The organism is Microbacterium sp. NPDC057658 (assembly GCF_042799975.1).
In the GTDB taxonomy this organism is placed as follows: domain Bacteria; phylum Actinomycetota; class Actinomycetes; order Actinomycetales; family Microbacteriaceae; genus Microbacterium.
On record NZ_JBHVHT010000001.1, the window covers coordinates 1,371,893 to 1,484,837 of the forward strand.

98 protein-coding genes and 1 riboswitch (2 of these 99 cut by a window edge) are annotated in these 112,945 nt (G+C 72.1%); of the genes, 43 read left to right on the plus strand and 55 right to left on the minus strand.

Features of this window, described 5'->3' with window-relative positions; translation table 11 throughout:
- Positions 1 to 92, plus strand: partial view of a succinate--CoA ligase subunit alpha gene (gene sucD, locus ACFU8V_RS06555; RefSeq protein ID WP_025103778.1) — the 3' end only. Its footprint begins 811 nt before the window's first position; the window shows 92 of its 903 coding nt (coding positions 812-903); its start codon lies beyond the left edge, outside the window; the stop codon is at positions 90 to 92.
- Positions 93 to 345: 253 nt separating this feature from the next.
- On the opposite strand, the gene ACFU8V_RS06560 is transcribed toward sucD, so the two are convergent.
- Complete coding sequence (locus tag ACFU8V_RS06560) at positions 346 to 1,821, minus strand: NCS2 family permease (RefSeq protein ID WP_025103779.1); 1,476 nt, start codon at positions 1,819 to 1,821, stop codon at positions 346 to 348.
- A 91-nt stretch (positions 1,822 to 1,912) separates the two neighbouring features.
- Here ACFU8V_RS06560 and ACFU8V_RS06565 point away from each other — a divergent pair, with 91 nt between their 5' ends.
- The 8 genes from ACFU8V_RS06565 (at position 1,913) to ACFU8V_RS06600 (ending at position 12,708) form a co-directional block, all read left to right on the plus strand.
- Complete coding sequence (locus ACFU8V_RS06565; protein WP_338565586.1) at positions 1,913 to 3,292, plus strand: DUF6350 family protein; 1,380 nt, start codon at positions 1,913 to 1,915, stop codon at positions 3,290 to 3,292.
- Between the two features lie 60 nt (positions 3,293 to 3,352).
- Positions 3,353 to 3,940: a phosphoribosylglycinamide formyltransferase gene (gene purN, locus ACFU8V_RS06570; RefSeq protein ID WP_338565587.1), complete on the plus strand. Its 588-nt coding sequence runs from the start codon at positions 3,353 to 3,355 to the stop codon at positions 3,938 to 3,940.
- A 31-nt stretch (positions 3,941 to 3,971) separates the two neighbouring features.
- Positions 3,972 to 5,579 (plus strand): bifunctional phosphoribosylaminoimidazolecarboxamide formyltransferase/IMP cyclohydrolase, encoded by a 1,608-nt coding sequence (gene purH, locus ACFU8V_RS06575; RefSeq protein WP_378869892.1) that lies wholly within the window; start codon positions 3,972 to 3,974, stop codon positions 5,577 to 5,579.
- A 144-nt stretch (positions 5,580 to 5,723) separates the two neighbouring features.
- On the plus strand, positions 5,724 to 7,232 hold the full coding sequence (locus ACFU8V_RS06580; protein ID WP_378869895.1) for a DNA-3-methyladenine glycosylase 2 family protein: 1,509 nt from the start codon (positions 5,724 to 5,726) through the stop codon (positions 7,230 to 7,232).
- Positions 7,229 to 7,726 (plus strand): methylated-DNA--[protein]-cysteine S-methyltransferase, encoded by a 498-nt coding sequence (locus ACFU8V_RS06585; RefSeq protein WP_303709505.1) that lies wholly within the window; start codon positions 7,229 to 7,231, stop codon positions 7,724 to 7,726. The genes ACFU8V_RS06580 and ACFU8V_RS06585 overlap by 4 nt, the downstream gene beginning before the upstream one ends.
- A gap of 306 nt (positions 7,727 to 8,032) precedes the next feature.
- Positions 8,033 to 9,979, plus strand: a complete 1,947-nt coding sequence (locus ACFU8V_RS06590; RefSeq protein ID WP_378869898.1) for an ABC transporter ATP-binding protein — start codon at positions 8,033 to 8,035, stop codon at positions 9,977 to 9,979.
- Positions 9,976 to 11,787, plus strand: coding sequence for an ABC transporter ATP-binding protein (locus ACFU8V_RS06595; protein ID WP_378869901.1), 1,812 nt, complete (start codon positions 9,976 to 9,978; stop codon positions 11,785 to 11,787). Before ACFU8V_RS06590 ends, ACFU8V_RS06595 begins: the two co-directional genes overlap by 4 nt.
- Positions 11,788 to 11,886: 99 nt before the next feature.
- Positions 11,887 to 12,708, plus strand: a complete 822-nt coding sequence (locus ACFU8V_RS06600; RefSeq protein ID WP_136052733.1) for a hypothetical protein — start codon at positions 11,887 to 11,889, stop codon at positions 12,706 to 12,708.
- A gap of 85 nt (positions 12,709 to 12,793) precedes the next feature.
- On the opposite strand, the gene ACFU8V_RS06605 is transcribed toward ACFU8V_RS06600, so the two are convergent.
- The gene (locus tag ACFU8V_RS06605; protein WP_025103788.1) at positions 12,794 to 13,252 is read right to left on the minus strand and encodes an N-acetyltransferase; all 459 of its coding nucleotides are present in this window, start codon (positions 13,250 to 13,252) and stop codon (positions 12,794 to 12,796) included.
- A 153-nt stretch (positions 13,253 to 13,405) separates the two neighbouring features.
- Here ACFU8V_RS06605 and ACFU8V_RS06610 point away from each other — a divergent pair, with 153 nt between their 5' ends.
- Positions 13,406 to 15,625, plus strand: coding sequence for an NADP-dependent isocitrate dehydrogenase (locus tag ACFU8V_RS06610; protein ID WP_249520773.1), 2,220 nt, complete (start codon positions 13,406 to 13,408; stop codon positions 15,623 to 15,625).
- A gap of 85 nt (positions 15,626 to 15,710) precedes the next feature.
- On the opposite strand, the gene ACFU8V_RS06615 is transcribed toward ACFU8V_RS06610, so the two are convergent.
- Entirely contained in the window at positions 15,711 to 17,198 is a 1,488-nt protein-coding gene (locus ACFU8V_RS06615; protein ID WP_231729407.1) for a L,D-transpeptidase family protein, read from the minus strand.
- Between the two features lie 115 nt (positions 17,199 to 17,313).
- On the minus strand, positions 17,314 to 17,718 hold the full coding sequence (locus ACFU8V_RS06620; protein ID WP_025103791.1) for a RidA family protein: 405 nt from the start codon (positions 17,716 to 17,718) through the stop codon (positions 17,314 to 17,316).
- A 25-nt stretch (positions 17,719 to 17,743) separates the two neighbouring features.
- On the opposite strand from ACFU8V_RS06620, the gene ACFU8V_RS06625 reads away from it, so the two are divergent.
- From ACFU8V_RS06625 to nagB, 5 genes are all read left to right on the plus strand, one after another.
- A complete protein-coding gene (locus ACFU8V_RS06625) occupies positions 17,744 to 18,961 on the plus strand; it encodes an alanine racemase (RefSeq protein WP_338565591.1) in 1,218 nt (405 codons plus the stop codon).
- Positions 18,952 to 22,221, plus strand: coding sequence for a family 20 glycosylhydrolase (locus ACFU8V_RS06630; RefSeq protein WP_378869909.1), 3,270 nt, complete (start codon positions 18,952 to 18,954; stop codon positions 22,219 to 22,221). The genes ACFU8V_RS06625 and ACFU8V_RS06630 overlap by 10 nt, the downstream gene beginning before the upstream one ends.
- 79 nt (positions 22,222 to 22,300) lie before the next feature.
- Entirely contained in the window at positions 22,301 to 23,488 is a 1,188-nt protein-coding gene (locus ACFU8V_RS06635) for an ROK family transcriptional regulator (RefSeq protein WP_025103794.1), read from the plus strand.
- A gap of 31 nt (positions 23,489 to 23,519) precedes the next feature.
- Positions 23,520 to 24,485 carry an ROK family protein gene (locus ACFU8V_RS06640; RefSeq protein WP_378869913.1) on the plus strand — a complete coding sequence of 322 codons (966 nt, stop codon included), beginning with the start codon at positions 23,520 to 23,522 and terminating at the stop codon, positions 24,483 to 24,485.
- A complete protein-coding gene (nagB, locus tag ACFU8V_RS06645; protein ID WP_025103796.1) occupies positions 24,478 to 25,257 on the plus strand; it encodes a glucosamine-6-phosphate deaminase in 780 nt (259 codons plus the stop codon). Before ACFU8V_RS06640 ends, nagB begins: the two co-directional genes overlap by 8 nt.
- 9 nt (positions 25,258 to 25,266) lie before the next feature.
- Here the strand turns inward: nagB and ACFU8V_RS06650 are convergent, their stop codons facing one another.
- The 6 genes from ACFU8V_RS06650 to ACFU8V_RS06675 all read right to left on the minus strand — a co-directional run bounded on the left by ACFU8V_RS06650 (position 25,267) and on the right by ACFU8V_RS06675 (position 32,686).
- Positions 25,267 to 25,674, minus strand: coding sequence for an NUDIX domain-containing protein (locus ACFU8V_RS06650; RefSeq protein ID WP_303709509.1), 408 nt, complete (start codon positions 25,672 to 25,674; stop codon positions 25,267 to 25,269).
- On the minus strand, positions 25,667 to 27,031 hold the full coding sequence (locus ACFU8V_RS06655; RefSeq protein ID WP_025103798.1) for an FAD-binding oxidoreductase: 1,365 nt from the start codon (positions 27,029 to 27,031) through the stop codon (positions 25,667 to 25,669). The genes ACFU8V_RS06650 and ACFU8V_RS06655 overlap by 8 nt, the downstream gene beginning before the upstream one ends.
- A gap of 10 nt (positions 27,032 to 27,041) precedes the next feature.
- Positions 27,042 to 27,413 carry a YrdB family protein gene (locus ACFU8V_RS06660; RefSeq protein WP_378869918.1) on the minus strand — a complete coding sequence of 124 codons (372 nt, stop codon included), beginning with the start codon at positions 27,411 to 27,413 and terminating at the stop codon, positions 27,042 to 27,044.
- 9 nt (positions 27,414 to 27,422) lie between these two features.
- On the minus strand, positions 27,423 to 29,486 hold the full coding sequence (locus tag ACFU8V_RS06665; protein ID WP_378869921.1) for a sigma-70 family RNA polymerase sigma factor: 2,064 nt from the start codon (positions 29,484 to 29,486) through the stop codon (positions 27,423 to 27,425).
- A 519-nt stretch (positions 29,487 to 30,005) separates the two neighbouring features.
- The gene (locus tag ACFU8V_RS06670) at positions 30,006 to 31,178 is read right to left on the minus strand and encodes an N-acetylglucosamine-6-phosphate deacetylase (RefSeq protein ID WP_025103801.1); all 1,173 of its coding nucleotides are present in this window, start codon (positions 31,176 to 31,178) and stop codon (positions 30,006 to 30,008) included.
- The gene (locus ACFU8V_RS06675) at positions 31,175 to 32,686 is read right to left on the minus strand and encodes a family 20 glycosylhydrolase (protein WP_081811575.1); all 1,512 of its coding nucleotides are present in this window, start codon (positions 32,684 to 32,686) and stop codon (positions 31,175 to 31,177) included. The genes ACFU8V_RS06670 and ACFU8V_RS06675 overlap by 4 nt, the downstream gene beginning before the upstream one ends.
- Positions 32,687 to 32,803: 117 nt before the next feature.
- A riboswitch (ZMP/ZTP riboswitch) is annotated at positions 32,804 to 32,888 on the plus strand.
- 38 nt (positions 32,889 to 32,926) lie between these two features.
- On the opposite strand from ACFU8V_RS06675, the gene glyA reads away from it, so the two are divergent.
- A complete protein-coding gene (glyA, locus tag ACFU8V_RS06680) occupies positions 32,927 to 34,201 on the plus strand; it encodes a serine hydroxymethyltransferase (protein ID WP_025103803.1) in 1,275 nt (424 codons plus the stop codon).
- On the plus strand, positions 34,198 to 35,076 hold the full coding sequence (locus tag ACFU8V_RS06685; protein ID WP_025103804.1) for a bifunctional methylenetetrahydrofolate dehydrogenase/methenyltetrahydrofolate cyclohydrolase: 879 nt from the start codon (positions 34,198 to 34,200) through the stop codon (positions 35,074 to 35,076). The genes glyA and ACFU8V_RS06685 overlap by 4 nt, the downstream gene beginning before the upstream one ends.
- 80 nt (positions 35,077 to 35,156) lie before the next feature.
- Here ACFU8V_RS06685 and ACFU8V_RS06690 read toward each other — a convergent pair whose 3' ends face one another.
- From ACFU8V_RS06690 to ACFU8V_RS06725, 8 genes are all read right to left on the minus strand, one after another.
- Positions 35,157 to 35,879 (minus strand): DUF6882 domain-containing protein, encoded by a 723-nt coding sequence (locus ACFU8V_RS06690; RefSeq protein WP_085606823.1) that lies wholly within the window; start codon positions 35,877 to 35,879, stop codon positions 35,157 to 35,159.
- Positions 35,880 to 35,901: 22 nt separating this feature from the next.
- Positions 35,902 to 37,146: an MFS transporter gene (locus ACFU8V_RS06695; RefSeq protein ID WP_378869925.1), complete on the minus strand. Its 1,245-nt coding sequence runs from the start codon at positions 37,144 to 37,146 to the stop codon at positions 35,902 to 35,904.
- An 81-nt stretch (positions 37,147 to 37,227) separates the two neighbouring features.
- On the minus strand, positions 37,228 to 38,031 hold the full coding sequence (locus ACFU8V_RS06700; RefSeq protein ID WP_378869928.1) for an HpcH/HpaI aldolase/citrate lyase family protein: 804 nt from the start codon (positions 38,029 to 38,031) through the stop codon (positions 37,228 to 37,230).
- Positions 38,016 to 38,801: a fumarylacetoacetate hydrolase family protein gene (locus ACFU8V_RS06705; RefSeq protein ID WP_338565599.1), complete on the minus strand. Its 786-nt coding sequence runs from the start codon at positions 38,799 to 38,801 to the stop codon at positions 38,016 to 38,018. The genes ACFU8V_RS06700 and ACFU8V_RS06705 overlap by 16 nt, the downstream gene beginning before the upstream one ends.
- 9 nt (positions 38,802 to 38,810) lie before the next feature.
- The gene (gene hpaD, locus ACFU8V_RS06710; RefSeq protein WP_259951970.1) at positions 38,811 to 39,977 is read right to left on the minus strand and encodes a 3,4-dihydroxyphenylacetate 2,3-dioxygenase; all 1,167 of its coding nucleotides are present in this window, start codon (positions 39,975 to 39,977) and stop codon (positions 38,811 to 38,813) included.
- A gap of 30 nt (positions 39,978 to 40,007) precedes the next feature.
- Complete coding sequence (gene hpaE / locus ACFU8V_RS06715) at positions 40,008 to 41,507, minus strand: 5-carboxymethyl-2-hydroxymuconate semialdehyde dehydrogenase (protein WP_025103810.1); 1,500 nt, start codon at positions 41,505 to 41,507, stop codon at positions 40,008 to 40,010.
- The gene (locus tag ACFU8V_RS06720; RefSeq protein ID WP_025103811.1) at positions 41,504 to 42,190 is read right to left on the minus strand and encodes a GntR family transcriptional regulator; all 687 of its coding nucleotides are present in this window, start codon (positions 42,188 to 42,190) and stop codon (positions 41,504 to 41,506) included. The genes hpaE and ACFU8V_RS06720 overlap by 4 nt, the downstream gene beginning before the upstream one ends.
- Positions 42,187 to 43,659, minus strand: a complete 1,473-nt coding sequence (locus ACFU8V_RS06725; protein ID WP_338565600.1) for a fumarylacetoacetate hydrolase family protein — start codon at positions 43,657 to 43,659, stop codon at positions 42,187 to 42,189. Before ACFU8V_RS06725 ends, ACFU8V_RS06720 begins: the two co-directional genes overlap by 4 nt.
- A 143-nt stretch (positions 43,660 to 43,802) precedes the next feature.
- On the opposite strand from ACFU8V_RS06725, the gene ACFU8V_RS06730 reads away from it, so the two are divergent.
- Positions 43,803 to 45,182, plus strand: a complete 1,380-nt coding sequence (locus tag ACFU8V_RS06730; RefSeq protein WP_062635975.1) for an MFS transporter — start codon at positions 43,803 to 43,805, stop codon at positions 45,180 to 45,182.
- A gap of 57 nt (positions 45,183 to 45,239) precedes the next feature.
- Here the strand turns inward: ACFU8V_RS06730 and ACFU8V_RS06735 are convergent, their stop codons facing one another.
- A complete protein-coding gene (locus ACFU8V_RS06735; protein WP_126894096.1) occupies positions 45,240 to 45,947 on the minus strand; it encodes an IclR family transcriptional regulator in 708 nt (235 codons plus the stop codon).
- 128 nt (positions 45,948 to 46,075) lie between these two features.
- Here ACFU8V_RS06735 and ACFU8V_RS06740 point away from each other — a divergent pair, with 128 nt between their 5' ends.
- The 6 genes from ACFU8V_RS06740 (at position 46,076) to ACFU8V_RS06765 (ending at position 51,993) form a co-directional block, all read left to right on the plus strand.
- Positions 46,076 to 47,938 (plus strand): FAD-dependent monooxygenase, encoded by a 1,863-nt coding sequence (locus ACFU8V_RS06740; protein WP_378869937.1) that lies wholly within the window; start codon positions 46,076 to 46,078, stop codon positions 47,936 to 47,938.
- Positions 47,939 to 48,018: 80 nt separating this feature from the next.
- Positions 48,019 to 48,993 carry an ABC transporter ATP-binding protein gene (locus tag ACFU8V_RS06745; protein WP_378869940.1) on the plus strand — a complete coding sequence of 325 codons (975 nt, stop codon included), beginning with the start codon at positions 48,019 to 48,021 and terminating at the stop codon, positions 48,991 to 48,993.
- Position 48,994: 1 nt separating this feature from the next.
- Positions 48,995 to 49,756 (plus strand): ABC transporter permease, encoded by a 762-nt coding sequence (locus tag ACFU8V_RS06750; protein ID WP_085606807.1) that lies wholly within the window; start codon positions 48,995 to 48,997, stop codon positions 49,754 to 49,756.
- 29 nt (positions 49,757 to 49,785) lie between these two features.
- Entirely contained in the window at positions 49,786 to 50,913 is a 1,128-nt protein-coding gene (locus ACFU8V_RS06755; RefSeq protein ID WP_378869944.1) for a sensor histidine kinase, read from the plus strand.
- Positions 50,910 to 51,536 carry a response regulator transcription factor gene (locus tag ACFU8V_RS06760; protein WP_378869947.1) on the plus strand — a complete coding sequence of 209 codons (627 nt, stop codon included), beginning with the start codon at positions 50,910 to 50,912 and terminating at the stop codon, positions 51,534 to 51,536. Before ACFU8V_RS06755 ends, ACFU8V_RS06760 begins: the two co-directional genes overlap by 4 nt.
- 76 nt (positions 51,537 to 51,612) lie before the next feature.
- Positions 51,613 to 51,993 carry a VOC family protein gene (locus ACFU8V_RS06765; RefSeq protein ID WP_303708365.1) on the plus strand — a complete coding sequence of 127 codons (381 nt, stop codon included), beginning with the start codon at positions 51,613 to 51,615 and terminating at the stop codon, positions 51,991 to 51,993.
- Between the two features lie 591 nt (positions 51,994 to 52,584).
- Here the strand turns inward: ACFU8V_RS06765 and ACFU8V_RS06770 are convergent.
- Together ACFU8V_RS06770 and ACFU8V_RS06775 are read right to left on the minus strand one after the other, a co-directional pair.
- Positions 52,585 to 53,433, minus strand: a complete 849-nt coding sequence (locus tag ACFU8V_RS06770) for a PhzF family phenazine biosynthesis protein (RefSeq protein WP_378869950.1) — start codon at positions 53,431 to 53,433, stop codon at positions 52,585 to 52,587.
- A 26-nt stretch (positions 53,434 to 53,459) separates the two neighbouring features.
- Positions 53,460 to 55,187, minus strand: coding sequence for a thiamine pyrophosphate-binding protein (locus tag ACFU8V_RS06775; RefSeq protein ID WP_378869953.1), 1,728 nt, complete (start codon positions 55,185 to 55,187; stop codon positions 53,460 to 53,462).
- 160 nt (positions 55,188 to 55,347) lie between these two features.
- Here ACFU8V_RS06775 and ACFU8V_RS06780 point away from each other — a divergent pair, with 160 nt between their 5' ends.
- On the plus strand, positions 55,348 to 55,857 hold the full coding sequence (locus tag ACFU8V_RS06780) for a phosphoribosyltransferase (protein ID WP_060923485.1): 510 nt from the start codon (positions 55,348 to 55,350) through the stop codon (positions 55,855 to 55,857).
- Here ACFU8V_RS06780 and ACFU8V_RS06785 read toward each other — a convergent pair whose 3' ends face one another.
- From ACFU8V_RS06785 to ACFU8V_RS06820, 8 genes are all read right to left on the minus strand, one after another.
- Positions 55,858 to 57,396, minus strand: coding sequence for an ATP-dependent DNA ligase (locus ACFU8V_RS06785; RefSeq protein WP_378869956.1), 1,539 nt, complete (start codon positions 57,394 to 57,396; stop codon positions 55,858 to 55,860).
- 67 nt (positions 57,397 to 57,463) lie between these two features.
- On the minus strand, positions 57,464 to 58,234 hold the full coding sequence (locus tag ACFU8V_RS06790) for an enoyl-CoA hydratase/isomerase family protein (RefSeq protein ID WP_126894578.1): 771 nt from the start codon (positions 58,232 to 58,234) through the stop codon (positions 57,464 to 57,466).
- Positions 58,235 to 58,243: 9 nt separating this feature from the next.
- Entirely contained in the window at positions 58,244 to 59,407 is a 1,164-nt protein-coding gene (gene paaE, locus ACFU8V_RS06795; protein WP_249520813.1) for a 1,2-phenylacetyl-CoA epoxidase subunit PaaE, read from the minus strand.
- On the minus strand, positions 59,407 to 59,910 hold the full coding sequence (gene paaD / locus ACFU8V_RS06800) for a 1,2-phenylacetyl-CoA epoxidase subunit PaaD (protein ID WP_025103827.1): 504 nt from the start codon (positions 59,908 to 59,910) through the stop codon (positions 59,407 to 59,409). The genes paaE and paaD overlap by 1 nt, the downstream gene beginning before the upstream one ends.
- Positions 59,904 to 60,686 (minus strand): 1,2-phenylacetyl-CoA epoxidase subunit PaaC, encoded by a 783-nt coding sequence (paaC, locus tag ACFU8V_RS06805; protein WP_378871815.1) that lies wholly within the window; start codon positions 60,684 to 60,686, stop codon positions 59,904 to 59,906. Before paaC ends, paaD begins: the two co-directional genes overlap by 7 nt.
- Before the next feature lie 104 nt (positions 60,687 to 60,790).
- Positions 60,791 to 61,120: a 1,2-phenylacetyl-CoA epoxidase subunit PaaB gene (gene paaB / locus ACFU8V_RS06810; RefSeq protein WP_025103829.1), complete on the minus strand. Its 330-nt coding sequence runs from the start codon at positions 61,118 to 61,120 to the stop codon at positions 60,791 to 60,793.
- Positions 61,120 to 62,115, minus strand: coding sequence for a 1,2-phenylacetyl-CoA epoxidase subunit PaaA (gene paaA, locus ACFU8V_RS06815; protein ID WP_366216071.1), 996 nt, complete (start codon positions 62,113 to 62,115; stop codon positions 61,120 to 61,122). The genes paaB and paaA overlap by 1 nt, the downstream gene beginning before the upstream one ends.
- Before the next feature lie 87 nt (positions 62,116 to 62,202).
- A complete protein-coding gene (locus tag ACFU8V_RS06820; RefSeq protein WP_378869963.1) occupies positions 62,203 to 62,622 on the minus strand; it encodes a pilus assembly protein CpaE in 420 nt (139 codons plus the stop codon).
- A gap of 89 nt (positions 62,623 to 62,711) precedes the next feature.
- Between ACFU8V_RS06820 and ACFU8V_RS06825 the strand changes: the two genes are divergently transcribed.
- On the plus strand, positions 62,712 to 64,838 hold the full coding sequence (locus ACFU8V_RS06825) for a DEAD/DEAH box helicase (protein ID WP_378869965.1): 2,127 nt from the start codon (positions 62,712 to 62,714) through the stop codon (positions 64,836 to 64,838).
- A gap of 31 nt (positions 64,839 to 64,869) precedes the next feature.
- Here the strand turns inward: ACFU8V_RS06825 and ACFU8V_RS06830 are convergent, their stop codons facing one another.
- Positions 64,870 to 65,637, minus strand: coding sequence for an IclR family transcriptional regulator (locus ACFU8V_RS06830; RefSeq protein ID WP_025103833.1), 768 nt, complete (start codon positions 65,635 to 65,637; stop codon positions 64,870 to 64,872).
- A 148-nt stretch (positions 65,638 to 65,785) separates the two neighbouring features.
- Between ACFU8V_RS06830 and dhaK the strand changes: the two genes are divergently transcribed.
- The 7 genes from dhaK to ACFU8V_RS06865 all read left to right on the plus strand — a co-directional run bounded on the left by dhaK (position 65,786) and on the right by ACFU8V_RS06865 (position 73,860).
- A complete protein-coding gene (dhaK, locus tag ACFU8V_RS06835) occupies positions 65,786 to 66,778 on the plus strand; it encodes a dihydroxyacetone kinase subunit DhaK (RefSeq protein ID WP_025103834.1) in 993 nt (330 codons plus the stop codon).
- Complete coding sequence (gene dhaL / locus ACFU8V_RS06840; RefSeq protein ID WP_025103835.1) at positions 66,778 to 67,419, plus strand: dihydroxyacetone kinase subunit DhaL; 642 nt, start codon at positions 66,778 to 66,780, stop codon at positions 67,417 to 67,419. The genes dhaK and dhaL overlap by 1 nt, the downstream gene beginning before the upstream one ends.
- On the plus strand, positions 67,416 to 69,953 hold the full coding sequence (gene ptsP / locus ACFU8V_RS06845; RefSeq protein WP_366216070.1) for a phosphoenolpyruvate--protein phosphotransferase: 2,538 nt from the start codon (positions 67,416 to 67,418) through the stop codon (positions 69,951 to 69,953). Before dhaL ends, ptsP begins: the two co-directional genes overlap by 4 nt.
- A 58-nt stretch (positions 69,954 to 70,011) precedes the next feature.
- A complete protein-coding gene (locus ACFU8V_RS06850) occupies positions 70,012 to 71,310 on the plus strand; it encodes a hypothetical protein (protein WP_378869970.1) in 1,299 nt (432 codons plus the stop codon).
- Positions 71,311 to 71,414: 104 nt separating this feature from the next.
- The gene (gene paaI, locus ACFU8V_RS06855) at positions 71,415 to 71,840 is read left to right on the plus strand and encodes a hydroxyphenylacetyl-CoA thioesterase PaaI (RefSeq protein ID WP_025103838.1); all 426 of its coding nucleotides are present in this window, start codon (positions 71,415 to 71,417) and stop codon (positions 71,838 to 71,840) included.
- A 31-nt stretch (positions 71,841 to 71,871) separates the two neighbouring features.
- The gene (paaK, locus tag ACFU8V_RS06860; RefSeq protein WP_366216127.1) at positions 71,872 to 73,188 is read left to right on the plus strand and encodes a phenylacetate--CoA ligase PaaK; all 1,317 of its coding nucleotides are present in this window, start codon (positions 71,872 to 71,874) and stop codon (positions 73,186 to 73,188) included.
- A gap of 63 nt (positions 73,189 to 73,251) precedes the next feature.
- Complete coding sequence (locus ACFU8V_RS06865) at positions 73,252 to 73,860, plus strand: TetR/AcrR family transcriptional regulator (protein ID WP_126894598.1); 609 nt, start codon at positions 73,252 to 73,254, stop codon at positions 73,858 to 73,860.
- An 84-nt stretch (positions 73,861 to 73,944) separates the two neighbouring features.
- On the opposite strand, the gene paaZ is transcribed toward ACFU8V_RS06865, so the two are convergent.
- The 8 genes from paaZ to ACFU8V_RS06905 form a co-directional block, all read right to left on the minus strand.
- Positions 73,945 to 76,026, minus strand: a complete 2,082-nt coding sequence (gene paaZ, locus ACFU8V_RS06870) for a phenylacetic acid degradation bifunctional protein PaaZ (protein WP_378869974.1) — start codon at positions 76,024 to 76,026, stop codon at positions 73,945 to 73,947.
- Positions 76,027 to 76,040: 14 nt separating this feature from the next.
- Positions 76,041 to 76,916, minus strand: coding sequence for a 3-hydroxyacyl-CoA dehydrogenase family protein (locus ACFU8V_RS06875; RefSeq protein ID WP_126894600.1), 876 nt, complete (start codon positions 76,914 to 76,916; stop codon positions 76,041 to 76,043).
- Positions 76,913 to 77,659 carry an enoyl-CoA hydratase/isomerase family protein gene (locus ACFU8V_RS06880; RefSeq protein WP_194088850.1) on the minus strand — a complete coding sequence of 249 codons (747 nt, stop codon included), beginning with the start codon at positions 77,657 to 77,659 and terminating at the stop codon, positions 76,913 to 76,915. Before ACFU8V_RS06880 ends, ACFU8V_RS06875 begins: the two co-directional genes overlap by 4 nt.
- Entirely contained in the window at positions 77,656 to 78,846 is a 1,191-nt protein-coding gene (locus tag ACFU8V_RS06885; protein WP_025103844.1) for an acetyl-CoA C-acyltransferase, read from the minus strand. The genes ACFU8V_RS06880 and ACFU8V_RS06885 overlap by 4 nt, the downstream gene beginning before the upstream one ends.
- A gap of 119 nt (positions 78,847 to 78,965) precedes the next feature.
- The gene (locus ACFU8V_RS06890) at positions 78,966 to 80,285 is read right to left on the minus strand and encodes an MFS transporter (RefSeq protein WP_025103845.1); all 1,320 of its coding nucleotides are present in this window, start codon (positions 80,283 to 80,285) and stop codon (positions 78,966 to 78,968) included.
- A 133-nt stretch (positions 80,286 to 80,418) separates the two neighbouring features.
- On the minus strand, positions 80,419 to 81,837 hold the full coding sequence (locus tag ACFU8V_RS06895) for a dihydrolipoamide acetyltransferase family protein (RefSeq protein ID WP_025103846.1): 1,419 nt from the start codon (positions 81,835 to 81,837) through the stop codon (positions 80,419 to 80,421).
- Positions 81,834 to 82,862, minus strand: a complete 1,029-nt coding sequence (locus tag ACFU8V_RS06900; RefSeq protein ID WP_378869981.1) for an alpha-ketoacid dehydrogenase subunit beta — start codon at positions 82,860 to 82,862, stop codon at positions 81,834 to 81,836. The genes ACFU8V_RS06895 and ACFU8V_RS06900 overlap by 4 nt, the downstream gene beginning before the upstream one ends.
- The gene (locus tag ACFU8V_RS06905; RefSeq protein ID WP_378869984.1) at positions 82,859 to 83,971 is read right to left on the minus strand and encodes a thiamine pyrophosphate-dependent enzyme; all 1,113 of its coding nucleotides are present in this window, start codon (positions 83,969 to 83,971) and stop codon (positions 82,859 to 82,861) included. Before ACFU8V_RS06905 ends, ACFU8V_RS06900 begins: the two co-directional genes overlap by 4 nt.
- A gap of 150 nt (positions 83,972 to 84,121) precedes the next feature.
- On the opposite strand from ACFU8V_RS06905, the gene ACFU8V_RS06910 reads away from it, so the two are divergent.
- The 4 genes from ACFU8V_RS06910 to ACFU8V_RS06925 all read left to right on the plus strand — a co-directional run bounded on the left by ACFU8V_RS06910 (position 84,122) and on the right by ACFU8V_RS06925 (position 89,454).
- On the plus strand, positions 84,122 to 84,559 hold the full coding sequence (locus tag ACFU8V_RS06910; protein ID WP_174235405.1) for an Lrp/AsnC family transcriptional regulator: 438 nt from the start codon (positions 84,122 to 84,124) through the stop codon (positions 84,557 to 84,559).
- 252 nt (positions 84,560 to 84,811) lie between these two features.
- On the plus strand, positions 84,812 to 86,434 hold the full coding sequence (locus ACFU8V_RS06915; protein ID WP_378869987.1) for a DUF222 domain-containing protein: 1,623 nt from the start codon (positions 84,812 to 84,814) through the stop codon (positions 86,432 to 86,434).
- Between the two features lie 48 nt (positions 86,435 to 86,482).
- Entirely contained in the window at positions 86,483 to 87,961 is a 1,479-nt protein-coding gene (locus ACFU8V_RS06920; protein ID WP_238695708.1) for an aldehyde dehydrogenase family protein, read from the plus strand.
- A 2-nt stretch (positions 87,962 to 87,963) separates the two neighbouring features.
- Positions 87,964 to 89,454: a GMC family oxidoreductase gene (locus tag ACFU8V_RS06925; RefSeq protein ID WP_378869990.1), complete on the plus strand. Its 1,491-nt coding sequence runs from the start codon at positions 87,964 to 87,966 to the stop codon at positions 89,452 to 89,454.
- 66 nt (positions 89,455 to 89,520) lie between these two features.
- Here the strand turns inward: ACFU8V_RS06925 and ACFU8V_RS06930 are convergent, their stop codons facing one another.
- From ACFU8V_RS06930 to ACFU8V_RS06950, 5 genes are read right to left on the minus strand one after another with little or no spacing between them, the layout of a single operon-like run.
- Positions 89,521 to 89,907: a DUF202 domain-containing protein gene (locus tag ACFU8V_RS06930; RefSeq protein ID WP_378869993.1), complete on the minus strand. Its 387-nt coding sequence runs from the start codon at positions 89,905 to 89,907 to the stop codon at positions 89,521 to 89,523.
- A gap of 13 nt (positions 89,908 to 89,920) precedes the next feature.
- Positions 89,921 to 90,277: a YidH family protein gene (locus tag ACFU8V_RS06935; RefSeq protein ID WP_062636014.1), complete on the minus strand. Its 357-nt coding sequence runs from the start codon at positions 90,275 to 90,277 to the stop codon at positions 89,921 to 89,923.
- Positions 90,278 to 90,302: 25 nt separating this feature from the next.
- Positions 90,303 to 91,946, minus strand: coding sequence for an amidohydrolase (locus ACFU8V_RS06940; RefSeq protein ID WP_378869996.1), 1,644 nt, complete (start codon positions 91,944 to 91,946; stop codon positions 90,303 to 90,305).
- 1 nt (position 91,947) lies between these two features.
- On the minus strand, positions 91,948 to 92,787 hold the full coding sequence (locus ACFU8V_RS06945; RefSeq protein WP_249520792.1) for a molybdenum cofactor biosynthesis F family protein: 840 nt from the start codon (positions 92,785 to 92,787) through the stop codon (positions 91,948 to 91,950).
- A 39-nt stretch (positions 92,788 to 92,826) separates the two neighbouring features.
- Entirely contained in the window at positions 92,827 to 94,281 is a 1,455-nt protein-coding gene (locus ACFU8V_RS06950; RefSeq protein WP_378869999.1) for an APC family permease, read from the minus strand.
- 150 nt (positions 94,282 to 94,431) lie between these two features.
- Between ACFU8V_RS06950 and ACFU8V_RS06955 the strand changes: the two genes are divergently transcribed.
- Both ACFU8V_RS06955 and ACFU8V_RS06960 read left to right on the plus strand, forming a co-directional pair.
- The gene (locus ACFU8V_RS06955; RefSeq protein ID WP_378870001.1) at positions 94,432 to 95,274 is read left to right on the plus strand and encodes an SDR family NAD(P)-dependent oxidoreductase; all 843 of its coding nucleotides are present in this window, start codon (positions 94,432 to 94,434) and stop codon (positions 95,272 to 95,274) included.
- Between the two features lie 53 nt (positions 95,275 to 95,327).
- Positions 95,328 to 96,143 (plus strand): SDR family NAD(P)-dependent oxidoreductase, encoded by an 816-nt coding sequence (locus tag ACFU8V_RS06960; protein ID WP_071327385.1) that lies wholly within the window; start codon positions 95,328 to 95,330, stop codon positions 96,141 to 96,143.
- A 7-nt stretch (positions 96,144 to 96,150) separates the two neighbouring features.
- Here ACFU8V_RS06960 and ACFU8V_RS06965 read toward each other — a convergent pair whose 3' ends face one another.
- On the minus strand, positions 96,151 to 96,708 hold the full coding sequence (locus ACFU8V_RS06965; RefSeq protein ID WP_025103860.1) for a TetR/AcrR family transcriptional regulator: 558 nt from the start codon (positions 96,706 to 96,708) through the stop codon (positions 96,151 to 96,153).
- 118 nt (positions 96,709 to 96,826) lie between these two features.
- Here ACFU8V_RS06965 and ACFU8V_RS06970 point away from each other — a divergent pair, with 118 nt between their 5' ends.
- Positions 96,827 to 97,861: an aldo/keto reductase gene (locus tag ACFU8V_RS06970; RefSeq protein ID WP_378870006.1), complete on the plus strand. Its 1,035-nt coding sequence runs from the start codon at positions 96,827 to 96,829 to the stop codon at positions 97,859 to 97,861.
- Between the two features lie 27 nt (positions 97,862 to 97,888).
- On the opposite strand, the gene ACFU8V_RS06975 is transcribed toward ACFU8V_RS06970, so the two are convergent.
- The 8 genes from ACFU8V_RS06975 to ACFU8V_RS07010 form a co-directional block, all read right to left on the minus strand.
- A complete protein-coding gene (locus ACFU8V_RS06975; protein ID WP_378870009.1) occupies positions 97,889 to 98,539 on the minus strand; it encodes an HAD-IA family hydrolase in 651 nt (216 codons plus the stop codon).
- A 111-nt stretch (positions 98,540 to 98,650) separates the two neighbouring features.
- A complete protein-coding gene (locus ACFU8V_RS06980) occupies positions 98,651 to 99,343 on the minus strand; it encodes an ABC transporter ATP-binding protein (RefSeq protein WP_025103863.1) in 693 nt (230 codons plus the stop codon).
- Entirely contained in the window at positions 99,340 to 101,112 is a 1,773-nt protein-coding gene (locus ACFU8V_RS06985; protein ID WP_085606745.1) for an ATP-binding cassette domain-containing protein, read from the minus strand. Before ACFU8V_RS06985 ends, ACFU8V_RS06980 begins: the two co-directional genes overlap by 4 nt.
- Positions 101,099 to 101,959 carry a branched-chain amino acid ABC transporter permease gene (locus ACFU8V_RS06990; RefSeq protein WP_303708339.1) on the minus strand — a complete coding sequence of 287 codons (861 nt, stop codon included), beginning with the start codon at positions 101,957 to 101,959 and terminating at the stop codon, positions 101,099 to 101,101. The genes ACFU8V_RS06985 and ACFU8V_RS06990 overlap by 14 nt, the downstream gene beginning before the upstream one ends.
- Before the next feature lie 116 nt (positions 101,960 to 102,075).
- Entirely contained in the window at positions 102,076 to 103,242 is a 1,167-nt protein-coding gene (locus ACFU8V_RS06995) for an ABC transporter substrate-binding protein (RefSeq protein ID WP_085606743.1), read from the minus strand.
- A 33-nt stretch (positions 103,243 to 103,275) separates the two neighbouring features.
- Positions 103,276 to 103,698 (minus strand): nuclear transport factor 2 family protein, encoded by a 423-nt coding sequence (locus ACFU8V_RS07000; RefSeq protein WP_085606741.1) that lies wholly within the window; start codon positions 103,696 to 103,698, stop codon positions 103,276 to 103,278.
- 159 nt (positions 103,699 to 103,857) lie between these two features.
- Positions 103,858 to 104,646, minus strand: a complete 789-nt coding sequence (locus ACFU8V_RS07005) for a MoaF C-terminal domain-containing protein (RefSeq protein ID WP_378870016.1) — start codon at positions 104,644 to 104,646, stop codon at positions 103,858 to 103,860.
- An 825-nt stretch (positions 104,647 to 105,471) separates the two neighbouring features.
- A complete protein-coding gene (locus tag ACFU8V_RS07010) occupies positions 105,472 to 106,428 on the minus strand; it encodes a helix-turn-helix domain-containing protein (protein ID WP_025103869.1) in 957 nt (318 codons plus the stop codon).
- A gap of 104 nt (positions 106,429 to 106,532) precedes the next feature.
- On the opposite strand from ACFU8V_RS07010, the gene ACFU8V_RS07015 reads away from it, so the two are divergent.
- Complete coding sequence (locus tag ACFU8V_RS07015) at positions 106,533 to 107,675, plus strand: DUF998 domain-containing protein (RefSeq protein ID WP_378870019.1); 1,143 nt, start codon at positions 106,533 to 106,535, stop codon at positions 107,673 to 107,675.
- 15 nt (positions 107,676 to 107,690) lie between these two features.
- Here ACFU8V_RS07015 and ACFU8V_RS07020 read toward each other — a convergent pair whose 3' ends face one another.
- A complete protein-coding gene (locus ACFU8V_RS07020; protein WP_025103870.1) occupies positions 107,691 to 108,548 on the minus strand; it encodes a MurR/RpiR family transcriptional regulator in 858 nt (285 codons plus the stop codon).
- Positions 108,549 to 108,650: 102 nt separating this feature from the next.
- Between ACFU8V_RS07020 and ACFU8V_RS07025 the strand changes: the two genes are divergently transcribed.
- Both ACFU8V_RS07025 and murQ read left to right on the plus strand, forming a co-directional pair.
- Positions 108,651 to 109,541, plus strand: coding sequence for a BadF/BadG/BcrA/BcrD ATPase family protein (locus tag ACFU8V_RS07025; protein WP_025103871.1), 891 nt, complete (start codon positions 108,651 to 108,653; stop codon positions 109,539 to 109,541).
- The gene (murQ, locus tag ACFU8V_RS07030; protein WP_025103872.1) at positions 109,531 to 110,463 is read left to right on the plus strand and encodes an N-acetylmuramic acid 6-phosphate etherase; all 933 of its coding nucleotides are present in this window, start codon (positions 109,531 to 109,533) and stop codon (positions 110,461 to 110,463) included. Before ACFU8V_RS07025 ends, murQ begins: the two co-directional genes overlap by 11 nt.
- Positions 110,464 to 110,567: 104 nt before the next feature.
- Here the strand turns inward: murQ and ACFU8V_RS07035 are convergent, their stop codons facing one another.
- Positions 110,568 to 112,556, minus strand: a complete 1,989-nt coding sequence (locus ACFU8V_RS07035) for a primary-amine oxidase (RefSeq protein ID WP_374460561.1) — start codon at positions 112,554 to 112,556, stop codon at positions 110,568 to 110,570.
- 103 nt (positions 112,557 to 112,659) lie between these two features.
- Positions 112,660 to 112,945, minus strand: partial view of a TetR/AcrR family transcriptional regulator gene (locus ACFU8V_RS07040; protein WP_025103874.1) — the 3' portion only. 299 nt of this gene lie beyond the right edge of the window; 286 of the gene's 585 nt are visible here — the last part of the coding sequence; the start codon falls outside the window, past its right edge; its stop codon occupies positions 112,660 to 112,662.

Below are 112,945 nucleotides of genomic sequence, written 5' to 3' on the forward strand. Positions count from 1 at the left end.
AGAAGGAGGCCCTCGAGGCCGCCGGCGTCAAGGTCGGCAAGACGCCGTCCGAGACCGCCGCTCTCATGCGCGAGATCATCGAGTCGCTCTGATCTGAGCTACGCTTGACCTGAAGGCCCCGGGCTCCACCCCGGGGCCTTCGTCATACCCCCGGTTCCTGCCGCCCCCTCCCTCAAGTCGCGCAAATGGTCCCATTCCGCGGCCGAATGGGACCAATCACGCGATTCCGGCGAGCCGTCTGCCCCGGCCCACTCCTCCTGACGGTGGAGCTCCCACCTCCCTCAAGTCGCGCAAATGGCCCCATTCCGTGTCGGAATGGGGCCATTTGCGCGATTCGAAGCGGGGTTAGATCCCGACGCCGAAGAGGGCCTCGATGGGACCGCGGGCGAAGAAGATGAGGAAGCCGGCGCCGACCACCCACAGCAGCGGGCTGATGGTCTTGGCCTTGCCGGAGAAGGCGTGGATGAGCACCCAGCTCACGAAGCCCGCCCCGATGCCGTTGGCGATCGAGTACGTCAGCGGCATGACGGAGACCGTGAGGAACACCGGCAGCAGGACCCGGAAGTCGCCGAAGTCGATGTGCCGGATCTGGGCCATCATCATCGCACCGACGATGATCAGGGCCGCGGCGGCGATCTCGGTCGGGACGATCGAGGTCAGCGGGGTGAGGAACATCGCGATGAGGAACACGATGCCCGTCACGACGTTCGCCAGTCCCGTGCGGGCGCCCTCGCCGATGCCGGCGCCGGACTCGATGAAGACCGTGCTGGAGGACGACGAGGTCGCACCACCGGCGATCGCGCCGACGCCCTCGACCACCAGCGCCGACTTGATGCGCGGGAAGTCGCCGTTGTCGTCGGCGAGGTTCGCCTCCTTCGCCAGGCCCGTCATGGTGCCCATGGCGTCGAAGAAGTTCGTGAAGAGGAGCGTGAAGACGATCATCACGAGCGCGACGAGGCTGACCTTGCCGAGGTCGAACGAGAAGTCGACGGCGCCGATGAGGCTCAGGTCGGGGACGCTGACGGGGGAGCCGTTCAGTGCCGGGACGGTGAGACCCCAGCCGCCGGGGTTGACGACATTGCCCTCATCGTCGACGCCGCGGGCGCCGATGTGCCAGATCGCCTCGACGACGACCGCGAGCACGGTGCCGCCGATGAGGCCGATGAGCATGCCGCCCTTGATGCGCAGTGCGACGAGGATGCCGGTGAGCAGCAGCGTGATCACGAACAGCAGGCTCGGCACGGTGGCCACGGAGCCGTTGACGCCGAGGCCGACGGGCGGGGACGAGGCGCCGGTCGCGGTGACGAAGCCGGAGTTGACGAACCCGATGAACGCGATGAAGAGGCCGATGCCGACCGTGATCGCGATCTTCAGCTGGAACGGTACGGCGTCGAAGATCGCCTTCCGCAGCCCGGTGGCGGCTAGGAGCACGATCACGACGCCGTTGATCATCACGAGCGCCATCGCCTCGGGCCAGGTGACCTGGCCGACGACGGAGAACGCGACGAAGGCGTTGATGCCGAGACCGGCGGCGAAGCCGAACGGCAGACGGGTGACGACGCCGAAGAGGATCGTCATGACGCCGGCGGTCAGGGCCGTCGCGGCGCCGACGGCGTTGAAGTCGAGCATGTCGCCGGCGACGTCCGGCTTTCCGGACAGGATGATCGGGTTCAGGATCACGATGTAGGCCATCGTGACGAACGTCACGAGGCCTCCACGGATCTCGGTGCCGATCGTCGATCCGCGCTTGCTGATCTCGAAGAAGCGGTCCAGGGTACCGGTGGGGCCGGTGGACGCCGGGGCGGGCGGGGCAGTTGTCATCGGGAAACCTCCGGAGAAACGCTACCGTGTCGCCGCCCCCGCGCGCGCCCACGGGGGACGGGAAGGAACTCGTCGTAGTCTCGGAAGCGCTATGCAACGCCTCCTCGTCGCGCTCCTCGCCGCCCTCGATGCCGCCATCGCGGCGGCCATCGGGCTCGTCGTGCTGCTGGCGCCGTTGACGCTCCTCTGGACGCTGGCCTTCGGGATCGCGGCCGACTGGGGCGCACTCTGGCCGCTCACCGGCACGCTCTGGGAGTTCGGCCACGGCGTCCCCCTGGAGATCACGATCCCGGACACGCTGCTCGTCGCCCTGGCGATCCCCGCAGACGCCGCGCGGTTCGTCGTCTCGGTCACGCCGCTGGCCTTCCTGCTCCTCACCCTGCTCTTCGCCGCGCGCTCCGGGGGCCGCGCGGCGCGCTCCGGGGCATGGCTGCTGGGGTCGCTGTCGGGGACCGTCATCTTCGCCGTCATCTCCACGGTCGTCGCCCTCACATCGGCGCTCGGGGCCGCGCGGGTCCCGCTGGCTCTCGCGATTCTGCTGCCGCCCGCCGTGTACCTCGTGGGCGCAGTGTGCGGCGCCGTGCGGGTCGCGTGGGAGGACGGCGACGGCGGACTGCTCGACCGTGTCCACGACGTCCTGGACGCCAGGGAGGACTGGGCGCCGGTGCCCTCCTCGATCGTGCGCGGCGCCGCGTTCGCGCTCGTGGGTGTGACGGGGGCCGCCGCGTTGGCCGTCGCCCTGTCGGTCCTCACGCGCGGTGGAGAGGTCGTCGCGCTGTTCCAGGCGGCGCGGGTCGACGCCCTCGGGGCGACCGTGCTGACCCTCGGGCAGCTCGCGTATCTTCCGACCTTCGTGGTGTGGGCGGCCGCGTGGCTGGCCGGGCCCGGGTTCGCGGTCGGTGCGGGGACCGCGGTGTCGCCCGCCGGCACCCAGCTCGGCGTCGTGCCCGGTATCCCGGCGTTCGGCCTGCTGCCGGAGAACTCCTCGATCTGGATGCTCATCGTGGTCCTGATCCCCGTGGCCGCCGGTGCGTTCGCGGGGTGGGCCGTCCGCTCGCGTCTGGTGTGGGAGGGGACACCGCTCGGCATCCCGCAGCGGACCGTGATCGCCGTGGGGATCGCTGCGGTCGCGGCCGGTGTCGCCGCGCTCGCCGCGATGTTCGCGAACGGGTCGATGGGGCCGGGACGCCTCGGGACGGTCGGTCCGGCGGTGCTGCCGTTCGCGCTGTCCCTCGGCGCGGAGGTCCTCGTGGGTGCGGCGATCCTGCTGCTGTCGCCCCGTCACCGGGATGAACTCGCCGAGGAGCGCACGGACCGCTGGATCGCCGAGATGTCCACGCTGACCTCCGCCGACGCCGGCGACGACCGGAGCCCGCACCCGGGCTTCCCGTCCTCCGAAGACACCGCGCCGCTGGACGCGCTGCGCGACCGCGGGACACCGCGCGGACCCGTCGAGGACGATCGCCCCTAGCGGCCCTGCCCGCCCCGCGGTCGGGACGGCGCCTGTGCGGCACGCCGGTAGACTGGGCGCGTGCTCACGGTCGCCGTACTCATCTCGGGCGCCGGCTCGAACCTTCGCGCCCTCCTCGAGGCCGCTCGTCACCCCGATTTCCCGGCGCGTGTCGTCGTCGTCGGGGCGGATCGCGAAGCCGACGGGCTGGCCCATGCCGAGGAGTTCGGCATCCCCAGCTTCACCGTGCCGTGGCACGAGCACGAGAGCCGCGAGGCGTGGGGCGAGGAGCTGGGCCGTCAGCTCGCCGTCTGGTCGCCGGACCTCGTGGTGCTCAGCGGCCTCATGCGGCTGCTGCCGTCCTCCCTCGTCGCCGCCTATGCGCCGCGGATCATCAACACCCATCCCGCGTACCTCCCGGAGTTCCCCGGAGCGCACGGCGTCCGCGACGCCCTCGCCGCGGGCGTCCGGGACACGGGCGCCAGCGTGATCGTCGTGGACGACGGGGTCGACACCGGCCCCATCCTCGCCCAGGAGCGCGTGCCGATCCGGGCCGACGACACCGAGCACACGCTGCATGAGCGCATCAAGCCGGTCGAGCGCCGCCTCCTCATCGACGTCGTCCGGCGCATCGCGACCGGCGACCTCGCCCTGACCTCCGCCCCCTGACCCCCGACGCCCCCGCACGAAGGAGCCCATCATGGCCGGCCCCCGCCACGACCCCACGCTCTACCGCGATCGCGACACCGTGCCGATCCGGCGCGCTCTCGTCTCGGTCAGCGACAAGACCGACCTGCTCGTGCTCGCCGCCGCGCTCGCCGAGGCGGGCGTCGAGATCGTCTCGACCGGGTCGACGGCGTCCACCATCCGCGACGCCGGCTTCGAGGTGACCGACGTGGCCGCGGTCACGGGTGTCGCCGAGATGCTCGACGGCCGGGTCAAGACGCTGCACCCGAAGGTGCACGGAGGCCTGCTCGCCGACCTGCGCCTGGAGGACCACGAGCGGCAGCTCGCCGACCTCGACATCGCGCCGTTCGAGCTCGTCGTCGTCAACCTCTACCCGTTCGTGGAGACCGTGGCCTCCGGCGCCGAGGGTGACGACGTGGTGGAGCAGATCGACATCGGCGGCCCCGCCATGGTGCGTGCGGCGGCGAAGAACCACGCGAACGTCGCGATCGTCGTGTCGCCGCAGTCCTACCCGGCGATCATCGCGGCCGTGGCGCAGGGCGGCACCTCGCTCGCCCAGCGGCGGGAGCTCGCGGCGCGGGCGTTCGCGCACACCGCGGCCTACGACACGGCCGTCGCGCAGTGGTTCGCCGAGGGCACGCTCAACGACCCGGGCGACCTCCCGGCGCACCTGACGATCCAGGCCGAACGCCTCGCCACGCTCCGCTACGGCGAGAACTCCCACCAGCGCGGCGCCATCTACACCCGCGCCGGCGGCCACGGCATCGCCCAGGCCACGCAGCTGCAGGGCAAGGAGATGTCGTACAACAACTACGTCGACGCGGACGCCGCCCTGCGCGCCGCCTACGACATGGTCAAGCCGGCGGTGGCGATCATCAAGCACGCGAACCCCTGCGGGATCGCCACGACCGCCCCGAACGCCCTCGACCCGATCGCCAGCGCGCACCTCCGCGCCCACGAGTGCGACCCCGTGTCGGCGTACGGCGGCGTGATCGCCGCGAACGGCACCGTGACGCTGAAGATGGCCGAGAACCTCAAGGACATCTTCACCGAGGTCATCGTCGCGCCGTCGTTCGAGCCCGCGGCCCTCGAGGTGTTCAAGGCGAAGAAGAACCTGCGTCTGCTGCAGCTCCCCGAGGACTGGCAGCAGGAGCGCATGGACGTGCGCCTCGTGTCCGGCGGCCTCCTGCTCCAGGACGCGGACCGCTTCCCGGACGACATCGTCTCCGTCGCCAAGAACTGGGAGCTCGTGTCGGGGGAGCGCCCGAGCGACGAGGAGATGGAGAACCTGATCTTCGCGTGGAAGGCCTGCCGGGCCGTGAAGTCGAACGCGATCGTGCTGGCGAAGGACAACGCGACGGTCGGCGTCGGCATGGGCCAGGTCAACCGCGTCGACTCGTGCCGCCTCGCGGTGGAGCGTGCGGGAGATCGTGCCGCCGGATCCGTCGCCTCGTCCGACGCGTTCTTCCCGTTCGCGGACGGTGCGCAGGCGCTCATCGACGCGGGTGTCACGGCGATCGTGCAGCCCGGCGGCTCCGTGCGGGACGAGGAGGTCGTCGATGCCGCGCGCAAGGCCGGCGTCACGATGTTCTTCACGGGGGAGCGTCACTTCTTCCACTGACCGAGCCCCCGGTCTTCCGCCGAGGCCCCGGCGTGCGCACGTGTGCACGCCGGGGCCTCGGCGCGTAGGCGGGGTCTCGGGGAGGGAACCGCGATGTCCGATTTCCGCCAGCCGTAGCCGTGCGGGAGTGAGAGAGTGGAGGACATGAGCCCCTCCTTCGACGAGCGCTACAGGGCGATCAGCGCTCGGGACACCCGCTTCGACGGGCAGTTCGTCACCGCCGTGCGCTCGACGGGGATCTACTGCCGGCCCAGCTGCCCGGCCCGCACGCCGAAGCCGCAGAACGTCACGTTCTATCCGACGAGTGCCGCGGCGCACGAGGCCGGCTACCGCGCGTGCAAGCGGTGCCTGCCGGAGGCCGCCCCCGGGTCGCCCGCGTGGGACGTCCGCGGAGACACGGCCGCGCGGGCCATGCGCCTGATCGCGTCCGGCGTGGTCGAGCGCGAGGGTGTGCCAGGACTCGCGTCGCGACTCGGCTACTCGAGCCGTCATCTCACGCGGCTGCTGACGACCGAGCTCGGCGCCGGACCGCTCGCACTCGCGCGAGCGCACCGCGCCCACACGGCCCGCATGCTCCTCGTGGGCACCGACATGCCCATCGCGGACGTCGCCTTCGCCGCCGGTTTCCACAGCGTCCGTCAGGGCAACGACACGATCCGCGAGGTGTTCGGTCTCACGCCGGGGGAGCTGCGTGCCCGCCGCCGCACGCCCTCCGCGGCCGTACCCGGAACGATCGACGTCGTCCTGCCGTACCGGGGCCCCTTGGATGCGGCCGGGGTCTTCGCGTGGATGGCCGCGCGAGCCGTGACGGGCGTCGAGGAGGCCACGGCGACGTCGTTCTCCCGTCATCTCCGGATGCCGGGCGGCCCCGCGTGGTTCGAGGTGCGTCAGGAGGAGACGGAGCGGCTGCATCTCCGGGCCCGCGTCGCGCAACTCGGCGACCTCGCGCCGCTGGTGGCCACGGCACGCCGCATCTTCGACCTCGACGCCGACCCGCTCGCGGTCGACGAGGTCCTGGCCGCGCACCCGCCCCTCGCCCCCCTCGTGGCGCGGACCCCCGGCATCCGCGTGCCCGGGGCTGCCGATCCGCACGAGATGCTCATCCGCGCGATGATCGGGCAGCAGATCACGGTCGTCGCCGCCCGCACCGCGCTCACCGCCCTCACCGACGCGCTGGGGGAGCGGACCCCCGACGGCCTGCTGTTCCCGACGATGTCGGCCATCGCGGAGCACGGGGCGGAGGTGCTGCGCGGCCCCGCCGCCCGGATCCGCGCCGTGACGGGAGCCGCCGCGGCCCTGGCGGACGGGAGCCTGACCCTCACCGTGGGCGATGACGGTCCGACGCAGCGCGCCGCCCTCCTCGCGATGCCCGGCATCGGACCCTGGACCGCCGATTACGTGCGGATGCGGGTGCTCGGCGATCCGGACGTGCTGCTCCCCGGCGACGTGGCTCTCCGTGCCGGTGCCGCGGCCTCCGGGCTGCCCGCCGACCCGAAGACCCTCACCGTCTGGGCGGAGCGCACCGCACCCTGGCGGAGCTACCTCAGCGCGCATCTGTGGCGTGCCGCCCCGATCCGTCCCGCCGGACCGCGGCGCAGATCCGCCGTCCGGCCCGCCCGCGACATCACATCCGACACCGAGGAGACCTCATGACCGCTCTCATCCAGACCCTCGACACCCCCGACGGTCCCTTCACGATCCTCGCCGACGAGCGCCAGCGGGTGCTCGTGTCCGGGTGGACCGACGACGTCGAGGCGATCCTCGGACGTCTTCCCGCCCGCGTCCGCCCCGACGCCGTGCGCGACGCGGAGACGGAGGCGGCCGGCGCGGTCGGCGCGTACTACGCGGGTGACGTCGCGGCGATCGACGGGGTCGCCGTCGCGCAGACGGGCACCGCCCTCCAGCTCGCCGGCTGGGCGGCGCTCCGCGGCATCGCGCCGGGGGAGCCCCTGACCTACACCGGCTTCGCGGCCCGGCTCGGCAACCCGCAGGCGGTGCGGGCGGCGGCGTCGATCTGCGCCCGCAACGCCCCGGCGCTGTTCGTGCCCTGCCATCGGGTGCTCCGCACGGACGGCTCCCTCGGCGGCTTCGCGTGGGGGCTCCCGGTGAAGGAGAGCCTTCTGGCGCGGGAGCGCGCCGCCCGCTGACATTCCGATCCGAGGAGCCCGCCCCGCACGGAGCGGGCTCTTCGGCGTCCCGGGAATTCCCCTTGCGCTCAGCTGGTTCACAGGAATAGGCTGATGGGCTGTCGCGCCAACCGGACGACCTCGCCGAGCCCTTGAGGAGGACACCATGACCACGATCGCCACCGCGCGGATCGCCACCCTCGGCTCGACCCCGGCGCGCCCGCTCTCCTAGAGCCTCCGCCCCCCTTCTGCACCGGATGCCGGGCTCCGTGAGCCCGCTCTCGCATCCGTTCCCCGCTCTTCTCCCCTTCGACTCCTCTGAGAGACATGTCTTCCTCGTCTTCCGCGCAGAACACGTCCCCCTCGTCCTCCCTCTCCACGCCCGCCGCGCTGTGGCGGCTCAAGCCGTTCGTGAAGCCCGTCATCTGGCGCCTCGCCGGCGGTGCCGCCAGCGCGCTCGCGGCCGCGCTCATCGCCCTGATGATCCCCATCGTGCTCGAGCAGATCATCGGCGGGCCGGTGCAGTCCGGAGCGCTCGACGCGATCATCTGGGGAGCGCTCGCCGTGTTCGCCCTCGGCCTCGGCGAGGCGCTCATGGTGTGGCTCCGCCGGCAGTTCGTGCTCTTCCCCGCCACGCAGGTGGAGTACCGCATGCGCACCGAGCTCTACGCGCGCCTGCAGACGCTTCCCGTCGCGTTCCACGACCGGTGGCAGTCCGGGCAGCTGCTGAGCCGCATGATGCAGGACATCGGCCTCATCCGCCGGTGGCTCGCCTTCGGCCTCGTGCTCCTCGTCGTGAACGTGCTGACGATCCTCATCGGCTCGGTGCTGCTGTTCCGCTGGCACTGGCTGCTGGGCACGATCTTCCTCGTGACGGCGGTCCCGCTGTGGATCCGCGGCTACCTCTTCGAGAAGCGCTACGGCGCGCTCACCCGCCGCAGCCAGGACCAGGCGGGCGATCTCGCCACCAGCGTCGAGGAGAGCGTGCACGGCATCCGCGTGCTCAAGGCGTTCGGCCGCGGCACGCACGCCCTCCGCCGCTTCAGCCGTCAGGCCGAGACGCTGCGCGAGACCGAGATGAGCAAGGCCGGGGCCATCGCCTCGATCTGGTTCTGGCTCGACCTCATGCCGCAGATCGCCTTCGGCCTCAGCCTCATGTCGGGCATCTGGCTCATCTCGCAGGACGCGATCACGTCGGCGGAGCTCTTCGCCTTCTTCGCGATGGCCGTCGTGCTGCGCTGGCCGATCGAGTCGATCGGCTTCCTGTTCTCGTTCATGCTCGACGCGCGCACGGCGACGGACCGCGTCTTCGACATCTTCTCGGAGACGAACACCATCACCGATCCGGAGAACCCGGTGCACATCGAGAACCCGCGCGGCGAGCTCGCGTTCGAGAACGCGCACTTCCGGTACCAGGACGCGGCCGCCGACGAGCGCGACCTGCTCGACGGTATCGACCTCGTGCTGCGGCCGGGGGAGACCATGGCGCTCGTGGGGCTCACCGGCAGCGGCAAGACGACGCTGACGACGCTGCCGACACGGCTGTACGACGTGACGGGAGGCCGGGTCACGCTCGACGGCGTCGACGTGCGCGACCTGACGCTCGCCGAGCTCCGGGAGCACATCGCGATGGCGTTCGAGGACGCGACGCTCTTCTCGGCGTCGGTCCGTGAGAACGTCCTGCTCGGACGCGCCGACCTCGACGTGCACAGCCCCGAAGCCGAGCGCGTCCTGCGCGAGGCGCTCGACGTGGCGCAGGCGGCCTTCGTCGACACGCTCCCCGAGGGCGTCGAGACGGTGATCGGCGAGGAGGGACTGAGCCTGTCCGGCGGACAGCGCCAGCGGCTCGCCCTGGCCCGCGCCGTGGCCGCCAACCCCCGCGTGCTCGTCCTCGACGACCCGCTGTCGGCGCTGGACGTCGACACCGAGGCGCTCGTCGAGGAGGCGCTGCGGCACGTGCTCGCCGACACCACCGCGATGATCGTCGCGCATCGTCCGTCCACCGTGGCCCTCGCCGATCGCGTGGCGCTGCTCGAGGACGGCCGGATCACCGCCGTCGGCACGCACGCCGAGCTGCTCCGGACGAGCCGGCACTACCGGCACGTCATCTCCAGCCTGGAGGCGGAGGAGGCCGCCCGCACCGGGGCCATCCCGATCATCCGCGACGAGCAGGCCGAGATCCACGAGACCGTGCAGGACGGCATCCGCGAGGAGGCCGATGACGAGGCGCCGGGAGGCGCCCCCCGATTCGCAGGAGAGGAGGTGCAGCGATGAGCTCCCTCACCGGAACCCAGGACGAGGACCGCTCCCGCCTCACCACGGAGGAGAGCAGGGCGATCCGCCGCCGCTCGCTGCGGCTGCTCGGCTCGCTCGTGCGTCCGCTCAAGCCGCAGATCGTGCTCGCCGCGACCGTGCTCGTCATCTCGACGGCGCTGCAGGTGGCGGGGCCGATCCTCATCAGCATCGGCCTCGACCGGGCGCTCCCCGCGGTGCTCGACGACGCCGACTGGATGCCGACGTTCGTCGTCGGCGGGATCTACCTGCTCGCGGGTGCTCTCGCCGCCGTGCTCATCGCCTGGTACGTCATCATCGCGGCGAAGCTGACCCAGGCCGTCCTGCTGGACCTGCGCAAGCGCATCTTCCTGCACACCCAGCGCCTGAGCCTGGAGTTCCACGAGTCGTACACCTCGGGGCGGATCATCTCGCGCCAGACGAGCGACCTGGACTCCATCAAGGAGCTCCTCGACGGCGGCCTGAACGAGCTCGTCTCCGGCGTGCTCTTCGGAGTCTTCACCTTCATCGCGCTGTGCGTGTGGGACTGGCAGTCCGGTCTCATCCTCGCGATCGGCGGCGTGCCGCTGTTCTTCCTCATGCGCTGGTTCTACTCGCGCTCGCAGCTCGTGTACCGCGAGTCCCGGGTGATCAGCGCGAAGGTGATCGTCCAGTTCGTGGAGACCATGACGGGCATCCGCGCGGTCAAAGCCTTCCGGAAGGAGCCGCGCAACGACGAGGCCTTCCAGGGCGTGGCCGGCGAGTACCGGGACGTGAACCGTCGCTCGATGCTGCTGTTCGGCACGTTCGAGCCGGGCCTCATGGGCGTCGCGGCGCTCGTGCTCGGGGTCGTCGTGCTGTGGGGCGGCATCCGGGTCTCGGAGGGAGCGCTGACGGTCGGCGTGCTGCTGTCCGCCGTGCTCTACGTGCGCAACTTCTTCGCTCCGATGCAGGAGATCGCGATGTTCCTCAACTCCTATCAGTCCGCCACCGCGGCGCTGGAGAAGGTGTCGGGCGTCCTGGAGGAGGTCCCGACGGTGCCGGACCCCGAGAAGCCGGTCGACCTCTGGGAGTCCCGCGGGCACATCCGCTTCGACGAGGTCACGTTCGCGTACAACGAGGACAAGACGATCCTGCCGAACTTCTCGCTCGACATCCCGGCCGGGCAGACCATCGCGCTGGTCGGGACGACGGGGGCGGGCAAGTCCACGCTGGCCAAGCTCATCTCGCGGTTCTACGACCCGTCCGCGGGGACGGTGACGCTCGACGGCGTCGATCTGCGGTCGCTGCACCCGAAGGATCTCCGCCGGGCGATCGTCATGGTCACGCAGGAGGCGTACCTGTTCAGCGGGACCGTCGCCGACAACATCGCGCTCGGGCGCCCGGACGCGACGCTCGACGAGATCCGCGAGGCGGCACGGGCGGTGGGCGCCGACGCGTTCATCTCGGCGCTGCCGGACGGGTACGACACCGACGTGAACAAGCGCGGCGGTCGTGTCTCGGCGGGGCAGCGCCAGCTCATCTCGTTCGCCCGCGCCTTCCTCGCCGACCCGGCGGTGCTGATCCTCGACGAGGCGACGGCCTCGCTGGACATCCCGTCCGAGCGGCTGATCCAGGACGCGTTGCAGACGCTGCTGGCCGACCGGACGGCGATCATCATCGCGCACCGGCTGTCGACGGTGGCGATCGCGGACCGTGTGCTCGTGATGGAGCACGGCCGCATCATCGAGGACGGCACCCCGGCCGCCCTGATCGGCGGCACCGGGAAGTTCGCCCAGTTGCACGCGGCCTGGCAGGAGACGCTCGTCTGACGCGCTGACGCGCTGACGCGACTGAGGCCCCGGCATCCGCACGGATGCCGGGGCCGCTGCGTCCGGGCGCGGGCGCGCCGCGGTCGGTAGCATCGAAGGATGGACCCCTTCCTCCTCGTCGCGGAGTGGTGGTGGCTCGCGCCGACCGCCGCCGCCGGGGTGACCGCGGGCGCGATCGGGGTGCGTCGTCGCAACACCCGCAGCGGCCGCCGACTGGAGTACGACGCCGCGCGGCACGACCTCCGTGAGGCCCAGCAGCGCGCGGTGGTCCGACGGACGGCTCTGAAAGTGGCACGAGCCGACCTCGCGAGGGTCTCCGCCGAGCGGGCCGCGCAGCGCGCGAGCGCCGAGCAGGTGGCCGGCGCCCGGCGCATGCTCAAGGAGCGCGAACGCGATGCCAGGGCGGCGGCGGCCGACGTCCGCGCCCGACGAGTCCGACTGAACGCGGCTCGCGCCGCAATCCCCGCCGGCTCCGCCCCGCGGCCGCTGGAGCGCCTGTACGCGGAGCACGAGGCAGTGACGGCACGGTGGATGCGATACGAGACCGACCCCGCGCTGCAGATCACCTACCCCGAGATGACCGACGTGAAGCGCCCGGAGACGGCCGCCTACCTCCGGGCCGCCGGCGCGGCGGTCGAGGCGCGTCGGCAGACGACGGGCCGCGTGACCGCCGCCGAGTACGCGGCCTACCGCGACGCCGTCGCCGAGCTGGAGCGGGCGTTCGAGGCCGCCGAGCACGCCGCGAAGGTGCAGACGGGGGAGGCGCCGCCGACTCCGGCCTGGCAGGACGCCGCGCAGGACATGCTGCACCGGTCTGCGGAGGCCATCGACCGGGCGGCCGGAGCTGCCGCGTCTGCGCTCGCCGCGTGGAACAGCCGTCGGGGGAAGGGCACGCCTCCGGGCGACAGTGGTCAGCGCTGAGAGGGATCGAGCTCGCGCCGCCCGGTGGAATCCGAGGGCGACGGAGTCTCGATGGGGGAGGGGATTCGAGACCCCGCCGCCGGTCTCAGGAGGGGACCCGGATCTCGGCGATGACCTCGCCGTAGGCCGTCTCGCCGACGGGGGTGAAGCCGACGCGCCGGAAGAACGCCTCCGGGCCGTCCTCGCCGGCTTCGTAGATGACGTTGACGTGGTCGACGCCGCGGTTGCGTGCTTCGTCGATGAGACTCTCCACGGCGAAGCGGCCGACGCCGCGACCCTGGTCGTCCGCGTCGACGTTGATGCGCCACAGCACGGAGCGGAAGTGCTCCTCCGGGGCCTCGTCGTCGAAGTTGGCGCTCACGAAGCCCACGACCTCGTTGCGGTCCAGGATCACCCGCTGCCAGGAGGTCTGCGGGTTGATGACGGTGGCCGCGATGCCGTACGAGACGGGGGCGAGGAACTGCTCCTGTCCGGGCTTGAGCGACAGGTTGTTCACGGCGACGATCGTCGCGGCGGAGAGTTCGACCATGCGCAGTTCGGACATGTCCCCAGGCTAGCCCCTCCGGTCACCGCATTCATCACTCGGGAGGACTTTTCACGGACCGGGCGCCTCCCTCGAGGCCGCCGCTTCGGGGGAGGCGCCGCTCAGGTATCTTGGTATCGAGACAAATAGACCTCGTGAACGGAGAACCTCCCGGTGACCGACGACGCCATCATCTACACCTACACCGACGAGGCACCGGCACTGGCCACCGCCTCGTTCCTGCCGATCGTCCAGGCCTACACGGGCCAGGCGGGCATCGAGTTCGAGACGCGGGACATCTCTCTGGCCGGCCGCATCCTCGCCGCCTTCCCGCAGAAGCTCGCCCCCGAGCAGCAGGTCGGCGACGCGCTGGCGGAGCTGGGTGGCCTCGCCACCCTCCCCGAGGCCAACATCATCAAGCTGCCGAACATCTCGGCGTCGATCCCGCAGCTCAAGGCGGCCATCGCGGAGCTGCAGCAGCAGGGGTACGACATCCCCGACTTCCCGGACGAGCCCTCGTCGCTGGAGGAGAAGGACATCCGCGCCCGCTACGACCGCATCAAGGGCTCCGCCGTGAACCCGGTGCTGCGCGAGGGCAACAGCGACCGCCGGGCGCCGCTGGCGGTGAAGAACTACGCCAAGAAGCACCCGCACCGCAACAAGCCGTTCGCGGAGGGCTCCAAGACCCGCGTCGCCACCCTGGGCCACGACGACTTCAAGCACAACGAGCGCTCGTGGGTCGCCGCTCACGACGACGTCCTCTCCTTCCGCCACACCGCGAAGGACGGCACCGTCACGGTCCTCAAGGAGGGGCTCAAGGTCCTCCCGCGCGAGATCATCGACGCGACGTTCCTGTCCGCGAAGGAGCTGGACGCGTTCCTCGCCGACACCCTCGCGGAGGCCAAGGCCGACGACGTGCTCTACTCGGTGCACCTCAAGGCCACGATGATGAAGGTCAGCGACCCGATCATCTTCGGTCACGTCGTGAAGGCGTTCTTCAAGGACGTCTTCGACCAGTACGGCACCCAGCTCGCCGAGGCCGGGCTCAGCGCGAACGACGGCCTCGGCTCGATCCTCGCCGGCCTGGCCACCGTCGCGGGTGGCGAGGAGATCGCCGCGGCGTTCGACAAGGCCATCGCCGAGGGGCCGCGCCTCTCGTACGTGAACTCCGACAAGGGGATCACGAACCTGCACGTGCCGAGCGATGTCATCGTCGACGCATCCATGCCCGCCCTCGTCCGCAACGGCGGGAAGCTCTGGGGCAAGGACGGCGAGGAGGCCGACACGATCGCGGTCATCCCCGACTCCTCCTACGCGAGCGTCTACCAGGCCGTGATCGACGATGTGATCGCGAACGGCCCGCTCGACCCCGCCACCATCGGCACCGTACCGAACGTGGGTCTCATGGCGCAGGCGGCCGAGGAGTACGGCAGCCACGACAAGACGTTCGAGATCGCGGCGGACGGCATCGTCCAGGTGCTCGACAGCGAGGGCACCGTCCTCATCGAGCACGAGGTCGGCAAGGGTGACATCTGGCGTGCGACGCAGACCAAGCACATCCCGGTCATGGACTGGGTCAAGCTCGCGGTCGGCCGCGCCCGCGCGACGGGTGCCCCGGCGGTGTTCTGGCTCGACGCGAACCGCTCGCACGACGCGCAGATCATCGCGAAGGTGCACCAGGGTCTCGCCACGCTCGACACCAAGGGCCTGACGATCACGATCCTCGCGCCGGAGGAGGCGACGCGGTACACGCTCGCCCGCATGCGTCACGGTCTGGACACCATCTCGGTGACCGGCAACGTGCTGCGCGACTACCTCACCGACCTGTTCCCGATCCTCGAGGTCGGCACGAGCGCCAAGATGCTCTCCATCGTGCCGCTGCTCGCCGGCGGCGGACTGTTCGAGACGGGCGCCGGCGGCTCGGCTCCGAAGCACGTGCAGCAGCTGGTCGAGGAGAACTACCTGCGCTGGGACTCGCTGGGCGAGTTCTTCGCGCTGGCCGCCTCCCTCGAACACTTCGCCGACCGCACGGGCAACGAGAAGGCCCGCGTGCTCGCGGAGACGCTCGACGCCGCGACCGGTACCTTCCTCGAGGAGGACCGCTCGCCCGGCCGCGCTCTCGGCACGATCGACAACCGCGGAAGCCACTTCTACCTCGGCCTGTACTGGGCGCAGGAGCTGGCGAAGCAGACGAAGGACCCGGAGCTCGCCGCCGCCTTCGCGCCCATCGCCGAGAAGCTCGCCGCGAACGAGGAGACGATCGTCTCCGAGCTGAACGCGGTGCAGGGCTCCCCGGTGGAGATCGGCGGCTACTACCGTCCGGACGAGAAGCTCGTCGAGGCGGTCATGCGGCCGTCCACGACGCTCAACGAGATCGTCGACGCCCTGCGCTGAGACGACGAGAAGGGGGCGGATGCTGCGGCATCCGCCCCCTTCTGCTGTCTTCCCCAGCCGGCTTCGCCCGGTGCAGGGCTCCGGATCAGTTGTAGACGGAGACCTCGAGGCCCACGGGGGACCAGTCGTAGACGTACTTGGCGAGGTCGATCGGCAGGTTCACGCAGCCGTGGCTCATCCGGTTGCCGAAGTTGTTGTGCCAGTAGGTGCCGTGGAAGCCGATGTTCGGGGCGAACCACGTGATCCAGGGCACGTCCTCGGTGCAGTACGGCGCGCCCTCGTAGCAGCCCATGTCCTGGATGGCGGTGTGCGCGAACACCTTGAAGTTGCCGGTCGGCGTGGGCGTTCCGGGAAGACCGGTCGACACCGCCCAGGACTGCACGACCTTGTCGTTCTCGAACAGGTAGGCGCGCTGCGTGCTGAGGTTGATCTCGGCGCGGCGGAACAGGTTCGTCGTCTCGAAGGGGGTCTCCGTCACGGAGAGGGCGAAGACGCCGTCTCCCGCGGCGAGTTGCGTCGCGAAGTCGTCGGCGATGTCCGCGGTGTCGCCGAGGGCGCGTCCGGTGGCGCCCTCCTTCTCGGCGCGCAGCACGTTCCCCGCGGAGTCCACGATGTTGGTCGCGTTGACGGGGGCGCGGTCCACCGCGGCGGGCAGCGTGTCCACCGTGGCCTGGATCGCCTCGGGGTCGGCCTCGATGCGGAGCTGGCCGTCGTCGTCGACCACGGTCAGCCAGGAGGCCGCGACCTCGGGGGAGACCGGGACGGTCCGCTCCTCGCCGACGTAGAAGCCGATGGTCGAGAGCATGGTGTTGAGCGTGGTCGCGGTCGCCGTGGCGTCGTCGTCGGACACGGCGGGCGCGGCCTCGGCCGGACCACCGGGGTACTCGAACGTCGTGCGGCCGTCGCCCACGGCCTCGACGAAGGCCGCGTTCAGTGCGGTCACGTCGATGCCCGTCCCGGGCGTGGACGGCGTGACGGCGTAGGTGCCCTTCGCGGCGTCGAAGACCACTCCGGCGTCGACCGGGTCGACGAAGCTGCCGGGGACGGCGCTGCGGAGCGCCGCGGCGGCGGTCTCCTGGTCGAGCACGATGTCGGCCGGCACGGGGTCGCCCATCCACGCGCCGAGGTTCCACATCGGGTGTGCGGCGAACGCGGCGTCGGCGAGCGCGGTGGCATCGGCGGTGGCGCCCAGGTCGGCGCCCGTGAGCACGGCGTCGTCGCCCTCGCCCGTGAGCGTGACCTCGGTCTGCGCGAGGCGGGAGCTGATCGCGTCGGCGGCGGCCCCGGGGGTCATCCAGCCGACCGGGATGCCCGCGACGGTGGTGCCGGGGGCGATGAGGATCATCGAGGCGGCGCCGGCGCCGAGCGCGACCACGCCGAGGCCGAGACCGATCCACAGGCCGAGGCGGCGCTTCTTCGGGGCGGGCTCGACGGGAGCCCAGGCCAGAGGCTGCTCGCCGGTCTGCGGCGGGGCCGTGTCGGTCGCCGCCTCCGGCGTCAGGACGCTCGTCGGTGTCGCATCGTCGGGCTGTGCCCCCGTCGCAGTGCCCGGCGTGGAAATCAGATCGGTCACGAACTACACCCCCCGCAGTCTCGACGTGTCCTGTCGTCCATGGTACGGGATGGCTGGTAACGGGGAGGCAACGGTCCTGATAAGGTGCCTCCCCGTTCGCCAGGGGTGTCGGGGGTCAGTCGACGACGGCGAGTCCGTCGATCTCGACGAGCATCTCCTCGCGGGGAAGTCCGGTGAAGACGGTGGTGCGGGAGGGCAGCACGCCGCTGGTCGTGTGGGCCTCGACGAACGCGCCGTAGGCCTCGTTCATGATCGGGAAGTCCTCGCGCTTGGTGAGGTACACGCGCAGCATCACGACATCGTCGAACGTGGCGCCGGAGGCCTCCACGATGGCCTTGACGTTCTCGAGCGTGCGGGTGGTCTGCGCCGCGACGTCGCCCGGGTACAGGTACTCGTTGGTCTGCGGGTCGACGGGGCCCTGGCCGGAGACCTGGACGATCGGGCCCTTGCGGACGCCCTGCGAGAAGGTGTGCGCGGGAGCGGGGGCGGCGTCGGTGGAAACTCGTGTCTTCGCGGTCATGCCGCCAGCCTAGTAGCCTTGTTAGATGCCTCTACAAATTCCGGATCCCGTCCTCGGCGCCTGGGCGAAGGGGTTCCCGGCGCACGCCGCGGGGCTGCGTCTGTCGGAGGTCGGCGCGGCCGGTCTGCACCTGTCGGACCTCGGCACCCCGGTGCTCACGGTGCACGCCGACGCGATCGCGCACAACGAGGACACGGTGTTCGGCTGGGCCGCGCGCGAGGGCGTCCGCCTCGCCCCCCACGGCAAGACCACCATGGCGCCCGCGCTCTGGCAGCGGCTGCTCGACGCGGGAGCCTGGGGGATCTCGGTCGCCACACCCTGGCAGGCCCGCGTCGCCGTCGACGCCGGTGTGCCCACGGTGCTCATCGCCAACGGGGTGACGGGCGGCGCCGCGGCCCGGGAGCTCGGAGCGATGCTCGCGGCCGACGAGGGCCTGCGGATCCTCTGCGGCGCGGATTCCCTCGCCGGTGTCGCGATCCTCGCCGACGCCCTCGCCGGCGCCCCTCGACCGCTGGACGTGCTCGTGGAGCTCGGCGGCGCGCAGGGCAGGACGGGCGCGCGCACGGTGGCGGAGGGTGAGCGCATCGCCGCGGCGATCGCGGCCGCCCCTGGTCTCCGCCTGGCCGGGGTGACGGGCTACGAGGGGCCCTTCGGTCCCGATCGCTCCGCGGCCTCGGTCGCCGCGGTGGACGGCTTCCTGGCCACGCTCGTCGAGCTGCACAACCGTCTCGACTACCCCGACGGCGTCCGCCCCGTGCTCAGCGCGGGGGGCAGCTCCTTCCCCGATCGCGCCGCCGCGGTCCTCGGCGCTGCGGGAGGGGACGCCGAGGTCGTGCTGCGCTCCGGCGCGTTCCAGATCCACGACGACGGCTTCTACTCCCGCATGTCGCCGTTCGGTCCGCTGACGGACACCGCTCCACTCCGGTCCGCGATGCACGCGTGGTCGCGAGTGGTCTCCCAGCCCGAACCCGGCCTCGCCCTGCTCGACGCCGGGCGGCGGGACGTGCCGTTCGACATCGACCTCCCGGTGCCGCAGTCGGTCGCCGGCGCCGTGACCGCCCTGAACGACCAGCACGCCTTCCTCCGGCCCGCCGAGGGGGCGACCGTCGCGGTCGGCGAGGTCGTGCGGCTGGGTCTCTCGCATCCGTGCACCGCGTTCGACAAGTGGCGCGTCGTCGCCGTGATCGACGACCCCGACGCCGAGGACCCCCGGGTGATCGACGCGGTGGCGACATGCTTCTGAGCGCCGAGAAGGCCGCGGCCGGCCTGGTGCGCGTCTATCGTCGGGCGACCGTCGTCGACGGTACCGGTGCTCCGCGCGTCGTCGCGGACGTTGCGGTGGAGGGGGCCAGGGTCGTCGCCGTCGTCCGCGACGGCGACGGGACGACGCTCGAGCTGCCGGACGGCGCGGTCGAGGTCGACGCGTCCGGCCTCGTCCTGGCGCCCGGTTTCATCGACATGCACGCGCACAGCGACCTCGCGGTGCTCCAGGGGGCGGCGCACGACGCCAAGATCCGTCAAGGGGTCACGACCGAGGTGCTCGGGCAGGACGGCCTGGGCTACGCGCCGCTGGACGAGGCGACAGCCGCCGTCATCCCCGCGCAGATCGCGGGCTGGAACGGGCGGCCGGCCGTGGTCCCGTGGCGGTCGATGGACGACCTCCTGCGGGCGATCGACGCTGCCGCGGTGGCCAACGCCGCGGTGCTGGTGCCGCAGGGCAACCTCCGGATGATGGTGGTCGGACACGACGACCGCCGCGCGACCCCTGCCGAGATCGGGGCCATGGCCGACCTCCTCGGGCAGGCCCTGGACGCGGGGGCCTTCGGCATGTCGAGCGGCCTGACCTACACCCCGGGGATGTACGCCGACACCGCGGAGCTCGAAGCCCTCTGCCGGGTGGTGGCGGAGCGCGGCGGCTACTGGGCGCCGCACACCCGCAGCTACGGGCGGGCGGCGCTGGACGCGTACCGCGAGGCCATCGAGATCGGCCGCCGCACCGGGTGCCCGGTCCATCTCACCCACGCGACCATGAACTTCGCCCCGAACCGCGGTCGCGCCGCCGAGCTGCTGGCGCTCGTCGACGCGGCGACGGCCGACGGCGTCGACGTGACCCTGGACACCTACCCGTATCTCCCGGGGGCGACGACTCTCGCCGCGCTCCTGCCCAGCCGGCTGGCGGCGACCGGCGACCTGCTCGGCGTCCTGGCAGCCCTCGACGCCGAGGGGCGCGAGGCGGTCCGCGTCGAGCTGGAGGAGATCGGCTGCGACGGGTTCCACGGCGAGGCCGCGGACTGGTCGGCGATCCAGATCTCCGGGACCGCCCATCCCGATCTGGCCGGGCTCGTCGGCCGGACGATCGCCGATATCGCGGCGGAGACGGGGCAGCGCGCCGTCGATGTCGTGATCGACACGATCCTCGCCGATGCCGGTGCCACGGGTGTGCTCATGCACATCGGCGACGAGGACAACGTCCGCGCCATCATGCGGCACCCGCGGCACTCCGGCGGCAGCGACGGAATCCTCATCGGCGCGCGCCCGCACCCGCGCGGCCGTGGCACGTTCCCCCGTTACCTCGGGCACTACGTCAGGGAGCTGGCGGTGCTGAGCCTCGAGGAAGCGGTGCGTCATCTCTCCGGCAACCCGGCCGCCCGCCTCGGCCTCGACCGCGGCGACGCACCGCGCGGCGTGATCCGCGAGGGCGCCACCGCCGACCTGGTGCTCTTCGACCCGGAGACGATCGCAGCCGGAGCCACCTTCGACGACCCGCACGGCGCGCCGCAGGGCGTGCATGAGGTGCTCGTCGGCGGTGTGCCGGTCGTCATCGACGGCGACCCCACGGGCGCCGTCGCCGGCCGTGCGCTGCGGATGCCTCCGTCCGCGCCGCGGGCGACGGTGCCGCACATCCCCGCAGAGATCGACTCCCTGGCTCCTGGCTTCCGGTGGACGCCCTCGACCCCGATCCTCGGCGCGCCGGAGCTGGCGGCCGCGGTGGCACGGCTCGGCGGCGGGGGAGCGGACGACACCCTGCCCGCGATCCGCCTCGTGATCGACGAGGAGCTGGGCGCCGCGGCCTCCGCCGCGGGGCGCCACGGTGCCGAGGCCTTCTGGGTGACCGTGACGGCCTCCGGGATCGAGATCGCGGGGGCGACGCCGGAGGGGGTCTTTCGCGGCGCGACCACGCTCCGGCAGCTCCGCGACCCGGATCACGACCCCGCCCTCCCCGCGATCATCCCGGCCGGGCGCTGGGAGGGCGCTCCCGCCTCCGCCTGGCGCGGTGCGATGCTCGACGTGGCGCGGCACTTCCGCCCTGCGGAGGACGTGCGTCGCCTCATCGACCTGCTCGCCGACCACCACCTCAGCATCCTGCACCTGCACCTGACGGACGATCAGGGCTGGCGCTTCGAGGTGCCCGGCTACCCGCGCCTGACCGAGGTCGGCGCGCGGCGCGAGGCCACCCAACGCGGTCACGGACCGGAGGCCACGGTCGAGCCCGGCGTGCACGAGGGCTTCTACACCTCCGCCGAGCTGCGCGACCTCGTGCGGTACGCGGAGGAGCGCTTCGTGACGCTCGTGCCCGAGGTCGAGCTGCCGGGACACATCCAGGCCGCGCTCGCCGCCTATCCGGAGCTCGGCAACTGCGACGTCGGGACGCCGCCCACCGGGCCGTGGGAGCGCTTCGGCGTGAACGCCCGCACCCTCGCGCCGACCCCGGAGGCGCTGGCCTTCGGCCGTGCCGCCATCGACGCGCTGTGCGACGTGTTCCCGTCCCTGTGGATCGGGATCGGCGGGGACGAGGTCCCGGTGACCGAGTGGGCGGAGAGCGCGGCCGCCGCCGCGCGCATGCAGGAGCTGGGGCTGGCCACGCCGCACGACGTGCAGCCGTGGTTCACGGCGCAGTTCGTCGACCACGTCCGCCGCCGCGGTCGGACCGCGTTGGCCTGGGACGAGGTGCTGGAGGGTGACGTGCCCGAGGGCGTCCGCATCCTCGCCTGGCGCGGACCGGTCGCGATGCGCGAGGCGCTGCGCCGGGGGATCCCGGTCGTGGGGTGTCCGGATCTCGAGGTCTACCTCGACTACCCGCAGTCGGAATCGACCGAGGAGCCCATCCGCGTCGGTCCGCCGCTGACCATCGAGCGCGCGTACTCCTTCCAGGTCGTCGAGGGGGCGGTCGGCGGGCAGGCGAACGTGTGGACGGAGCACCTGCCGAGCAGGGACCGGGTCGACTTCGCGATGTTCCCGCGTCTCGCCGCGATCGCGGAGCGGCTCTGGGACGGGGGAGAGCCCGCCCCGTTCGCCGACTTCGCGCGGCGGCTGCCCACGCACCTGCGGCGCCTCGCCGCGGCGGGGGTGCGGTATCGTCCGCTGGACGGTCCGTCGCCCGAGCAGCGGCGCCCGGGGGTCCCCGGCAAGCCCATGACCGTGGAGACGCGGGAGGCGATCGTCGCCGGCCTCGTCGAGCGCCTGCTCCGCCGGGCCGCTGACGAGGATCCGCGGTCGGCATGATGTCACGTTTCGGTAACCCTGCCCGCGGAATCGCGCGGAACAGTTGCACAATTCCTGTTCGTAAGGTCTACTAACAAACATGTCCGTTTCGGATGATCAGCGCCCCGCGGCGACGACAGACTTCGTCGCCGCGAACGCGCACGCCTTCGGCCCCGCGCGGCATCTCCGTTCGCGCACCAAGGTGCTCCCCGAGCACGCGCGCGGTCACAACCGCGCCCTCGTGCTGCAGACGCTCTATCACTCGGGGGCGATGAGCCGCGCCGACCTCTCCCGCGAGACCGGCCTCACGCGCGTCACGATCTCCGACCTCGTCGCGGAGTTCATCGCCGACGGCATCGTCGTCGAGATCGGCGTCCGCGAGGCGGTGGGCCCCGGAAAGCCGCCGATCCTCATCGACATCGACCGCGTGGGGCATCAGATCATCGGACTCGACCTGTCCGGTCCGACCGCCTTCGAGGGGGCCGTGCTCAGCCTCGACGGCGACGTGCTGGAGCGGCGTCAGGTGCCGCGTCCCGCCACGCCCGACGGCGACGCCGCGTACGACGCCCTCCGCGGCCTCGCGCAGACCCTCGTCGAGATCGCCACGCAGCCGGTGCTCGGCGTCGGCATCGGCACCCCGGGTGTCGTGCGCCCGGACGGCCTCGTCCTCAGCTCGCCCAACCTCGGCTGGACCGACTTCCCGTTGGAGGCGAAGCTCAGCGCCGAGCTCGACCTCCCCGTGCTGGCGCGCAACGACGCCAACGCCGCGGTGCTCGCGGAGTACACGTTCGGCGAGGCGGAAGCCGACTTCATGCTGATCAAGATCGGCCGCGGCGTGGGTGCCGGGCTCATCACCGGCAGCCAGCCGCTCCTCGGCAGCCGTTTCGCGGCGGGGGAGATCGGTCACGTCGTCGTCGGCACGGACGGCGGCCCCCGCTGCGCGTGCGGCAAGATCGGCTGCCTGGAGGCGTGGCTGAGCGTGAGCCGCATGCAGGAGGCGATCGACGCCGACCCGGCCGCGCGCGAGGAGATCCTCCGCGACTCCGGGACCCGCATGGCGATCGCGATCGCCCCGATCGTCGCCGCCCTCGACCTGTCCGAGGTCGTGCTCTCCGGACCCGCCGAGCTGCTGGACGGCACGCTCATCGACGCGGCCGTCGAGACGCTCCACGCCCGCACGCTCGAGGGCGTCTTCGAGGACGTCATGGTGCGGCTCACCCGCCAGGACGACATCGTGCTCCGGGGCGCCGCGGTGATGGTGCTCTCCGGGCAGCTGGGGGTGTCGTGATCTTCGCGACCATGACCGGGAACGGCATCCGATGATCGTCCCCGCCTCCGCCGACCGCGCCGGTCGGCCCCTTCGCGTGGGCCTCGACGTCGGCGGCACGAAGATCGACGCCGTCGCCGTCGACCCGGCGGGGACGATCCTCGCCCGCCTCCGCCGCCCGACCGGGTGGGGAGAGGACGTCGTCGTCGACAGCATCGTCTCGACCGTCGCCGCGCTCGCCGAGGAGAGCGGGCTGCCGCTGTCCGCCGTCGGATCCGCCGGCATCGGCATCCCCGGCCTCGTGGACGCGGAGACCGGACGTGTGCTGCACGCCGTGAACCTCGGCGTGGAATCCCTCGACCTCGCGGCGCGCGCCGAGCAGGCGCTGGGCGTCCCCTTCCGGGTCGAGAACGACGTGAAGGCGGCCGCGCTCGGCGCCGCCGTCCTGAGCGACGTCGCCGGATCGATGGCCTACCTGAACCTCGGCACCGGCGTCGCGGCCGGCATCGTCATCGACGGCCGCATCTGGCGCGGGGCGCGGGGGACCGCGGGCGAGGTCGGGCACCTCTCCGTTGACCCCCGCGGGCGTCTGTGCGGCTGCGGACAGCGCGGCTGCGTGGAGACGTTCTGCGGCGGCGGGGCGCTGGCCAAGGCCTGGGGACGCCCCGGCGCGCTCCCGGTCAAAGACATCGTGGAGGCGGCCGACGCCGGCGATCCGCACGCCCTCGCCCTGCAGGCGGACCTCTTCTTCGGGGCCGCGGCGGCCGTGCGCGTGCTCGTGCTCTCGGCCGACGTCGAGACGGTGGTCATCGGCGGCGGTCTCACCGCGCTCGGCGGTCGTCTCGCGGACGGCATCCGCGCGGCCCTGCATGCGGGTGCCCAGGCGTCACCGTTCCTGAAGTCCCTGCGGCTGGATGAGAGAATCGAACTGCTCCCCGCGGGTTCCCCCGCCGCCGCTTTCGGCGCCGCTCTGGTGGGCGCATCCATTTCTGAGAAGGAGATCGTTCCGCATGGCTGAGGTCGTCATCGTCGAGAATGCCGAGGCCGCCGGGGCCCTGGTCGCCACCGAGATCGTCGAGCTCATCGACCGCCGCCCCGACGCGGTGCTCGGACTCGCGACCGGCTCCACGCCGCTGCCGGTGTACCAGGCTCTCCGCAGCCGCCTCGCGGGCCGGGACGTCTCGCAGGTGCGGGGCTTCGCACTCGACGAGTACGTCGGGATCGACCCCTCCCACCCGGAGAGCTACCGCTCGGTGATCACCCGCGAGGTGGTGGAGCCGCTGGGCCTCGACCCGGAGCGCATCCACGTGCCGAACGGCGCGGAGGCGACCATCCAGCACGCGGGTGAGGACTACGACGCGGCCATCGCCGCGGCCGGCGGGGTCGACCTGCAGATCCTCGGCATCGGCACCGACGGGCACATCGGCTTCAACGAGCCCGGGTCCTCCTTCGCCTCCCGCACCCGGGTGAAGACCCTGACGGAGCAGACCCGGGAGGACAACGCCCGGTTCTTCGACTCGATCGACGACGTCCCGATGCACTGCATCACGCAGGGGCTGGGGACCATCCTGGAAGCGCGTCACCTCGTGCTGCTGGCGTTCGGCGCGGGCAAGGCCGAGGCCGTGGCCGGTGCGGTCGAGGGGCCGCTCACGGCCCTGCTGCCTGGTTCGGCCATCCAGCTGCACCCGCACGCGACCATCGTCGTCGACGAGGCCGCCGCGTCGAAGCTGCAGCTCGCCGACTACTACCGCTACACGTTCGCGAACAAGCCGGCCTGGCAGGGCATCTGATCCGAGGCGCTAGCGCGCTCCGGCCGGCCACGCGAGCGGCAGCAGATGCTCGACGCTCAGCGGGGCCAGCGGGAGCGCCGCGGCGTCCTCCGGGGTGATCCAGCGCAGCTCGGCGAGCTCGGCCTGCACGCGGACCCCGTCGGCATCGATTGAGGCCGAGAACGCGTCGGCCACCACGCGGTGCCCCGGCTCGTTGGCGGCCGCCGACACGAAGCGCCCCAGGGGCCGGAGGTCGGCGTCCGTGAGCTCGAGCCCGAGCTCTTCGTGCAGCTCGCGGATGAGGGTCTCGACGGGGGATTCGCCCGGCTCCGGCTTGCCGCCGGGCTGCATGAAGCGGGTGGTGCCGTGCTTGCGGACGACGAGGACCCGCCCCTCCGCATCGACGATCACGGCCGCGCTCACGTGGATGTCAGGCATCGGGAGAGAAGACCTTTCCGGGGTTGAGGATGCCGAGGGGGTCGAACACCGCGGCGATGTCGCGCTGGAGGCGCCATTGGTCGTCGCCGAGCTCGTCGGCCAGCCAGCGCCGCTTGAGGACGCCGATGCCGTGCTCGCCGGTGAGGGTGCCGCCGAGCCGGATCGCGGCGCGGAAGAGCTCGTCGGCCGCCGCCCACACCTGCGGCGGGGTCTCCGGACCCTCGAAGATGAAGTTCGGGTGCAGGTTGCCGTCGCCGGCGTGGGCCACGGTCGGGATCACCATGTCGAACTGGCGCTCGATCCGGGCGATCTCGTCGAACATCGCGGGCATGGCGCTCCGCGGCACCGAGACGTCCTCGATGAGGGTGGTCCCCAGCGACGCCATCGCGGCGTGCATCGACCGCCGGATCGCCAGCAGGCGATCGCCCTCGACGGGGTCGTGCGAGACCACGGGGACGCCCTCGTGGGCGCTCAGGATCGCGGCGATGGCGTCCGCCTCCGCACGCGCGGCCGGACCGTCGGTCTGGATCGTCAGCTGTGCGGCGCCCGGGGTCGGCGCGGGGAGGGCGAGCAGGGCGTGGACGGCGGCGAGGCTCGCGGCATCCATGAGCTCCATGATCGCGGGCTGGATCCCCGCGGCGGTCACGGCCGCGGAGCCTGCGGCCGCCGCCCGGACGCCGGGGAAGGTCGCCGTCACGGTGCAGGTCTCGCCCGGCACCAGGCGGCGCAGCTTGAGCGTGGCTCCGACGACGACGCCGAGCGTTCCCTCCGACCCCACGACGAGGGCGGTGAGGTCGAGCCCGGTCACGCCCTTCACGCTGCGGTGCCCGAGGTGGAGCAGGCGTCCGTCGGCGAGGACGAGATCGACGCCGAGGACCGCATCGCGGACGACGCCGTACTTCGCGCAGAGCAGTCCGCCGGCTCCGGTCGCGATGTTGCCGCCGACGGTGGAGATATCACGACTGGCGGGGTCGGGCGGCCACCACAGTCCCTGGGCCGCCAGGTGCGCGTTGAGGTCGGCATTGAGGATGCCGGGCTCGACCACGGCGAGGAGGTCGTCCGGCCGCACCTCGAGGACGGCGTCCATCCGGCGGAGGGAGAGGACGATCTCCCCCTCACCGGCGTTGGCGGCCCCGGCGAGCCCGGTCCCGGCACCGCGAACGACGACGGGCGTGCGCGTGGCCGTGGCGATGCGCAGGGTCTGCTGCACGTCGTCCACGCTCTCGGCATGGACGACGGCCAGGGGGAGGCCCACCGCGGCATGACCGGAGCGGTCGGCTCTGGCCTCGCGCCGCGCCTGCTCGCTGACGTCCACGCGCGCCCCGAGGGCGTCGCGGAGCAGCGAGACGACGCTCACGACCGTGCGCTCATGCCAGCGCGCGGCGTCCGCTGAGGACCCCGGCGACGACGGCCACCAGCGCGAAGGCCGTGCCGATGAGGGCCTGGCCCATGGACCACCACGCGATGGTCACGCCGACGTAGATGAAGAGCTCGACGACCGCGCGGAGGAAGGGGTGCACGCGGAGCACCGGGCGCGGGGAGAGGAACAGCGCCCACAGCAGGAGGGCGACGACGGGGGCGCCGACGCCGATCAAGACGTTCCACGGCAGGTCCCAGCTCGCGAACCCCCACAGGGCGAGCGAGGCGATCGCCGCGATGAGGACGACGACGCGCACGATGTCGAGGGCCGTGAGGGCCGGACGGTCGACGCCGGCGACAGGGGCGGAATCCGGGGTCATACGACCAGTCTATTCCGCGGGCGGGGCGTCCTCGGCCGGGGCTTCCGTCGCGGCGGCGTCTGCGGTCGGGGCATCGGTGGCCACGACCTCGGCGGGGGCGGCGTCCGTCGGTGCGGATTCCGCGGGTGCCGGTTCGGCGGAGGCGGCGTCGGTCGGGGCCGCGACCTCGGCGACGGGGGCCACGGTCTCGGCGACGGGCGCTTCGGGCGCCGGCGCCTGCTCGGCCTCCTCGATGACGACCGCCGGCTGCTCCTCGGCCGCCGTCGCCGCTGCGCGCTCGTCGGCGCCGGCGCCCTGGGGCTCGAGCGCGTACAGCGAGGTGGTCGCCGACGGGCCGGCCTCGCCGGACGGCAGCACGTAGCGGAAGGTCACCGGCACGAGGCTGGCGAACAGGAACTGGTCGAGGGAAGCCCGCAGCTGGACGATCCCGGTGCCGTCCTCGCCGAGGACGACGCTGTCGCCCTCCTGGCCGCCGAGCAGCGCCTGCACGACGGTGCCCGGCGCACCGGAGACCGGCACGACGTAGTACCAATGCAGATCCTCGCCGAGCCAGAAGTCGGCGGTGCTCCACGTGGGCGGATCCGTCGGGATCGCGGGGTCCACCGGATCGACGGGGTCCACTGGGTCGACCGGGTCCACGGGATCGACAGGGTCTACGGGATCCACCGGGTCTACGGGATCGACCGGGTCCACGGGATCGACGGGGTCCACCGGGTCCACCGGGTCCACGGGATCGACGGGGTCCACCGGAGCGACGGGCGGCACCGTGGCCTCGGGGAGCGCGGGGACGACCACGGGGGCGGCGGGAGCCGCATCGGGTCCGGCCTCCGAGGACACCGGCGGGGCCGTCTCCTCCTCCGCGGGGGGAGACGGCGGCTGCGTGGCATCCGGCGTCTCGATCACCACGGGCTCGTCGAGGTCGAGGGAGGAGTCGGGAGCGATGTCGGTCGTGATCGACGACGGGTCGGTGTCCGAGGCGCTGGGCAGGGAGGTCGCGGGGTTCGCGCCCGCGAGCCCGGGGACGATGGCCGCCGCGGCGACGACTCCGGCCACCACGAGGGCCGCCGACCCGGCGCCGACGACGGCGCCCATGCCCGTGAAGACGCCGCCCGTGCTCGCGCCCGTGCCCGCACCGCCGGCGGAGCCGGCTCCCGAACCCGCGGCGCCGACCCCGGAGGTGGCCGCCGCGGCCTGTCCGATGCCGCCGTCGCCGACGAACACCGCACCGGGGATGGTGGACGCCGCGCCCGCCACCGCCAGGACCGGTGCACCGCCCTGGAGGGCGGCGAGGTACCCGGAAGCGCCGGTGGCGCCGAGGACGAGCGGGAGCAGCACGAGGGCGAGGCGCTTGGAGACGTCCTTGGCCTCGGCGGCGACGATCATGCAGCGCGCGCACTCGTCGAGGTGCAACTCCAGGCGACGGTGGTCGCGGGTGGCGAGGTTGCCGCGCGAATAGGCGCCGAGATGCTCGATCGTCCACTGGCACTCGGAGCCGGGGCTCGCGCTGCGCAGGTGCGCCTGGATCCACGCCTCGCGGAGCCCTTCGCGGGCCCGGAAGGCGAGCTGCGACACCGCGCCGGCCTTCATGCCGAGGAGCGGAGCCACCTCCTGGGGCTTCATCTGCTCGATCTCGGTGTACCAGAGCACTTCCTGCCACCGGGAGGGAAGGCTGCGGAACGCCTGGGCCGTGAGGCTGCGGTCGAGCGCCTCGTTCGTGGCGTGCTCGGTGCTGTCCGGGTCGGCGACCGTGTCGAGTTCGTCGATCGCGGTCTCGCGGCGTGCTCGTCCCCAGGCGGCCGCCGTGTTGCGGATGCTCGTGAAGAGGTAGGCGCGGAACGAGCCGTTGGGGCCGCCGCCCTTGAGGATCGCCTGGTAGATGCGGGTGTAGGACTCCTGCACCAGGTCGTCCGGATCGATCGAGGAGGTCACCGAGCGTGCGACCGCCATTCCGGACGGGTAGTGCCGCCTCCAGAGTTCCCCGAACGCCCCCTTGTCGCCGGAGCGGACGCGGAGGATCAGGTCGGCATCGCCGATGGTGTCGTCTGGTGTGGTGTTCTCTCGGTGCACGGTCATCCATCTGGTCCCGGGGCACACAACCGTCCCCAGGAGGAGAGACGCGAGAAGGCGTCTTTCATTACGCGGTCCCTCCATTGTCTCGCGAAATCGGCATGCTGGCCAGCCCCAGGACGGACTCGGAGCCGATGCTCGGGATCGGCTCCTCGAGCGCGGTGACGACGCCCGCGGAAGGGAGCGGCGAAGAACTCTCAAACTTTTTCGGAGAACCGCGTAATGAACCGGGGGCACCCTCGTCTCTTCCGGTAGAGACAGCCGAAATGGACTCCACCGGGGGGCGGAGTTCCGGCGCTGGTGCGGGGGGTACTGCACCAGTGGGCGGGTCGGGATCCTCGGGGGAGGAGCTCCCGGCCCCGCCCGCTCGAGCGGGAGGGAATGGGCCGCCGATCTGGGGAGAACGGCGGCCCACCACTCCCACACCTGCGAGACGCACGTCACCGATCTGGGGAGTCCGGTGACACCGTCTCGTCCGATCGACCGGAGACCGCAGTGCTGCGCGTCGCGCGGAGCGCTGTCGTCCTAGGCGGGCAGCGCCGGTCCCGTCCAGACCCGCGCGACGCGCAGCTCCGCGTCCAGGAGCACCGCATCGCCGAGCAGGCCGGGGCGCAGCGCGCCGAGGTGGGCGTCACGTCCGATCGCGCGGGCCGGGGTCTCCGTGAGCGCCCGCACGACCTCCGGCAGCGGCACGTCCGCCGCCACCGCCCGCTGCAGCGCGATGTCCTGGGTCAGGGTGGAGCCGGCGATCGAGCCGGTGTCGTCGGCGCGGGCCACGCCGTTCTCGACGGTGACCTTGACCGCACCGAGGTCGTACTTGCCGTCGGCGCTCCCGGCCGCGGCCATGGCGTCGGTGATGAGCGCCACGCGCTGCGGCGCCGCGTCGAACACGAGCTTGACGACGTGCGGGTCGAGGTGCACGTCGTCGGCGATGGCCTCCAGGATCACCCGGTGGTCGGCGGCCGCAGCCAGCACCGGTCCGGGCGCGCGGTGGTGGATGCCGGGCATCGCGTTGAACGCGTGGGTCAGCAGCGAGGCACCGGCCTCGAAGGCGGCGACGGCCATCGCGGCGTCGGCGTCGGTGTGCCCCACCGCGGCCGCGGCACCCGCCGCGACGATCTGACGGACCGCGTCGATCCCTCCGGGGAGCTCCGGCGCGATGGTGACCTGACGGACGGTGCCTTCTCCGGCATCCAGCAGACGGGCCACGTCGGCCGGGACGGGGTGCCGCAGCAGCGAGGGCTCATGGGCGCCGTGGTGCCCGGGGTCGAGGAACGGGCCCTCCAGGTGCGAGCCGAGGACGTCCGGGTCGGTCCTGGTCAGGGTGGCGATCAGGGCGACGCTGCGGGCGAGGTCGTCGATCGTGCCCGTGACGAGCGAGATGACGGCCCTGGTGGTGCCGTGCTCGCGGTGCAGATCCCGCCCGGTCCGGATGGCGTCCACCCCGTCGTCGTACGCCGCACCCGCCCCGCCGTGACCGTGGATGTCGACGAAGCCCGGCGTGAGCAGCGCGCCCGCGCCCGCCACGGCGGTCGCGTCCACGACCTCCGTCGCGGGCTCCCAGTCCGTTCCGGTGCCGCGGGACGCCACGACGCCGTCCTCGATGCGCACCCAGCCGTCCTCGACGATCTCCCCGCGATCGACGAGGCGGGCGGAGTGGATGACGAGGGAACCGGTCGCGGAGGAGAGGGTCTTCAACGGGCGCTCCAGGGGATCTCGGGGGCGGGGTGGAAATCGACCCCCTCAGCCTTCCACAGCGGCGCGAGGGCGCCGACCCGGGCGCGGAAGGACTCCCACGTGCGGCCCACGCCCTCGCGCGGCGACCAGGCGATCTCGGCCTGCGCGGCGGCACGGGGGAACACGAGCTGCTCCACCTCATCGAGCGTGCGGGTGGTCTCGGACCACAGCGGCGCCTCGATCCCCAGGATCGCCTCGTCCGGCACGTCGAGGACGGCGGTCGGCTCCCACTCGTACGCGCGGCGGACGTCGATGATGGCGGCCCAGGTGAGTCCGAGCGGGAACTCGGCCGTGTACTTCATGTCGAGATAGGTCGCATCCGCCGCCGACATGATGAGGGCTCCGCCGCGCTCGACGAAGTGCGCGGCCTCCTCGGCATGCGTGCCCGTCGGCGTCGTCATGCCCCAGTACTGCCCGATCGTGCCGCGGGCGATGCCGGCCGCCGACCCCATCTCGTGCCACGCGACCGGGGTCTTGCCCTCCTCGACGACGATCGCCGTCGCGCGCTCCGCGAAGAGGTCGAAGTCGGCCTGGGGCGTGCCGAGGGACTCGTCGCCGCCGATGTGGATGTAGGGCCCCGGGGTCATCTCGGCGAGCTCGCGGACGACGTCGCGGACGAACCGGTACGTCTCCTCCTCGTGGATGCGCACGCTGGAGTGCCCGACGCCCCAGCCCAGGTAGGGCTCTCCGGCCACGGGGAGCGGCTGGCCGAGCTGCTCGGACTGGGCGACCAGCGCGTCGTTCAGCACCGGGGCCTCGACCAGCTCCGGATAGGCCACGCCGATCGCGTGGGTGTGGCCGGGGAGGTCGACCTCGGGGATCACGATCATGTGGCGCGCCGCCGCGTACGCCACGATCTCGCGGTAGTCGTCCTTGGTGTAGAAGCCGCCGGGGGCGCCGTCGGCCGCGGTGGCGGCGGCGCGCTCGGTGAGCAGCGGCCAGGAATCGATGTGCACGCGCCAGCCCTGGTCGTCGGTGAGGTGCAGGTGCAGGTGGTTGAACTTCAGCGCGCTGGTGCTGTCGATGAACCGCTTCACGTCGTCGACGCCGAAGAAGTGCCGCGCCACGTCGAGCATCACGCCGCGGCGGGCGAAGCGCGGGGCGTCGGCGATGTCGGCGCGGAGCAGCGCCCAGCCGGCGTCGTCCTCCCGGAGCAGCTGCAGCAGCGTCTGGACCCCGTAGAAGAGCCCCGCCTCATCGGCGCCGATGAGGATGGCGCGGTCGCCGACCTCGAGCGTGTAGCCCTCCGGTGCGGACGAGGCCGCGTCGACGAACAGCTCGATCTCGGCGGGGCCGGAGTCCACCGCGGTGAGGCGGAGGCCGGTGCGGCGTTCGACGGCGTCGATCAGCTGTCCGGCGGCGGGGGAGGAGCCGAGCACGCGCGTCGTCGCGGCGAGCGGCAGACGTCCCTCCCTGGCCTTCGCGGACACCGGAGCGGGGACGAGGGGCAGATCAAGAGGTAGGACCATGAACAAAACCTAGCCAACGAAACGCCGCAAGGGAACAGGGGGATCGAAACGATTCTGCAGACGGTGAGCACGATGCCCGAAACGACCGCGTGCGCGGCGTCGCGCATCGGCTATGCTCGTAACCGTCGCGACTGGCGTCTGGGTGGACAACCACCGGGGAGCGACTGACCACGGAATTCGACCGCGCGCCTGGGCCGATAGGAACACCCTTTTCGAATCCGTCGTCAAAAGGAGCACGTCATGACCGACCGTTACTTCAACGCCCCGCTGTCCGAGGTCGACCCGGAGATCGCCGAGGTCCTCGATCGCGAGCTGAAGCGTCAGCAGACCTTCCTCGAGATGATCGCCTCGGAGAACTTCGTCCCCGTCTCGGTCCTGCAGTCGCAGGGCTCGGTGCTCACCAACAAGTACGCCGAGGGCTACCCCGGCCGCCGCTACTACGGCGGCTGCGAGGAGGTCGACGTCGCGGAGGAGCTCGCCATCTCCCGCGCCAAGAGCCTGTTCGGCGCCGAGTTCGCGAACGTCCAGCCGCACTCCGGTGCGTCCGCGAACGCCGCGGTCCTGCACGCGATCGCCCGCCCCGGCGACACCCTGCTCGGCCTCTCGCTCGACCAGGGCGGCCACCTCACGCACGGCATGAAGATCAACTTCTCCGGCCGCCTGTACGACATCGTGGCCTACGGGGTCGACGCCGAGACCTCGACGATCGACATGGACGAGGTCCGCCGCCTCGCCATCGAGCACAAGCCCAAGGTCATCATCGCCGGGTGGTCCGCCTACCCGCGGACGATGGACTTCGCCGCGTTCCGTGCCATCGCCGACGAGGTGGGCGCGATCCTCTGGGTCGACATGGCGCACTTCGCCGGCCTCGTCGCCGCCGGCCTGCACCCCAACCCGGTGCCGCACGCGCACGTCGTGTCCTCCACCGTGCACAAGACCATCGGCGGCCCCCGCTCGGGCTTCATCCTCACCAACGACGCCGACCTCGCCAAGAAGATCAACACCGCGGTCTTCCCCGGCCAGCAGGGTGGTCCGCTGATGCACGTGATCGCGGCGAAGGCGACCGCCTTCAAGCTCGCCGGCACGCCGGAGTTCAAGGAGCGCCAGGAGCGTGTGCTGCGCGGGGCGAAGCTCATCGCCGAGCGCCTGTCGCAGCAGGACGTGAAGGACGCCGGCATCGCCGTGCGCTCGGGCGGCACGGACGTGCACCTCGTGCTCGTCGACCTCCGCGACGCCGAGATCGACGGCAAGCAGGCGGAGGACCTCCTGCACGACATCCACATCACCGTGAACCGCAACGCCGTGCCGAACGACCCGCGTCCGCCGATGGTGACCTCGGGCCTGCGGATCGGCACGCCCGCGCTCGCGACCCGCGGCTTCGGCGACGCCGAGTTCACCGAGGTGGCCGACATCATCGCCCTCGCGCTGCTCCCCGGTGCCGACATCGAGGCGCTCCGCGCCCGCGTGGACGCGCTCGCCGCGGCCTTCCCGCTCTACCCGGACCTGCAGCAGTGACCGCGGTCGTCCTCGACGGCAAGGCGGCGGCGGCCGAGATCCGCGCCGAGCTGACGGAGCGGGTCGCCGCGCTGAAGGAGAAGGGCGTCACCCCCGGCATCGCCACGGTGCTGGTGGGAGCCGACCCCGCCTCGCAGCTCTACGTGGGCATGAAGCACCGGCAGTCCGAGGCGATCGGGATGAACTCGATCCAGCGCGAGCTGCCGGCTGACGCCACCCAGGCCGACGTCGAGGCGCTGATCGACGAGCTCAACGCCGATCCCGCCTGCCACGGGTACATCGTGCAGCTGCCGCTGCCGAAGCACCTCGACACCGACGCGATCCTGGAGCGGATCGATCCGGCGAAGGACGCGGACGGGCTGCACCCGACCAACCTCGGGCGCCTCGTCCTCAACGTCAACGCGCCGATCCACACGCCGCTGCCGTGCACCCCGCGCGGGGTCATCGAGCTGCTGCTGCGCAACGACTACGACCTCAAAGGCAAGCACGTCGTGGTCGTCGGTCGGGGTGTCACGATCGGGCGTTCGATCGGGCTGCTGCTGACGCGTCGCGACCTCAACGCCACGGTCACGCTGACGCACACCGGCACGGTCGACATGCCGCGTTACCTCCGCGAGGCCGACGTGATCGTGGCGGCGGCCGGCGTGAAGCACCTCATCCGCGCCGAGGACGTCAAGCCCGGAGCCGCGGTGCTGGATGTCGGCGTGACCCGCGAGACCGACCCGGAGACCGGGAAGAACCTCGTCTTCGGCGACGTCGCTCCCGAGGTCGCCGAGGTCGCCGGGTACCTGTCGCCGAATCCGGGAGGGGTGGGGCCGATGACCGTCGCCCTGCTCATGACCAACGTCGTCGAGGCGGCCGAGCGGACGGTCTGACCTCCGCGCCGCGTCGCAGATTCACGCGAACGCCGCAGGGATCCGAGTGATCTCTGCGGCGTTCGTGCGATTCCGCGGACTCAGCCGTGGCCGTGCAGCGAGCTCTCCACGCCGCTGATCCGGGCCTGCTCGTCGAAGCGGATCGTCGCGGTGCCCGAGGCGTCCGTCACCGTGGCGCCGGAGAAGGACTCGTCCGTCCAGGTGAGGGTCCAGCCGGCGAGACGCGCGAGGTCCCAGACCGCCGTGCGGGCGTCGGGGAGGGGCGTCTGCGCGAGGGTGCGGGGCAGGGCCGCCACCGTGTCGGCGACCGTGAGCGGGGCGAGCGGGGCGTCGAGCAGGAACACCGCGCGGGTGCCGCCGTCGACGGGGGCCGAGTAGTAGGGGGAGCGCCCGGTGAGCTCCACCGCCACGCCGCCGATCGTGTGCGCCGCGCGGGCGATCCACTCCGCGTCGCCCGAGGCATCGGCCGGAAACGGGACCTCGGGGGCGGTGAGCTCGGCGATCCCGTGCTGCTCGCCGTACGCGCGGAGCTGCGCCGCGACACCCTGGGGGTCGCCCTGGGGGTGCGCCCACGCCCACAGCAGCGAGCGGGGGCCGGGGGCGATCGTGGCGATGAGGTGCGCGCGGGTCACGAGCTGCCGGGTCGGGTCGTCGTTCGCGGTGAAGGTCAGTGTTCCCGCCGCGAGGTCGGCGTCCCACCGGTGCTCGCCGAGCGCATCGGCGGCCGCGGAGAGGGCGTCCTGGCGGAGCGCGGTGAAGAGGGCGGCACGGTCGGCGAGGGGCTGCAGCGGGGGGAAGGTCATGCCCACAGTCTCGCCGGGATTGCTATGAATCCGCCACTCCCGCGCGCTCCGCGACGGCCGCCGCGGGCCGCCCCATCCGCCACACCGTGGGGACGAGCAGCGTCACCAGAGCGATCGCCGCATAGAGGACCGCGGAGGTGGTGAGCACGGTGGCCGGCTCCGCATGCGTGATGAGCCAGCCGTACACGAGCGTGCCGATGGGCATCACCACGAAGCTGCCGAGCATGTCGTAGCTCGCGACCCGCGAGAGCTTCTCCCCGGGGATGTTCTCCATCATCGCGAGGTTCCAGCCGGTCGCGAAGACCTCGGCTCCGGCCCCGGCGACGAACGCGGCCATCGCGAGCAGGACCGCGGCCGGGTGCACGCCGAGGAGGGTGAGCGGCAGGGCGAACGCCGCCATCCCGATCATCCCGTAGCGCAGGGGCCGGCGGAGCGGGAACCACATCAGCAGCAGGGTCATCACCAGGACTCCTGCGCCCTCCGCGCTCACGACCCACCCCCAGCCGGAGATGCCGAGGCGATCGTCGTTCTTCGCGATGTACGGGCCGACGACGCCCCAGGCGCCCACGTGGATGGCGTTCATGATCATGAAGGCCAGCACGATGGTCCACAGCCAGGAGCGGCTCCAGAACTCGTGCCACCCCACCCGGAGGTCGTGGAACATCGTGGTGCCGCCGGAGGCCGCGGGCGGCGGGAGCTTCACGAGCGCGAGGACCGGGATCGCGAGCAGCCACCCCGCCGCCTGCACGACCATGGCCCACGCGGGTCCCGCGGTGGCGACCAGGACGCCCGCGACGACCGGGCCGCCGATCGTGACGGCCGAGCGGACGAACGACAGCATCGCGTTCGCCTGCTGGAGGTGCGCGGGGGTGGTCAGCTGCGGGATGATGCCCTGCATCGCGGGGAGCACGAACGCGGACGAGGCGCCGTTGATCGCGGAGAGCACGGCGAGGAGCGGGACCGTGGCTGTGCCGGTGAACAGGAGAGCGGCCATCGCTCCGACCGACAGGATGTCCACGACGTAGCAGGACTGGATGATGAGGGCGCGGGGGAGGCGGTCGGCGACGACGCCTCCGAACAGGACGAACACGATGTTGCTGATCGTGAAGGCGGCCAGCACGATCGAGAGCGACCGGGCGTCGTTGTCGATCTCGAGCACCGCGAAGGCCAGGGCGATGGCCGACATCGAGCCCGTGACGAGCGTCAGGGCGCGCGCGAGGAAGAACCACCGGAATTTGCGGTCCTGCATCGCCGCCAGTCTGTGCACCGGCTCATCCTTCCCGGCCGCTTCGAATCGCGCAAATGGCCCCATTCCGGCCGCGGATGGAGCCAGGTGCGCGACTCGAAGTCAGTAGCTGGGGCGGCCGGAGGCGTCGGAGCGGGGGAGGAAGCGGGCGGCGAGGGCCTCGGAGGCACGGGCGAGGAGGGCGACGTCGGCGCCCACGGCCACGAAGTCCGCACCCGCCGCGAGATACGCGTCGGCGGCGGAGGGATCGAAGGCGTTCACGCCCACGGGCTTCCCGGCACCGTGCACCGCGGCGAACACCGACTCCACAGCGGCGACCACGTCCGGATGCGTCTGCTGTCCGAGCAGGCCCATCGACGCGGACAGGTCGGAGGGGCCGACGAACACCGCGTCCACCCCGTCGACCGCGGCGATGTCGGCGGCGGCCCCGACCCCCGCGGCCGTCTCGATCTGCACCGTGAGCGACACGTGCTGCGCCGACTCCTGCAGGTAGCGGTCGACGCGGTTCCAGCGGGCGCTGCGGGCGAGGGCGCTGCCGATGCCGCGGACGCCCTCGGGGGGATAACGGGTCGCGGCCACGGCAGCCCTGGCCTCGTCGGCGGACGACACCATCGGCACGATGAGGTTCTGCGCGCCGAGGTCGAGCACCTGCTTGATCGCGACCGCATCGTTGAAGGGCACCCGGACGAGCGGGGTCACCGGATAGGCCGCGACCGCCTGGAGCTGGGTCAGCACGGACTCGAGCGTGTTCGCCGAGTGCTCCATGTCGATGAGCAGCCAGTCCAGCCCGGAGCCCGCGGCGACCTCGGCGAGCAGCGGGCTGCCGGAGCACACCCACATCCCCACGAAGGGACGATCGGACGCGGCGAGCTGCGCGCGGAAGGACGGGTCTAGACGAAGCGGCATGTGATGGTCCCCATCGGTCCGTAGTCGCACAGCACCTCGTCGCCGCGCGACACCCACATCGGGCGTGTGAACGATCCTGCCAGGATGATCTCGCCCGCCTCCAGACGCGCGCCGTGCTGATGGAACTTGTTCGCGAGCCACGCGACCCCGGTGGCCGGATGCCCGAGCACGCCGGCGGCGACACCGGTCTCCTCGATCTCCCCGTTGCGGGACAGCACGCCGGGCACCCACCGCAGGTCGATCTCGTTCGGGCGCTTGCGCACCGTCCCCAGCACCATCGCCCCGTACGCGGCGTTGTCGCTGATGGTGTCGACGATCGTGCGGCCCTCGAGCTCGATGTGCGAGTTCAGCACCTCGAGGGCCGGCACGGCGTAGTCGATCGCGGCGAGGGCGTCCTCCAGTGTGCAGTCGGGGCCCTCCAGCGGTTCCTTGAGCACGAACGCCAGCTCGACCTCGATGCGGACGTTGGAGAAGTGATCCGTGGGGATCTCCGCGCCCGACTCGTACACGGTGTCGTCGAACATGACGCCGTAGTCGGGCTCGGTGATCCCCGTCGCCTGCTGCATGGCCTTCGACGTCAGGCCGATCTTGCGCCCGACCAGCCGGCGGCCCGCCGCGACCTGCGAATCCCGCCACACGCCCTGGATGGCGTAGGAGTCCTCCACGGTCGCCTCCGGGTACCGCGCGGTGATGCGCGGGATCACCCCGTGCGTGCGGTCGGCTTCCGCGAGCTCCGCGGCGATCTGCGCGATGGTCTCCTCAGGCAGCATGAGCGTCTCCTAGAGCTGGTGGCCGAGCTTGTACTCGCCCTGCTTGTACTCGGGCATCGAGGTCTCGCCCTCGTCCGCGCGGGTGTAGGAGAAGCCGTCGGCGCCGATCGTCACGGCCATCTCGCTGGAGTCCGTGCGGGCGATGACGGGCTGCGGGTTGCCGTCGAGGTCGAGCACGAGCGAGGCGTCGGTGTACCAGGAGGGCACCACCGGGGTGCCCCACCAGTCGCGGCGCTGGTTGTCGTGCACGTCCCACGTGACGACCGGGTTGTCCGGGTCGCCGGTGTAGTAGTCCTGCGTGTAGATCTCGACGCGGTGGCCGTCCGGGTCGCGCAGGTAGAGGTAGAACGCGTTGGAAACGCCGTGCCGGCCGGGGCCGCGCTCGATGGCGTCGGAGCGGCGCAGCGCCCCGAGCTTGTCGCAGATCGCGAGGATGTTGTGCTTCTCGTGCGTCGCGAAGGCGACGTGGTGCATGCGCGGACCGTCGCCGCCCGTCGCCGCGGTGTCGTGCACGGTGGGCTTGCGGCGCATCCACGCGGCGTACACGGTGCCCTCGTCGTCCTGGATGTCCTCCGTCACGCGGAAGCCGAGGTCCTGGTAGTGGCGCACCGCGCGCGGCACGTCGGGGGTGACCTGGTTGAAGTGGTCGAGGCGCACGAGCTCGCCGGGGGTGTGCAGGTCGTACCGCCAGGACAGGCGCTCCACGTGCTCGGTGGCGTAGAAGAACTCGTACGGGAAGCCCAGCGGATCGACGACGCGCACGGAGTCGCCGATGCCCTTCACGAAGCCGTTCTCCTGTCGACGGACGTCGCAGCCGAGCTCGGTGTAGAACTCCACGGCGCGGTCGAGGTCCTCCGCGGCGCGCACCCGGTATGAGAACGCGGCGACCGCGGCGATGGGCCCCTGACGCAGCACGAGGTTGTGGTGGATGAACTCCTCGGTCGAGCGCAGGTAGATCGCCTCGTCGTCCTCCTCGGTCACGTACAGGCCCAGGATGTCGACGTAGAACTGCCGCGAGGCGGCCAGGTCGGTCACGACGAGCTCCATGTACGCGCAGCGCAGGATGTCCGGCGGCGTGCTCTTCGGCGTCGCGACGGGGTTGTCGCTCTGGATCGGGGCCTCCTGGCTCACGTAGTAGCCGGAGGAGGTGAGGGTCTTGGCGGTCTTGTCGGTCATGTCAGCGTCCTTGCTTGTGTCCGGCGGGCGTCAGTTCTTGCCGAACGTCGGGTTGTGCGGGGTCGAGGCGAGCGTGATGTGCACGCTCTGCTGGTCGGTGTAGAAGTCGATGGAGCGGTAGCCGCCCTCGTGGCCCAGGCCCGACGCCTTCACGCCGCCGAACGGCGTGCGGAGGTCGCGGACGTTGTTGCTGTTCAGCCACACCATGCCGGCCTCGACGGACTGCGCGAACGTGTGGGCGCGCTTGAGGTCGTTCGTCCAGATGTAGGCCGCGAGGCCGTACTTCGTGTTGTTCGCGAGCGCCAGCGCCTCCTCGTCGGAGTCGAACGGGGTGATCGCGACGACCGGGCCGAAGATCTCCTCCTGGAAGATGCGGGCGTCGGGGGCCACGTCGGCGAACACCGTCGGGGCGACGAAGTTCCCCTCTTCGAAGCCCTCGGGACGACCGCCGCCGGCGACCAGACGGCCCTCGGTCTTGCCGATCTCGACGTAGGACATCACCTTGTCGTAGTGCTCGGGGTGCACGAGAGCGCCGACCTCGGTCTCGGGGTCGTGCGGGTAGCCGACCTTGACGCGCTGCGCCTGCGCGGCGTAGCGCTCCACGAACTCGTCGTAGATCGAGCGCTCCACGATGATGCGGGACCCGGCGGTGCAGCGCTCGCCGTTGAGGGAGAAGACGCCGAAGATGGTCGCGTCGACGGCGGCCTCCAGGTCGGCGTCCGCGAAGACCACGGCGGGCGACTTGCCGCCGAGCTCCATCGACAGGCCCTTGAGGAACGGCGCGGCGTTGCCGAAGATGATCTGCCCCGTGCGGCTCTCGCCGGTGAAGGAGATGAGCGGCACGTCGGGGTGCTTCACCAGCGCGTCGCCGGCGTCTTCGCCGAGGCCGTTGACGAGGTTGAAGACGCCCTGCGGCAGGCCCGCCTCCTCGAAGATGCCCGCCCACAGCGAGGCGGAGAGGGGCGTGAACTCGGCCGGCTTGAGGACGACCGTGTTGCCGGTGGCGAGCGCGGGGCCGAGCTTCCAGGACTCGAGCATGAACGGCGTGTTCCACGGGGTGATGAGCCCGGCGACGCCGATCGGCTTGCGGTTGACGTAGTTCATCTGCTTGCCCGGCACCTTGAAGGCGTCGTCGGCCTGGGCGACGATCAGGTCGGCGAAGAAGCGGAAGTTCTCGGCGGCGCGGCGGGCCTGACCGAGGGCCTGCGTGATCGGCAGGCCGGAGTCGTACGACTCCAGCTCCGCGAGCCGGGCGTCGCGCGACTCCACGATGTCGGCGATCCTGTGCAGCACGCGCGAGCGCTCACGCGGGAGCATCCGCGGCCAGGGACCTTCGTCGAAGGCGCGCTTGGCGGCGGCGACGGCCCGCTCGATGTCGGCCTTCTTGCCGGCGGCGGCCGTCGTGTAGGTCTGGTTCGTCACCGGGTCGAGCACGTCGAACGTGTCGCCGTCGATCGAGTCGACGAAGGCGCCGTCGATGTAGTGCTGGATGTGGTCGGGCAGGTCGGCGGGGATGCGGGAGTCGGTCATGATGCTTCTCCTTCGGCGGGGACGGAACGGGTGTGCAGGGCGTCGAGGAACGCGTCCCTCGTGCGCCACCGGTGGTTGCGGGCGGCGAGCTCGATCTCCAGCGGCTCGGCGCCGTCGCGGATCAGCTCGAGGATCTGGGTGTGCTCGTCGACCGAGTGGTGGGCGCGGCCGGGCACGTAGGCGAAGGTCGAGTCGCGGATGCCGGACAGCCGGGCCCAGCCGCGGTGCACGAGGTCGAGCAGGTGCGGGTTGGGGCACGGCTCGAACAGCACGGAGTGGAACTGCCGGTTGAGCTCGGTGAACGTGTGCGGGTCGAAGTGGTCGAGCAGGCGGCTCATGCGCTCGTTGACCTCGGCGGCCTGCGCGAGCGCGTCCGCGTCGAGCAGGGGAGCGGACAGCGCGGTGGCCGCCCCTTCGACGAGTCCGAGCGTCTGCATCGTGTGGGCGTACTCGCCCTCGTCCACGAGGGTCACGCGGGCGCCGACGTTGCGCTCGAAGGTCACGAGCCCCTCGGCCTCCAGGCGGCGGATCGCCTCGCGCACCGGGACCACGCTCATCCCCAGCTCCTCGGCGATCGGACCGAGGACCAGGCGGTAGCCAGGGCCGTAGGTGTGCGCCGAGATGCGCGCGCGGATCCAGGCGTACGCCTGCTCCGACTTGCTGGCGCTCTCGACCGTGCTCACTTCCGCTCCGCTCCGGTGCCGGTCGCCTGCTCGTAGCGGGCGCGCCATTCGGCGTTCATCGGGAAGAGGCCGTCGACCGGGTGCCCGGCGGCGACCTGCTCGGCGATCCAGGCGTCCTCGATCTCCTGGGCCACGGCGTCGGCGGCGACCTCGGCGGCGAGAGCCGGTGGGATCACGATCACGCCGTCGCTGTCGCCGACGATGATGTCGCCGGGCTGCACGGTGGCGCCGCCGCACGAGATCGTCACGTCGACGTCCCACGGCACGTGCTTGCGGCCGAGCACCGAGGGGTGCGCACCCTGCGAGAAGACGGGAAGCCCGATCTCGGCGACGGCCTGGAAGTCGCGGACACCGCCGTCGGTGACCACGCCCGCCGCGCCGCGGGTCTGCGCGCGCAGGGCGAGGATGTCGCCGAGCGTGCCGGTGGTCGCGTCGCCGCGGGCCTCGATGACGATGACCTCGCCTTCGGCGACCGCGTCGAACGCGCGCTTCTGGGCGTTGTACCCGCCGCCGTGACTGCGGAACAGGTCTTCGCGGAACGGCACGAAGCGGAGGGTCTTGGCGGTGCCGACGATCTTCGTATCCGGGAGGTTGGCGGAGACGCCGTCGATGAAGCAGGAGTGGTGTCCGCGCTTGCGCAGCTGGGCCGAGAGGCCGGCGGTGGGGGCTTCGAGGAGCTGGGCGCGGAGCTCGGGGGTGAGCGTGGGCGCGGTGTCCTCGGCGGGCAGGCCGGCGAGCTCGCGGGAGCCCCAGGCCTCGGTGCGCTGGAGGTCGTCCACCGCGGGGAGCGAGCCGAGGTCGCCGTCGAAGGGGACATCCCCCTGCGTGACCGTCGTGACCAGGCGGCCGGACGTGGGGGCGCCGGGGGCGTCCGGGGCGTCGACCTCGATCTCGACCACGTCGCCGGGGACGATGACCGACGAGCCCGCGGGGGTGCCCGTGAGGATCACGTCGCCGGTCTCCAGCGTGAAGTGCTGGGAGAGGTCGGCGACGAGCTGGGCCAGCGGGAAGATGAGGCCGGCGGTGGTGTCGTCCTGGCGGAGCTCGCCGTTCACCCAGGCGCGCACGCGGAGGGCCGCCGGGTCGACCGTGCGGGCGTCGATCAGCTCCGGACCGAGCGGGGTGTACCCGTCGCCGCCCTTGGAGCGGACGTTGGAGCCCTTGTCGTTGGCGCGCAGATCGTAGAGACCGAGATCGTTCGAGGCGGTCACCCACTGCACGTGGTCCCAGGCGTCGGCGAGGGCGACCCGGCGGGCCGGGGCGCCGATGATCAGCGCGATCTCCCCTTCGAACGCGAGCAGCTCGGTGCCGGCGGGACGCTCGACGGTGCCGCCGGAGACCCCGACCGAACTGGCCGGCTTGAAGAAATAGGAGGGGTGGGCGGGGCGTCGACCGCGCTGGTCGGCCCGCGAGGCGTAGCTCAGGTGGATCGCGATGATCTTCCCCGGGCGGGCGATGGTGTCCGTCACGGATGCGCCTCCTCGCGCTCGTCAGGACGCATTGTGCGTCGTATCCGAAATCATATATCATCGTCTCACCCCTCGGCAAGCGGATCGGATTCACGTCCGGGCGCGCCGTGACAACGCGGTCACAAGCACAAAGGAGACACCCCATGAGCGGGCAGTCACAGGGTGGGTTCACGCCCACCGGAACCATCGCGACGGCGGCCGACCGGCGTCGTGTCGTCTTCGCCACCGTCGTCGGGACCACCGTCGAGTGGTACGACTTCTTCATCTACGCCACGGCGGTCGGGCTGGTCTTCGGACAGCTCTTCTTCGCGCCGCTCGGCGCCAACAGCGCTCTCGTCGGCTTCGCCACGGTCGGTGTGAGCTTCCTCTTCCGGCCCCTCGGCGCGTTCCTCGCCGGCCACTACGGCGACAAGCTCGGCCGCAAGGCCGTGCTGATGTGGACGCTGATCCTCATGGGGGCCGCGACCGCCCTGATCGGTCTGCTCCCCACGTACGAGACCATCGGCGTCATGGCGCCGGTCCTCCTCGTGCTGCTGCGCATCGTGCAGGGCATCTCGGCCGGCGGCGAGTGGGGCGGCGCGGTGCTGATGGCCGTCGAACACGCCCCGCGCAAGAAGCGCGGCATCTTCGGCGCCTCCCCGCAGATCGGCGTGCCGCTCGGCCTGCTGCTCGCGTCGGGCGTCATGGCGCTGATGACCGCGATCGCTCCGGGGGACCAGTTCCTCGCCTGGGGCTGGCGCGTGCCGTTCCTGCTGAGCGTCGTGCTGATCCTCGTCGGCTACTACGTCCGCCGTCGCGTGGAGGAGAGCCCGGTGTTCGCCGAGCTCGCCGAGCGCAAGGAGAAGGCGAAGATGCCGATCGTGCAGCTCTTCCGCAAGCACCTGCTGCTCGTCATCATCGCCGCCCTCGTCTTCGCCGGGAACAACGCCGTGGGCTACATGACCACCGGCGGCTACATCCAGGGCTATGCCACGAACCCCGAGGGGCCCATCGGCCTCGAGCGCGGGCCCGTGCTGTGGGCGGTCACCGGATCGGCCGTCACCTGGCTGCTCACCACGCTGCTGGCCGGCTGGGTGTCCGACCGCATCGGGCGTCGCACGACCTACCTCATCGGCTGGGTGCTCCAGCTCGTCGGCGTGTTCACGCTGTTCCCGCTCGTCAACACCGGCGAGGTGGGGCTGCTGTTCGCCGGTCTCGCGATCCTCACGATCGGCCTGGGCTTCACCTACGGGCCGCAGGCGGCGCTGTACACCGAGCTGTTCCCCGCGAGCATCCGGTTCTCCGGCGTCTCCATCTCGTACGCGATCGGCGCGATCGCCGGTGGCGCCTTCGCGCCCACGATCGCGACGTTCATCGTCGATCAGACCGGCTCCACCGAGGCGGTCACCTGGTACCTCGCGGGCATGACCCTCCTCGGCCTCGTCGCCACGCTCCTGCTGCGCGACCGCTCGGGCATCCCGCTCGGTCCGGACCACGAGGAGGAGCAGTCCGTCAGCCCGATCCGCGGGCTCGCGAAGGTCTGACCTCCCTGCCACGAGAGCGCACGTCCCTGAGGGGCGTGCGCTCTCGTGTGTTCCGGCTCAGCCCTCGAGGGCCTCGCGGATGAGGTCGGCGGAGCGCCGGAGGCGCGCGGCGATCTCCCCGTCGTCCAGGTCGGTCGCGACGTGCACGACCGCGATCGCGGCGGGACGCTGGCCGCGCAGACGCAGCGGGACCGCGACGGACTGGACCGTGGGGATGACCTCGTCGTGGCTCGTGGCGTAGCCGCGCGCGGCGGCGCTGTCGACGTCGGCGCGCAGGGCGGGGGAGATGGCGACGGGAACCTCCGCGCCGTCGAGCTGCGCGAGGATCGCCTTCCCGGGAGCGCCGACCGTGACGGAGTGCCGCGCGCCGGGCCGCTGGGCGACGCTGGCGACGGCGTGCCGCGGCTCGACGCTGGCGAGGGTGATGCACTCGGCCCCGTCCAGGACGGCGAGGAAGCAGGTCATGCCGAGCTCGTTCGCGATGGCGGTGAGCTCCGGCAGGGCCTCGGCCTGGAGGTCGTGGGCGACACCGGCGGCGAGGGCGGCCATGCGGGCGCCGAGGCTCACGGCGCCGCTCGCATCGCGGGTGACGAGACCGTGATCCTCGAGGGTGCGGAGAAGCCGGTAGGCGATGGAGCGATGCACCTCGAGGCGTCCGGCGATGTCGTCGATGGTCAGCGCACCGCGGGCGTCGGCGAGCACCTCGAGGATGCGGATGCCGCGGCTCAGCGTCTGCGAGGCGGGGGCGGCGGGGCGCTCGGACATGGCTCTCCTTGCGATGCGCGAGGCACCGGTCTAGGCTGTGTTCAATAGTAGAACACTGTGTTCGAATATAGAACACAGTGTTCCTGGACGCAACACCCGACGAAGACGTCCGGAAGGAATCGACGACGATGCAGTTCCACCACCACGGCTATGTGTCCGGAGACCCGCGCGTGCAGGACGCCGCCGGCACCGGGATCGACCGCCCCGCCGCCCTGCCCGACGAGGTCGACGTCCTCATCGTCGGCTCCGGGCCCGCGGGCATGCTGCTCGCGGCACAGATGTCGCAGTACCCCGACATCACGACCCGCATCATCGAGAAGCGCGAGGGCCGCCTCGTCCTCGGACAGGCCGACGGCATCCAGCCCCGCAGCGTGGAGACCTTCCAGGCCTTCGGCTTCGCCGAGCGCATCATCGCCGAGGCCTACAACATCGGCTGGATGAACTTCTGGGGCCCCGACCCCGAGCACCCCGATCAGATCGTGCGGACCACCCGCACCGCCGACTACGCCTACGACATCTGCGAGTTCCCGCACCTCATCGTCAACCAGGCCCGCGTGCTGGACTACTTCGCCGAAGCGGCGGCCGACGGCCCCGGACGGATCGTGCCGGACTACGGCGTCGAATTCCTCGGGCTTACCGTGCATGAGGAGGGCGAGTACCCGGTCGAGGTGCGCGTCCGCCATGTCGGCGAAGCCGACGAACGCGTCGTCCGGGCGAAGTACGTGGTGGGCTGCGACGGCGCCCGGAGCGGCGTGCGTCAGGCGATCGGACGCACGCACGTCGGCGCGAGCGCCGCGCACGCCTGGGGCGTCATGGACGTGCTCGTCAACACCGACTTCCCGGACTGGCGCACCAAGTGCGCGATCAACTCGAAGGCGGGCAACATCCTGCACATCCCGCGGGAGGGCGGCTACCTCAGCCGCATGTACATCGACCTCGGCGAGGTCGCGGCGGACGACGACCACCGCGTGCGCCAGACGCCCATCGAGGAGATCATCCGGCGCGCCAATGCGATCCTCCACCCCTACACGCTCGATGTGAAGCAGGTCGCCTGGCACAGCGTCTACGAGGTCGGCCACCGTGTGACCGACGGCTTCGACGACGTCGACCCCGGCGTCGACCGCAGCCCGCGCGTCTTCCTCACCGGCGACGCCTGCCACACCCACAGCGCCAAGGCCGGCCAGGGCATGAACGTGTCGATGCAGGACGGGTTCAACCTCGGCTGGAAGCTCGGTTCCGTGCTGAGCGGCCGTGCGCCCGAGTCGCTGCTGGCCACGTACGGCGCCGAGCGTCGTCCCGTCGCGCAGCAGCTCATCGACTTCGACCGCGAGTGGTCCAGCCTCATGGCGCGCAAGCCCGAGGAGATCTCCGACCCGAACGAGCTGGCCACGTACTACCTGGCGACGGCCGAGTTCCCGTCCGGGTTCATGACCCAGTACACGTCCTCCATGATCACCGGCACGGACGCCCACCAGGCGCTCGCCGTCGGGTACCCGCTGGGCAAGCGCTTCAAGTCGGCGGAGGTCGTGCGGGTCGGGGACGGCAACGTCGTCCACCTCGGACACCACGCGAAGGCCGACGGCCGGTGGCGGGTCTACGCGTTCGGCGACCGGACCGGCGAAGCGCTCGCCGCGTGGGCGGAGATGGCGGCGCCCGTGTTCGCACGGTTCACCCCGGCGGACGCCGACGCCGACGCCGTGTTCGACGTGAAGGCCGTGTATCAGCAGCCCTTCGAGGAGGTCGAGGTCACGACGACGCCCGAGCTCTTCCAGCCGAAGACCGGCCCGCTCGGACTCACCGACTGGGAGAAGGTCTACGCGGCCGGCCCGAGCAAGTGGTGCGGCACGGACATCTTCGAGGCGCGGGAGCTGTCCCGTGACGGCGTCGTGATCGTCGTGCGCCCGGACCAGTACGTCGCCGCGATCCTCCCGCTGGACGGGGTGGACGAGCTGGCGGGCTTCCTGGACGGGGCGCTGCTTCCCGCGCGCTGAACCTCGGCATGACACGTGTCATGCCGAGGAGATGACACCGCCCTCCGGACGGCCGCGCGCTCCGGCGCGAGGCTGGAGGCATGAACGAGACATCCGTGCAGGAGGCGGCACCGCGCGTCGCGTCGTCCTCCGCGTCCCCCGCCGTCGATGACGGACCCGTGGCGCTGGAGCTGATCGACGTGCGCAAGCACTTCGGCACCGGCGAGCGCCGCGTGCCGGCCGTCGACGGTGTCGACCTCTCCATCCGGCGCGGCGAGGTGGTCGCCCTGCTCGGCCCCAACGGCGCGGGCAAGACCACCACGCTCGACATGCTCCTCGGGCTCACCGCCCCCAGCAGCGGGACCGTGCGCGTGCTCGGGGCGGCTCCGGAACGGGCCACCGCGAACGGGGCCATCGGAGCCGTGCTGCAGACCGGGGGCCTGCTCGGCGACCTCACCGTCGGCGAGACCGTGCGGCTGATCGCCTCGCTGTACGGGCGGGAAGCCCTCGCACGCGTGCCGGAGGTGATGCGCCGTGCCGACCTCGCCGGTCTCGCGCGCCGCCGGGTGTCCAAGTGCTCGGGCGGCGAGCAGCAGCGCGTGAAGTTCGCGCTCGCGATGATCTCCGATCCCGACATCCTCGTGCTCGACGAGCCGACCGCCGGTATGGACGTCACCGCGCGGCGCCACTTCTGGGACGTGATGCGTGCCGACGCGGACGCGGGGCGCACGATCGTGTTCGCCACGCACTATCTGGAGGAGGCGGAGCAGTTCGCCCGCCGCACGGTGGTCATGCATCGGGGCACCGTTGTCGCGGACGCGCCCACCGCCCTGCTCCGTGCGAGCCTGGGCGAGCGTACGGTCTCGGCCACCGTGCCCGACGTGTCGGACGCGCTGGTCGCAGCCCTGACCGCCGCGGAGGGCGTGACCGGTGTGCGCATCGACGGGGACCGCCTCAGCCTCCGCGCCACCGACTCCGACGCCGCCGCCCGCCTGCTGCTCGATGGGGGAGCGCACGACCTGGAGATCGCCGCCCCCACGCTCGAGACCGCCTTCACCGCCCTCACGGAGGACTGACATGACCACGACCGTCTCGCCCACCATGCTGCGCATCGAGGGGCTGCGCCAATTGCGCAACCCCTACACGCTCGCCTTCACCCTCGCCATGCCCGTGGCCATGTACCTGCTCTTCGGTGCGGGCATGGGGTACGGCACGCTCTCCGCCGGCAACGGCAACGTCTCCTTCTCCGTGATGGTCTCGATGGCGGCCTACGGCACCGCGGTGGCGATGAGCTCGCTCACCTCGCTCGCGGCCACCGAGGCCAAGCAGGGGTGGGGAAGGCAGCTCGCGATGACGCCGCTGACGACCACCGGCTACGCCCTGACGAAGCTGCTCACCGCCGTGTCGTTCGCCGCGCTCGCGCTCGTCGCGGTGTTCGTCGCCGGGCTGCTCACCGGGGCGGAGGCGGACGGCGCCTGGCGCTGGGTCGTGACCGCCGCCCTCATCCTCGGCATCGGCCTCATGTTCGGCCTCTACGGGCTCGGGGTCGGCCTGTTCTTCGGCTCCGACTCCGCCGCCGCGCTCGCGTCCATCTCGATGACCTTCTTCGCCTTCTTCGGCAACGTGTTCATGCCGCTCGACGGCGTCATGCTCGACATCGCCCGATTCACCCCGTTGTACGGCTTCGTCGCCCTGAGTCGGTGGCCGCTGACGGAGGGCGTGCTGACGACGGGGCAGACGGATGAGCTGTGGATGCTGCTCCTCAACGTCGCGGTCTGGCTCGTCGTCTTCGCGGTGCTGGTGACGGTGGGCGTGCGGCGCTCGCGGTCACGACGGTGAGCGCCCCGGCGCGACAGTAGGTTGGACGGATGACGATGCAGGAGGGCCGGGAGGCGGACGCCCGATCCGGGACGGGCAAGGACCCCTGGGCGCGGTTCGGCTGGCTGATGGCGGTCGTCTGGCTCGTGTTCCTGATCTATCCGGTCCTCGCGCTGCTCGCCTCCGCCGCTCCGCCGGCGTGGGTCGTCACGGGGTGGGTGGCGCTGGTCGCGTTCATCGTCCTCTATGTGACGGGGTTCATGCACGGCGTGCGCGGCGGAGGCGGCCTCGGTCGCACCCCCTCGCGGCGACAGTGGATCACGTTCGCCGCGCTCATCGCCTGCGCGCTGGTCACGATCCCGGCCGTGGGCGGGTCGGCGCTGAGCTTCCTGCCGTTCATCATGTCGTTCGCCTCGTATGGACTGACCCGTGCCTGGCACTGGATCACGACCATCGCCGCGCTCGTGGTGGCGGCCGGCTGCGTCTTCCTCATCCCCGACAACCTCTCCTACCTGTCCGTCCTCGCGATCGTCGCCCTCCTCGGCGTCGTGAACACGGTCTCGACCTGGCTCATCGTGCGCTCGGCGGAGGCGGAGCGGCTGGGCAGGGAGCTGGCGACCAGCGAGGGGCGGGAGGCCGTGGCGCGCGACGTGCACGACCTCATCGGCCACTCGCTGACGGTCGTCGGACTCAAGGCCCAGCTCGTGCGGCGGCTGATGGACTCCGACCCGGAGCGCGCCAAGGCCGAGCTCGCCGACATCGAAGGTCTGACCGCGGAGGCCATCGCCGGAGTGCGGCAGACCGTCGCGGGTGCGCGGGCGACGACCCTCGTCGAGCAGCTCGCGTCGACCGAGGATTCGCTGCGCGCCGCGGACATCGCGCTCGTCGTGGACGGGACCCCGGACGCCCTCTCGCCGGTCCAGGCGATCACGGCGAGCTGGATCCTCCGCGAGGCGACGACCAACACGCTGCGGCACTCCGGTGCCGCGGCCGTCCGTGTGCGCATCGCTCCGGGCGTGCTCACCGTGGAGGACGACGGTGTCGGGCCCGCGTCCGCGACCGGGCATCGCGAGGGCAACGGCATCCGGGGGATGCGGGAGCGCGCGGCGGCGGCCGGCGCCGGGTTCGCCGTGCGGCCCGGCGAGGCGGCGGGCACGCGGGTGGAGGTGACGTGGTGACGGCGGCCCCGACGGTTCCGATCCGGCTGCTCATCGCCGACGACCAGGCCCTCGTCCGCGGGGCGCTCGGGGCCCTGCTCGACCTGGAGCCGGATCTCGAGGTGCACGGCCTGGCGGCGGACGGCGCGGAGGCGCTGCGCCTGGCGGAGGAGCTGCAGCCGGACGTGTGTCTGATGGACATCCAGATGCCGGGGGTGGACGGCGTCGAGGCGACGAAACGGATCCGCGCGGCCAGCCCGCAGACGCGCGTGCTCGTGGTGACCACGTTCGCGCGACCCGGGTACCTGCGCGCGGCGCTCGACGCCGGGGCGAGTGGGTTCGTGGTGAAGGACACCCCGGCCGAGGAGCTCGCCGCGGCCGTGCGCCGCGTGCACGCCGGACTCCGGGTGCTCGATCCGAAACTCGCCGAGGAGAGCCTGTTCGAGGGAGCCAACCCGCTGAGCGACCGGGAGCGGCAGGTGCTGCGGCTGGCCGCCGACGGACGATCCGCGGCGGCCATCGCGGCGGAGGTCTTCCTGTCGGCGGGCACGGTGCGCAACCACCTCTCCGCCGCGATCGGCAAGACCGGCGCCGAGAACCGGGCGCAGGCGGTGCGGATCGCGTCCGACAAAGGCTGGCTCTGACGCCTCTGGCGGGTGTCGGAGGCCGCGCGTACTGTGAGGGCCGACGGGTGACGGAGCCCGACAGGAGGAGTGCGTGATGGACTGGAAGATCGAACTCATCTTCGTGCCGGTCAGCGATGTCGACCGGGCGAAGGACTTCTACGTGAAGATCGGTTTCCACGCCGACCATGATCAGGTGCCGTACGAGGGCCTGCGCTTCGTGCAGATGACCCCGCCGGGATCGGCCTGCTCGATCGCCTTCGGCACGGGGCTGACCAGCGGCTTGGAGCCGGGGCAGCAGAACACCATCCAGGTGGTCGTCCCCGACGCCGACGAGGCTCTCGCCCATCTGCGGGGGCTCGGGGTGGAGGCCGAGGGCGTGGACGAGCAGGACTGGGGCCGTTTCGTGCGCTTCGACGACCCGGACGGCAACACCTGGACCCTGCAGGAGCTCCCGGACTACAGCACCCAGGGCTGACGACGGTCCCCGGGCCGGGTCTAGGGATGGGGGCGTGTCCGATTCGGATTCGTCCCGGGTCTGGTTCGGGTTCGTCCCGGGTCTGGTTCGGATTCGTCCCGGGTCTGGTTCGGTTTCGGGGGCTCGGGTCGTGTGCGGTCACAGATGCACGACCTCGGGACGGATGCACGACCGGCGACAGTGTCTGGTCGTGCAGTTGGAACGGAGTCGTGCATCTGTAGGCGGGCTCGGGGCGCGGGTCCCCGTCGGGGCGGAGATGCACGACCTGGGGACGGGGGCACGACCGGGTGACGGATGCACGACCCGGGTGACGGATGCACGACCCGCGTGACGGATGCACGACCTGGGGACGAGTGCACGACCTGGGAACGAGTGCACGACCTGGGGTGAGTCGTGGTCGTGCACCCGTCACCGGGTCGTCCTTCCGTGCGTCATGCCCATGTGTGCTGTATGTCGCGCCGGGGCGGTTGATGTCTCGTCGGCCGCGACGGATGCACGACCGGGTGACGGATGCACGACGGGGGGAGGGGGTGTGGTCGTGCGGGCGTAACCGGGTCGTGCAGGCGGTCCGGGATCAGGGACGCGCGGGGGTCAGGGGAGGCGGGTGGCTCCGCCGGAGACGACGAGGCCGCCGGAGGCCGGGATCGCGACGCGGAGTTCGCTCGGGCGACCGACGTGGGCGCCCTGACGGATGCGGACGGTGTCGCCCGGATAGCCCTGGGCGCGGAGATAGGCGCCGACCGAAGCGGCCGCGGACCCCGTCGCGGGATCTTCGGTGATGCGCCCCACGGGGAAGAGGTTGCGGGCCTGGATCTCGGCCGGATCCTCGGCGTGCAGCACCGTCACCGTGCCGTGCCAGCCCTGCGCGCGCATGAGAGTGGCGACCTCGGCGGGGGAGAAGCGGAACTGGTGGAAGAGCTCCCGGTCGGCGACGAAGACGATCGGATGCCAGTTGCCCGCGAACGCCTCACGGACCGGGAAGCGCGGGTCGACATCGGCCGGCTCCATCCCCAGCAGCGCGAGGAGGCGGTCACGCACGACGTGGTCGAGGTCGCGGACCTCCGGCTCGACACTCGTGAACGACACCGTGACCCGGCCGTCCGCGTCCGCGAAGGACTCCATCGACACGTCTCCGGCCGCGGTCGCGAACACGACCGTCCCCGGACCCTGCCGCTCGGCGAGGGCCACCGCGGTCGCGACGGTCGCATGCCCGCAGAACGGCACCTCCGCAGCCGGCGACCAGTAGCGCACGCGGAAACGGGAGCCGTCCGCCGTGGCGTTCTGCACGAACGCGGTCTCCGAGTAGCCGACCTCGGCCGCGATCCGCTGCATGTCCGCCTCGTCGAGCCCGTCCGCGTCGAAGACGACCCCGGCGGGGTTGCCGCCGTCCGGCGTCGCGGCGAAGGCGCTGTAGCGCAGGACCTCAGGAGCATCCGTCATTCCGGGAGCCTATCGGCCCGCACAGGTCAGGAGTTCACGCGGATGATCTCCTGCTGGTACGGCGCGATCACGTCGCCGGAGATCCGGAGGTCGAGGACGAGGAAGCGTCGGGTCGCCGGGTCCTCCTCGGCCCACGCGGCGAGGCGATCCAGGTCGTCCAGCGTCCGCACGACGACACCCTCCGCACCGACCGCCGCCCCGAACGCGGCGAAGTCGACCTCGGGGATGCGCATCGGACCCTCGGCCAGGCCCTTCAGCCCGTAGAGGTTGACTTCGGCCCCGTACGCGGCGTCATTCCAGACCACGGCCATGCCGCGTCCGCCCGCCGCCCGGACGGCCGATTCGAGGTCGGCGATCGCCATGAGCCCGCCGCCGTCGCCCGAGGTGAGCACGATGGTCGCGTCCCGACGGGCGAGGGCCGCGCCCACCACGCTGGGCCAGCCCTGTCCGATCGACTGGAACGCGGTGCCGATCATCATCATCCGGTCGGGCGCGGCGACCGGCCAGTACATGTTCGCCCAGCCGATGAAGTGCCCGCCATCCGACACCACGACGCGGTCGTCGGGGAGGAGCTCGGCGATCCGGCGCGCGGCGGAACGCGGGTCGAGGCGGCCGTCCGGCGCGAGCTCGTCTCCCGGCTCGTACGCGCGGGCCGCGGCGACATCGACCGTCTCCCGCCACGGGCGGGCGGGCACAACTGCGGAGTCCGCGCCCGACACGCCGCCGGAGTCGGGGGCCGCCCCGGCGAGTCCGACGGCATCTCCGAAGTCGTGCCCGGAGGAGAGGCGGGCGACGAGGGCCTCGGCGGCGAGACGGGCATCGGCGCGCACGAAGCCGCCGACGTGGGCGTGCGTGGCGGCCGGAGCGGTGTCGATCTGGTACACCCGGGTGCCCGGGGCGAACAGGTCGCCGAAGCGCATCGTGAACTGGTTCAGGCTCGCGCCGAAGACCACCGCGACGTCCGCGGTCCGCACGAGCTCCATCGCCCCCTCGGCGCCGAAGCCGCCCGTCACGCCGAGGTCGTACCGGGCGTCCGGGAAGATGCCGCGGCCGAGGGCGGAGGAGGCGGTGAGGGCCCCGGTCTGCGCGGCGAGGGCGCCGAGAGCCTCGCCCGCGCCGGCTAGCCACGCCCCGCGCCCGGCGAGGAGGAACGGACGCTCGGCGTCGCGCAGGGCGGCGGCGATCTCATCCAGCATGCCCTCGGCGAAGTCCCCGCGCGGGGCGAGCGGCGCGGGGAGCCGGGGAGCCGGCGCCGTCGGCACCGCGCCGGCCTCGAGGGCGGCCACGTCATAGGGGATGGCGAGCACGACGGGCACGCGATAGGTGAGGGCGTGCTCGACGGCGATGACGGTGGTCGCAGCGGCATCCGTCCGCCCGACGGTGTAGGTGCGGGCGCCGACGGCCGAGGCCAGAGCGATCTGGTCCACGTCCCACGGCCGCGGCCCCGAGGTGGGCTCGTCACCGACGACGAGGACGAGCGGCACGTGCGCCTGCACGGCCTCGGCCAGCGCCGTGATCGTGTTCGTGAAGCCGGCGCCGTAGGTGGAGGTGCCCGCGGCGATGCGGCCGGAGGCGCGGAAGTGCGCGTCGGCGGCGACGACCGCGCCCTGCTCGTGACGGACGGCGGTGAAGGTGGCGTCGGTCTGCGTCTCGAGGGCGTCGAGGAAGTAGGCGTTGCCGTTGCCCATGACGCCGAAGACGGCATCGACGTGCTGGGCGAGGGTGAGGGCGACGTGCGCGGAGACGGAGGGCATGGAGAAGCCTTTCGAGACAGGGACGGAGAAGGGGGATCCGTATGTGTCTCGCCCTCGCGGCGATGCGAGGTGCTTCGTGCCTCTTTTTCAGGCACCGGCGGGGCCGGACCTGCTCAGTCTAGCGGCGGCCCGGACGGAGCGGATGCGCGAGAATGGACCGATGACGGATGCATCGATCGAGCGCGAGACGCTCACCTGGGACGGCTTCGGCGCGGCGACGCGCGATCTGGCGCGGAACATCATCGCGACGGGCTTCGAGCCGGAGGTCGTGGTGGCCATCGCGCGCGGCGGCCTGCTCCCGGCCGGCGCCATCGCGTACGGGCTCGGCGTGAAGAACTGCGGCGCCATCAACGTCGAGTTCTACACCGGCATCGGCACCGTGCTGGACGCCCCGGAGGTGCTGCCACCCGAGCTCGACATGGCCTACCTCGACGGCCGCCGCGTGCTGCTCGTGGACGATGTCGCCGACTCCGGTCGCACGCTGGCGCTCGCGGTGCAGCTGCTGCAGGAGAAGGGCGCCGACGTGCGCTCGGTCACGATCTACACCAAGCCCTCGACGATCATCCAGCCGGACTTCGCGTGGAAGGACACCGACCTCTGGATCGACTTCCCCTGGTCGTTCCGCGGTACCGTGCGTCAGGAGGACGAGGGACTGCCGCCCACGGCCTGATCAGGAGTCGTCCGCGGCACCGCGCCGCAGGGCCAGGAGGGTCTGGATCGTGTCGGCCTCCGCAGCGGTCTTGTCCGGGCGGTAGCCCTTGACCCGGGCGAAGCGGAGGGCGAGGCCGCCGGGGTAGCGCGGGGACCGCTGAACGCCGTCGATCGCGATCTCGACCACGAGCTCCGGCCGGAGGAACACCGTCGACGCGGAGCGATGGGACTCGTGCGCCGGGAACTCGTCGGTCTGCCACTGCAGCAGCGCGTCGGTGAGGCCCTTGAACGTCTTGCCCACCATCACGAAGCCGCCGGGGTCGCCGAAGTCGCCATCCGGGTCCCGTGCGCCGAGGTGCAGGTTCGACAGCCATCCGTGCCGTCGCCCCGACCCCCACTCGGCGCCCAGCACGACGAGGTCGAACGTGAGGACCGGTTTCACCTTGACCCAGGACTTGCCGCGGCGACCGGCGGCATACGGCGCATCCACGGCCTTCACCAGCACGCCTTCATGGCCGGCCGCCAGGGCTTCACGGGACAGGCGCTCGGCCTCCTCCGCGCTGTCCGTCACGATGCCGGGCATGCGCCACTCGCCGGCGACCTCGGCCAGGACCTCCTGACGCACTGACAGCGGCTCGTCCAGCAGGTCGCGGCCGTCCACGTGCAGGACGTCGAAGAACCAGGGCCGCAGGGCGAGCTCGCGCGCGGCATCCGCACCGAACCGGGACATCGTCTCCTGGAACGGCCGGGGACCGCCGTCCTCGTCGAGCGCCAGGGTCTCGCCGTCGAGGATGACCTCCTGCGCGGGAAGGCCGCGGACGACCTCGACGATCTCGGGCAGGCGGTGGGTGACGTCGGCGAGGCTCCGCGTGTAGATGCCGACCTCATCGCCGCGGCGGTGCACCTGGATGCGCGCGCCGTCGAGCTTGTACTCGACCGAGGCGCGTCCGGTGATCTCGAGGGCGGCCGTGGGCGTCGGCGCCGTGGCCGCGAGCATCGGGAGCACGGGGCGACCCACCCGGAGCCCGACCTCGTCGAGCGCTCCCTCGGCACCGGTGAGCGCGAGGAGCGCCGTCTCGCCGAGGTCGCCGGAGAGCATGGCGGCTCGTCGCACGGTCGCGGCCGGAGCCTCGGCGGCACGGGCGATCGCGTCGAGCAGCACGCCGCCCAGCGCCCCGGTGCGGAGCTCCCCGAGCATGGCCCTGATCAGGAAGTCCCATTCGGGAGCCGTCGCGCGGGCGGCGAGATCGTGCAGGAGCGCGCTGCGGACACCGGCCGATCCGGAGCCGGACGTGTGCGCGAGGGTGTCGAAGGCGTGGTCGACCTCCGCGATGGTCAGGGTCGAGGTCGCGCTGTGCTCGATCGCGAGAGCGGTCAGTCCCCGCCAGCCCACGCCGAGGCGACCCTGGCGGGGCGTGGCGAGGAGCAGCCCCACGAGAGGGGCGATGTCGTCGACGTCGGCCCCGCGGAGCAGCGCGGCGATCGCCTCGATCTTGGCCAGACGGGACGAGGTCGCGGCGACCTGGTCGGTGGTGGTGACGAGCTCCGAGAGCAGCATGCGGGCATCCTCCCACCGGGGTCGGACACCGCACGAGACGGTTGACAGCGACGACCGGGCCGTGGCGTCAGCGCCCGCGGAACTCCGGTTTCCGCTTCTCCTGGAACGCGGCGAAGCCCTCGCGGTAGTCCTCGGTGTCGCACAGGGCGGCCTGCGCCGCGTTCTCGACGTCGATGGACTCCCACAGGGTGAGGCGTTCGTCGCGGATGCGGGCGACGAGCTCCTTGCTCGCCCGGAAGGCGGCCGTGGCGCCGTGGGCGGCCTTCCCCGCAGCGGCCGTCGCAGCGGCGAGCACCTCGTCGTCCGGGAAAACCTGGGAGAAGAGCCCCGAGCGCACGGCTTCCGTGCCGCTCATGAGTCGGCCCGTGTAGATGAGGTCGAGGGTCTTGTGCGGGCCGAGCCGGTCGAGGAACAGCGCGTGCCCGCCGGAGTCCAGGGTCGCGCCGAGCGCTGCGAACGGCGAGCCGATCTTCGCCGATTCCGCGACGTACACGACATCCGTCGCGATGAGCAGGCCGAGTCCCACGCCCAGACAGGCGCCGTGGGCGACGGCGAACGTCGGCGCGGGGAAGCGGGACATCCGCTGCAGCAGCGGTGTCACCCGCCCGCCGAGGTAGCCGAGCACGTCGTCGTCGCGCGGATCGACGGCGGAGATGTCCCGCCCGGCGCAGAACGCCCGCCCTTCACCGCGGAGCAGCAGCGCGCGCACCCCGGCGGCCTCGGCATCCCGGTACGCGGCGTCGAGCTCCGCGAGGGCGGCCTCGTCCAGGGCGTTGAGCTTCGCGGGGGCGTCGAGCACCACGGTGGCGACGTCGTCGGTGATGGCGAGATCGATCATCAGGACTCCTCAGACGTCGTAGTCCACGACCACGCGGTCGCTGGTGGGATGGGACTGGCAGGTGAGCACGTAGCCGCGCTCCAGCTCGTCGGGCTCCAGGGCGTAGTTCTCGGTCATCGTGACGCTGCCCTCGATCACGCGCGCGCGGCAGGTGCCGCAGACGCCACCCGCGCACGCGAACGGCGCGTCCGGCCGCACCCGCAGTGCGGCGTTCAGCACCGACTCGCGCGCCGCGACCGGGCTCTCCACCGTCGAGGACACGCCGTCGAGGTTCACCTCGATCCGCACCGTCTTCTCGCCCGAGCGCACCGTGACCGGCCGGGCGGCCCGCACCGGCTCGTCGCCGGTCGTGAACAGCTCGAAGCGCACGTGCTCGCGGGGCACGCCCACGTCGGCCAGCACCTCCCGGCAGAGGTCGACGAGCGCGAGCGGTCCGCACAGGAACCACTCGTCCACGTCGGCCGGGTCGATCAGCGCGTCGAGGATCGTCCGCAGCTTGGGCTCGTCGATGCGGCCCGAGAGCACCGGCGCGGTTCGCTGCTCGCGGGACAGCACGTGGTGCAGCGTGAGCCTCGTCGGGTAGCGGTCCTTGAGGTCGGCGAGGTCTTCCAGGAACATCACGTCCAGCGTCGAGCGGTTCGTGTAGAGGAGCGTGAACCGCGAGGTCTGCGACCGGGAGAGCACGGTGTGCGCGAGAGCCATCAGCGGCGTGATCCCGGAGCCGGCCGCGATGCCGACGACGTGCTTCTCGTCCAGGTCGTCGAGGCCGGAGGTGAACGTGCCCTGGGGGCTCATGACGTCGATGCGGAAGCCCGGGTGCAGGCCGGTCTGGGCCCACGTGGAGAACGTCCCGCCCTCGTCGCGCTTCACGGCGACGCTCAGACGGGTCGGCATGCCGTCGGTGCGGTGCTCGGGCGCCCGGCACAGCGAGTAGGAACGCCGCACCTCCACGCCGTCCAGCATCGTCCGCAGCGCCACGTACTGCCCGGGGAGGTGGTCGTAGTCGTCGGCGAGCTCCGCGGGCACCGTGAAGGTCACCTCGACGGAGTCCTCGGTGAGCGGGCGGACGTCCTCGACCTCGAGCGTGTGGAACCGGGCACGGGTGCGCGCCCGGGCGGGGGAGGCGGGAGAGGGCGCCGGCGTCGTCGCCGGGGCCGGGGAGAACAGCGACATCAGTGCACCTTGAAGTGATCGAAGGGTTCCAGGCAGGCCCGGCACTCGTACAGCGCCTTGCACGAGGTCGAGCCGAAGCGGGAGACCTCCCGGGTGTCGAGCGAGCCGCAGCGGGGGCAGCGCACGCTGAGGGCGAGCCGGATCGGACCGGCGGGTACGGCCGCGCGGCCGCTGGGCGGCGCGATCCCGTACTCGCGGAGCTTCTGCTTCCCGGCGTCGCTCATCCAGTCGGTGGTCCACGCGGGCGAGAGCACAAGCCGCACCTCGACGTCGGCGAACCCGGCGGCCGTGAGCGCGAGGACCACATCGTCGCGGATCGTGTCCATGGCCGGGCACCCGCTGTAGGTCGGCGTGATGTCGACGACCACGCGCTCGCCGCGGAGCTCGACCGCTCGCAGCACGCCGAGGTCCTCGATCGTGAGCACCGGCACCTCCGGGTCCGGCACGGCGGCGGCGATCCGCCAGGCCTGGGCCTCCGCGTCGGCGGCGGTCCGGGTCACCATGACGCCCCCGGGTGTCGTCGCGCCAGGACCTGCATCTCGGCGAGGAGGTGGCCGAAGGGGGTCGCGTGCGCGCCGTTCCGGCCGCCCGCCGACGACCCCGGAACCTCCGGCACCGTGAGCTCGGCCTCGGCGAACACGGTGGCGATGACCGCGTCGAACGGAGCGCGGAGGGTCGACGGGCGCACGGCGACGTCGCCGAGCCGGTCGATCAGCGGCTCGTCGCGGAACAGCTCGTCGACGTACGGCCACACATCCGCGAGGGCGCGGATCATCCGCCGCCGGGACTCCTCCGTGCCGCCCGCCAGGCGCAGCACCCACTGCACGGCGTGGTCGCGGTGGTAGTCGACCTCCTTGAGCGCCTTCGCCGCGATCGCGGCGAAGGTGGGCTCGGAGCTCGCGCGGAGGGCGGTGTACAGCTCCACGAGGTAGACCGAGGCGACGAGCTGGCGCGCGATGGTCTGCGCGAAGTCGCCGTTCGGCTGCTCCATGATCCAGGCGCTGCGGAACTCCGGCTCGTCGCGGAAGTACGCGAGGTCGTCCTCGGACCGGCCGTCCCACGTGCCCGCGAAGTGCAGGAAGGAGCGCGCGTGGCCGAGCAGGTCGAGGGCGATGTTGCCGAGCGCCACGTCCTCCTCGAGCTCGGGGGCCCGGGAGATCCAGGCGCCGAGCTGCTGCGACAGGATGAGGGCGTCATCGCCGAGCCACAGGGCGTACTCGGCGATGTCGGCGCTCGCCGCGGTCGTGCCGGCGCCCGCGAGCTCCTCGCTGAGCCGCAGCTCGTCGACGCTGACGTCGCCGTGCGCCTCCCCGTGGACGTCGCCGAGTCCCTCAGCGGAGCTGGGTCCCTGAGCAGGGCTGGGGCCCTGAGCCTGTCGAAGGGTCACAGGTGCGGCACCCCCTCGGAGGCGGTGTAGTACACCGCGTGCCGGTAGTTCTTGCCGGCGGGGCTCTCGAAGTACGCCCCCTTGGCGTCGGGGTCGCTCGTGGTGATCGCCTCGGCGGGGACCGCCCAGATCGACACGCCCTCGCCCCGGCGGGTGTAGAGGTCGCGCGCGTTGCGGATGGCCATGTCGGCGTCGGGGGCGTGCAGCGAGCCGACGTGCACGTGGCTGAGCCCGCGGTTCGCCCGCACGAAGATCTCCCACAGGGGCCAGACCTCCCGGCCCTGGGTCCCCGAGCTCGTCGAAGGGTCGGCTCCGGGGGTCGCCATCACGCCACCGCCCCTTCGACGCGCTCCCGGCTCAGACGGGAGTGCTGCTTGCGGGCGTACTCCGCGGCGGCCTCCCGCACCCACGCGCCCTCCTCGTGCGCCGTGCGGCGGCGCTCCAGACGCTCGGCGTTGCAGGGGCCGTTGCCGCGCAGCACCCGGAAGAACTCGTCCCAGTCGATCTCGCCCATCTCGTAGCGACCGGTCTCCTCGTGGAACCGCAGGTCGGGGTCGGGGAGGGTGACGCCGAGGATCTCGGCCTGCGGCACGAGCATGCCGACGAACCGCTGACGCAGCTCGTCGTTGGAGAAGCGCTTGATCTTCCACGCCATCGACTGGGCGGAGTTGGGGGACTGGTCGTCGGGCGGCCCGAACATCGCCAGGCTCGGCCAGTACCAGCGGTCCACCGCGTCCTGTGCCATCTGCCGCTGCTCGTCGGTGCCGCGCATGAGCGAGAGCAGGATCTCGAACCCCTGGCGCTGGTGGAACGACTCCTCCTTGCAGATGCGCACCATCGCGCGCCCGTAGGGGCCGTAGGAGGCGCGGCACAGCGGCACCTGGTTGCAGATCGCGGCGCCGTCGACGAGCCAGCCGATCGCGCCCATGTCGGCCCAGGTCGGGGTGGGGTAGTTGAAGATCGACGAGTACTTCGCCTTGCCGGAGATGAGCTGCTCCATCATCTCGTCGCGGGTGATGCCGAGCGTCTGCGCGGCGGAGTAGAGGTAGAGCCCGTGCCCGGCCTCGTCCTGCACCTTCGCCATGAGGATCGCCTTGCGCTTGAGGCTCGGGGCGCGGGTGATCCAGTTGCCCTCGGGCTGCATGCCGATGATCTCGGAGTGCGCGTGCTGGGAGATCTGCCGGATGAGGGTCTTGCGATAGGCCTCGGGCATCCAGTCGCGCGGCTCGATGCGCTGCTCGTTCGCGATCAGCTCGTCGAACAGGCGTTCCTCGTCGGAGGTCTCGCCGTCCACGAGGGACAGGTCTGCGGGACTGGTCATCGTCGACTCCTCGGGCTCCGGTCCTTCTTTACTGACCGATCGTTAGGTAATTCTGACACACGCGACGGCCCGATTCAACAGGGCGTGTCAGCGGGAGCGCGAGATCAGCGCCAGCAGCGCGCGGCCGTAGGCCTCCGCCGGGTCCGGGTGCTCGAACAGCAGGGGAGCGCCGCCGAGCTCGATCTCGACGCGGAACGTGTCGGGGAGGCGGGTGAGGGCACGGAACGTCCCGCGGAGCAGGTCGCGCAGCTGGTCCTCGCGCGGCAGCCACACCGCATCGGCGAGGGTCACGGCGTCGAGCGCCCACTCCGTCGTGCCGTTGAAGGCGAGGTCCGTGCCGGCCGGCGTCTGCCGCGCCTCGATGGTCATCGCGCTCACCGTGAAGACGTCGGCCTCGGCCTCCAGCTCCACCTCGCCCGGCAGATCGAGCTGGAACCGGTCACCCTCCGCGGGCTTCCAGTTCAGGCCGGCATCGCGGAGCGCGACGGCGAGTTCGCGTGTGATCATTCCTCCACGCTACGGCCTTCCCACCGGTCATCCACCGAGAGCGGGCGGCGGGCGGAGTCCTGTCCGAGGTCTGCGGCAGAGTGGAGGACATGACCTCTCCGACCGCCGTTCCCCTCCGCGAGGCCGCCCGCGCCGCCCTCGGCGAACTCGTCGGCCGTCCCGACGTCGACTTCCACGACGGCCAGTTCGAGGCGATCGAGGCGCTGGTGGAGGGGCGTCGCCGCGCGCTCGTGGTGCAGCGCACCGGGTGGGGGAAGTCGGCGGTGTACTTCGTCGCGACCCTGCTCCGCCGCAGGCAGGGAGCCGGCCCGACCGTGCTCGTCTCCCCGCTCCTGGCGCTCATGCGCGACCAGATCGCCGCGGCCGAGCGCGCGGGCGTGCGCGCCGTGGCGATCAACTCGACGAACGCCCACGAGTGGGCCGAGGTGCAGGAGCGGCTCGCCGGAGACGACGTCGACGTGCTGCTCGTCTCGCCGGAGCGGCTGAACAACCCGGCCTTCCGCGAGGAGCAGCTGCCCGCGCTGGTGGCGCGGCTCGGCATGCTCGTCGTCGACGAGGCGCACTGCATCAGCGACTGGGGGCACGACTTCCGTCCGGACTACCGCCGACTGCGCGACCTCATCGCGCAGATGCCCGCCGACGTGCCGGTGCTGGCGACGACCGCGACGGCGAACTCCCGCGTGGTGGCCGACGTGGCTGAGCAGCTCGGGGCGCTGCCGGGTGGCGCGGGCGGAGCGGAGGCGGTGCCCGTGCTCACGATCCGGGGGCCGCTCGCCCGTACCTCGCTGCGGCTCGGGGTGCTCCGCCTCAGGGACTCGGCGAGCCGTCTGGCCTGGCTGCTCAGCCACCTCGACGATCTCCCCGGCAGCGGGATCATCTACACGCTGACCGTGGCGGCGGCGGTCGACACCGCGCGGTTCCTGCGCGACCACGGCCATGACGTGCGCGCCTACACGGGGCAGACCGACCCCGAGGAGCGTGCGGAGTCGGAGGGCTTGCTCAAGCGCAACGAGGTGAAGGCCCTCGTCGCGACCAGTGCCCTCGGCATGGGATTCGACAAGCCGGACCTCGGGTTCGTCGTCCACCTCGGCGCGCCGTCCTCACCCGTGGCGTACTACCAGCAGGTGGGACGAGCGGGGCGTGCCAGCGAGAGCGCCGACGTGCTCCTGCTCCCCGGTGTCGAAGACCGCGAGATCTGGCACTACTTCGCGACCGCGTCGATGCCCGATCGGGAGCGTGCGGAACGGGTGATCGCGGCGCTCGGCGACAGCCCGATCTCGACGCCGGCGCTGGAGGCCCTCGTCGACATCCGCCGCACGCCCCTCGAGCTGCTGCTGAAGGTGCTCGACGTGGATGGTGCCGTGCGCCGGGTGCAGGGTGGGTGGGTCGCGACGGGACAGCCGTGGACGTACGACGCCGAACGCTACGAGCGCATCGCCGCCGAGCGGGTGGCGGAGCAGGAGCACATGCTCGAGTACGAGCGCACGGACGGCTGCCGGATGGCCTTCCTGCAGCGGGCCCTCGACGACGACACCGCGGCCCCGTGCGGCCGGTGCGACAACTGCGCGGGCGTGTGGTTCCCGGCGGAGGTCGCGCAGACGGCGAGCGCACAGGCGGCCGCCTCCCTCGACCGGGTGGGCGTGCCGGTCGAGCCGCGTCGCGCGTGGCCGACAGGGGCCGACCGCCTCGACGTGCCGGTGCGCGGCCGCATCCCCGCGGGAGAGCAGGCCGACGAAGGGCGTGCCCTCGCCCGGCTCACCGACCTCGGCTGGGGCGGCACGCTGCGCGAGATCTTCGCGGCAGGTGCCCCGGACGCGCCGATCAGCCCGGCGCTGCTGCAGGCCTGCGTGCGCGTGCTCGCGGGGTGGGGCTGGGCGGAGCGGCCGGTGGCTGTTGTCGCGATGCCGTCGCGGTCGCATCCGCAGCTCGTCGACTCCCTCGCCCGCGGGCTGTCCGAGATCGGGCGGCTGCCGTACCTCGGCGCGCTGGAGTGGCGCGGCGGAGGGCCTTCGGGGCAGGCGGGCGGGAACAGCGTGTTCCGGCTCGCGGGGGTGTGGGACCGCTTCGACGCGGCGCATCTCGAGGTCCCCGCCGGCCCGGTGCTGCTCGTCGACGACCTCATCGACAGTCGCTGGACCCTGACGGTCGCGGCGCGCACGGTGCGACAGGCCGGGGCCACGGCCGTGCTGCCGTTCGCACTCGCCCTGCGCGGCTGACCGCCGGGATCGAGGGTGGACGCGCCCGCCGTCAGTCCTCGGCGGGGGCCACGGGCGGTGGCCAGGACGTCGCGCCGAGTTCGCGGGAGATGTTCCGTGCCGTCTCGCGGAGCGCGTGCACGACGGCGTCGGATGCCGGTGCCTCCGCGGTCGGCAGCACGACGGCCACCGCGGCGACGATCGTGTTCGAGGCGTCGGCGATCGGTGCCGCGAGGGACGACTCGCCGAGGACGGCCTCATCACTCTCCGCCGCCGTCCCGCGCTCCGCGATCCCCGGCAGCTCGAGGGTCAGTCGGGCTACGTCGGTGACCGTGTCGCCGGTGAGACTGCGCAGGGGCTCGGCGAACACGCTCTGCTGGAAGCCCTGGTCGTACGCGAGGAGCACCTTCCCCATCGCGGAGGCGTGCGCGGGGACCGCCATCCCCGTCTCCAGCATCTGCGGGCTGTCGTCGGGGCGGAGGTTGTGGTGGATCACGAGGACGTCCGTGAGGTGCGGGGCGCCGAGGCGCACGGACATCCCCGTGCGTCGCGCCAACTCCTGCGTCCAGCGCATCGCCCGCGCCCGCACGTCCAGGGTGTCGAGGTACACGTTGCTCAGTCGCAGCAGGGTGGGGCCGAGCATGTACCGCTGTCCGCCGCGCTCCTTCGCGACGAGGCCGTGCGCGCGCAGCGACTTCACGAGGCCGTGCACGGTCGACGGCGGCAGGCTCAGGGCCGCAGAGAGGTCCGTGATGCCGAGGTGGCGGGCGCCCTGGAGCAGGTCGAGGATCTTCGCCGCGCGATCGATCGCCTGGATCATGCGCGTCCTCCTTCCGGTCGTCGTCGAGCCGGGTCTCCGGTCGCCGGATCGATCTTGACAACCCGGCAGGCTCCGAGCATATTCGACATTGACGAATTCCTTTCGGATTTTCGCTCGAGACTCACGCCGCATCAAAGGAGATCGCAGGATGAAGAAGCTCATCAACGCCCCGGAGGACGTCCTCGTCGAGTCCCTGAAGGGCGTCGCCGCCGCACACCCCGAACTCTCGGTCGACCTGGAGAACCACGTCATCACCCGGGCGACACCGAAGGCTCAGGGCAAGGTGGCCGTCGTCTCCGGCGGCGGATCCGGCCATGAGCCCCTGCACGGCGGCTACGTCGGCACCGGCATGCTCGACGCGGCCGTCGCCGGCGAGGTCTTCACCTCGCCCACCCCCGACCGCGTGCAGGTCGCCACCCAGGCGGTCGACCGCGGCGCCGGCGTGCTGCACATCGTCAAGAACTACACCGGCGACGTGCTGAACTTCGAGATGGCCGCCGAGCTCGCCGCCATGGAAGGGATCGAGGTGGGCACGGTCGTCGTGGACGACGACGTGGCCGTGCAGGACTCGCTCTACACCGCGGGGCGCCGAGGCGTCGGCCTCACGGTCCTGCTGGAGAAGCTCGTGGGGGCCGCTGCGGAGGAGGGCCGCGACCTCGCGGCCGTGGTCGACCTCGCGAAGCGCATCAACGGTCAGGGGCGCTCCATGGGCATGGCCCTCACCAGCTGTACGGTCCCCGCCGCGGGCAAGCCCACCTTCGACCTCCCCGACGACCAGATGGAGATCGGCATCGGCATCCACGGCGAGCCGGGACGCCACCGTGAGCCGCTCGCCCCCGCGTCGGAGATCGCGCGGCAGCTCGTCGAGCCGATCCTGGGCGACCTCGACGCCACCGGGCCTGCGATCGTGATGCTCAACGGCATGGGGGCCACGCCCCTGATCGAGCTCTACCTCATGTACGGCGAGGTCGCGTCGATCCTGGAGAGGTCCGGAGTGCAGATCGCGCGCAACCTGGTCGGCAACTACATCACGTCCCTCGACATGGCCGGGTGCTCCGTCACGGTGCTCAAGGCCGACGACGAGCTGCTGCGGCTGTGGGACGCCCCGGTGATCACCCCCGGCCTGCGGTGGGGCGCGTGATGGCGGCCGTCGGCACCGACGCCCTCGTCGACTGGATCTCCCGGTACCGGGAAGCCGTCACGGCGCAGCGGGACTGGCTCACGGAACTGGACTCCGCCATCGGGGACGCCGATCACGGCGCGAACATGGCGCGGGGCTTCTCGGCGGTCGGGGAGAAGCTCGCGGCGACGACGCCCGCGACGATCGACGAGCTGCTCAAGACCGTCGGCATGACCCTGGTGAGCTCGGTGGGCGGCGCGAGCGGGCCCCTCTACGGCACGTTCTTCCTGCGCATGGGGATGTCCGCCGGTGCGGTCACGTCGCTCGACGGACCGGCGCTCGCCGTCGCGCTCCGGGCGGGCCTCGAGGGCATCGTCGCGCGGGGCAAGCCCGAGGCGGGCGACAAGACGATGTTCGACGCCATGGCGCCCGCGGTGGACGCCTTCGACTCCGCCCTCGCCGGAGGAGCCGATGCCGCGGCTGCCGCCAGGGCGGCGGCGGATGCCGCGGCCGCCGGCCGCGACGCCACGGTGCCGCTCGTCGCCCGGAAGGGCAGGGCGAGCTACCTCGGTGAACGCAGCGCGGGCCACCTCGACCCCGGAGCCGCCTCGACCGCGCTCCTGTTCGAGGCGCTCGCGGCGGCCCTCGCGGACGCCGGATGATCGGGATCGTCGCCGTCTCCCACAGCGCCCGGCTCGGGGAGGCGGCGCTCGAACTCGCCCTGCAGATGGTGCCGGGCGGCGGCGCGCGGGTCCGCGTGGCGGCCGGGGCCGGCGTGGACGCGGACGGCGCGCCCATCCTCGGGACGGACGCCGTCGCGGTGTCGGCGGCGATCGATGAACTCGCCGCCGAGGTCGACGGCGTGCTCGTGCTCATGGACCTCGGGTCGGCCGTGCTGAGCGCCGAGCTCGCGCTGGAGCTGCGCAGCAGCGACGTGCCGGTGCGGCTCGCGCCCGCGCCGTTCGTCGAGGGGCTCCTCGCCGCGGTGGTGGCCGCGGCGGCCGGGGGCGACCTCGATGCGGTCGCCGCTGAAGCCGCGTCGGCGTTGGCCGCGAAGACCGGTCAGCTCGGCCCGACGGACGATGCGACGGCGGAGGACATCGTGACGTCGCCCGCGGAGCGCGCTCCTGACGGGTCGGAGCCGGCCGGGGAGACGGTGTCCCGTCGGGTGCGGGTGCGCAATCCTCTCGGCATCCATGCCCGCCCCGCCGCACTGATCGCGGAAGCGGCGGCGGGCGCGGACGTGCGTCTGCGGCGGTTGCCGGACGGCCCGGAGGCCGCGGCCGGGAGCCTGACCCGGTTGCTCGCACTCGGCGCGCGGCAGGGGACCGAGTTCGAGCTCACGGGTCGGGGAGCGGATGCCGAGGCGGCGATCGACCGCCTGGTCTCGCTCTTCCAGGGAGGATTCGGCGAGGGCGTCGAGACGGACGAGGGCGCCACCGGCGGCCCCGGAACCGCACCCGCGCTCGGCACAGCCGGGGACGACCAGACGGGAGCCCGGGCCGACCACGAACCGGCGCCGACGCCGGAGATCGTCTCCGGATCCGTGCTGCAGGGCCGCGGCGTCAGCCCGGGACGGGTGGCCGCGAGGGCGGTGTCCCTCGCACCGGCACTCCCGGAACCGGATGCCGAGACCGTCGTCCCGCCGGAGGGTCGGGAGGCCGAGGTCTCCACGATCGAGTGGGCGGCGGTCGCCGTCGCCGATCAGCTGCGTTCGCGCGCCGAACGGGCCCGCGGAGAGGCGCGGGCGATCCTGGACGCGTCCCGGCTCCTCGCCTCGGACCCGGAGCTCGTCGCGGAAGCCACCGCCCTCGTGCGCGCTCAGGGCCGCACGGCGGCGCGGGCAGTCTGGGAGACGTCCGCGGCACACGAGGCGGCGCTCGCAGCGCTCGGCGGGAGGATGGCGGAGCGCGCCGCCGACATCCGTGACGTCCGGGACCGCATGATCGCCGAGATCCTCCGGGTGGACATGCCCGGGGTCCCCGAGCGCGATGAGCCGTTCGTGCTCGTCGCGACCGACCTCGCACCCGCCGACACGGCAGCGCTGGACGGCGGGAGCTGCGTCGCTCTCGTGACCGCGGACGGCGGGCCCACGTCGCACACGGCGATCATCGCGCGGGCACTGGGACTTCCCGCCGTGGTCGGGGTGCCAGGGGCGACCGGCATCCCCGAGGGGGCCATGCTCCTCATCGACGGGGATCGCGGCACGGTCCACGTCGACCCGGACGAGGCGGAGATCGCCGAGGCCCGGGCCGCGGCCGTCGTGGTGACCTTCGACGGGCGGGGTCGTCTCGCCGACGGGACCCGCGTGCCGCTCCTGGCCAACGTCGGGGGCGCCGCGGATGCCGGGAGCGCGGCCGCGGCGCACGCCGAGGGGGTCGGACTCTTCCGCACCGAGTTCTGCTTCCTCGACCGGACAGCGGCGCCGAGCATCGAGGAGCAGGTCGAGGCGTACCGCGGGGTGCTGCGCGCATTCCCCGGGCGGAAGGTCGTCGTGCGCACGCTGGATGCGGGGAGCGACAAGCCGTTGCCGTTCGCGAACGACGACGACGAGGAGAACCCCGCGCTCGGTGTGCGGGGCCTGCGCCTCTCCCGTCGCCGGCCCGCACTCCTCGACGATCAGCTCCGCGCGCTGGCCAGGGCCGCCGATGCGGAATCCGCCGAGGTGGAGGTCATGGCCCCGATGGTCGCCACGGTCGACGAGGCCGCGGACTTCGCGGCGCGGTGCCGTGCCGCGGGGCTGGACAGAGCGGGGATCATGATTGAGACCCCGGCGGCGGCGCTGCTGGCCGCCGAGCTGTTCGAGGTCGTGGACTTCGTGAGTCTCGGGACCAACGATCTCGCGCAGTACACCCTCGCCGCGGACCGGCTGTCCAGTGCGCTCGCCGATCTCAACGATCCCTGGCAGCCGGCGGTCCTGCGGCTCATCGGGACGGTCGGGGCGGCGGGACGCGCGGCGGGCAAGGCCGTCGGCATCTGCGGGGAGGCGGCCGGTGACCCGGCACTCGCCCCCGTGCTGGTCGGGCTCGGAGCGACCTCGCTGTCGATGACGCCGCGCGCCCTCGGGCGGGTGGCGGCCGCGCTCGATGCCGTGGACGCCGATGCCTGCCGGCGGGCGGCCGAGGGCGCGAGCGGCGCGAGAACCGCGGCGGACGCGCGGCGGGCGGCCGCCGGCGTCCTGAGTCCCGGATCCTGACCGCTATCCTTCCCTCAGGGGCGCGCATCGGTGCGCACGAGACCACTCGGAGGGGTTCATGACGGCTGCGGTGCCCGGGGGGCGGAAGAGGCGCGGCGCGGCGTTCCTCGCGGCGGCGACGGCAGCGGCGCTGATCGCCGTGCCCGGATGCGCGGCGACCCCGGAGGCGACGACCACGACCGCCTCTCCGGTGACGGAGACGCCGACGCCGGAGCCGTACGACGGCCCGCTCCTGTTCGTGGGGGACGGCCTCGACGCCTTCGCGCTCACGCCGGCCGAGGTCGCCGACCTGCTTCCGTCCGCGCCGCCGGCGGGTGAGGTCGACGACATTCTGCTGCAGTACGCGGACGGGGGCGGCCCGGACTTCACCCCGTCCGTGTGCGGGATGCTGATCATGGAGACCTCGATGTTCAGCATCGGGGCGCGCACGGTGCCCTGGGCGGACGCCGAGGACACGCAGAACAGCGGCAAGCAGGAGATCCTCCAGTTCGCGTCGGAGGACGTGGCGGCCGAGCGCATGGATCTGCTCGCCTCGACCGTCGACCGCTGCGCGCAGTTCGACGCTCGGGGTGAAGGCACCTTCAACGCGGTCGCCGTGCCCGATGAGGAGGGCGTGCGGGCTTTCGCCGGCACGATGACCATGAACTCCGGCGGAAACCCCTGGCGCGTGCACCACGCCTTCGCCGCCGTCGGCAACGTCGTCGTGCACCTGCGGCAGCCGGCGCTCGACGGCTCCGCGTTCGACGCCGAGCGCGCGGCTCTGCTCCTCCGGGATCGGGCGGTCGAGGCGGAAGCCGCTCTCGTCGAGGAGCTCACGGACGACCCGCCGGTCGCCGAGACCCCGGCGCCCGCCGACCCCGCCGCTCCGTGGAGCGACTGGGAGATGACGACGACGGGTGTGGGCCCCCTCGTGCTGGGCACCTCGCGCGAGGAGGCGGTGGCGGCGATCCCGGGGGCCACCGTGGAGGAGTTCGACTGGTCCGACCGGCAGGTGCGCGTCGTGAGCGCCGACGGGACGTCCCGCCTCGTGCTGCACTTCGCCGAGCAGGGGGATGCGCTGGCGGCGGTCACCGCCGGCATCGCGAACATCCAGGGCGACGTCGAGCCGGACGGCGCCGCGCTGCCCGCCGCCGAGGGAGTCCGGATCGGCGCTCCGCTGACGGAGGCGGTCGCGGCCTTCCCGGAGGGCACGTTCCTCCGCGTGGTCTCGTCCGGCGAGTACTTCTACGAATGGTCCACGCGGGAGGGAGGCACGATCCGCTTCCGCGCGGATCGCGACTTCTCCGACCCGGCGGCGGTGATCACCGGCGTCACCGTGGAGGACGCGACGCTGCGGACGCCGTTCCGGATCGAGTGACCCCACCCGCGTCCCCGACACCCTTGCGTTACTGACCGATCGTTCAGTTAGTATGGGCGGACGGGACGCGGTCGTCCCGTCCCAGCGCGACGAGGAGGTCGGCGATGACGGAGGCGACGGATACGGCGGAGGCCGTGCGGCCGAACCGGGCCATGATGGAACGCGACCGGGCCTCGGCGATGCTCGGGCTCGTGGTCGAACGCGACGACCCGGGGCACGCGGTCGTGTCGATGCGCGTCCGTGAGGACATGACCAACGGCTTCCAGATCACCCACGGCGGGCTCGTGTTCGCGCTCGCCGACACCGCCTTCGCGATCGCCTGCAACGAAGACGACCGGGTGACGGTGGCCGCCGGTGCCGACATCTCGTTCCTCAAGCCCACCGTCGCGGGGCAGACGCTCACCGCGACGGCCGTCCGCCGCACCCGCACCGGTCGCTCCGGCCTCTACGACGTGACGGTCGTGGACGAGCAGGGCGACGCGGTCGCCGAGTTCCGCGGCCGCTCCCGCACCACCTCCCAGACCTTCTGATCCGCCGTTCCGAGGAGTCCCCGTGTCGACGATGACCGCCCCCGCCTCCGCCCTCCGCCCGCCGACGACCGACGAGCTCGACCCCGAGGAGCGGATGAGCCGCGCCGAGATCGAGCGCCTGCAGCTCGAGCGCCTCCGGTGGACCGTGCAGCACGCCTATCGCAACGTTCCGCTCTACACGCGGAAGTTCGACGAGGCGGGCGTGCATCCCGACGACATCCGCACGCTCGACGACGTGCACCGGCTGCCCTTCACCACTAAGGACGACCTGCGCGAGACGTACCCGTTCGGGATGTTCGCGGTGCCGATGGCCGACGTCGCCCGCATCCACGCGTCCAGCGGCACCACGGGCCGCCCAACCGTCGTCGGCTACACGCGCGGCGACCTCGACCGCTGGGGGACGCTGGTGGCCCGGTCGCTCCGCGCCAGCGGCATCCGGCGCGGCATGAAGGTGCACAACGCCTACGGGTACGGCCTGTTCACGGGTGGGCTCGGGGCGCATGCCGGCATCGAAGCCCTGGGCGCCACCGTGATCCCGATGTCGGGCGGACAGACCGCCCGGCAGGTGCAGCTCATCCGCGACTTCGAGCCGGACGCGATCCTGTGCACCCCGAGCTACCTCCTCACGATCGCCGACGCGATGGCCGCGCAGGGCATCGACCCGCGGTCCACCTCGCTCCAGGTCGCGGTGCTCGGCGCGGAGCCCTGGACCAACGAGATGCGGCACGAGCTGGAGCAGCGGCTCGGCATCGACGCCCTCGACATCTTCGGGCTCAGCGAGGTGATGGGGCCGGGCGTCGGCAACGAGTGCCTCGAGACCAAGGACGGCCCGCATCTGTGGGAGGACCACTTCCTGCCCGAGGTGATCGACGGCGACTCCCTGCAGGCGCTGCCGGACGGCGAACGGGGCGAGCTCGTCTTCACCTCGCTCACCAAGGAGGCGTTCCCCGTCATCCGCTACCGCACGCGCGACATCACCCGCCTGCTCCCCGGCACGGCGCGTCCGGGTATGCGGCGGATGGAGAAGGTCACCGGGCGCAACGACGACATGATCATCCTGCGCGGCGTCAACCTCTTCCCGACGCAGATCGAGGAGCTGGTGCTCGGGATCGAGCAGCTCACGCCGCACTTCATCCTGGAGCTGACGAAGGAGGGCCGGATGGACGCCCTCACCGTCCGTATCGAGCGGCACCCCGACCTGTCCGTGGAGACGTGCGAGGCGGCGGCGCAGGTGCTGGTGCAGCGCATCAAGGTGTTCATCGGCTCGACGGTCGCTGTCCGGCTGGAGGAGCCGGGGGCGCTGCCGCGCAGCGAGGGCAAGTACAAGCGCGTCTACGACCTGCGCTGACACGCGGGGGTCTCGGCGTCGACCTCCGCGATGCGCGCGGCGGGCGGTGCGAGACTGAGGGGGATGTCCGAGATGCAGACCACGCGGCGCGGCCGCCCCGGGTACGACCAGCAGGGGATCCTCGCCGTCGCGGTGGCCGCCTTCAACGAGCACGGCTACGACGCGACCTCGATCGGGATGCTCGCCGAGCGCCTCGGGCTGTCGAAGTCGGCGATCTACCATCACTTCGGGTCGAAGGACGAGATGCTCGACCGCGCCCTCGACAGCGCCCTCGGCGGGCTCGAAGCCGTGGTCGACGCACCCCTCCCGGACAGCGGGGGAGCCGCCGATGCGGTCGCCCGCCTGGAACACGTGCTCCGCGGGGCCGTCCATGTGCTCGTGGAGCAGCTCCCCGCCGTGACGCTGCTGCTGCGCGTGCGCGGGAACACCGACGTCGAGCGCCGCGCCCTCACCCGGCGCCGGGCGTTCGACCGTCGCATCACGGCCCTCGTCGCGGAGGCGCAGGCTGAGGGTGCCCTGCGCTCCGACATCGACGCGGCCGTCGTCGCGCGCCTGACGTTCGGCATGATCAACTCGATCGTCGAGTGGTACCGCCCCGGTGGTCGCGAGGGCGCCGACCGCCTCGCCGACGACGTCGTCGCGATCGCCCTCGACGGCCTCCGCCACCCCTGACCCCGAAACCCCGTCTTCGCGCCGAGGCCCCGCCGTATCCGCGTGGGAAGGGCGGGGCCTCGACGAGAACCCGGGGGCTCGGGATCAGGCGGGGGTGAGCTCCTTCGCGACCAGGGTCAGGACATCGTAGGTCGCGACGAGCTCGTCGTCCTGGTTCTTCAGCACCGCGTCCCAGCGCACCTCGCCGTACTCGTCGGTCTCCCGCGGCGTGATCTGCTTGGCGGTGAGCTCGACGCGGATCTCGTCGCCGGGGGACACCGGGGTCACGAAGCGCAGGTTCTCCAGCCCGGAGTTCGCGAGCACGGGACCGGGAGCCGGATCGACGAAGAGCCCGGCCGCCCACGACACCAGCAGGTAGCCGTGGGCCACGCGTCCGGGGAAGAACGGGTTCGCCGCCGCCGACGCCTCGTCCATGTGCGCGTAGAACGTGTCGCCTGTGAACGCCGCGAACGTCTCGATGTCGTCGAGGGTGACGGTGCGCGAGGGGCTGACGACCTGATCGCCGATGCGCAGCTCCGCCAGCGACTTCCGGAAGGGGTGCACGCCGTCGTCGGTGTCGAACGGACGGGCCGAGGCCCCCTGGTGCCAGACGCCGGTGAGCGCGGTCATCATCTCCGGGGAGCCTTGCACCGCGGTGCGCTGCATGTGGTGCAGCACCGCCCGGATGCCGCCGAGCTCCTCGCCGCCGCCGGCGCGACCGGGGCCGCCGTGCACGAGGTTCGGCAGGGGAGACCCGTGGCCGGTCGAGCTGCGTGCGTCGTCGCGGTCGAGGAAGAGCACGCGGCCGTTGTACGCGGCGATCCCCGCGGCGAGCGTGGTCGCGACCTCCGGGTCGTGCGTCGCGACGCTCGTCACGAGCGAGCCGCCGCCCCGGGCCACGAGTGCCGCCGCCTCGTCCAGCGTGCGGTAGCCGAGGATGCTGGAGACGGGGCCGAACGCCTCGATCTCGTTCACGGCGGGGCTGGTCGCATCGGTGAAGCGCAGGAGCATCGGCGCCACGAACGCGCCGTCCTCCGCCGGGCCCTCGCTGCCGTCCGCACGGCGGACCGTCGGCGTCTCGGGGGAGCCGATCACGAGCTCGCCGCCGCCCTCGCGGAGTCGCGCCACCTGCCGGAGCACCTCGTCGCGCTGGGCCGTCGAGGCGAGCGGTCCCATCGTCACGCCCTCCGCGCGCGGGTCGCCCACGACGATCCGCGCAGCGAGCCGGTCGCGCACGGCGGCGATCACGTCGTCCACCGCGTCCTCCGGCACGATCGCCCGCCGGATCGCGGTGCACTTCTGCCCGGCCTTCGACGTCATCTCCGCGACGAGCTGCTTCACGTAGGCGTCGAACTCCGGCGTGCCGGAGGCCGCATCCGTGCCGAGGACCGAGGCGTTGATCGAGTCGGTCTCGCTGGTGAAGCGGACCCCGCCGGTCTGCACCGCGTCGTGAGCCCGCAGCCGCTCCGCCGTCGACGCCGAGCCGGTGAACGCGACGAGGTCGCCGAGGCGCAGGTGCTCGAAGAGGTCGGGCACGCTGCCGGACACGAGCTGCAGCGACCCCTCGGGCAGCAGACCCGATTCCACCATCACCCGCACCATGGCCTCGGTGAGGTAGCCGGTGGGGGTGGCGGGCTTCACGACCGTGGGGACACCGGCGAGGAAGGCCGGCGCGAACTTCTCCAGCGAGCCCCACACGGGGAAGTTGAAGGCGTTGATCTGCACCGCCACCCCGGGCAGCCGGGTGTAGATGTGCCGACCGAGGAAGGAGCCGTCCCGGGACAGGTTCTCCACGGCGCCGTCGACGTAGACCTTCGCGTTCGGCAGCTCGCGCCGGCCCTTGCTGGAGTACGCGAAGAGCACGCCGATGCCGCCGTCGATGTCGACCCAGGAGTCCTGCGCGGTGGCGCCGGTGCGGCTGGAGAGCGCGTACAGCTCCTCCTTGCGGGCGGTCAGCGCGAGCGCGAGCTGCTTGAGCAGCACGGCGCGCTGGTGGAACGTGAGCTCCCCGAGCGCGGCCTGGCCGGTGGTGCGGGCGTAGTCGAGCGCCGCGCCGAGGTCGAGGCCGGTGGTGGAGACGCGGGCGACCGTCTCCCCGGTCGAGGCGTCGCGCACCGCGGTGGCGTCCGCGTCGGAGGCGGGCGTCCACCAGGAGCCCTGCACGTAGCTGGGGAGGATCTCGGTCATGGGGGTTCCCTTCATCAGTCGTCCCATTCGTAGAAGCCGCGTCCGCTCTTGCGGCCGAGGTGCCCCTCCGCCACGAGGCGGCGCAGCAGGGTCGGGGGTTCGAAGCGCGAGCCGAGCTGCGCCGCGAGGTACTCGGCGATGCCGAGCCGGACGTCCAGCCCGACGATGTCGGTGAGTCGGAGCGGCCCCACCGGGTGCTTGTAGCCCAGGGTCATGGCGGCGTCGATGTCGGCCGCGGAGGCGACGCCGTCCTCGAGCATCCGGATCGCCTCGAGGCCGAGGGCGACGCCCAGCCGTGACGACGCGAAACCCGGGGCGTCGGCGACGACGATGGGCGTCTTCCCCAGCGCGCGGACCCAGGAGGCGGCGTCCGCGACCAAAGTCTCCGCGGTCGCGCCGCCACGCACCACCTCCACGAGGGTCGAGGCGGGCACCGGGTTGAAGAAGTGCATCCCGAGGAAGCGCTCGGGGCGGTCGAGCACCGCCGCGAGCTCGTCGATCGAGATGGACGACGTGTTGGACGCGAGGGCCGCGTCGTCGGCGAGGTGGCGCTCGACGCGGGTGAGGGCGTCGATCTTGAGTGCCAGCTCCTCCGGGACGGCCTCGACGACGAGGGTGCAGTCCGCGAACAGGGCGGCGTCGGTCCCGGTCGCGAACCGGGCCCGGTAGGCCTCGCCCGTCTCGATCGCCGTGCCGCGGGCGAGCGAGGCGTCGATCGACCCGTGCACGCGGGCGGCGGCGGCCGCGGCGGCGTCGTCGTCCCGCTCGACCACGGTCACGGGGGCTCCGGCGAGGAGGAAGGCGTGGGCGATGCCGGCGCCCATGCGTCCGCCGCCGAGCACGCCGACACGGGCCGGGGCTGCGGCTTCGGGGGAGGAGGGCGTGCTCATCGGTCTCTCCGTTCCAGGAAGGCGGTCATGCGACGGTGCTTCTCCGGGCTCTCGAACAGCGCGGCCTGCTCCTCGAGGTCGACCGCGGGGTGCTGGTCGCGCGGCGCCCGGAACACCCGCTTGGTCGCGATGGTCGCCGCGGGGTCGTTGCGGGCGATGCGGTCGGCGACCGCGTGGGCGGCGGCGAGGAGGTCGGCGACCTCGTGCAACGAGGAGACGAGACCGATGCGGAGCGCTTCCTCGGCGTGCACCGTGCGGCCGGTCAGCAGCAGCTCGATGGCGCGGGCGTCGCCCACGATCTCCTTGAGGCGCCAGCTCGCTCCGGCGGCGGCGAGGATGCCCAGGCCGGTCTCCGGGTTGCCGATCTTCAGGGTCGGCGTCGCGAGGCGGATGTCGGCGGCATACGCGAGTTCCGCGCCACCGCCGAGCGCGTAGCCGTCGATCGCGGCGATGACGGGCATCGGCAGCTCCGCGACGCGGACGAACGCGTGGGCGTTGATGCCGCGACGGGCGTCGTCGGCGCGGCGTTCGCGCAGCTCGGCGATGTCGGCGCCGGCCGCGAACACCCCGTCGGCGCCGGTGAGGATGAGCGTGCGCGGCGTCTCCTCCAGCTCGGCGCACAGCGCGTGCAGGGCGTCGATCGTGGCCTGGTCGATCGCGTTGCGCTTGTGCGGACGGTTCAGGGTCGCGACGACGCGGTCCGCGGTGCGGGTGACGAGCAGCGGCTCGTCCGCGCCGCTCACACCTTCTCCAGGATCACGGCCGCGCCCTGGCCGACGCCGACGCACATCGTGGCGAGGCCGTAGCGGGAGTCCTCGCGCTCCATGCGTCCCATCAGCGTCACGAGCAGGCGCGAGCCGGACGAGCCGAGCGGGTGCCCGAGAGCGATGGCGCCGCCGTCGGCGTTCACGCGGTCCTCATCGAGGCCCAGCCGCCGGATGCAGGCGAGCGACTGCGAGGCGAACGCCTCGTTGAGCTCCACGGCGCCGATGTCGTCGAGGGAGAGCCCCGAACGGCGCAGCGCCTTCTCCGTCGCGGGGACCGGTCCGAGTCCCATGATCTCCGGAGCCAGGGCGGCGGAGGTGCCGACGACGATCCGGGCGCGGGGCGTCAGTCCGTGGCGCTCGACGGCTTCGGCGCTCGCCACGAGCACGGCCGAGGCGCCGTCGTTGAGGGCGCTCGAGTTGCCGGCCGTGACGACCTCTCCGCCGGCCACGACGGGACGGAGGCGCGCGAGCACCTCGAGCGTGGTATCCGGGCGCGGCCCCTCGTCGACGAGCACCTCGCCGTCGCGGACCGGCACGCCGACGATCTCCGGGGCGAAGCGGCCGGCGGCGATCGCGGCGGCGGCGCGCTGCTGCGAGCGGACGGCGAAGGCGTCGGCCTCGGCGCGGGTGATGCCGTCGACCCGGGCGACCTCCTCCGCGGTCTCCGGCATCGTGAAGGTGGCCTTGTCGCGTGCGGCGAGGCGCGGGTTCGGGAAGCGCCAGCCGATCGAGGTGTCGAAGGCGGCGCCGGGCTTCGCCCACGCCTTCTCCGGCTTGGCCTGTACCCAGGGGGCGCGGGTCATGGACTCGACGCCCCCGGCGACGAGGAGATCGGCGTCGCCCGCGCGGATCGCCTGTGCGGCCATGGTGACGGCGGACATCCCGGAGGCGCACAGGCGGTTGACCGTGATGCCCGGCACGGTGTCGGGGAGGCCGGCGAGGAGCACGGCCATCCGGGCGACGTTCCGGTTGTCCTCTCCGGCCTGGTTGGCGGCGCCGAGGATGACCTCGTCCAGCTCCGTACGCGCCGGGTCGAGCCCGGCGCGGCGCACGGCCTCGCCGACGACGAGCGCCGCGAGGTCGTCGGGACGGACGGCGGAGAGGGAGCCGCCGTAGCGGCCGACCGGGGTGCGGACCCCTCCGACGAGGTAGGCCTCTGGCATGCGGATCTCCTGACTTCGTCGTCCTGGTGTGGTCCGGGAGCGGCCGGTCGTGAATTACTGACCGATCGTAAGGTAATTATGGCACAGGCGCACGGCCGGCCGCGATCCCGGACCAGGAGTCAGACGCTGAGATCCACGCCCTTCGTCTCCTTCACCAGCGAGACGCCGATGAGCGAGATGATCGACGCGACCGCGATGTAGACGCCGATCGTCCACGCGGCGTGGAACTGGTTCAGCAACGCCTCCGCGATCATCGGTGCGAACGCGCCGCCGAGGATGGCCCCGAGGGCGTAGCCGATCGAGACGCCCGAGTAGCGCACGTTCGCGGGGAACATCTCGGCGTACAGTGCCGCCTGCGGGCCGTACGAGAGTCCGAGCGCGAACGTCATGACGAACAGGGCGACGAAGTACCAGACGATGTTCGCGGTGTCGATGAGGAACCACATCGGGATGGCCCACACGGCGAGGGCGACGTACCCGATCTGGAACGTGCGGATGCGGCCGAGGCGGTCGGACAGCGCGCCGCCCCACAGGGTGAAGATCAGCCAGCCGAACGAGGCGAGCGTGGTCGCCAGCAGCACCGGCGGGCGCTCCATGCCGAGAGCCGTGACGGCGTACGTCGCGAAGAACGCGATCAGTAGGTATCCGGCGGCGTTGTTGGCGATGAAGATGACGGCCGTGAGCACGACCTGCTTCGTGTGTGCGCGGAAGAGCTGCCCGAGCGGCGCCGAGGCCTCCTTGCGGCGGCGACGGAGGTCTTCGAACACGGGGCTCTCGTCGACCGCGCGACGGATGACGTAGCCGACCGCGATGAGCACGATCGAGAGCAGGAACGGGATGCGCCAGCCCCACTCGAGGAAGGCCTCGGGGGACATCGAGCTCGTGAGGGCCCAGAGGGTGAAGGTGGCGAGGATCATGCCGACCGGCACGCCGATCTGCGGGAACGCGCCGAACAGGCCGCGTCGCGCCGTCGGTGCGTGCTCGACGGCCATGAGGGCTGCGCCGCCCCATTCGCCGCCGGCCGAGAAGCCCTGCAGGATGCGCAGGAGGATCAGGAGGATCGGGGCGGCGACGCCGATGGCGGCGTACGTGGGCAGCAGACCGATGAGGGAGGTGGACAGCCCCATCATCACGAGGGTGAAGACGAGCATCTTCTTCCGGCCGAGCTTGTCGCCGAGGTGTCCGGCGACGATAGCGCCGAGTGGGCGGAACAGGAACGAGATGCCGATGGTCGCGAAGGAGAGCACCTGGGCGAGCCCGGGGCTCGACTCCGCGATGGGGGCGAGGAAGAGCGGGGCGAGCACGAGGCCCGCCGCCTGGGCGTAGATGAAGAAGTCGTACCATTCGATCGACGTCCCCACGAGGGTGCCGGCGAGGACGCGCCGCTCCTCGGCGGGCATCCTTCCGGTCGACGAGGCGGCTGCGGTGGCTGAGGTCATGCGAACTCCGTTGTTCTGCGAGGGGGAGCGCCGACGCGGGTACGTCGGCGATGACTTACCGAATGATCGGTCAGTAATCGCCGAGCGTAGCGTATCGGCGCTCCGCCCACGAGGGTTCGCCGGCCGGTCGACCTCAGACCCGCCCGAAGGCGCGGAGCGGATGCTCGATGAGCTCCACCACGCGGCGGAGGAATCCGGCCGCATACCCGCCGTCGCAGACGCGGTGGTCGAACACGAGCGAGAGCTGGACGATGCGACGCGGCACGATCGCCCCGTCCACGACCCAGGGCCGCTCGATGATCCGGCCGATGCCGAGGATCGCGACGTCGGGGTGATTGATGATCGCCGCGGAGCCGTCGACGCCGAGCCCGCCGTAGTTGTTGAGCGTGAAGGTCGATCCGCGGAGCCGCTCGGGCGGGAGCGTGCCGGCGCGCGCGGTGGCCGCGAGCTCGCGCAGGGCGGCGTCGAGGTCGGCGACCGTGAGCCGGTGCGCGTGCGGGACGACCGGGACGAGGAGGCCGCGTTCGGTGTCGGCCGCGACGCCGAGGTTCACGCCGTCGAACGAGATCAACTCGGAGCCGTCGTCGCTGAGCCGCGAGGCGAGGACCGGGTAGTCCTCCAGTGCGAGCAGCACGAACCGCGCGAGGAGCGCCGTGATCGACGGGGCCTTCGCGCCCTCGGGAGCCATCCGCCCGCGGAGGTCCCAGAGCTCGGTGGCGTCGACGTCGACCCACACGGTGGCCTCGGGGATCTCCGAGCGGCTCTGGGCGAGCCGGGCGCTCACGGTACGGCGCAGCGGGGACAGGCGCTCGCGGCTGCGGACCGGGAGGCCGTCGATCTCGCCGGTGGGAGCGGTCGCGGAGGTCGGCGCCGGGGCCGCGGCGACGCCGTCCACCGCATGGTCCACGGCGGCGCGCAGCACGTCGGCGCGCGTGATCGCCCCGTCCGCTCCGGTGGGGGAGATCGCGTGCACGTCGAGGCCCAGATCCCGGGCGAGGCGCCGCACGAGTGGCGACCGCACGGCGACCGGCGCGGGTCGCGCGGCGTCGCGGGGGGCCGGTGCGGGCGACTCCGGAGCGGTCGCGGCGGGTGCGGCGGGTGCGGGTGCTGACGAGGCGGGTGCCGGTGCGGGGCGTGGCGCCACGGGGCGGCGTCGCCGACCCGTCGAGGCGGACGCGGAGGTGCCGTACCCGATGAGGACGTTGCCCGACCCCGCCCGCTCCTCCTGCCGGTACGCCTCGTGCTCGGGCTGCGCGGCGGGGGCCTGCGGCGCGGACGTGGTCTCCTCGCTGCCGGGGTCGGCGACCTCCAGCACCGGGGCCCCGACGTCGATGGTGTCGCCGGGTGTGCCGTGCAGCGCCGTCACAACGCCCGCGAACGGCGAGGGCAGTTCCACGACGCTCTTCGCGGTCTCGACCTCGGCGATGGCCTGGTCGGTCGCGATCGTGTCGCCGACGGACACCAGCCACTGCACGAGGCCGGCCTCGGTGAGTCCCTCGCCGAGGTCGGGGAGGCGGAACACGCGGGTCGCGGTCTTCACCGGGGTGCTCATGCTTCGTCCTCCCAGTGCAGCGTGTCGATCGCGTCGAGCACCCGATCGACGTCCGGCAGGTACCAGTGCTCGAACTTCGGCGGCGCGTAGGGGGTGTCGAAACCGGTCACCCGCCGCACCGGGGCCTCCAGGTACTCGAAGCAGCGCTCGAACACCCGGGCCTGGATCTCGGAGGCGACGCTGACGAATCCCGGGGCCTCGGCGATCACGACCGCGCGTCCCGTGGACCGCACCGCCGCGGTGACCGTCTCGTCGTCGAAGGGGGAGAGGGAGCGCACGTCGACCACCTGCACGCTGCGCCCTTCGCCCGCGGCGACCTCAGCCGCCTCCAGCGCGAGCGGCACGGAGGCTCCGTACGCGAGGAGGGTCACGTCGGTGCCCTCCCTGGCGATGCGCGCCGCGCCGATCTCCGCCGTCACGGCGGTGTCGACCTCGCCCTTCGACCAGTAGAGCTTCTTGGGCTCGAGGAAGACCACCGGGTCCGGCGCGGCGATGGCCGCCCGGAGCAGCGAGTAGGCGTCCTGCGGGGTGGACGGGCTCACGACGGCGAGGCCGGGCGTGTGCGCGTAGTACGCCTCGGACGAGTCGCAGTGGTGCTCGACGCCCCCGATGCCGCCGCCGAACGGGATGCGGATCACGAGCGGCATGCGCATCCCGCCGCGGGTGCGGTTGCCGAGCTTCGCGACATGGCTGACGATCTGCTCGAACGCGGGCAGGGCGAAGGCGTCGAACTGCATCTCGACCACGGGGCGCATCCCGTTCATCGCCATGCCGACGGCGGTGCCGATGATGCCGGACTCCGCGAGCGGGGTGTCGAAGCAGCGGTCCTCGCCGAAGCGGGCGGTGAGTCCGTCCGTGATGCGGAAGACGCCGCCGAGGGCTCCCACATCCTCTCCGAACACGACCACGTCGGGGTCGGCGGCGAGGGCGTCGGCGAGAGCGCGGTTGAGGGCGGCGGCCATGGTCATGGTCGTGGTGGTGCCGGCGTCCGTCGCGACCGGCGTCTCGTGCTCGGCGATGGTCATCGGGGGCCTCCGGTCGTCATCGTCTCGGCGGGGTGGGAGCGCTCGATCTCCTCCCGGAGGAGCTGCCACTGCTCCTCACGCTGCGGCGAGCGGGTCGCGGTCACGAAGCGGAAGAGGTCTTCCGGGTCGAGCTCCGCATCGGTGTTCAGGGCGGTGCGCATGGCGGCGGCGATCTCCTCCGCACCCGCGGCGAAGCGCTCTTCTGCCTCGTCGTCCAGCGTCCCCGTCGCGGTGAGGTGCGCGCGCAGGCGGAGCAGCGGATCGCGGGCGAGCCAGGCCTGCACCTCCTCGCGTTCGCGATAGCGGGTGTCGTCGTCGGCGTTGGTGTGCGCCTGCATGCGGTACGTGTGGGCCTCGACGAGAGAGGGGCCGCCGCCGGCGCGGGCGCGGTCGACGGCCTCCGTGAGCACCGCGAGGACCGCGGCCACGTCGTTGCCGTCGACGCGCTGTCCCGGCATGCCGTAGCCGACCGCCTTATGGGCGAGGGAGGGGGCGGCGGTCTGCCGGGAGAGGGGGACCGAGATTGCGAACTCGTTGTTCTGCACGAAGAACACGACGGGCACGTGGAACACCGCCGCGAAGTTCATCGCCTCGTGGAAGTCGCCCTCGCTCGTCGCGCCGTCGCCGCAGAGCGCGAGCACCACGGTGTCCTCGCCGCGGTGCTTCGCCGCCTGCGCGAAGCCGACCGCGTGCAGCAGCTGGGTCGCGAGTGGGGTGGCCTGCGGGGCGACGCGGTGCGCACGCACGTCGTAGCCCGAGTGCCAGTCGCCCTTGAGGAGCACCATCGCCTCCGCGGGAGCGACGCCGCGGGCGATCACGGCGACCGAGTCGCGGTACGTGGGGAAGAGCCAGTCGGTGTCGCGGAGCACCATCGCCGCGGCCACCTGGCAGGCCTCCTGGCCGTGCGACGACGGGTAGACCGCGAGGCGGCCCTGGCGCACGAGCGCGCCGGCCTGATCGTTGATGCGGCGGCCTTCGACGAGGCCGCGGTAGGCCGCCAGCAGGACGTCGGCGGCGGGGAGCGCGTAGGTCTCGTCGGGGAGGGTGGTCCCGTCCTCGGCGACCAGTCGTACCGCGGTGTCCCGCGGGAGCATGTCGTGGGGGTGCATCCGTCCGCCTTCCTTGCCGAACTCGATGAGGACAGCATGCCGCGCGTGTGACAGTCATCCAAGATCCGTCGCAGGATCGTGGACGATTGCTCGCGACATGCCACAATGGCTTACGAAATGTCAGGATTTCCCGGACGGGAGAGGGGTGCCATGGCGGCGCTGGACGAGACGGATCGCGCGATCCTCGCGGAGCTGCGGCGGGATGCGCGGGCGTCCATGACCGCGATCGCCGAGGCGGTGCACATCTCCCGCGCGGGGGCGCATGCCCGCATCAAGCGGCTCACCGACGCCGGGGTGATCACCGGGTACACCGTGCGCACCGACCCCGTGCTGCTGGGGCATCACGCGAGCGCGTACGTGACCCTCGCGATCGAGCAGGCCACGTGGCAGGAGGTGAGCGCGCGGCTCCGGGTGATCCCGGAGATCGAGCACATGGCGCTCGTCGGCGGCGACTTCGACGTGCTGCTGCTCGTGCGCGCCAACGACGCCCGCGACCTGCGCCGCATCGTGCTGGAGGACATCCAGGCGATCCCGTCGATCCGCTCGACCCGGACGATCCTGATCTTCGAGGACTTCGACCGGGCGTGACACTTGTGTCCTGCGACGGGGGTCGTTGGGGTGCGACGGGCGTCGGTGCCGCGGGTCGTGGGTGGGGTACGGGGGTCGTGCCGGGAAGCGGCGAATTCGGCGGCGGCATGTTGTGCGGATGGTGTTGTGATGTGGAGGGTTGATCACGGGTCTGTTCGTGTGCAGGAGGAGTCCGTCGCGCATACTGGAATATCTCTCTGAACAGGGGTAATCGGGCCTCGCAATGTCGGCGGCCCTCTGTTGAATCGTCGTATGGAAGGCACCCCGGTAGCGGTTCTCGACGACACGGTCGTCGCTCTCGACGCCGTGCTGCAGTCCGGCACCGTGGGCGCTCTCGATGCCGGGGCGATGATGCACCTGCTGCGGGTCGCGGGCGAGATCCAGCGACGCGTGGAGGCCGTGATCGTGGAGGCGGTCGCGAGCGTCGATCCGCGTCCGGCGGGATCGGGGGAGCCGGCCTTCTGCGGCCGGTTCGGCTGTCGCTCGATGAACGAGCTGCTGCAGCGGGTGCTCCGCACCGACGGCGCGTCCGCCGCGCGGGTGGTGAAGGCCGCGCGGTTGGTGCGACGCGAGGTCGACCTGTCCTCCGGGGAGCGGCTGCCGGCGCGGTGGCCGGCGCTGCGCGAGGCCCTCCTCGACGGGGCGCTCGGCGTGACCGGGTTGCTGGCCGCGACCGGGCCGATCGAGCAGGCCGGCCCTCGCGTGCGCCTCGCCGACCGCTGGGAGGCCGACGCGTATCTCGCGGAGGTCGCTCGTGGCGAGGAGAGTTGCGACGGTGCCGAGAACAGTGATGGCGCCGAGAACAGTGATGACGCCCAGAACGAGCCCGGTCCGGCACCGACGCCCGAGGATCTGCGGGTGCGGGCGCAGCTGATCGTGCAGTACCTCGACCCCGACGGCGCGGAGCCTGCGGAAGACATCGCGCTGCGAGCGCGGGGTGTGGTGCTGGGGCGCGCCAAGGACGGCGTGATCCCGGTCCGGGGCGCACTGCTGCCCGAGGTCGCGGGGCAGCTGCAGCGGATCTGGGACGCATATCTGAACCCGAAGGTCGATGGTCCGCCGCTTCCCGGCGTCCACTTCGTGCCGTCCGCGGTACTCGAGGATTCCGATGCCGAGCAGCGGAACACGGCGGTGTCCCCGGACGACGATGTGCTCCCGGCCGGCGACCCCGGCGGGATGGTCGACGGGCGCACGCGGGCACAGAAGCAGCACGACGCGCTCGCGGCGGCTCTGGGGATCGCGGCCCGGCACGACGACATGCCACGGCTGGGCGGTGCCGCCCCGACACTCGTGGTGACGGTCGGCGCCGAGGACTATGCCACGGGGCGCGGCTGGGCGCGGATCGAGGGCGCCGAGACGCCGGTGTCGACGCGGGTCGCTGCGCACACGGCGTGCGGAGGGACAGTCCAGCGGATCGTGCTCGGCGCCGGAGGAAGGATCGTCGGGCTCGGGTCGAGCGACCGGATCTTCACCCCCGCGCAGCGCCGGGCGATCGGCGTGCGGGACGGTGAGTGCCTGATCCCCGGGTGTCACGTCCCCGCCGCCTGGTGCGAGATCCACCACGTCACGGAGCACGCGCACGGGGGTCCGACGCACACCGACAACGGGGTCGCGCTGTGCTGGCACCACCACCGCACACTGGACACCTCGGGGTGGCAGATCCGCATGCGAGAGGGAGTGCCGCAGGTGCGAGGGCCGGCGTGGTGGGATCCGAGGCGACGATGGCGCACGCCGCGCCTGACGCTTACCGGCTCCCCGGACCGGACGGGGTCCCGATTCGCTCACGCGGGACCGGCCCGGGAGCGCATCCTTCGCGCGGGGACATCTCCGGCGCGCTCCGCGACAAGTGCGGCGGGAAGGGCCGACCGAGAATGAGAAGAAGACCGGCGTCCGCGCCGTGACCCGCTCGAAGGAGAGACACCGATGTCCGATTCTGCCGTTCCCGTAGCCGTCGACTCCGGATCCGCCGATGCCGCGGCGACCGCCGCCGCTGCGCTGCTCGACCGCATCCAGGCCCCGCAGGGCGAGGGGCGCGAGATCCCCGACGCCGCGACGCGGGAGGTCATCGGACGCGCGCCCGTGGCCACGGTCTCCGACCTCGACGACGCGATCGCCCGCGCGAAGGCCGCGCAGCCCGCGTGGGAGGCGCTCGGACACGAGAAGCGGAGCGCACTCCTCCTGGCCGCGGCCGACGCCATCGACGCGAACGCCGAGGGGCTCGCCTACCTCCTGTCGCGGGAGCAGGGCAAGCCGCTGAACGGCCCCAACGCGCGGTTCGAGCTCGGCGCCTGCTCGGCCTGGCTGCGCACCAACGCCACCACCGTCCTGGAGCCGCAGGTGCTCGTCGACGACGAGACGCTGCACGCCGAGCTCGTCTACAAGGCGGCCGGTGTGGTCGGCGCCATCGGGCCGTGGAACTGGCCGCTCATGATCACGATCTGGCAGATCGGTCCGTCGCTGCGCATGGGCAACACGGTCGTCGCGAAGCCCAGCGAGTACACGCCGCTGAGCGTGCTGGCGATGCTCGCGGTGATGAACGACGTGCTGCCCGCCGACGTTCTCATCGGCGTCTCCGGCGACCGCGAGGTGGGCGGCCGCCTCGCCTCGCACCCCGACATCGCCAAGATCATGTTCACGGGCTCCACCGCGACAGGGCGCCGCATCATCGAGAGCTCCGCGGGCAACCTCGCCCGCCTCACGCTGGAGCTGGGCGGCAACGACGCGGGCATCGTGCTCCCCGGCACCGATCCCTCCGCGATCGCGGAAGACCTCTTCTGGGGTGCGTTCATCAACACCGGACAGACCTGCGCCGCCATGAAGCGCCTCTACGTGCACGACTCCGTGTACGACGAGGTCGTGGACGCGCTCGCCGCGATCGCCGCGCAGGTGCCGATGGGCAACGGGCTCGACGAGGGCAACGTGCTCGGACCGCTGCAGAACCGCCCGCAGTTCGACATCGTCAGTCGCCTCGTCGACGATGCGCGCAGTCGCGGCGCCCGGATCGTCACCGGTGGCGAGCCGGCCGCCGAGCTCGGCGAGCTGTTCTACCGGCCCACCATCGTCGCCGACATCGACAACGACGCAGCGCTCGTGCAGGAGGAGCAGTTCGGTCCCGCGCTTCCCGTCATCCGCTACAGCGACGTCGACGAGGCCTTCGCGCTCGCGAACGCGCTCGACGTGGGCCTCGGCGCCTCGGTGTGGGCGAGCGACCCGGAGGAGGCCCGCGCCGTCGCCGCGCGCATGCAGTCCGGCACGGTGTGGATCAACTCGCACGGCGGGCTGCACCCGATGGTGCCGTTCGGCGGCGTGAAGAGCTCGGGCTACGGGCTGGAGTTCGGCGTCGAGGGGCTCAAGTCCGTCGCCGTCACCCAGGTCGTCTCCGGACCCGGCCGGAAGGCGTGAACGTGACCGCGGCGAACAGCGGCGCGGTGCGCTCCGCGATCGTCGTCGGGGCCGGCACGTCGGGCGCCATCGTCGCGCGGCGTCTCACCGATGCCGGTGTCGCGGTGACGCTCGTCGAAGCGGGCGGCTACGACACGAACCCGGCCATTCACGACCCCGCGCGGGCGGGCGAACTCTGGCACTCCGCCGAGGACTGGGACTTCTTCACCGTGCCGCAGCCGCACGCGGCAGGTCGTCGGCTGCATCTTCCTCGCGGCAAGGTCACCGGTGGGTCGCACGCGCTGAACGCCATGATCTGGGTGCGCGGCGCGGCCTCCGACTACGACGCGTGGGAGGCGGCCGGCGCGACCGGATGGGGCTGGGGCGAGGTCGAGCCGATCTACGATGCGATCGAGAACGACCTGCTGCCCGTGACCGACGACTACGCGCTCGCACCCATCCAGGCCTCGATCATCGACGCCGCCGTCGAGGAGGGGCTGCCGCGCAACCCGAACTACAACGGGGGCACGCTCGACGGGGTCTCGCAGGAGCAGGTCACGATCACGGACGGCCGCCGCGTCAACACCTGGACCGCCTATGCGCAGCCCGTCGCCGACCGGATGACGATCCTCACCGGTCGCGCCGTCCACTCCGTGATCGTGCGCGACGGTCGTGCGGTCGGCATCCGGCTGGGGGAGGGCGACGACGCCGAGGAGGTGCTCGCGGACCAGGTCATCCTCTCGGCGGGAGCACTCGGCACTCCTGTCATCCTGCTGCGCTCGGGCATCGGTCCCGCCGCTGAGCTGAGTGCCCTCGGCATCCCCGTCGTGCACGACGCCCCCGCCGTGGGCAAGAACCTGCACGACCACCTCCTGTCGCCGGTGATCTTCGCGACGGAGAAGAAGCCCGTCGGCCCGCCGCAGCCGGGGGTCTCCGTCACACAGAGCCACCTGTTCTGGCGGAGCCGCGACGGCCTCGCGCAGCCGGACACGCAGCCCATCCACTTCTCCGTGCCCATGTGGGGCGACCTGGAGCCGAAGGGCACCGACGGGTTCACGCTCATGGCGGGCCTGGTGACGCCGTACAGCCGCGGCGAGCTGCGCCTCACCGGTCCCGGCCTCGACGACCTGCCGCACATCGACCTGGCAGCGCTGGAGGATCACCGGGACGTCGATGCCCTGGCCGCCTCGGTGCGCCAGTGCCGCCGCATCGGCAGGCAGCCTGCGCTCGCCGAGGAGTGGGGTGCGGTCGAGGTCTACCCCGGGCCGGACGTGGCGGACGACGACGTGGAGGAGTGGGTGCGCCGCACCGCCATCACCTACCACCACCAGGTCGGCACCTGTCGCATGGGCTCCGACCCGGAGTCCGTGGTCGATCCGCAGCTCCGGGTGCGCGGGATCGAGGGACTCCGGGTGATCGACGCCTCGGTCATGCCGACCGTGCCCACCGGCAACACCAACGCGCCCGCGGCCATGATCGGCGAACGCGGCGCGCGGTTCCTCCTCGCGGACTGAGGGAGGGCGGCGAGGGGACGCGGGGAGATCACGGCATCTGTCGCGTTCGCCCCGCGCTCCGGCGTGTCAGCGCATGACCAGCGTCGCGGCCACGAGCATCAAGGCGACCACGCCGAAGCCGGTCGCGAACACCGTCAGCGCGAGCGGGAGTGCGCCGCCGGGCAGCGGCCCGCGCGCCCGGGCGGTGAGCACCGCGGTCGTCCGGCGCTGCCGACGGCGAGCGGCGATCCAGAGCAGCGCCGCCGTGCCGACGCCCAGCACGCCCGGGACGAGGCCCCACCCCTCGGCGCCGCTCGGAAGCACGAGGGGGAACACCCGCAGCGACAGCAGCGAGCCGACCGCGATCGCGAGGGCCGTGCGCCGCCAGGCCAGCTCCGTGCGCTCCGGCTGCAGCCCGGGGTCGTACAGATCGGGCGCCGAGGTGTCGCGCGCGGGAGTATCGGGGGCGGTCATCGGCAGGCCTCGCTCAGCGCCACAGCACCCCGGCGAGGACGAGCAGCCCCGTCGTCACGACGACCACGGCGAGCACCACCGCCGACAGCGCGCCGGGCAGCGGTCGTCCCTGCCGGAGGGCGCGTTCGGCCCGCATCCACTCGAACCAGGCGAGCGGCGCCACGGCCGTGCCGGCGACCATCAGCAGCAGCGAGGCGGCCAGCCGGAACCCGGGATGCAGGTCGAGGCCGAGGACCTCGAGCGCGACGCCACCCGCGATCAGCGCCAGTCCGGTCCGGGTCCAGGCCAGGAACGTGCGCTCGTTGGCGAGGGAGAACCGGGGATCGGGCTCGTCCCCGACCCGATAGACGGAGGCGGGGAAGCGACGCATGCGCCCATCGTACGGCGCGTCGTGCTCAGCGCTCGTGCACCGTACGCCCGGCGAACCATGTCGAGACGACCTCGGTGTGCACGATCTCCTCCGCCGGTCCGCCGATCGCATCCCGTTCCAGGATCACGAAGTCGGCGGACTTGCCGGGGGTCAGGGAACCGGTCTCCGCGCCGAGTCCCATCGCCGTCGCGGCGTTGATCGTGAAGACCTCCAGCGCCTCCTCGGCGGAGATCGCCTGCTCCGGCCACAGCGTGCCCGCGGCCCGACCGAGCGGATCGGCGCGTGTCACCAGCCCCTGCAGACCCTCGAGCGTGTTCGGCGACTCACTCACGGGCCAGTCCGAGCCGCCGGCCACGAGGGCTCCGGCGTCGAGGAGGGCACGGTTGGGTTGGGAGTGCTCGGCACGCTCTCCCAGCACGTCCGCCAGCGCCTGAGGGATGACGCCCGGGTACCAGATGAACGGGGAGATGTCGGCGGAGACGTCGAGCGCCGCGAGCCGGGGGATGTCGCTCTCCGCGAGGAACTGCCCGTGCGCGATCTGCACCGGCGTCGTGAAGCCCTCCGCGCGCACGCGCGCGGTCGCGTCGAGCACGAGGCGCGCCGACCCGTCGCCGGTGCAGTGCACCTTGGCCCCGAGACCGCGGGCGGCGACGGCCCGCAGCCAGTCGGTGAGCTCGTCGAGGGTCATGGTCGTCTCGCCATGGAAGTGCGCCCCGTGCACCGGATCCGCCGGATACGGGTCGAGGAAGGAGGCGGTGCGTGCGGGCGGCACGCCGTCGAGGAAGATCTTCACGAAGTCCGGGCGATGGTGCGGCGTGCGGAACTCCTCGCCCCGGTCGAGGAGGGGAGCGCCGATGGGGTCGAATCCGAAGATCTCGTCGTTGATGAGGAGCGAGGAGACGACCCAGGCGTGCAGCTCGTCGGCGCGGTCGAGCCCGGCGAGTGCGGCGAGGATGTCGACGGAGACCCCCGCGTCCTGGAACGCCGTGATCCCGAACGAGTTCAGCAGCTCGATGCCGCGGCGGGACGCGGCGGCGTGCTGCTCCGGGGTGAGTCCGCCGCTGCGGTCATACGCCTCCTGCACCGGGATGCCGGCGGCCTCCAGGAGCACGCCGGTGGGCGTGCCGTCGTCGGGGTCGAGCAGCGTGACCCCGGAGGTCGGGATGCTGTCCGCCGTGATGCCGGCGAGCTCCAGGGCCCGGGTGCTGGCCCAGCGGTTGTGGCGGGAGTCCTCCATGAGCGCCACCGGTCGTCCGCCCGCCGCCTCGTCCAGCCGGCGCCGCGTGGCGGTGTTCGCCAGCGTCGGGAGCAGGGTCGTGGCCACGGCGCCGCCGACGATCCAGGCGTCCTCGGGCATGGTCTGCGCCTTCTCCCGCACCCGGTCGAGGATCTCGTCGAGCGTGAGGGAGGGGGCGAGCGACAGTTCGAAGAGCTCGGTCCGTCCGGCGAGCGCGTGGTGGTTGTGCACGTCCACGAAGCCGGGGTAGACGGCCGCGTCGCCGACCTCGACGACCCGCGTGCGGCGGCCCCGGAACGCCTCCACGTCGGCGCGGTCGCCGACGGCGAGGATCCGTCCGTCGCGCACCGCGAAGGCCTCGGCGCGCGGACGGGCGCGGTCGGACGTGCGGATCACGGAGCCGGTGACGAGGAGGTCGGCGACGTCGGTCATGTCAGGCGTCTCCGAAGGTCGCGGGCTCGAGCGCGGGCGTGTGGTGGGTGGTCGACAGCAGGCGGCCGTGCGCGCCGAACGTGAAGTGCGTCGGCACCTCACCGGTCTCGTCCAGACCGAACAGCACGCCGTGGGAGCGGATCGCGTTCACGTCGCGGTGGTCGGCGATCGTGACCGAGGCGCACGGGATCACCTTCTCGCGCCACGCGAAGACGTAGATCCCGGGGCGCACCTCCCACACACTGTTCTCGTCGGTGTCGGCGAGCCCGCGCTCCGGACCGGCCAGGCACTGCCACGAGTACCAGCGCGGGGAGAGGTACACGTGCTCGTAGGCGTGCTCCTCGCTGTAGACCCATTCCACGCGGCGCCCGATGAGCGTGGTCGTGGGGGCGGCCTCGGTGCCGGTGACGTCGGCGCCCTCGATGGTGCCGGGGGCGAAGTGGTGCTGCACCCGGGTGCGGCCCTGCTCGGGCGCGGGAAGGATCTCGGAGATCACCGCGAGGGAGCGTCCGTGCCGCAGGTCGACCACGAGCGAGACGGCCTCGTTCGGGAGGTAGCGGTGGTGGAACTGCACGAAGTAGAGCTCGTCGTCGACCTCGAACGCCTCGTAGTCGTCGGTGTCGGACGCCGCCTCGGTCGGGTCCTCGGCGCCGGGCTGGTACTCCCAGGCCACCGTCGAGTCGTCGAAGCGGTGGACGATGCGGGTGCCTCGGGCGTCGACGACGGCGATCTCGCGGCCGCTCAGGGCGGTGGTGTGCGGGGCCTTGTTGGCGTCGAAGCCGGGGGCGAGCCCTTCGAGCGGCAGCCAGGTGGAGGTGTCGGCGGGGTTGAGGGTCGTCATGGGGATTCCTTCCTTCGGAGAACGGGGTCGGCGCGGGCGTCAGCGGTCGCTGAACCGCTCCAGGTCGGTGGCGAGACCGTCGTAGACGGCGGGCTTGGCACGGCGGAGGTAGGCGGCGTAGACGATGCCGCCGATCAGCGCGAGCACGAGCAGCAGCGGCATCAGGCGGATCGCGAGCTCCTCGGAGCCGGCCACGATGTTGAAGTTCACGATCGCCAGGATCGAGATGGCCGCGATGCCGAGGAAGCCGATGCCCGGAGCGATGAACGTGCTCCACCACCGCGGGTCGCTCCGGCGCCGGAAGTACACGACGATCGAGATCGCCGCGAGCCCCTGCAGGATCAGCACGCTGAGGGTGCCGAAGCCGAGCATCGCGGGCACGAGTGTGACGATGGGATCGGCACCGGCGAGGGCGAACAGGATCGCCACGATCGCCGCGAAGCCGGCCTGCACGATGCCCGCGAGCTGCGGGGCGCCGTTCGGGCGGGTGCGGGCGAGGGCCTGCGGGAGGATCTTCGCGCGCCCCAGCGAGTACAAGTAGCGGGTGGCGGAGTTGTGGAAGGCGAGCATCGCCGCGAACAGGCTCACCAGGAGCAGCACCATCATCACGGTCGTGAGCGGTCCGCCCAGGTACTGCTGCGAGAGCGAGAAGATGAGGTCGCCCGTGGGCAGGTGCTCCAGCGCCGTGGCCTGCGCCTGCGCGACGCCGGTCGCGCTCACCACGGCCCAGGTCGTGACGCCGAGGATCACGCCGATCGCGATGATCGAGGTGTAGGTGGCCCGCGGGATCGTGCGCAGCGGCTGCTTGGCCTCCTCGCTGAAGAGCGCGGTGGCCTCGAACCCGAGGAAGCCGGTCGCCGCGAGCAGCAGGCCGATGGGCAGCGAGCCGGAGAACACGGCCTCCGGGCTGAACGCGGCGACGTCGTAGCCGGTCTGCACGAGCACCGAGATGTCGAACACGACGAGCATGAGCACCTCGAGCACGAGGCACACCCCGAGCACCTTCGAGCTGAAGTCGACGCCGATCCGGGCGAGCACGAAGCAGACGACGATCGACAGCAGGCCCCAGACGAGCCAGTGCACGTCGAGCCCGGTGAGGTCGCGGATGATCGTCTGCATGAAGAAGCCGCTGGTGCCGATCGTGCCGACCACGAAGAAGTTGTAGCCGAGCGTCGCGATGAGGCCCGCGACGAGTCCGCCGGTGCGGCCGAGGCCCTTCACGACGAAGGCGTAGAAGCCTCCGGCGTTCACGAGCTGCTTCGACAGCTGGGCGTAGCCGATCGCGAACAGCAGCAGGATGGCCGCGACGAGGAAGAACGACATCGGGGTGCCGCCGCCGTTGCCCAGCGCGATGGCGAGGGAGGCGACGACGACGATCCCGGTCAGCGGCGCCACGGCGGCCAGGACGAGGAAGACGATGCCCGCGACACCGAGGGCGCCGGGGCGGAGGGAGGTGTGGTGCGGCGTCGTGGGTGCGGAGGTCTGCTCTGCCACGTCGGCTCCTTTGCTCGGGTGACGGCCGTGTGGACACGGCATCGACGACGAGGGGAATCGTCGATAGAGCGAGTCTGCTCGCCGCCCCGTTCCGACGCTTGACCGTGAGCGAAGGACGATGGTGCCACCGCGCACACCCCGGCGTCGAGCGTGCGGGCCCTCCGCACCGCGGAGCAGGATGACCGGGACGACACCGCTGTCTCGTCGGCGCCGCGCGGCGCCGGGCTGCGGTCGGAGGATGCGATGGACCTGCAGCTCGACGGCACGACCGCCCTCGTCACGGGGGCTGCCTCCGGCATCGGTCGTGCCGTCGCCCGGGCGCTCGCCGCCGAGGGGGTGCGGGTCGCGCTGCTCGACCGGGACGCCGCCGCGCTCCGGGACGCGGCGGGGGAGGCCGGCATCGATCCGGTGCTGCTCGCCGCCGACGTCACGGACGAACAGCAGGTGGCTGCCGCCGTCGGCGCTGGTGTCCGCGCGCTGGGTGGTCTCGACGCGGTGGTCTGCTGCGCCGGGATCTCCGGCCCGGTCGGGACGCCGATCGAGGAGACCCCCCTGGAGGCGTGGAACCGCGTCCTCGCCGTGAACATCACCGGCGCGTTCCTCGTGCTCAAGCAAGCGATCCCGGCGCTCCGGGAGTCCGCCGCCGGATCCGTCGTGCTGCTCGCGAGCGACTCGGCTGTCGTGGCCTCCCCGGGCATGGCCCCCTACGCCGCGTCGAAGGCGGCGCTCGTCCAGTTCGGAAGGGCGCTCTCGGTCGACCTCGCCGGCACCGGGGTGCGGGTGAACGCGGTGTCACCGTCCATCGTCGACACCCCGATGAGCCGGGGCGACCTCGGCGCCGCGGCGTTCGACGAGCCCGCCTTCCCCGTGCAGAGCGCCGACGAGGTCGCCGTGCACGTCGCCTACCTCCTCTCCCCGCGGAGCCGGGCGGTCAACGGCACCACCCTCCTCAGCGACTTCGGGTACACCGCCCGGTCGGGTTTCCCCGCCTGACGCACCCGCGTCCGGCCCCACCGCGCACGCGCGCAGAACACACAGGAGCACACATGGCAACCGTGGTCGGATCGAGCGTCTCCGGACGCGTCGTCGTCATCACCGGAGGCGGCACGGGCATCGGCGCGGCGGTCGCGGAACGGTTCGCGGCCGAAGGGGCGCACGTCGTCGTGGTGGGCCGCCGCCCCGAGCCGCTGCACGAGGTCGAGCGGGCCGTCGGGGCGTTCCCCGTCGTCGCGGACGCGGCGGACACCGCGTCGGCGCAGGCCGCGATCGCCGAGATCCTCGCGCGGTTCGGCCGCATCGACGTTCTCGTCGCGAACGCCGGGGGACACGGGTTCTCGCCGGTCGCCGAGACCGACGACGCGAGCTGGGACGCTGCGATCCGCGCCAACCTCACCACCGCGTTCGTGATGGCGCGGGAGGCGCTGCCGGCGCTGATCGAGGCCAAGGGCCAGATCGTGGTCGTCTCCTCGCTGGCCGGTCTCTTCGCGGGGCCGTCGGTGGCCGGATACACGGTCGGCAAGCACGCCCTCATCGGCCTCACCCGGACGCTCGCGCGCGACTACGGGCGCCACGGCGTGCGCGTCAACGCGATCTGCCCCGGGTGGGTGCAGACGCCGATGGCCGACGAGGAGATGGACGAGTTCGCGGCGCACGCCGGTCTCGGCTCCCGCGAGGAGGGGTACGCGACGGTCACCGCCGACGTGCCGCTGCGCCGCCCGGCGCGGCCCGCCGAGATCGCCTCCGTCGTGCGGTTCCTCGGGTCGGGCGAGTCGTCGTACATCACCGGCGCCGTGATCGTGGCGGACGGCGGGTCGCACGTGGTCGACGTGCCGACCATCGCCTTCGACCACGCCGGGATGTAGCGCCGGGTCAGGGGCGGGCGGCGGCCGTCGCGCGGTAGCGGAGGCCGTCCACGAGCAGTCCGACCAGGGTCAGGCTCTGCTCCTCCGACCCTGCGGACTGGCAGAGGTTCGCCGCGGCGTAGAGCAGCTGCGTGGCGTCGACGTCGGCGCGGATGGTCCCGGCCGCTTCGGCGGCGCGCAGCAGGCCGTCGAGGGCGCCCCCGAGATGAGCCGTGAAGTACGCCGGCAGTGCCTCGAAGGCGGGGTCGCCGGAGTGCAGGGCAGCGGCGAGCCCCCGCTTGGTCGCGATGAACTGCGTGAACCGCTGCAGCCAGAGGGCGAGCGCCTCGTCGGGCGCGTGCGCGGCGGCGAGCTCGGCGGCCGCCTGCTCCGTGGCGTCCACGGCGGTGCGGAAGACGGCCACCACCAGATCCGAGCGCTGCGGGAATCGTCGGTACAACGTGCCCACCCCGACGCCGGCGCGGTCCGCGATCGCTCTCGCGGGTGCATCGACCCCGTCGGTGGCGAAGACCTCGCGCGCGGCGTCGATGAGGGCGTCGGTGTTGCGGCGGGCGTCGGCGCGCATGGATCCTCCGGGGGTTGCATAAACGGAACAGCGTTCCGTATGCTTCCGGAAGAGCGTTCCGCTTCGGTCAACGATAGGACACCGGACGACGGGATGCCAGCCACGAAAGGAACCGCTCATGCACTACCGCACCCTCGGCCGCACCGGCATCCGGGTCAGCCCCTTCGCGCTCGGCGCGATGATGCTCGGCACCGACGGCCGCATCGGCAACGGCGACGAACAGGACTCGATCCGGATCGTCCACCGGGCCCTCGACGCGGGCATCAACATCATCGACACCGCCGATCGGTACTCGCAGGGCGGGTCCGAGGAGCTCCTCGGCAAAGCGCTCATCGGGCGCCGCGACGACGTCGTGCTCGCCACGAAGTTCAACGGGCCGATGGGAGACGACCCCAACCGCCGGGGCAACTCCCGCCGCTGGATCATGCGCGCCGTCGAGGACTCGCTCCGTCGGCTCCGCACCGACCACATCGATCTCTACCAGGCGCACCGTCCCGATGACAGCGTCGACCTCGAGGAGACGCTCTCCGCCCTGACCGACCTCGTCCGCAGCGGCAAGGTCCGCGCGATCGGCAGCTCCGACTTCCCGGCCTCGATGCAGGTCGAGGCGCAGTGGACGTCCGAGCGCCGCGGGCTCGAGCGCTTCCGGACGGAGCAGCCGACGTATTCGATCCTCAACCGCGGCATCGAACGCGAGGTCCTCCCGGTCGCGCAGCGCTACGGCCTGGGGACGCTGGTCTGGAGCCCGCTCGCCGGCGGCATGCTGACCGGGCGGTTCCGGAAGGGACAGCAGACCGATCTCGCCAGGGCGACCATGTTCCGACACAACCAGGACGAGCGCCGGATCGACGCGGTGGAGCAGATCGTCGCCCTGTCCGAGGAGAGCGGCATCCGGATGACGCACCTCGCGATGGCCTTCGCGATCGCGCATCCCGGCGTGACCAGCGCGCTGATCGGGCCGCGGTCGATGGAGCAGCTCGACGACCTGCTGGAGGGCGTCGACGTGGCGCTGAGCGACGAGCTGCTCGACCGCATCGACGAGATCGTCCCGCCGGGCTCCGATGTCGGTCGTCTCGATCAGCAGTACAACCCGCCCGCGGTGCTCGAGCCGGTGCTCCGCCGGCGTCCGGCCGCCGACCGCTCCGCCGCCTAGTCGGCGGGGTGGTTCGGGCCCCGCGCGTCAGTCGATGCGGAGCTCGAAGCCCTCGTCGGTCGGGACCACGGCGACGTGCGTGAGGTCGTCGACGTGCACGGTCGGGGCGTGGGCTCCCGCGTGCGGACCGATGCCGATCACGCGCATGCCCGCCGCGTGGGCGGCCTGGATGCCGGCGCCGGAGTCCTCGAACACGACGCAGTCCGCAGGGTCGATGCCGAGGGTGCGGGCGGCGAGGAGGAAGCCCTCCGGATCGGGCTTCGAGGCCGAGACGTTCTCCGCGGTGACCGCGAGTTCGGGGACCGTGAGCCCGGCCTGGCCCATCCGCGCGGTCATGAGGGCGACGTTGGCGGAGGTGACCACCGCGTGCGGGAACGGCTGCAGCGCGGCGAGCAGCTCTTCGGCGCCCGGGATGCCGATCACACCGTCCACGTCGGAGGCCTCGGTGGCGAGCATGACCTCGTTCTCGCGGAGGTTGATCGCGTGGTCGCGCTCGGGGAGCAGGATCGCCATGCTCTGGTGCCCCTGGCGCCCGTGGACGGTGCGGAGCACGGTCTCCGGGTCGATCCCGTGCGGCTCCGCCCAGGCGAGCCAGAGGCGCTCCACGACGGCGGTCGAGTCGACGAGGGTCCCGTCCATGTCGAGGAGGGCGGCGCGGGCGTGGAGGATCTCGGTCACTCCCTCAGGCTAACCCCCACGCCGTCGACCCACCCCCTTTCGCACGCCCCGGCCCCCTGCGCACGCGCGCAAGGGGCCGGGAGGAACGCAACGGGGTGGATCGACGGGGAGTCAGCCCCCGAGGTAGGCGCGGTGGAGGAGGGCGGGGTCGTCTTGGAGGGCCTGCGGCGCGCCCTGGAACGACACACGGCCGCCGGCGACGACCACCGCCTCCTGCGCGAGACCGAGCGCGAGCTGCGTGAACTGCTCCACCAGCAGCACCGCCACCCCGGACTCCGCGATCGACGACACGATCGGCATCAGGCGCAGGAACACCACCGGCGCGAGGCCCAGGGACATCTCGTCGATGAGCAGCACCCGGGGCTTCGCCGCGAACGCCCGTGCCAGCACCACCATCTGCTGCTCCCCACCCGACAGCAGTGCCGTGGGGGAGTCGATGCGCTTCTCCAGCTCCGGGAACTGCGCGAGCACGGCCTCGATCTCCCCGGCGGTGCGCGCCGTGAGGGAGAGGTTCTCGCGCACGGTGAGCGACGGGAACACGGCCCGCCCCTGCTCGATGTGCACGATGCCGCGCCGGGCCCGCGCCACGCGGGAGAGCCGGTCGATCGGCTCCCCGTCCAGCAGGATCGACCCCGCCGAGTGCGGCGTCACGCCGGACACGGCCTCGATCAGGCTCGTCTTGCCCGCCCCGTTGGGGCCGACCAGGGCCAGGACCTCGCCCCCGGCGACCCGCAGTGAGACGTCCGAGATGACCGGCCCGGCACCGCGGCTCACCGTGACGCCGTCGAGCACCAGTGCGCTCATTTCAGCAGCTCCGTCTCTCCCATGTACGCCTTGACGACGTCGGGGTTCGCGAGGACCTCCGCCTGCGGGCCGCTCGCCAGGACGCGGCCGAAGTCGAGGACCGTGAGGGTCGGGCACACCGAGCGGACGAGGTCCAGGTCGTGCTCGATGATGATGAGGGCCACGCCGTAGCGCCCCGGGAGTTCGCGCAGGCGAGCAGCGAGCGCCAGATGCTCCTCGTGCGAGAGGCCGGCGGCGGGCTCGTCGAGGATGAGCAGGCGCGGGCGGGCGGCGACGTTCGCCGCGACCTCCACGAGCCGCCGGGTGCCGACGTCGACGCTCGAGAGGCGCGCCCGGGCCGGCGGGCACCCGAAGAACGCGAGGACCTCGTCGATGTCCGCCGCGGCGAGCCGCCGTCTGGCCACGAAGCGCACGTAGCCACCCACGGTCAGCGCCGGAGGCACGCGGTCCTGCTGGAAGGTCCGTCGCAGTCCGAGTCGCGCACGCCGGGTGGGGGAGAGCCCGGCGAGGTCGCGGTCGCCGAGGAGCACGCGGCCCTCGTGCTGGGGGAGGAAGCCGCTGATGGCGTCGACGAAGGTCGACTTCCCGGCACCGTTCGGACCGATGAGCCCCATGATCGAGGCGGCGGGCACCGTGAACGAGACGTCGTCGAGGGCCTTGAGCGCCCCGAACTGCACGGTCAGGCCGTCGACCGTGAGCACCGGGGCGCCGTCGAGGACCGCCTCGTCGACGGTGGCCGTCGTGGTCGTGGTGATCGCCGTCGCCTCGGTCCCCGCGTCGGGCGGGAGCGCCGTGAGCTCTGCGGTGGCCGTGCGCCGGTCGGCCCGTCGGTACAGGAGGTTGCGGATGCCCTGGCCGAGGTTCGTGCCGCTCGTGAGCGCCTGCACCCCCAGCACGCCGAACACGACGAAGCCCCAGTCCTGCGGCACGCCCCAGCGCTTGAGCAGCTCCGGCACGAGCACCCAGAGCAGTCCGCCGAAGATGGCCATGTCGATGAGGTGCGCGCCGGACATGATCGCCAGCACGTACAGGGCGAGGGACTGCAGCGGTGTGAAGCTCGAGGCGAAGGGGAGCTGCACCTGACCGGCGAGCAGCCCGCCGGAGATGCCGCCGAGGGCCGCCGACACCGCGAACGCCGTGAGCTTCGCGGTGCGCACGCTCTGCCCGGCCGCGGCCGTGCCCCGCTCGGAGAACGCGACGGCCTTCCAGCTCGCGCCCCACCGGCCGCGCTGCAGGAAGAACACCGCCAGGCCGCAGACGGCGAGCACGACGATGGAGAGGAAGAAGAACTCCCGGTCGCTCCCGAACAGCGCCGGGCGCTCGATCGCGATGCCGTCCGCGGAGCCGGGGAACTGGATCTGCACGAGCGTGACGTCGGCCGCCGCGGCGAAGCCGAGCGTCACCACCGCGAGGTTCACCCCGCGCAGCCGCAGGGCGGGGAGCCCGACGAGGATGCCGACGAGACCGGCCGCGACACCGCCGAGCACGAGCCAGACGAGGAAGCCGCCCGGCGCCTGCATCACGTTCAGCAGCGAGACGATCCACGCCCCGACCGCGGCGAACGTGAGCTGGCAGAGGGCGATCATGCCGGCCGAGCCGGTGACGATGCCGAGGCCGAGGATCGCGATCGCGGCCGTGACGGCGCTGATCGCGAGGAAGACGAAGTAGCCGGGAAGGGCGGCGCTGAGGAGCGCGCCCACGCCGATGCCGACGACGGCGACGGCGAACGGCCAGGTGATCCGGAACCAGGGGCGGTCAGCGAGCGGCATCCCACACCTCCTTGCGTTGCGTCCACAGCAGCAGGACGACGATGAACAGGAACGGCAGGAAGTTGCGCACGAGCGCCACTTCGTCGATCTGCGCGACGAGTCCGCCGAGGACGCCGAGGACCAGCCCGCCGACGACGGCGAGGTCGAGCCGGCGGAAGCCGCCGAGGAGCGCGGCCGCCGCAGCCGGGACGATGAGCATGGACAGGCTCGTGGCGTCGTTCGACTGCGAGGGCGCGACGATGATGATCGCGATGGCGCTGATGATCCCAGTGACGAACCAGACGGCGATCGACAGCGGCCGGGAGCGGATGCCGAGCAGCTCCGCCGTGGTCGGCCGCTCCGAGAGCGCGCGCAGCTGGGTGCCGACCCGGGTGCGGCGCAGCACGATGCGGACGGCGACGGCGGTGACGACCGCCATCGCCACCGTCGCGACGGTGACCTGGCTGATCACCACGCCGCCGAAGGAGAACGCGGGGCCGGCGATGATCGGGGTGAAGGGCTGCGGCTTGTTGCCGAACAGGATGAACGACAGGGAGATGAGCAGCAGGAGCGGTCCGACCGTCATGGCCGAGCGGGTCGTCGTCGAGGCCTCCGACAGCCAGGTCGCGGCGATGAACCCGATCGCTGCGGCGAGCACGCCCGCGACGAGGACGCCGAGGATCGAGCCCAGCCAGATGGGCAGCCCGATCTCGCGGACGAACCACACGGCGGTGAAGGCCCCGAACATGCCGGTCGCGGCCTGGGCGAAGTTCACCACGCGCACGAGGCGCGACATGAGGGTGAGGCAGACGCCGAGGACGGCGTAGAGGCCGCCGGCGGCGAGACCGGCGATGGCGCCTTGGAGCATGAGGCGTCCTTTCTGGTGAGGGGCCCTTCGACAGGCTCAGGGACCCAGATGTGGGTCGCTGAGCCTGTCGAAGCGCGGGACCCCGGGTGGGTCGCTGAGCCTGTCGAAGCGCGGGACTATTCGCCGATCCGGAGCCAGTCGTCGGCGACCTTCTCCCAGGCGTTCGTGCCCGACTTCAGGATGATCGGCCAGCCCGCGGTGTTCTGCGTGCCGAAGGCGTAGGGCGTGCCCACCATCGGGTTCTCGATCGGGTCCATGCCCTTCAGCGCCTCGGAGACGCTCTCCCGGGTGATGTCACCGTCGATGCTCTTCAGCACCTCGATGAAGTACGTCGCCGCGAGGTAGCCGCCCTGGCTGAACGAGGTGAGTGGGATGTCGTTCTCCTCCATCAGCGCCCGCCAGTCCGCGTTGATGTCGCTGTCGTCCGTGAACGGGTAGAACTCGGCGGGGACGTAGATGCCGGCACCCGCGTCGTCGATCGCGTCGGCGAAGTTCTCGCTGTAGACGCTCGTGAGGTAGAGCCAGGTCACGTCGTCCCAGCCCTGCGCGTTCGCGGCCTTGACCTGTCCGATCGCGTCGGGCTCGACCGGGTTGATCGCGAGGGCCTTGCAGCCCTGATCGCGCGCCTTGACGATGTAGGGCGTGTAGTCGGAGGCGCCGTACGGCACGGTGTCGTCGACGTACTTCGGCTCCTTGCCCGTGATCTCGGTCCAGGTGTCGATCGCCGCCTGGTAGGTCGGACGGGTGGAGCCGGCGATCTCCAGCAGGATGCAGATGTCGTCGAGTCCGAGCACCTCGGAGCCGTACTGCAGCGTGAGGGTCATGTCGTTGAACGGGCCGACGTTGGCCGGCGAGATGTTCTCGCTGTCGAAGCAGCCCGTGTCGACGCCGATGCCGGGCACCGAGAGGATGCCCTCCTGCTCGTAGTACTTCGCGTTGATCTCGCACTCGATGAGGCTCGCGGAGCCCACGAGTGCGACGGCTTCGTCGCTGCCCACGATCTCCCGCGCCGAGGCGGTGGCCGTGGCGGGGTCGCCCTTGTCGTCGAGCATCTTGTACTCGATCTTTCGGCCGTCCAGGCCGCCTTCCTTGTTGAACGCGTCGAAGACGGCGGCGGCCGCCTGCGAGGCCTCCGGGAACGTCGCCGGACCGCTGATCGTGTTCACGGAGCCGACGACGATGGGGGCGCCCTCGCCCCCGGCTCCGTCGCCACCGGCGCAGCCGGCGAGAGCGAGGGCGGCCACGGCGATGACCGCCGCGGTGCCGGATGCTCGTCTGTTCATGTGCTTCCTGCCTCTCCTGTTCGGGTCGTGCTGTCAGCTCGAAGGCTGGGTGTCGGTGCTCGTCGACGGTGCGCGCAGGGCGCGGTTCACGAGCTCCGTGTCGGTGAACTGCTCGAAGGCGACGATCTCGCCGCCCGCCACGCGCCAGACGTGGGCCACCCGGGCGGCGAAGAACCGCCCGGTGCGCTTGTAGGTGCCGGAGTATGTGCCGATGCCGACCACGACATCGCCGCCGTCGACGACCTCGTCGATCGCGACGGTGTAGTCGTCCCACTCCTCCTGGATGCGGCCGAAGACGTTCTCGGCGACCGCGTCCGGGCCGATGTAGGTCCCGGCGTAGGGGAACCCGGCGGCCTCCGTCCACTCGATGTCGGCCGCGAAGGGCGCGAGCATGCCGTCCAGGTCGCCCCGGTCGTTCGCGGCGTAGTGGTCGCGGATGAGGTCTGCGTTGCTCATGTGCTCTCTTTCGTTCCGGGGCCCTGTGCCCGTCGAGGGTGGGTCCCTGCGCCTGTCGAAGGGTGGGTCCCTGCGCCTGTCGAAGGGTGGGTCCCTGAGCCCGTCGAAGGTTGGGTCCCTGAGCCTGTCGAAGGGTCGAAGGGTCGAAGGGTCGAAGGGTCAGACGGGCTGCGCGTCGGGGTAGGCGACGGCGCCCAGGGGGTAGATGTGCCCGCCGGCGCGGGAGTGCTCGGACTCGCCGTCGCCGTTGAGTCCGAGGAAGATCCCCGTCGTCATGAGCTGGTAGCCGAGGTCGTGGAGCCAGACGCTCGCCACCGCGATCCGGAACTCGCGGAAGCAGAACAGGTAGAGACCGTCCGCGAACTTCCACACCGTGGAGAGGTCCATGTCGCCGTGACCGCGCTGGACGCCCTCGAGGCACTGCCACGCGTAGCGCTGGCTGGAGACGTAGACATGCTCGTACAGGTGGTGGGGGCTGTAGCGGTAGACGTTCCGCTTGCCGATGAGGTCGCGGCTCGGACCGGGGACCTCTCCGGTCGCGGGGCCGGCGTCGGTGGTCGCGGCCCAGAAGTCCTGCCCGACCTGCGGCGTGCCCTCGACGGCCTCCGCCGCGATGCGGGAGCGGATGACGGTGGCGCGGTGGGTCGTGGTGGAGAAGACGACGGTGAGGGCTTCGCGCTCGCGGGTCTCGAAGGGGATGTTCACGAAGACGACGTCGTCGCGCACGCGGACCGCGTCGTACGGGTCGCGTCCCGAGGAGCCCAGTCCCTCCCAGGTCACGGAGTTTTCGTCGAAGCGGAGCGCGAGCGTGGTGTCGTCATCGAGGGTGAGCGAGAGCGCGGTTCCGGCGAGCGTCGTGCTCGGCAGGCGGAAGGTGTCGATGCCCGCGGCGAACTCGTCGTACGTGCGCCATTCGTCCAGAGCGGGGTCGGTGGAGATGTCGGTCATGAGGGTCCTGACGTCGCACACGGCGGGGCCTCGTCGCCCCGGGCACCGCGTCGTCGCGATGCGCTTGCCTCATGCTCCGGCCGGCCCGGGGGAGCCCTCAAGCGCGCGGAGTCCATCCCGCACCGACAGTCAACCGGCGTGCCCTCCCGGGCAAGTCCCGCCCCCGCGGATGCCCCGTACCGGTTCCGTCCCCACGGCAGCTCCGCCCTCCGGTCCCGTCCCCGGATCCGCCCCCAGCCCTCCGTGCGGGATCAAGGCGCCCCTGCCGGACGCGTTTGGCGTGCGTTCCTGATCCCGCACGGGCGTCCCGCCTGCGGCCGCCCCGGCGCGGGACGGAAAACGCCCCTCCCGGACGCGGATGGGGTGCCTTTCTGATCCCGCACGCGGGAGTCAGTCGTGTCCTCTGGCGCGCGGGAGTCGCGCTCTTCCGCGCACGGCGTGCCTTTCATCGGAGCGGGATCGAAAACGTCCCTGCCGGACGCGGGTGAAGTGCGTTCCTGATCCCGCACCGGCGTCCCGCGTGCGGCCGCCCCGGTGCGGGACGGGAAACGCCCCTGCCGGACGCGTATGAGGCCCGTTCCTGATCCCGCACCCGAACGCGGTGTACCTCCGGTGCACGGGAGTCGTGCCCTTCCGTGCAGGGCGTGCCGCTCGTCGGTGCGGGGTCGAAACTGCACCTGCCAAGGGCGTCAGGGGTGCGTTCTTGATCCCGCGCGCGGGGCGGGGGACGGTGCGGGATCAGGAACGTGCGCGGGGCGAGCGCTGGCGGGGCGGTTTTGATCCCGCGGGCGACGGGGACGACGGGAAGAACGGGGGACAGGGGGGTCAGTGGGTGGCGCGGTACTCGCTGGGGGAGACGCCGAAGGCGGTCTTGAACGCACGGCTGAAGTGCGCGGCGTCGACGAAGCCCCAGCGAGCGGCGATCGCGGCGACGGGGCGGTCGGCGAGCATCGGGTCGAGGAGGTCGCGGCGGCACTGCTCCAGGCGGCGGGTGCGGATCCACGTCGACACGGTCACCCCCTGCTCCTGGAACAGACCGTGCAGGTGGCGGGTGGAGATGAAGTGCGCGGCGGCGATGGAGGCCGGACCGAGGTCGGTGGAGGCGAGGTTGCGGTCGATGTGCGCACGGATCCGCTGCATGAGGGCGCGGTGCGGGTCGGCGGAAGCCTGGTCGAGTCCGAGCTCCCGCGTGAACACGGTGGTCACGAGGTCGAGGGCGCTGTGCGCGAGCCGAGCCCCCGTCGTGCCGGCGAGCTCGTCGAGGTTGCCGGCGAGCTGCGTCAGGTATGGCACGACCATGCCGCCCAGCCCCTCCTGCCCGGAGATGCGGACGGCCGTGAGCTGCCCGATCATGTCCGCGGGCAGGCTGATGAGGTGCTTCGGGAACATGACCACCATGGTGCGGAAGTCCTGATCGAAGACGAGGGAGTACGGGCGATCGGTGTCGTAGACGGCGAGGTCGCCCGGCTGCAGCACGGCCTCGCGGTCGTCCTGGATGAGCAGCCCGGTCCCGGCGAGCATCAGGCTCACCTTGAAGTACGAGCGGTCGCCGCGGGCGATGAGCTCGGTGGTGCGCTCGACGACGTGCGAGGTCGCGCGGATGTCGTTGACGTGGACCTCGTCGACGGCGGCGCCGCGGATCACGCCGCGGAACTGGTCGGCGCCCGCGGAGGACACCTGCAGGGGGACGAACGACTCGGAGACGGCGGCGCGGAACTCGCTGATGTTGCGCGCGACGAGGGTCGACACCGATTCGGCGGGGGTGGTGAGGGCACCGTTCATGACTGATCACCTCGGGCTGGTGGGAACGACGACGTTGTATACGATCCGTTCCGCGATGCTACCACCGGCGACGGCCGCGCGGGGTGCCGTCTAGGATGTGGTCCGTGAACGGCGGGATGATGTCGACGGTGGGGCAGCGGATCCGGCACGTGCTCCGTCAGGTGCGTGGACCCGCCACCTCGGACGCGGTGTTCGAGGCAACGGCGCTGATCGTCGGCGCGGCGTTCCTGCTGGTGGGTTTCCTCGTGGCCCTGCCGGTGTTCTGGGGGCACCAGCTCTCGATCAGCGGCACCGGATCGATCGGCATGTTCGCGGCGTACGGCGGTGCGATCGCGGCCGCGCTCGCCTTCGCTCTGGGGCGCCTCGCCGTGCGGGCTCCGGAGCCCGACCCGTCGGTCGCGAGGGACGGATTCGCGGTTCCCGGTGACCGGCTCCGCTGGTACGACCTCGCCGCCATCGCGTTCGGGCACGCCGCGATCGCCTACCTCGGCTGGCTCGGCATCGCGCAGCTCCTGGAGCAGAGCTTCGTCGACGCCCCGGTCTTCCCGTTCCCCGGGGCGATCCTCGTCGCGGTGGCCTTCGCACTCACCGGCTACGTCGCCTTCCTCAGCGCCGTCGCACTGACGCCGACCGTGCTGTCGCTGGTGCTGGCGGTGTTCCTCGTCGTGGGTGCGTTCGCGGCGATGCTGGCGTCGAGCGACGTGCACTGGTGGCGCGACAACCTGTCCGCGCTGGGCATGAGCAGCAACAGCGCCTCGGTGGCCTTCAACGTGACCCTCATCATCGCGGGGATCATGGTGACGACCATCTCCCGCTATGCGACCGCGGGGCTGGCCGTCGACGACCCGGTCGACCGCCGCGGCCGGACGATCGTGCGCGGGGGCCTCATCCTCATGGGGATCTTCCTCGCGTGCGTGGGCATCTTCCCGGTGGACGAGTTCTTCGGCCTGCACAACACGGTCGCGACGGGCATGGCGGTGGTGTTCGCGGTGATCGTCGTCGGCCTGCCGTGGTTCGTGCGCAGCATCCCGCGGGTGTTCGTGGGACTCGGCTGGGCGTACGTGCTGGTCATCGTGCTGCTGGGGGCGTTCTTCGCGGTCGGCTACTACAACCTCACGGCGGTCGAGCTCATCGCGGCCGTGCTGATCTTCAGCTGGATCATCGTGTTCCTGCGCACCGCCGGCACGATGGGACCCTCCACGACGCGCGCGGATGCCCGTGCCACCCCGGAGTCGGCGCTCGACTGACGGGGCGAGGCGTCGTCAGTCGCGGAGGAGGCGCGTCGCCTGACGCGTGCGCTGCAGGGCGTCGACGGTCTCGGCGTACCGGCGCTTGGCGACGCCGATGAACAGGCAGTCCACGAGGGCGAGCTGGGCGATCCGGCTCACCATCGCCCCGGCGCGGAAGGTCGACTCGCGCACCTCGGTGAACAGGGCGTGGTCGGCGACCTGGGCGAGCGGGGAGTCCTTCACGGAGGTGACGGCCACCGTCGTCGCGCCGTTGGCGACGGCGGCTTCGAGGAACCGCACCGTCTCGATGGTCGACCCGGCGTGCGAGAACCCGATAGCGACGGTCGTGCCCACGGGGAGCACGGCGGCGGCGATCGCCTCGTGGGGGTCGGAGAGGACGTGGGCGTTGCGGCCGACGCGGAGCAGCTTGTGCGCGAGGTCCTCCGCGACGAACTGGCTGGCGCCGATGCCGTACAGAAGGATGCGGTCGGCGCCGTCGATGGCCGCGACCGCCGCCGTCAGCACGGCGAAGTCGAGCTGTCCGACGGTCTCCTCGATCGCGAGGAGTTCCAGGGCGGCGAGCTTGGAGACGGCCTCCTCCAGGGAGTCCTCGTCGGAGATCTCGGAGCCGTAGGCGCCGCGGGCGGAGAACTGGGCGGCCTCCTTGCCGAGCTCGGTGGCCAGGGCCATGCGCAGCGGCGCGTATCCGGTGAAGCCGATCGCCCGACAGAATCGGACGACGGACGCGACCGAGGTGTGGCACTCCGTCGCGAGCTCGCTGATCGTCTTGTCGATCACGAGGCTCGGGTTCTCCCGCACGGCGGCCGCGACGCGGGCCAGGGACGGGGGCAGGGTCGCAGCGGCGGCTTCGATCGTCGACTGGATGCTCACGGTATCCTCCGGAACGGCGGAACGGGATGGTAAATTCTTTTCAGCGAGTCTACGTGTTGTGTAGTCGCTTTTCTTTCTTTCCGCCGGATCCGAGGAGTGCCGATGAGCGAGACGACCGCCACCGTCGACCTCGGCAAGTCCCGCTGCCGCCTCGTCGTGCACGGCGCGACGGCCGGGGAGCGCTCCGGGCTCGGAGCCCCGGGCCTCGCCGCGGCGGGCGGAGTGGAAGCGGCGCTCACCGCGATTCTCCCGCTGCTCGACGACGTCGGGCGCATCGACACGCTCGGCGTGGGGGCGGCCGGCGCCTGGTTCGCCCCGGAGGCGGCCGCGGAACTCGCCGCCGCGCTCGCCGCACGGACCGGCGCACGCGTGGCCGTGGCGTCGGACGTGGTCACCGCTCATGCAGGCGCTCTCGACGGCGCGGCCGGCGTGCTGCTCATCGCCGGCACCGGAGCCGTGGCGCTGGGCGTCGACCCCTCCGGAGCGCGTCTGGTCGACGGCTGGGGCCCCGAGCTGGGCGACTTCGGCAGCGGATCCTGGCTCGGCCGGGAGGCGTTGCGCGCCGTGCTCCGTGCCCACGACGGGCTGGCCGCGCCCACCGCTCTCACCGCGGCGCTCGCCGCCCCCGTCGGCCCGCCCTCGGCCGTCCAGGCCTGGCTCGCCGCAGACGGAGCCCTCGCCCGCCGCCTCGCGACCCTCGCGCCCCTCGTGCTCGCCGCGGCCGCAGACGGCGACGCGGTCGCCATCGGGATCGTGGACGAGGCCGTCCGGCTCCTCGCGGCGACGACCGCTGCGGCCGCCGGCGCGACAGCGGACGTCGTGTTGCACGGCGGCCTCACCGACCACGACGGCTTCCGCGCCACCCTGACCCGCGCCCTGGAGACGAGCGGCCACCGCGTCGTCCGCGCGCGAGGCGGCGCCATGGACGGGGCCCTGCTGCTGACCCGTCGCCTCGACCTCCCCCATGAAAGGTTCGTGCACCGTGCCGAATGACCCCCGTTTGACCACCCTCCTCGCCGAGCTCGCGGGCCTCGACACCGAGGCCTCCACCACCGAGCGCGGCGACCTCGACCTGCTGAGCACGACCGAGCTCGTCGAGCGCATGAACGCCGAGGACCGGCGCGTGCCCGAGGCCGTGGCCGGTCGCGCGGCGGAGATCGCGGCGGCGGTGGACGGCATCACGGAGCGGTTCCGCCGCGGCGGTCGCCTCATCTACATCGGTGCGGGCACGGCCGGCCGCATCGGCGTGCTGGACGCGAGCGAGTGCCCGCCCACCTTCGGCACCGACCCGTCGATGGTCGTGGGGCTCATCGCGGGCGGGGAGACGGCCATCCGCTCGGCGGTGGAGAACGCGGAGGACGACGACGAGGCCGCGGCCCTCGCTCTGCGCGACCTCGACCTCACCGACCTGGACACGGTGGTGGGGATCTCGGCATCCGGCCGCACGCCCTACGTCATCGGCGGGCTGCGGTACGCCCGGGGCCTCGGCGCGCTCACGGTGGCGATCGCGTCGAACGCCGGGTCGGCGATCGGCGCGGAGGCCGAGATCGCGATCGAGGTCGTCACGGGGCCGGAGTTCATCTCGGGCTCCACGCGGCTGAAGTCCGGCACGGCGCAGAAGCTCGTCGTGAACATGCTGACGACGCTCTCGATGATCAAGCTCGGCAAGACGTACCGCGGGGTCATGGTCGACCTGCTGGCGACGAACGAGAAGCTGCACGCCCGCTCGATCCGCACGGTGTCGCAGCTCGCGGGCGTCGACGTCGACGCCGCGTCCTCCGCGCTGGAGGCCGCGGACGGCTCCGTCAAGCTCGCGCTGCTCCTGCTCGCGACCGGAGCGTCCGCCGAGACCGCCGCGGCGGCACTGGCGGACGCCGACGGCATCCTTCGCGACGCGATCGCCGCCCTCACCTGAGTCGGTCGTCGCTCTCCCCGCGGTGGGGGATGCGAAAAGCTCCTGCCCGGAGCCATCGGGGCACCTTTTCGCACCCGCGACGGCGTGGCACCGCCGGACGCTCGCTAGTGGCTGCAGGCGCAGGAGTCGCCGCCGCCGCAGCAGGAGGTCGCCGTCGCACCGCCGTGCGCCTGGGAGGACTCCGGCACGTCCATGGCCGGGTTCTGGTCGAGGAAGCCGTAGGGCTTGAACCAGAATCCCGCGTAGTCCACGGGCATGATCGGCCAGTCCTCCGGCCGGGGGAAGTGCGTGAGCCCGAAGGTGTGCCACAGCACCATGTCCTCGCCGTCGATCCGGCGGTCGTCGGCGGTGTACTCCGGGAGGCCGGCGCCGCCCTGGTGCGCGTTGGGATAGCGCCCGGCCGGCCAGATCTGGCCGTGCTCGTACCGGGTCGCCCAGAGGTGCTTCGTGGCGAAGGCCGCGCGCGCCGCGACGGACGACGCGGGGTCGGCCATGAGCAGGGCGGTCGGCTCCGGCACGAGGTGATAGGCGGTCGGGCGGCCGACGTGGTTCGTCCGCGAGGCGCTCTGCACCTCCCACACCCGGGCGACGGAGGAGTCGGCCTCGCGCTGGGCGGCGTGCTCGGTCTCCAGCACCGTCTCCGACCAGGTGAACGCGTTGCCGAACGGGTTGTCCGGCCCCATCGACACCCGCTGCGCATCCACCTCGACGAGGCGGTTGTCCTGGCCGTCGATCGCCACGTCGAGGCGCGCGCAGAACAGGTGCTGATGGACCGGGGCGAAGACGCCGGGGGCGAGTTCGGTGGCGTGCTTCTGGCGGACCCCCGGCTCTCCGGCACCGGCGAACACGATGCCCGTGGCCTTGGCGATGACCTCGATCGAGCCGTCCAGGCCGAAGTTCCAGTAGAAGCCGTAGTCGTAGTTGCCGATGGTGGAGAAGTACGAGACGACGAAGCGCCGCGAGCGCCGCACGTCGGAGCGCCCGGAGAGGTCGGTGTGCTTCCAGAGGATGCCGTAGTCCTCCTCGTGCATGCAGATCACGTTCGGGATGCGCACCGGGTGGCCGTGGTCGTCGGCGACGTAGCCGTCGAGGTACCGGATCACGCCGAGGCAGTCGCAGCCGAGCTCCAGATGGTTGGCGTTCTTGCCGAGGAGGTACTCGCCCGCGTCGAAGTAGCTGATCCAGAAGCGCCCGGGGGCGGTGTCGCCGTAGGGGACGACCATCTCCGGCACGCTCGCCCGGTGCAGCACGGAGCGCCCCTGGAACGACACGTCATGCAGGACGAGACCCTCGCGGGCGTTGAAGCCCACGCGCATCGACCAGCCCTCCCACTCGACGAGCGAGCCGGACACGCCGAAGCTCGGCCCCTCCGGCTGGGTGATCTCGATAGGCTTCAGCGTCGTCCGCGCCGCGCCCTGCACCTCCGGGTAGTAGTTGCCGTGTCCGGCCGGGACCGGCACGTCGCCCTCGTCCTCGACGCGGATCACGCTGTCCGTGGTGAGGTCGATGTGCACGATCAGCCCCTCGACGGGGTGCGCCCACGGGGAATCCTGCTCGTCGTATCGGAGGAAGGTGAGGGACCGGATCACGCGGCGGCCCACCTCGTCGGCCCGGCCCGTGTGGCCCGGGGCCAGGGGGGAGCAGAAGGCGAGGGCCATGTGGTCCGTCAGGCCGCGACGGCGCATGGCCGCCTGCCATTCCGGCGAGGCCTTGGCGATGGCCTCGGCCCGCTCGTACTCCTCGAACAGGTACTGCGGCTGGCCGTAGGGCGGGGCGTCGTTGGGCACCCGGTCCTGGCGCACGACCTCGCCGCGGGTGATCGAGACGATCACCTCGGTCGCGACGCCGGTGGCGGTGTCGAGCAGCGTCACGTCCACCCGGCGGTCGATGGGGGAGCCGGGGCGCCAGGCCGCGAGCTCCTCCTTCGTGGCTTCGTCGGGGAGCAGCATCGGCACGCGGGTGGTCTCGGTGAGAAGACCTGCCGCGTCGAGGATGCGGCGCGCCGCGGCGATTTCGGCGCCGGTGAGCGGATCGAGCGGATGCGGAGCGGCGATGGGCTCGAGGGAGACGGGCTGCGGGGAGTGCGGGGACATCGTTGACCTCACTATTTTCGAGCGAACGCTCAAGAAACGGGTTGGCACGATGATACGACGGCGTGCACGGGTGCACAACCGTGGCGTGTGGGCGATGTCGAGGTCAGCGTCGCCAGGGAGCGAGGATGCTGTCGAGGACCGCGAAGTGCGCCTCCGGCGTCTGCGGCTCCGTGACCTCGACGACCTGCTGGCCGTAGGTGATCGAGCGCAGGAGGGCGAGGAGGTCGCCGGTGGGGGTGTCGGGGCGCAGCTCGCCGTCGGTCGCCGCCTCGTCCAGGGCCTCCCGGATGCTGTCCTGCCACGTCGCGAGAGTCGGCGCTCCGGCATTGGGGGCCGGGGCGAGAGTGGCCAGGCGCCCCCAGAAGCCGACGACCACGTGCGCCTCGGTG

Excerpts from the sequence above, each read along its gene's own strand:
- ptsP (WP_366216070.1), top strand. The coding sequence starts at position 67,416 with ATGATCGGGATCGTCGCCGTCTCCCACAGCGCCCGGCTCGGGGAGGCG.
- paaZ (WP_378869974.1), bottom strand. The coding sequence starts at position 76,026 with ATGACCGAGATCCTCCCCAGCTACGTGCAGGGCTCCTGGTGGACGCCC.
- paaK (WP_366216127.1), top strand. The coding sequence starts at position 71,872 with ATGACCGCCCCCGCCTCCGCCCTCCGCCCGCCGACGACCGACGAGCTC.
- ACFU8V_RS06930 (WP_378869993.1), bottom strand. The coding sequence starts at position 89,907 with ATGACCGCCCCCGATACTCCCGCGCGCGACACCTCGGCGCCCGATCTG.
- ACFU8V_RS06590 (WP_378869898.1), top strand. The coding sequence starts at position 8,033 with ATGTCTTCCTCGTCTTCCGCGCAGAACACGTCCCCCTCGTCCTCCCTC.
- ACFU8V_RS06660 (WP_378869918.1), bottom strand. The coding sequence starts at position 27,413 with ATGACCCCGGATTCCGCCCCTGTCGCCGGCGTCGACCGTCCGGCCCTC.
- ACFU8V_RS06595 (WP_378869901.1), top strand. The coding sequence starts at position 9,976 with ATGAGCTCCCTCACCGGAACCCAGGACGAGGACCGCTCCCGCCTCACC.
- ACFU8V_RS06770 (WP_378869950.1), bottom strand. The coding sequence starts at position 53,433 with ATGACGGATGCTCCTGAGGTCCTGCGCTACAGCGCCTTCGCCGCGACG.
- ACFU8V_RS06665 (WP_378869921.1), bottom strand. The coding sequence starts at position 29,486 with ATGACCGTGCACCGAGAGAACACCACACCAGACGACACCATCGGCGAT.
- ACFU8V_RS06985 (WP_085606745.1), bottom strand. The coding sequence starts at position 101,112 with ATGCCGCTCGCTGACCGCCCCTGGTTCCGGATCACCTGGCCGTTCGCC.
- ACFU8V_RS06905 (WP_378869984.1), bottom strand. The coding sequence starts at position 83,971 with ATGCACCCCCACGACATGCTCCCGCGGGACACCGCGGTACGACTGGTC.
- ACFU8V_RS07035 (WP_374460561.1), bottom strand. The coding sequence starts at position 112,556 with ATGTCCCCGCACTCCCCGCAGCCCGTCTCCCTCGAGCCCATCGCCGCT.
- ACFU8V_RS06745 (WP_378869940.1), top strand. The coding sequence starts at position 48,019 with ATGAACGAGACATCCGTGCAGGAGGCGGCACCGCGCGTCGCGTCGTCC.
- ACFU8V_RS06730 (WP_062635975.1), top strand. The coding sequence starts at position 43,803 with ATGAGCGGGCAGTCACAGGGTGGGTTCACGCCCACCGGAACCATCGCG.
- ACFU8V_RS06865 (WP_126894598.1), top strand. The coding sequence starts at position 73,252 with ATGTCCGAGATGCAGACCACGCGGCGCGGCCGCCCCGGGTACGACCAG.
- ACFU8V_RS06875 (WP_126894600.1), bottom strand. The coding sequence starts at position 76,916 with ATGAGCACGCCCTCCTCCCCCGAAGCCGCAGCCCCGGCCCGTGTCGGC.
- ACFU8V_RS06640 (WP_378869913.1), top strand. The coding sequence starts at position 23,520 with ATGATCGTCCCCGCCTCCGCCGACCGCGCCGGTCGGCCCCTTCGCGTG.
- ACFU8V_RS06650 (WP_303709509.1), bottom strand. The coding sequence starts at position 25,674 with ATGCCTGACATCCACGTGAGCGCGGCCGTGATCGTCGATGCGGAGGGG.
- ACFU8V_RS06825 (WP_378869965.1), top strand. The coding sequence starts at position 62,712 with ATGACCTCTCCGACCGCCGTTCCCCTCCGCGAGGCCGCCCGCGCCGCC.
- ACFU8V_RS06990 (WP_303708339.1), bottom strand. The coding sequence starts at position 101,959 with ATGCTCCAAGGCGCCATCGCCGGTCTCGCCGCCGGCGGCCTCTACGCC.
- hpaD (WP_259951970.1), bottom strand. The coding sequence starts at position 39,977 with ATGACCGACAAGACCGCCAAGACCCTCACCTCCTCCGGCTACTACGTG.
- ACFU8V_RS07005 (WP_378870016.1), bottom strand. The coding sequence starts at position 104,646 with ATGACCGACATCTCCACCGACCCCGCTCTGGACGAATGGCGCACGTAC.
- dhaK (WP_025103834.1), top strand. The coding sequence starts at position 65,786 with ATGAAGAAGCTCATCAACGCCCCGGAGGACGTCCTCGTCGAGTCCCTG.
- ACFU8V_RS06620 (WP_025103791.1), bottom strand. The coding sequence starts at position 17,718 with ATGACCGCGAAGACACGAGTTTCCACCGACGCCGCCCCCGCTCCCGCG.
- ACFU8V_RS06700 (WP_378869928.1), bottom strand. The coding sequence starts at position 38,031 with ATGCCGCTTCGTCTAGACCCGTCCTTCCGCGCGCAGCTCGCCGCGTCC.
- ACFU8V_RS06980 (WP_025103863.1), bottom strand. The coding sequence starts at position 99,343 with ATGAGCGCACTGGTGCTCGACGGCGTCACGGTGAGCCGCGGTGCCGGG.
- ACFU8V_RS06690 (WP_085606823.1), bottom strand. The coding sequence starts at position 35,879 with ATGACCTTCCCCCCGCTGCAGCCCCTCGCCGACCGTGCCGCCCTCTTC.
- ACFU8V_RS06885 (WP_025103844.1), bottom strand. The coding sequence starts at position 78,846 with ATGCCAGAGGCCTACCTCGTCGGAGGGGTCCGCACCCCGGTCGGCCGC.
- ACFU8V_RS06970 (WP_378870006.1), top strand. The coding sequence starts at position 96,827 with ATGCACTACCGCACCCTCGGCCGCACCGGCATCCGGGTCAGCCCCTTC.
- ACFU8V_RS06900 (WP_378869981.1), bottom strand. The coding sequence starts at position 82,862 with ATGACCATCGCCGAGCACGAGACGCCGGTCGCGACGGACGCCGGCACC.
- ACFU8V_RS06995 (WP_085606743.1), bottom strand. The coding sequence starts at position 103,242 with ATGAACAGACGAGCATCCGGCACCGCGGCGGTCATCGCCGTGGCCGCC.
- ACFU8V_RS06605 (WP_025103788.1), bottom strand. The coding sequence starts at position 13,252 with ATGTCCGAACTGCGCATGGTCGAACTCTCCGCCGCGACGATCGTCGCC.
- ACFU8V_RS06765 (WP_303708365.1), top strand. The coding sequence starts at position 51,613 with ATGGACTGGAAGATCGAACTCATCTTCGTGCCGGTCAGCGATGTCGAC.
- ACFU8V_RS07010 (WP_025103869.1), bottom strand. The coding sequence starts at position 106,428 with ATGAACGGTGCCCTCACCACCCCCGCCGAATCGGTGTCGACCCTCGTC.
- ACFU8V_RS06740 (WP_378869937.1), top strand. The coding sequence starts at position 46,076 with ATGCAGTTCCACCACCACGGCTATGTGTCCGGAGACCCGCGCGTGCAG.
- ACFU8V_RS06940 (WP_378869996.1), bottom strand. The coding sequence starts at position 91,946 with ATGACCGACGTCGCCGACCTCCTCGTCACCGGCTCCGTGATCCGCACG.
- ACFU8V_RS07025 (WP_025103871.1), top strand. The coding sequence starts at position 108,651 with ATGAGCGAGACGACCGCCACCGTCGACCTCGGCAAGTCCCGCTGCCGC.
- ACFU8V_RS07000 (WP_085606741.1), bottom strand. The coding sequence starts at position 103,698 with ATGAGCAACGCAGACCTCATCCGCGACCACTACGCCGCGAACGACCGG.
- ACFU8V_RS06965 (WP_025103860.1), bottom strand. The coding sequence starts at position 96,708 with ATGCGCGCCGACGCCCGCCGCAACACCGACGCCCTCATCGACGCCGCG.
- ACFU8V_RS06775 (WP_378869953.1), bottom strand. The coding sequence starts at position 55,187 with ATGCCCTCCGTCTCCGCGCACGTCGCCCTCACCCTCGCCCAGCACGTC.
- ACFU8V_RS06785 (WP_378869956.1), bottom strand. The coding sequence starts at position 57,396 with ATGCTGCTCTCGGAGCTCGTCACCACCACCGACCAGGTCGCCGCGACC.
- ACFU8V_RS06945 (WP_249520792.1), bottom strand. The coding sequence starts at position 92,787 with ATGACGACCCTCAACCCCGCCGACACCTCCACCTGGCTGCCGCTCGAA.
- ACFU8V_RS06790 (WP_126894578.1), bottom strand. The coding sequence starts at position 58,234 with ATGATCGATCTCGCCATCACCGACGACGTCGCCACCGTGGTGCTCGAC.
- ACFU8V_RS06560 (WP_025103779.1), bottom strand. The coding sequence starts at position 1,821 with ATGACAACTGCCCCGCCCGCCCCGGCGTCCACCGGCCCCACCGGTACC.
- ACFU8V_RS06585 (WP_303709505.1), top strand. The coding sequence starts at position 7,229 with ATGACCGCTCTCATCCAGACCCTCGACACCCCCGACGGTCCCTTCACG.
- ACFU8V_RS06890 (WP_025103845.1), bottom strand. The coding sequence starts at position 80,285 with ATGACCTCAGCCACCGCAGCCGCCTCGTCGACCGGAAGGATGCCCGCC.
- ACFU8V_RS06675 (WP_081811575.1), bottom strand. The coding sequence starts at position 32,686 with ATGGTCCTACCTCTTGATCTGCCCCTCGTCCCCGCTCCGGTGTCCGCG.
- dhaL (WP_025103835.1), top strand. The coding sequence starts at position 66,778 with ATGGCGGCCGTCGGCACCGACGCCCTCGTCGACTGGATCTCCCGGTAC.
- ACFU8V_RS06625 (WP_338565591.1), top strand. The coding sequence starts at position 17,744 with ATGCCTCTACAAATTCCGGATCCCGTCCTCGGCGCCTGGGCGAAGGGG.
- ACFU8V_RS06920 (WP_238695708.1), top strand. The coding sequence starts at position 86,483 with ATGTCCGATTCTGCCGTTCCCGTAGCCGTCGACTCCGGATCCGCCGAT.
- ACFU8V_RS06705 (WP_338565599.1), bottom strand. The coding sequence starts at position 38,801 with ATGCTGCCTGAGGAGACCATCGCGCAGATCGCCGCGGAGCTCGCGGAA.
- purH (WP_378869892.1), top strand. The coding sequence starts at position 3,972 with ATGGCCGGCCCCCGCCACGACCCCACGCTCTACCGCGATCGCGACACC.
- ACFU8V_RS06565 (WP_338565586.1), top strand. The coding sequence starts at position 1,913 with ATGCAACGCCTCCTCGTCGCGCTCCTCGCCGCCCTCGATGCCGCCATC.
- ACFU8V_RS06910 (WP_174235405.1), top strand. The coding sequence starts at position 84,122 with ATGGCGGCGCTGGACGAGACGGATCGCGCGATCCTCGCGGAGCTGCGG.
- ACFU8V_RS06780 (WP_060923485.1), top strand. The coding sequence starts at position 55,348 with ATGACGGATGCATCGATCGAGCGCGAGACGCTCACCTGGGACGGCTTC.
- ACFU8V_RS06580 (WP_378869895.1), top strand. The coding sequence starts at position 5,724 with ATGAGCCCCTCCTTCGACGAGCGCTACAGGGCGATCAGCGCTCGGGAC.
- ACFU8V_RS06630 (WP_378869909.1), top strand. The coding sequence starts at position 18,952 with ATGCTTCTGAGCGCCGAGAAGGCCGCGGCCGGCCTGGTGCGCGTCTAT.
- ACFU8V_RS06600 (WP_136052733.1), top strand. The coding sequence starts at position 11,887 with ATGGACCCCTTCCTCCTCGTCGCGGAGTGGTGGTGGCTCGCGCCGACC.
- glyA (WP_025103803.1), top strand. The coding sequence starts at position 32,927 with ATGACCGACCGTTACTTCAACGCCCCGCTGTCCGAGGTCGACCCGGAG.
- nagB (WP_025103796.1), top strand. The coding sequence starts at position 24,478 with ATGGCTGAGGTCGTCATCGTCGAGAATGCCGAGGCCGCCGGGGCCCTG.
- ACFU8V_RS06830 (WP_025103833.1), bottom strand. The coding sequence starts at position 65,637 with ATGATCCAGGCGATCGATCGCGCGGCGAAGATCCTCGACCTGCTCCAG.
- ACFU8V_RS06755 (WP_378869944.1), top strand. The coding sequence starts at position 49,786 with ATGACGATGCAGGAGGGCCGGGAGGCGGACGCCCGATCCGGGACGGGC.
- ACFU8V_RS06850 (WP_378869970.1), top strand. The coding sequence starts at position 70,012 with ATGACGGCTGCGGTGCCCGGGGGGCGGAAGAGGCGCGGCGCGGCGTTC.
- paaA (WP_366216071.1), bottom strand. The coding sequence starts at position 62,115 with ATGACCAGTCCCGCAGACCTGTCCCTCGTGGACGGCGAGACCTCCGAC.
- hpaE (WP_025103810.1), bottom strand. The coding sequence starts at position 41,507 with ATGACCGACTCCCGCATCCCCGCCGACCTGCCCGACCACATCCAGCAC.
- paaD (WP_025103827.1), bottom strand. The coding sequence starts at position 59,910 with ATGGTGACCCGGACCGCCGCCGACGCGGAGGCCCAGGCCTGGCGGATC.
- ACFU8V_RS06960 (WP_071327385.1), top strand. The coding sequence starts at position 95,328 with ATGGCAACCGTGGTCGGATCGAGCGTCTCCGGACGCGTCGTCGTCATC.
- paaE (WP_249520813.1), bottom strand. The coding sequence starts at position 59,407 with ATGTCGCTGTTCTCCCCGGCCCCGGCGACGACGCCGGCGCCCTCTCCC.
- paaB (WP_025103829.1), bottom strand. The coding sequence starts at position 61,120 with ATGGCGACCCCCGGAGCCGACCCTTCGACGAGCTCGGGGACCCAGGGC.
- ACFU8V_RS06935 (WP_062636014.1), bottom strand. The coding sequence starts at position 90,277 with ATGCGTCGCTTCCCCGCCTCCGTCTATCGGGTCGGGGACGAGCCCGAT.
- ACFU8V_RS06750 (WP_085606807.1), top strand. The coding sequence starts at position 48,995 with ATGACCACGACCGTCTCGCCCACCATGCTGCGCATCGAGGGGCTGCGC.
- paaI (WP_025103838.1), top strand. The coding sequence starts at position 71,415 with ATGACGGAGGCGACGGATACGGCGGAGGCCGTGCGGCCGAACCGGGCC.
- ACFU8V_RS06915 (WP_378869987.1), top strand. The coding sequence starts at position 84,812 with ATGGAAGGCACCCCGGTAGCGGTTCTCGACGACACGGTCGTCGCTCTC.
- ACFU8V_RS06735 (WP_126894096.1), bottom strand. The coding sequence starts at position 45,947 with ATGTCCGAGCGCCCCGCCGCCCCCGCCTCGCAGACGCTGAGCCGCGGC.
- ACFU8V_RS06820 (WP_378869963.1), bottom strand. The coding sequence starts at position 62,622 with ATGATCACACGCGAACTCGCCGTCGCGCTCCGCGATGCCGGCCTGAAC.
- ACFU8V_RS06635 (WP_025103794.1), top strand. The coding sequence starts at position 22,301 with ATGTCCGTTTCGGATGATCAGCGCCCCGCGGCGACGACAGACTTCGTC.
- ACFU8V_RS06895 (WP_025103846.1), bottom strand. The coding sequence starts at position 81,837 with ATGAGCACCCCGGTGAAGACCGCGACCCGCGTGTTCCGCCTCCCCGAC.